The organism is Ekhidna lutea (assembly GCF_900188325.1).
Lineage (GTDB): Bacteria > Bacteroidota > Bacteroidia > Cytophagales > Cyclobacteriaceae > Ekhidna > Ekhidna lutea.
In genome coordinates this window covers 1-115343 of sequence record NZ_FZPD01000001.1, presented here as the reverse complement: position 1 = coordinate 115343, position 115343 = coordinate 1, and the positions used below count along the sequence as shown (strand labels likewise).

The window sequence follows — 115343 nt, the reverse complement described above, 5'->3', positions numbered from 1 at the left end:
ACTGCTATCAGTCGTTAAAAGCAGGCAAAATCATCCCAAACAAGTCATCAGATACGATCGCTGATGGATTGAAAACTACCATCGGACAAAAGAATTTTGACATTTTAAAGGAGCATGTAAAGGAAGTTTTTACGGTTTCGGAGCAAGAGATTGTAGACGCGATGAAGCTGATCTGGGAGCGAATGAAAATCGTGATTGAGCCTTCATGTGCTGTTCCTTTTGCAGCGATTTTGAAAAATCCAGAAGCATTTAAAGACAAACGAGTGGGGGTAATTCTTACCGGAGGAAATGTCGATTTGACAAAACTTCCTTTCTGATGTCCAGAAAGATTTTTGTTATCTGGAATCCCTTTGCGGGAGGTAAAGCATTGAGGGTCTGCAAAAAGTTATCTGAGACACTCAACAATCAGGAAGTAGATTACCAGGTCTTCGACACAAACGAGAGTAAAAGCGCAACTACTACCGTTTCAGAATTTCTTGATGCATCGTTTACAGACTTAATTATTATTGGAGGAGATGGGACCATCAATGAGTCGGTGAACGGATTGAACCATGATATTCCGGTTTCCATTTTACCTGCAGGCACAGGGGACGACTTCATCAAGAATGTGGCGATTGGGAAGACACTGGAAGTGCAAATTGATACAGCCATAAATGGTGAGATCAAGCGAATTGATTTAGGCCAGTGCAATAATCGAAAGTTTGTCAATGGCGTTGGGATAGGGTTTGATGGACAGATTGTAGAAGATATGGCTTCCAAGCGAGTGCCATTGCTCACAGGTCATGCTGCTTACTACTATCATGTGCTTCGCATTCTCGGAGGCTATCGAGAACGCAAGTTCGACTATCAAATTGATGATCGACCTTTTCAAAAGGATTTAATCTTATTGACCATTGGTAATGGAACCACCTTTGGTGGAGGATTCAAGTTGATGCCTGAGGCAAAGGTTGATGATGGTCTTTTAGAAATTTGTGAAATTGGAAAAGTATCCGGATTGAGAAGGTTTCTGAACATCAATAAACTCTCTGGTGGAACGCATGGGTCTCTGAAGGAAATCAATTTTTACAAAGCAAAATCGGTAAAAGTAGGTGCTAATAATCTGCTTTATGCTCACATCGACGGGGAGCGGATGGGCCAGCCTCCGTATGAGATTAAGGTTTTGCCGGAGAAGCTTCAATTGAGAGTTTTTAATAACTTTAAATAATGCCAAAAATTTACGAATACCTGGGTATTATTTTCTTTTTTTATTCCAATGAGCATGAACCAATTCATGTGCATGCAAGAAAGGGTGAGTTTGAAAGCAAAGCAACCATCGTATTAACTGAGGGGATAGTTAGTAAAGTTGTTATAACGAACGTAAAAGGAAAAAAGCCACTTAAGGGTAAAGATTTAGCTGATTTAAAGGACTTTCTTAGCGAATTTGCGGACGATATAGTAAGAAAGTGGGTTGATTATTTTGTGTATCACAAACGAGTGGATTTTCGTAGAATTAATAAAAGATTGAAATGAAGATCATCGAAAAATATCAGGAAGAAATACAAGATCTAGCAATTAAAAGCGCTCACTACATCGGTGACTTTGCCATTCGAATTAGCTTTAGTGATGGAGCTGAGAAACTGGTTGATTTCAAACCATTTTTGAATGCGAATAATCATCCAGAAATTAAAAAGTACGAGAAGGAAGAAAATTTTAAGCAGTTTAAAATTATGAACGGCAATCTTGACTGGAATGATTTTGAATTGTGCTTTCCATTTGAGGACCTTTATCACAATACAATTCTGCACGAAGAATCATCAGCTATTTCCTAAACCTCGCTTTCTTTTTAAATCTCAGATAGGCCCAAACCGTCACCGCAATCACTCCCAGGCTTATAAACTGAGAATGAGAGAGTACGCCATCAATGATGTAGCCTCGCTCTTCGTCTCCTCTGAAAAACTCAATTATCCCCCGCCCAAATGCGTAAATGATGATGTAAACAAAGAAGAGTTGTCCTTCGAATCGGTTGTATCTTTTCAACATCAAAAGCACGATCATAATACCGAAAATCAGCGTCGCAGAATAGAGCTGTGTTGGATGAAGTGGCGTATGTAAAGGTTCTGCCTGGGAAATAGGATCGGTAAAAGTGACTCCCCAGGGCATATCCGTTGGGACTCCATGACAACAGCCTGCAAAGAAGCACCCAAGTCGTCCTAATCCATGAATGATGCAAGCCGTAATAGCCAATCGATCCATTAGAGGCCACAAGGGCCATTTTTCTTTTTTGAAATACCAGACAATAAGAGGAACCGCAAAAAGTAACGAACCATAGAAAACAAACCCAGTTCGGAAGTTTCGCTTCATATTTTCCCACGAACCGAAATAATAAGACGGATCTTCAAGATAAAAGAAGAGCTTACCCCCGATAAAAGCAGATACGATCACCAGGATAGCCAGATTCTGAATTTTGTCGCGCTCAATGCCCAGGTCTTTCTTAGCCGAATAGGTCATATAAAAGAAGCCAAGCGTGGCTCCAATCATGATCATGAAACCATAGGTGTGAATCGTGAAATCGCCGATTGAAAACAGTTCTGGATGCATAATGAGTATTAAAGTATAAAGTTTAAACGATATGGCATAAGATTTGAGATAATCCAAGGAAAATAATGCGATGAGCTATTTAAAAATACTTTTGATCAGTTTACTCTTTGCTGGATGCAAGGATGATACTGGAATTTCTGTTGGTGATAATGAAATACTTGTGGAGTATCAGCAAACGGTCACGAAAGAAATAGATGGCGAGGAGTGGACAGTTGCGTTTGAAAGTATCAAGGAGAACTCACTTTGTCCTCCGGATGCAACCTGTGTGTGGCTTGGCAGAATCGTTGTTTCTTTATCAATAAATGATGAGGGAGTAGTTCTTGGTTACGGAGACCTATCAACTGATACGGAGGAACGAGCATTACAAAATCAGGTAATAATTGATGGAACGACTATCAGTTTCTCCGAAGCAATAGACTATATTGAGAACAATACAACCAAAATTGTTCTAGTTTTTGAGTGATGCGGATCTAACTCTTAAAAACCGTTTCCTTCCCTTCACTACTATCGAATACGCGGATAGCAACCACGTCAGCCTCTGCTGTTTTCACTCCTTCTGCAGAAAGAAAGTCACACTTTAAGACTGTTTTTCGTCCTTTCACTTCCATGACTCTCGCACGAAGCTCAACCGTGGTATTTGGAGTAGGTTTTAAATATTTCACCGTAAGCGTACCAGTAGCATAGCGATATTCCGGTTCTGTATTTAAGCTTCTTCCTTCTCTTTTGTAAGCATCTGCCATAGCCGTGCCCATGCAATGACAATCGATTAAAGTTGCCATGATACCTCCATTCATCAGGTTGCTCCAGCCGTGGTATTTTTCTTTGGACTCCCAGTTGCATACTGATTCATCACCGTCCCAGTAACTTTTGATTTGAAGGCCTTCATGGTTATGTCCACACCCAAAGCAGACATTTTCCGGCATGTGATCTTGAAAGTATTTTGACTCACCCATAATGACAAATATGAGGTTTTTAGATTTAGACAAATTACTTGTTACCAAAATGGTAACTTTTTGATTAGCTTTGTTTTATGAGAGTAGTTGCCAAGAAGATTCTCAGAGAGTTTTGGGATAAACATGAGGATGCAGAGCAAGCACTAAAGACTTGGTATAAGGAAGCTTCAAAGGCCAATTGGGAAAGCCCAAATGATATTAAGAATCAATACATCAAAGCAAGTATTCTCAAAAATAATAGAGTAGTATTTAATATTTGCGGGAATAGTTACCGCCTCATTGTTAAAATTAACTACGATAGATCATGGGTATTTATCCGATTTATTGGAACACATAGTGAATATGATAATGTGGATGCAGAAAATATATAAGTGGTGAAATGAGTCTCGAAACTACGGGACTATATATGCATACAAAAAATATTATAGGCCATGAAAGTAATTAAAACAGAAAAAGAATATTTGAGTGCGCTGGAGCAATTGGACGACTTATTCGATTCTCATGAAAATACAAGTGAGGGTGAACAGGCTGAGTTATTGATGATACTAATTGAAGATTATGAAGCTCACAATCATCCAATTGATCCGCCTGATCCTATTGAAGCAATTAAATTTAGAATGGAACAGTCAGGGATGAAGAATAAAGACCTTGCTAAGGTGATTGGATATAAGAGTCGCGTTTCGGAAGTTTTGACAAAAAAGCGAAAGCTCACTTTAAATATGATTCGCAACCTTCATGAGAAGATGAACATCCCTTACGAATCTTTAATGACCGAATATTAAACTATTATGTACCACACCCTCGACCTTCATTTCCAAAACTATGAGCATGCCATCGCGTCATTTCTAATCGAAACTGACGATGGGCCAGTTCTTATTGAGTCCGGTCCGTATTCGACATTTCCCAGTCTTGAGAAAGGATTGGCCGATCATGGATACAAAGTAAGTGATGTCAAGCATGTGCTTTTATCTCATATCCACTTCGATCATGCTGGAGCAGCCTGGGCTTTAGCTGAAAAAGGAGCAAAGATTTACCTGCATCCTTTCGGTCACGACCATATGCATGATCCAACCAAATTGGTGGCTTCTGCTACCATGATCTATGGTGATCAAATGGATACACTTTGGGGTAAAATGGATGGGATTCCGAAGAAAAACCTGAAAGTGGTCAATCATGAAGAAGTCATTGAAATTGGAGGGCAAAGTTTTCGGGCGTTGCATACACCCGGACATGCAAAGCACCATATCGCCTGGCATTGGAAGGACACCATCTTCACAGGGGATGTAGCTGGAGTGAAAATAGATGGAGGACCGGTAGTGCCGCCATGTCCACCTCCTGATATCAACCTCGAAGACTGGTTACACTCTATTGATCTGGTGCTTGGAAAAAACCCAAATCGTTTAGTGCTTACTCATTTTGGGGAAGAAATCAACCCTAACATTCACATGATGGAACTAAAAGAAATTCTCAGCGACTGGAGTCAGTGGATAAAGCAAAAATGGGAGGAAGGACTAAGCAACGATGATATTACGCCACTCTTTATGAATTACACGGCAAATCAACTCAAGGATCGAGGCGTTTCAGATACTGGAGTTAAGCAATATGAGGCGGCCAACCCTTCCTGGATGAGTGTGGCCGGACTGGTTCGCTACTGGAAGAAAAAGCAGGGAGCCTAAGCATATGCTTATCGCCAATGAAGTATTAGAAAAGCTGGATGTCTTCGATAATCAAAACGAATACGAAGCATGCACATTTAAGAATTGCGATTTCTCAGGAGGCAATTTTTCTACCACAAAATTTATAGAATGCGAATTTGTTGGCTGTAATCTTAGCAATGTGATGGTAAGCGAAACTTCTTTTAGAGAGGTCACCTTTAAAAGCTGCAAGATGCTTGGCATTCAGTTTGACACCTGCAACAAGCTTTTGTTTGAAGCTAGTTTTGAAAGCTGTCAGCTGGATCACAGTGTCTTTTTTCAAATGAAATTGAAAAACATTGATTTTCTAAATTGTCAGCTTGTCGAAGTTGATTTTGCAGAAGCAGACTTGAGTGGAGGTAAGTTGGTTGGTTGCGATTTAACCAATGCAAAATTCGATTTCACTAACCTGGAAGGAGCAGACTTAAGTAAGTCCAGCGGGTTGATCATTGATCCCGAATCCAACAAAATCAACAAGGCTAAAATACCACTCTCTCAGTTATCTGGCTTGCTGGCAAAATACAATATCAAGATCGATAAAGCGCATTGAGTGCAAACATGAATGGTAGTCGTCCAACCACTTTGAGTGGTGGGACGACTTATTTTTAGTTGCACAAACCCGGACTTGCATCACACTCCGATTGTGGGATCGGAAGGATGAAGCGATCAGCTAAAGGATCAAGTCTTGAATTTGTAATATGAACAGACAGACCATTGGCGGCTTGGCGTTTCAGGTCATGGAAAATCACGCCCTCGTAAAGAAGCTCCCTGTTTCTTTCAACAATTAAGCTGTCATAGAACTCAGAAGCAGTAAGTGTGTCAAGTAGGGCAGTTAATCCAGCTCTGGTTCGAACGGTATTGAGGTCGCTGAGCGCCTGAGGGTCTAGTGTAAAAGGATCTTGCTCAAATCGTGATTCAGCACGATCCAGGTACATCTCAGCTAAGCGAATGAGGGGGATCACGTCTGTGCTTCTAAGGTATTTGGCAGAGCTAATGCTGTTGGTATTCACCTTATCGAGGTAGTACAGGCTATCTACTTCATCAGCAGCATTAGAGGCTGAATCAATGTTTGCGCGATGATCTGCATCACTGAATTTTGGATTGTTGGCAAGAATGCCAGAATTCAATGAGGATGGCTGGATTCTGAAGGTGCTACCAAAATCATTAAATGAATTGAAGAAAGCTGAAAGCCCTGAGGTATTTACGCCGGTGTTGCTGGACGCAGTTTGTTGAACAGCCAAAATATCCTCCGTACTATTTGAAGCATTGCTGAATGCTTCGGAGGGACTGCTTGCCAGACTGAATGGACCAGCGATTACATTATCGAGAAAATCCTCAGCATCAAAGTATTCATTTTTTTGCATTGCGACCTTCGCCAGGTAGGCCTGACATGCGTAATAAGAAATTCTGTCATTGTTTGTACCAAGCGATTCCAATGCGGTTGAGGCAGCATTCAAGTCTGCTTCCACCTGACTATATATTGAATTAACAGTTGCCTTTGTTGGTGTTGTAATTTCGCCGACTGAAGTGATGGGTTCGAGTAGCAGAGGAATGGCCGGATCATTCGCACTTCCTTCATATTGAGGACCCCAAAGCCTAGCCATTTCAAAATATAGAATCCCTCGGATTGCTCTGGCTTCACCTTCTATTCGTGATCTGGCTGATGCATCAGTTACTACATCAAGATTGGCCAGGATATCGTTGACAATATTTATGGTTTCATAACCTCTTCGCCAGTTTGACTCCACTCTGATGTTAGTTTCCAGAACACTTTTCCTTACAAAATCCTCATATCCGGGAGCATTTGTTTCATCCCATGAAACCTCGAGGTTTACTTGTCTGGTCAGAAGTGTTGCGATAAGTTTAAAATCACCTCCCAACAACTCACCTCCATCTGATCCATCGTTCATCCCAAAAAAATTGTAGTAGGCACCATTTAGGGCTTGCTCAACTGATTCCTGATCAGTCAAAATGTCTCCACTCAATGAGTTTTCGGCATCAATGTCGAGTAGGTTATCACAGGAAAAGGTGATTGACGCTAATAAAAAGAAAGCGATTAAATGCTTCATAGTCGATTGTGTTGTCTTAAATGCTTTCATGATTAAAATCCGATTTTGATGCCCGACATAAAGATTCTAGGTTGTGGCGCGGTGAAGTTGTCAATGCCACGGCTGATGTTTTGCCCGATGATCCCATCAAGTGGATCAAAGTAGCTGACATCCGGATCATACCCGATATAATCGGTGATGGTGAACAGATTAGTAGCTCCTACGTATATGCTGAAGTTTCTTAGGCCCATATTAGAAAGTGCTGCCTCCGGGAAGTTGTACGTCAGAGTAATATTCTTTAATCGAACATAGCTGCCATCCTCAAGCCAACGCGTTGAAGCATTTGGTTCATCCTGGAATGGATTTAAAACAGGATATGGCGCTTCATCCCCGGGTTCATACCACCGATTGCTTTCCCGGGTTAATTGACCCAAATTAAGGATGCCGCTATTGGCTAAGTATTCTCCAGTAGCGAAGTAGAGGTCTACCCCTCCAACAAACTGGAACATGGTTGAAAACTCCCAATTTTTGTATGTGATGGAGTTGGTGAGGCCTCCAAAGAAATCAGGGTTTGGATTTCCAACTTCTTGCCTTGGTGCTTCTTCCCAATTATCTGTAGTTCCTCCATCTCCATCATCGTAAAGCGCTTCACCTGTGTCCGGATCGACACCAGCATATTTCCTCATATAAAAGACACCCGCAGGTCTATTCTCTAAAAATGCATTGACACCTACAATCGCCTGCTCTCCATTGAGATCAGTAATCACATTATCATTGAATGAAATGTTGAAGTCTGTCGTCCAGGAGAAGTCTGTGTTATTTACATTGATAGAACTGATATTGATCTCAAACCCTTTGTTTTCCATCGATCCGATGTTATCAAAAATGGTGGAAAGGCCTGATGTTTGACTCACTGGCACAGGGAATAATAAGTCGGTAGTGGTTTTGATGTAGTAATCAACAGACCCTGTGATGTTTTTTGCAGTAAGTCCAAAATCTATACCCACATTTAGTTGCGAGGTTGTTTCCCATTTCAGGTTTTCATTGGAAAGGTTGGCAAACTCAACAGCATCCTCATCATTGTATCGTGTACGGATATAGTTTCTTCTGTATAAGAAATCATCTGTCGGTGCATTTCCGACCAGACCATAACTGGCGCGAAGTTTCAACTGTGACCATGTCGGTGAATCAAAACCTGTCATATTGTGGATGTTCCATCCTGCGGAGACAGCTGGAAAATATCCAAACCGATTGTCTTCACTGAACTTTGAACTACCATCCATTCGGCCGGTCACCTGAATGTCATACAAGTTGCCAATAGAATAGCTCACTCTGGCGTACGATGAAAGAAAGACATTTGCATCGCCCTGGATAGGTTCATTAAAGAGCGAAGGGTCAGAATCCGTTAATGATTCGAGCGTAGAAATACTATTAACATTGGCTTGTCGGAAATCAAAACTGGTTGTCGATTTTTGGTACGACCCGCCTAGGATTAATGACAATTTATTATTTCCACTAACCTCAGGCGTGTAAGTTAGCCACCCATTTGTCACGTAATTCTCAACCATCTGCTCGCTGATACTTGAGCGACCGTTTGGTGCTCCATCCAGTGTTTCAGGACCCTGTCTTCTCTCCGCTCTGATATCGCTGCGGTCAATACCCCCATTCACATCAATGGATACCTTCTCGGAAAACTTATAGTTAAAGCCAAGACTACCAATCATACTATTATTGGTGGCCACATTATCAGCGAAATTGATTTCGGTCAATGGGTTGTATTCCAAACTTCTCACATTCAAACGGTAATTGTTTGCCGGATCATAGCTGTCAGATGGTGGAAGTACTATTGCCTGAAGTGGTGCTCCCAAATCCTGGTCCTCATTGAGACGATTATCCTCAGTAAAGATGTAGTTGAAGTTTAAGTTGGCAGAAAGCTTATCAGTGATCTTGCTATTGAGAGAGAGTGATCCGTTTAAGCGATCAAACTTGTTGCCGATAAGAATCCCTTCCTGGGTGGTGTAACCAACCGAAGCAAAATATCCGAGCTGCTGCGTTCCTCCCTGAACATCAATATTTGCCCGATGCGATGGGGCATTCCTGAAAACCTCTTTTTGCCAATCGGTATTCCCATCTAGTTGACTATAAAAAGAGGGCATGTTAAAAGTGAATGTTTGATTTGACGGATCGTCTACAATGGTCACATCGGTTAAACCCGCATTGTAGAAGTTGTCTAAAAATTCCTTCGTGATCGTGTAATCAGTACCATCAATTCTTATTTCAGGACTGATCGTAAAAGGCTCAACTCCGATCATAAATCCTCTTAAAATACTTTCAAAAGTCTGCAGTCGGTGTTCATCACCAGACTGGATATCCAGAAACTTAGGGGTTTGGCTGATTCCAAGTTGGTAATCAAGGTTGATTTGCATCTCACCAGCATTGCCACTTTTAGTGGTGATAATAATGACACCATTTGCGGCTCTTGTTCCATAGATCGCTGTTGCGGCAGCATCCTTCAATATTTCTATAGATGCAATATTGCTTGGGTTGATGTTGGATTGGTTACCGGAGGTCAATGGTACACCATCAATCACATAAAGAGGTTGATTGGAAGCAGAAAGCGAAGACCCACCACGAATTCGAACGGTGGTTCCTTGTCCAAGCTTACCACTGGAGTTTTGCACGAATAACCCAGCTGTCACACCCTGGTTGGCCTGCTCGAGGTTAATTAACGGTGCAGGACTCACATCCGCTGCATCAATACTCGATACACTACTGGTCAGCTCATCTTTGGATTGGGAGCCAATCCCCATATTGATTTGGTTGCCGGCACTCAGCGAGTTCATTTTGACCGTAATGGAATTTTGGCCGGTCAGGTAAATTTTTCTTACCTGGAATCCTTCCGCACTGATGATCAGTGTTTCATAACCATCTGTCAGTTCTATGCTAAAGTTTCCATTTGCATCGCTGACCGTGGAGTTGGTGGATTCATCTATTTTAATGGTAGCTCCGGCAATCCCATTATTTGACCCATCGGTAACAATGCCCCGAAGGGTGGTCTGGGCCGAAACGGAAAATACCAATAGCAGGGAAGCCAGGCAGGTTAGTGTTAGTTTCATAATTTGGTAGGTAGATAATACAATCTTAAAAATAGACAGATTACCCATTACTAGACACAAAAAAGGGCAGGAATCGATGATTCTGCCCTTTCATTCGATTTTAATACCGATTATTCGTACCTCAGCGACTTTACCGGGTTTTGAGTAGCGGTTCTCATAATTCTGCTAGAAGCGATACCAACTGCAATTATCATTAGCAAGAAAAAGGGTGCTAACACAGTAAAGACACTGATGGCCTGATAGACGGCAAAAATGGATGCCATCAATGCATCAATTGCAAAATACGATAGCCCTGCGCCAATCCAGGCAAAAAGTAGTAGCAACCAGAAAAACTGCTTGTTCATTAAAACAAGAATCTGATTGACAGAAGCCCCAAGCACTTTACGCACCCCGATTTCTTTCACGCGCTTAATGATGTTGAGCGAAACAAGCGTATAAAGCCCGATGGATGATAGAATTAACGCGAGTGCTCCCAAAAATTTGAACATGGTTGAAATGTTGTTATTAACATAGTCAGTGCCCGCAAGTTCCTCATCCATAAAGGAGGCATTGAATGGTGTATTTGGTGCCACTTCATACCATTTTTCTTCCATTTTGTCCCGAAGTTCTGTTGGATTCACCTCGCTTTTGATCACAACAAAGTTCATTTCTTCCTTATCGGCCAACCTGAATGCACATGGCTCCACAGGATCGAAAAACCCATACATGTAAAAGTCTTCCATTACTCCAACCACAGACAACCTTGTGCTATCGTCAATCTGAACCACTTTACCGATCGGCTGATCCCATCCAAATTCTCGAACCAGTGCCTCATTCATGATAATGGAGTTTTCCTTATCAAACTCGTAAAGATCCTTATCGAAGTATCGTCCATCTTTGATCGTAAGATTCATGATTTCTTTATAATCAAGACTGAAATTCATCATATCTGATTCTACCTCCTGTTCTCCGGCCCTCAGCGTACGGCCATAGGTCCACCAACCAATATGATGGGTGGTTCCTGTCATTTGCTCGATTTCCGGCATTTGATTAATCAGATTGAAGAAGCGATCATACTCAGATTTATTCTCCACCCGAACACCCAGAATATTTTCTTTTTGAAAACCGACATCCAGATTGTTTTGATATTCTGCATTGTTTGTAAATGCAAGTGCTGAAATCAGGGCAATGATCGTGAGCATGTATTGGAGGCCAAGTAATGTTTTGGAAAACCAGTTGGTGCCACCAAGTGACAAACTACCTCTGAGAATATTCACCGGCTGATAAGCGCTGATGTAAAGAGAAGGATACCCTCCTGCGATCACCGAAGTGAGCACCAAAAGACCGATTAAGAATAAGTAAATCTCACTGTCAGATACCAGATTCAACTCCAGGGTAATGAAATCCCACATGGCACTGTATGCAGGAACAAGGAAGTAGGCAAATCCTAAAGCCACCAATAAAGACAGAAAAGAGAGAATCAGGTTTTCACCCATGAATTGAAAAATGAGCTGTTTACGGTCACTCCCCATTACTTTTCGAATTCCGATTTCTTTGAGACGTTTACTAGATATGGCGATGCTGGTATTGGTGAAGTTAAAACAGGCAATCAACAGCATCAGGAATGCCATGATCATTGGAACGACCACTGCAGGAGGTGGAGGAGGTTCACTTAGCCAGTTGGCCCGAATGGACTCAGCTATGCTACCAAGATTGGTTAGTTGTACGGCATAATAGCTCCCAATTTTGAAATCATCCCGTGCTTTGTTCTGCACTTCCACATAGTTGACATTGACATCTTCCAACAGGTTTTGAGGAAATTGGCCATCCGTCATGACGAAGGTAGCTGCTACAAATTGCTTCCAGTCTGTGTTTTCTACTTCGCGAATTTTCAAGTAGTTATCAAAGTGGGTCAGAGCGCTAAATCGTACCGATGAGTTTTGGGGGATTTCTTCGAATACTCCACCAATGGTCATTGGGTATTGTTTTCCATCCTCGGTGATAATTGTAATGATTTCTCCGGTTGGGTCTACTCCTTCTCCAAAGTAGGTATCGGCTGTATAGTAACTGAGGATGATCTTACTGCGGTCTAAGAATGCGGATTCATTTCCGTACTTCAATGGGAAAGTGAACATTTCAAGGAAATCATCTTCGGCAAAAGCAATTCCCTGATTGAAAACCTTAAGTTCCTTTTTGAGAACAAGCCCTGTCTCAATGTAGCGGGAAATATGGGTCACTCCGGCTACTTTGTCTTTGATTACAGCCCCCAGTGGTAGAGGTGAAATCCCATAAGGCACATTTTGATTTTGCACATCCTTGTAGATCTGCACTTTGTAGATGCGTTCATGATTTGCATGATTCTGATCGTACTCTGCGGCAAATTTCCAGTTCAGGTATCCAACAATGCAACAGGCAAGGGATAGCCCCAGACCTAGCATATTGATGAAAACGTATGATTTATTTTTCCGAAAGTTTCGGAATGTGATTTTGAAGAAATTCCGTATCATGATAAGGTTGAGTTTAGTGACCGTACTATTATAGATTCGGAAAACCTCGAAAGGTTGCTTTTAAGTAAAAGAATATGCCCACCAGACGAGCACAAACTGTAATGGAAGACGCAGCGCTAACACCCATACCAGCTTCTTTTTTTGCCACCCTTTCATAAAGTGGTAGATGTTGGCAGGGAATACAACTATCAGCAATGCCATGATTCCCCACGCAGCAAACGACGTATATTCTGGAATCAAAAGCAGTACACCCAAAATGATTTCTGCTGCTCCACTCAACCAGTTGATCATCTGTTTATTTCCAAGAAAAGGTGGAATGATCTTCTCATAAAACCGGGGCATCACAAAGTGATTGATTCCGGCAATTATGTAAAGGATCGCCATGATCCAGAGGCTAATGGTTGCGGTTGACATAAATGGAAAGATAGTAGTAAACCGATTACTCGAAGTAATCGGTTTACTAAATCGTGATTGAATATATTTGATAACTATCAAATTCAACCTTTAACCTATGTACCGAATTCTCACCCTCCTTTTCATTTTATTTATTGCCTGCACTCCTCAAACTTCTAATCCTGAAGTTGAAAGCTGGGAATCTCAAGCCCAAAATATTACCATCATCCGGGATGATTTTGGGGTCCCACATATCTATGGAAAAACAGATGCAGATGCGGTTTTTGGCTTGCTCTATGCGCAATGTGAAGATGACTTTAGAAGAGTAGAACGAAACTTCACCTGGGCGATTGGCCGTCTGGCCGAGACTGAAGGAGAAGATCAGCTTTACAGCGATTTACGTGCTCGATTGTTCATGACTGAGGAGGAAGCAAAAGCAACTTATGATTCGGCCCCTGATTGGCTGAAAGAGCTATGTGAAGCCTGGGCAGATGGTATCAATTACTACCTTCATACACACCCTGAGGTGGAACCCAAAGTGATTAAGAAGTATGAACCTTGGATGACCATGTATTTTACAGAAGGCTCCATTGGTGGAGATATCGAGCGTGTTTCTACTCGGAAGATTAGTGCCTTTTATGAAGGCAAGGAAGTAGCTCAAGGTGATGAATTAGTAAATAAAGAGGGCTATGCCCTCCTCGAAGAGCCGCGAGGTTCTAATGGCTTTGCCATCTCCGGCAACCTGACTGAATCGGGAAATGCCATGTTGCTGATCAATCCACATACCTCATTCTACTTCAGAGGAGAAGTTCATGTAGTCAGTGAAGAAGGACTCAATGCGTATGGAGCAGTGACCTGGGGGCAGTTTTTTGTGTACCAGGGCTTCAATGAGAACACCGGATGGATGCACACCTCAACCGGAACGGATATCATCGATGAGTTTCAGGAAACGATCATTGAAAAAGAAGATGGCCTGTATTACCAGTATGGAGAAGAAGAGCGAGCTGTTGAGGTTAAAGAGGTGACTCTGAGCTATAAAGATGGGGATGAAATGAAAGAGAAAACTTTCCCTATCTACCGCACACATCACGGACCGATCACCCATGAATCGGATGGAAAGTGGACGGCCACTGCATTGATGTGGAAGCCGGTGGATGCGTTGACCCAATCGTATACCCGGACAAAAAAGAAGAATCTGGAAGAGTTTCATGAGATGATGAACATCCGCACCAATTCTTCCAATAATACGGTATTCGCAGATTCTGAAGGAAATATTGCTTACTATCATGGCAACTTTATTCCAAAAAGAGATGTGCAATTTGATTATTCACAACCTGTGGACGGGAGCAATCCGGCCACCAACTGGCAAGGATTGCACGAGTTGGACGAAACGATCATCGTGACCAATCCTTCCAATGGCTGGATACAGAATTGTAACTCTACACCATTTACCGCAGCTGCTGAGCATAGTCCGAAAAAAGAAGACTACCCGTATTACATGGCTTCATTTCCTGAGAATTTTAGAGGGGTTAATGCGATACGTTTGCTCTCCGAGGTTGAAGACCTGTCATTGGATGGATTGATTGAACTTGGCTATAACTCATACCTTCCAGCATTTGAAAAAGTAATTCCAGGCTTGGTTGAAGCTTATGATGCTTTGGGTGATGAGTCTTTGAGTGAAGAAATTGAGTTATTGAGAGGATGGGACTTAAGAACGAACGTTGAATCAAAACCGATGAGTTTAGCTCATTTTTATGGGTGGTATTTATTAGATGAAGTTGATATACCAGAATTGAGTGATCTGGAAGATTTGAATTATTGTGGCACTCAGCTGCCAAAGGAAGAGCGGCTTAGAATATTCCGATTAGCACTGGACGAAATGAAAGATCGCTATGGAACGACAATTATCCCATGGGGAGAAATAAATAGATTTCAACGATTGTCCGGAGACATAGATGCCACTTTTGATGACAGCCAGGAAAGCATTCCAGTAGGCTACACTACTGCAATTTGGGGACACCTTGCTGCTTATGGGATGAGAGGGAATCATGATGTGAACAAGATATATGGTACGCGAGGCAACAGCTTTGTAGCAGCCGTTGAGTTTGGTGATAAAGTGAAAGCTAAAACGATTTTAGCTGGTGGGCAAAGCAGTGATCCTAACTCGCCCCATTTCGATGATCAGGCGGAGATGTATGCCAATGGAGAATTCAAGGAAGCTGCCTATTACAGAGCAGATGTAGAGGCTCGAGCCGAAGAAACGTATAAACCAGGAAAGCGTTGATATCAAATAAATATCCGATCTTTAAATGGTCAAAAACTCATGAAAAGTGAAAATAATTAAAATACTCCCGCTCTTATTTGGTCTGATATTGCTGGTCAACTGCAGCAATGAAAAAGGGCCTGTTCCAATCTCCGACATGCAGACCTATGAGGTAATTCAGACGCAAATCTGGGACACCCAATGTATCAGCTGTCATTCAGCAGGCTCCACTTTTGCGAAACAATCAAACCTGGTATTAACAACAGGAGAGTCATATGACCAGCTGGTGGGTCGCTTGCCTGATAATGAAGCTGCACGAGAGGACGGTCTTGAATTGGTAGGGACAGAAGGACTCCCCAGCCTTTTTAAGAGCTACCTCTGGGAAAAGATCAACGCCAACGACCAGGAACATTTTTACTCTGACCATCCACACTATGGAGCTATTATGCCTTTGGGAGGCGATTTTCTCACAAATGGGCAGCTGGAGTTTATACGTGAGTGGATCATAAGCGGAGCACCTGAATCCGGACAGGTGGCCGATGTTGCATTGCTCGCAGATGAAACAAGATTTAAGGAGATTCCTTTTGAGCCATTGCCACTTCCAGAAAGAGGATTTCAGTTCCATGTCGGTCCATTTGAGGTGCTACCAAATAGTGATCGGGAACTTTTCACTTATCAATCAATCGATTCTGAAGAGGATATTTACATTGATCAAGTTGAGATTGTCATGCGGCCTGGTAGTCATCACTTTATATTTTACACATTCGATGATGATACCCCATCCCACTTTTTTCCTAATGAAGGAGATATACGTGACATCTATGATGACGGTGGAAATCTAAACTACAGCAACCTCATTGCACTTCAGTATCACAATTTCATAGCCGGAACGCAGTGGCCAAGGATGAATTATAAATACCCGGAAGGAGTGGCGTTGAGAATACCTGCAGGAAAAGGGTTTGATATGAATTCACATTACGCCAACCGAACGGATGAGGTGGTTACCGGAGAGGTCTATGGAAATATTCACACCGTTCCGCAAGAAGAGGTGAACTATGTGGCTGAAATACTGGATTTAAATAATCAGGACTTTTCACTACCTCCCAATAAAGTGACAACCATTACCAAGGAGTATACCTTCAATGAGCGGATGCATATTTTCCAGCTCTTCTCTCACGCACATGAGCACATGACAGAGTTTAATGTTTACAAGGTAGGAGGCGCGAATGATGGAGAGCTACTCTACGTTTCGTTTGACTGGGAGCATCCACCGATCCTAGAACTAGACCCACCCATTGTATTAAATCCGGGAGAAGGGCTGAGGCTGGAAGCCACTTATGACAATTGGGAAAACAGAACGCTCTCTTTCGGTTTACGTAGTTCAGATGAAATGATGATCCTTTTTGGAGCGTATTATACAGATTAAAATTACAAGCTATGAAAAAACTATTCACATTATGTATATGCTTAATCGGAACACTAGCACTGGCTCAATCACCGGTTGGGGCCTGGGAGTGGACGCAAACAAACGAAGATGGTCAAATAGTGAAAGGAGTTGTCATATTCACGGAAGACTATCAGGCGGCTGCCTGGTTTGATGCTGAAACAGGCGCTTTTGTGGAAACGAATGGTGGAAGCTGGGAATTGAACGGCAATACCATGACAGAAATACCGGAGTTTAACTCTAGTGATACCTCCAGGATTGGCAAATCAAGATCTTTTGAAATCGAATTTAATGGAAATGATAAAATGCGAGTTGTGGGTATGGAAACCTGGGCAACTCGTGTAGATGCAGGTGAGCCGGGAGATCTGGCCGGGGCGTGGTTGATGTCCGGAAGAAAACGCAACGGGGAAATGCAGGAGCGCGACACAAACCGACCAAGAAAGACCATGAAGATTCTATCCGGCACACGCTTTCAGTGGATAGCATACAATACCGAAACAAAGCAGTTTATGGGAACAGGAGGCGGAACATACACCACGGTAGATGGAAAGTATACCGAGAACATCGAGTTCTTTTCACGCGACAATAGCCGGGTAGGGGCCAGTCTGGAATTCACCTATAAACTCAAAGACGGTAAGTGGCACCACTCAGGTAAAAGCAGCAAGGGTGATCCATTGTATGAAGTTTGGAGTGTAAGGGAGTAGTGGTTTAGTTAGTTGGTGATTAGTTGATTAGTCTTGAGATATCTGAAACAAGATAAAAAAGACAGAATAAACTTAAACCAACTCCTAGGGTATAGTTTCCTTCTGGTATTATGAAAAATATAGAAGTGATTATTGAAACTAAGCAAAACGGATAAGCAACTAGTCTGAATATAAGATTGCCGGTGGACCACTTATTCTCTAATTCTTCTGGTTTCTTAATCTTAGTGTCATTAACAACATTATAAAGGTTTATCAAGAATGTTCTAACATTGGTCTTGTGAAAGAAGAGTGAAGGAGTACGCAAGTCTGGATCGCTTATACTGTTAATTAGCAAACCATTTTGCCTTGGAATTATTGTAATCAACTCACCTCCAAACGAGACATTACCCCAGTTCCTTTTAGCTTGAATTACGTTTTCATTATTGGTAACAATATTCCAGCCCAAATCTTTCTTCGTTTGGTTAAGTGCCATTTGAATTTGATTATAGTCTACTTTTAAATGATAAAACTGGAGCTTTAGCTTTTTTCTAAGATTCAAAAAGATCAGAAGTCCGATTCCGATGAAAAAGGAATTGAAAGATAAGTTTGAAGAAGCAAATTCCTCACTTCTCATGATGTAATCTGAAAACATCATGTACACAGAGAGACCCACAATGAAAAAGACAGAGAAATAGTATTCAAAAGCATGCCACCTTGAAAGCTGAAGTCGTTGGGTTTCTATCGTTTTATTTAGAAGTGATGATTTCATTTCCCTGTTATCAATTCATTGAAACCTCATCCCCAAGCTTAATCGTCCCGGTCTCAAGCGCCAATGTATTTACCCCAAAAATGACGTCTTTGCCTTCCCTGCGATAGGTAGCTAAAGTCTTCAATGGCTCAGCAGCTTTCTTGCCTGTATCCTGATCGATGGTGGTGAACACGCATCGTTTGCAAGGATGTGTAACATGAAATTTCAACCCGCCAATTTGAATATCCTCCCAATGATCTTCTTCGTATGGTTTACTTTCTTCTACCACGATGTTTGGCCGGAATCGATTCATGGGAAGCTTTTCTTCCAACCTAGAATTAAGGTCATCAAGGGATGATTGTCCAATGATTAAATAGGGATAGGCATCAGCGAAACTCACATTTTCACCGTTGATCGCCCGATCAGGATTTACCGGACGTGATCCATCTTCAGGCATAAAAACCAGCTTACAAGGCTCGCCAGCTATTTTTGAAAACCACTCACTAATGGATTGGGGTGCTTCAAGCGCTTCAACCGAATCATTCCATACGGTTACCTGAATATTTCTTCCATTTTCAAGCGTGATAGGAATTTTTAGATCAGGCATATCGCGATGCGAAGCAATAATGCTTTCAGCGGTCAATGAAATGCCAATCTGTGAGAGGTGAGGATGGGTTCTTTGCGTGATGTGTCCGTTTTGTTCATTGACCAACATCCATCGCCGGTCATATCTAAATCCTTTTTCCATTACTTCAACTTCCTGAAGCGCGATCCCCTTAAGGGATTTGATGGGGTAGATATACAGACCGGAGACTTTCATACTTGAATTTAGTCTTTCCGAATAAATTTTGCTCCATTCGTCCAACGACTTTGAGTCGTGTGACGAGTTAATAAGATTAATCAGCTTTCAGAGGCTATCACCCATAGCCTAATTAGCCAATTAACTAAATCACTTCTTCGCCCAATTATCCCTCAACGTAATCGTGCGATTAAAAACCAGATTGTCTTCTGTTGAGTCCTCATCTACCCGGAAGTACCCGATTCGTTCAAACTGCATCTGGTCACCAACTTTTGCATCTTTCAACGATGGCTCTACGACAGCCTTTTTATTTATTGTTAAAGAATCAGGATTTAAGTGATTTTTGAAGTCATCCTCGATCGTGTTTAGGTTTTCAGTCATGAATAACCGGTCATATTCGCGAACTTCTACATTCACAGCATGTGGTACTGAAACCCATCCCAACGTACCTTTCACTTTCTTGCCACTTGTATCCTGTCCGCTCCGTGTTTGTGGATCATACTCGGCATACAATTCTTCAATGGTGCCGTCCTCCGCTTTTTTGTAGCCGGTACATTTGATGATGTAGCCAAACTTCAAACGCACCTCACGATCTGGGCCTAGTCGGTACCATTTCTTCGGGCTTGGCGGATCTTCCATGAAGTCGGCTTGATCTACATAAATTTCTCGTGTAAACGGCATCTCTCTTGTCCCGGCCGATTCATCGCCCGGGTTGTTTACACCCGTCATCATTTCCACTTTATCCTCAGGCCAGTTGGTGATGATTACCTTAAGCGGATTCATGATCCCAAACACCCGATTGGTATTCGCATTAAGGTCTTCACGAACTGCATGCTCAAGCACGGCAATATCTGTGATTCCATCTCTTCTCGCCACTCCGATCGTGTCAGCAAACTTTCGGATGGAAGCAGGCGTGAATCCTCTTCTTCTGATCCCGGAAAGTGTCGGCATTCGCGGATCATCCCAGCCATTGACATGACCGAGCTCGACTAGCTCTCGTAGCTTTCGCTTGCTTACAATCGTGTAACTAAGGTTGAGCCTTGCGAACTCTGTTTGCTTAGACGGGAATATTTCTAATTCCTTGATCAGCCATTCATATAGTGGCCTGTGCACTTCAAATTCCAGTGTACAAAGTGAATGCGTCACATTTTCAATTGAATCGGACTGCCCATGAGCAAAGTCGTAGGTAGGGTAGATGCACCATTGATAGCCAGTTCGGTGATGAGGAAGCTGCTTGATCCGGTATAAGATCGGGTCACGCATGTGCATGTTGGGGGAGCTGAGGTCGATCTTGGCTCTAAGCACTTTTTCGCCATTTCCAAACTCACCAGATCGCATGCGTTCAAACAAGTCCACATTTTCATCTACTGAACGATCTCTATATGGGCTTGGCTTGCCTGGTTGTGTAGGGGTGCCCTTTAGTTTGTTAAATTCTTCCTGAGGCAGATCATCCACGTAGGCAGATCCTTTTTTGATCAATTTGATCGCCATTTCATAGAGCTGCTCAAAGTAATCCGAAGCATAGTACTCACGATCTTCCCAGTCATACCCCAGCCACTTGATGTTGGATTTAATGGAGTCTACGTATTCGGTTTCTTCTTTTTCCGGGTTGGTATCGTCAAAGCGGAGGTTACAAATGCCCCCATACTTCTCAGCTAAACCAAAATTCAGGCAAATGGACTTGGCATGACCGATGTGCAGGTAGCCATTTGGTTCTGGAGGAAAACGGGTCACGATCGAATCGTGTTTGCCTTCCTTCAGATCCTTCTCGATCATTTGCTCAATAAAATTCAGCGATTTTTTTGCCTCGTCCATAGTTCAAAATTAGGGTGCAAAAGTAGGTTAATGATTATTGAAAATCCATCTCATCCAATTGCAGAAAGATTGTTCTGCTATTTGCTAAAATTTTCCGGAGGGTTTTTGCCATTCATGCCGTCTGATTGATGGAAACAAATTGAAATCAGCATAAACCAACAACTACAGATGCTAAATTTTTTTAGAAAACCACGAATTGAATCTTTGCGAAGGCAATATGATAGCTTGATGCATGAGGCTTATATACTTGCCAAGTCAAACCCTGAGCAAAGCATGAAAAAGCAACAAGAGGCCATTGACCTTCAACGACAGATTTTGGATAAAATAGATAAAGGGCGTTTATAAAATCAACTCCCAATAGCCGACATCAATCCATCGATCGAACTTGTAACCCACTTCTTTAAACTCTCCAATTTTTTTAAAGCCCAATTTTTCATGGAGTACACGGCTTGCTTCATTGGGAAGAGACATCCCGTCAATAATGGCATGATAGCCGAGTGTTTTTAATTGGCTCATTAATTTGGAATAAAGTGGCTTTCCGTATCCCTTACCACCCTGATCTTTCTGAAGGTAAATAGAAGTCTCGGTGGTTTTGGAGTATGCAACCCGAGCTTTCCATTGCGTGGCGTAGGCATATCCCAGTATGATGCCGTCTTCCTCCAGCACTAACCACGGCAAGTGAAATTCATTTTGTACTCGCTCAATCCTGCTAATCATTTCATTCTCATCGATGGGACCAATTTCAAAGGTTGAATGAGAATGAAGGATGTAGTGATTATAAATTTTTGCTATAGCTGCTGCGTCTTTATTAGTAGCGTCACGGATCATTCTTTAAAAATACAGCCCTTTTCAGCAAGTGACGCATGAGTGTCACCTTATTAAACATGCAGTTAAATTCAATGAGGTCTACAATTGTAGAAAAACGATCAAATGAAAATCAAAAGAATTAGACCTTTACTAATTGCCATCGGCATCCCTATAACGTTCACCACGCTGTTATTTTTTCTTTATTCTATATCTGAGGGAATCATACCATTCCCATACTCCAAATATTGGTATGGAATAATCGGGTCTGTATGTGCATTTGCTGCTATTTTCATAATAATGAGGCTAGATAAGAAACCGCTTAGAGGCTTTAACCTTAAGTTCAATAAATCGGTGATGCCTAATTTTATTAAGGGCCTGGCGGTAGGAGTTGTGATTGCAGTTGTAATGATTGGATCTCAGATATGGTTTAGCAACCTTACAATGACTTTCAACCAGCAGAATGTATCGAGCTTTATGATCATGGTTCTCTGCATTCTTCCATTGGCCTTCATGGAAGAGTTGACCTTCAAGTCCTATGCTTTCTTCAAACTAGAAAAGGAGTACGGAATATGGAACGCCCAGATTGTTACTTCGATTTTATTTGCGCTTTACCATGTGGTAGGGGGTTGGTCAATTACGAGTGCATTTCTTGGTCCTGGGGTTTGGGCATTAGCCTTTGGACTTATGGCTATCATTTCAGGTGGAATCTCCATGCCTACCGGTTTTCACAGCGGGCTAAATTTAATCCTTGCTGCTGTTGGAGATAAAGAATGGATTCCAGCCTTATGGACAGTGGACTTTGCCAATCCACCTACTGAAGAAATGATCCAATCTAATTCGAACTTTGGCTTGGCTCTTCAATTGATCTCATTGCTAGTTCTTATCTTGAGCACATGGATATACTCAAAAAGAATACGACACAGAATTAAATGATTGATCAACCTGAATTGGGAAATAGACTGCTTTCCCTACGTAAAGAAAAAGGGATGACTCAGCATGAGCTTCGAGAGAAAAGTCATGTGAGCGTACGTACCATTCAGCGAATTGAGACAGGATCGGTAATGCCCCGTGCCTCTACATTGAAAATCTTAATTGATGCACTGGGAGATACCAATCAAGAATGGTTTACTGCCAATTCATCAAAGGGTATTATGGAAAGGGCAAAAGAATTTCTTTTAATTGATCCTGATGATAACCTACTGAGACGTTCCATATTATATGCTGGAATCGCAGGTGTTGTCTTTTTACTTATGAGCCTGCTGGATCTTGGAATGGGATTTTTATCGGATGCTTACAAAGAAAATGCCTCGATCGGCATGAGCGTCACGCTGAAAGTTTTTATGATCATCTCATTTTTCTGGTTTACACGCGGATTCCTCGCCCTAGCGAAGCTTTTTGAAAACAAGTTGCTTCAAACTTCCTCCTACTTGTACATGGTGGTTTTCGCCTTTGTCATGATCCTTGAGATAATTGCCCTCCTATTTTTTCCAGATTATGAATCTGTTTTATCCCTTGTAAATTCTTTCTCTGTTATTGCTATTGGATCCATTGCTGTAATTTTTGGTATTGGTTTGATTCGTCTTCAGGATGGATTGGGGAGGGTATCAAGAATTGCAGGCAAAATTGAAATCGTTTATGGTGTGTCGTACATGTCATTGATCCTGTCCTTTGTAGGAGTTATTTTACTATTCCCAATGATTGTTATTGAAATCGTACTGCTTTTTAAAGCAGATGAATTATTTAAAGAGTAAGTTATTTAACTATTACTATAATAATAGTTATACTTGTTGCTAAAGAATGATGCAATGAGAAAATTAATAGTACTACTCACTTTCCTTTCCTTTTCCTGTTTTGCTCAGGAGCGAGCCATATGTATTTCCATTGACGACCTTCCTGCTGTCACTTACGGCATTTCGGAGCATAGCCAGGTAATTACAGATGGGATCCTGAATGCGCTACAAAATCATAATGTAAAAGCCATTGGTTTCGTCAATGAAGGAAAGCTCTATGAAGGAGAAGCACTAGATTCTTCAAAAGTGGAATTACTAGACCAATGGCTGAAAGCGGGAATGGATCTGGGTAATCACACCTATTCACATAAAAACTATCACAGGGTTCCATTTAAAGAGTATACGGATGACATTCTTAAAGGGGAGCGAATTATTAAGTCTTTGGCTACCAAGTATGATACAGAGATTCGTTACTTCCGTCACCCGTATTTGCGCAGTGGATTGACTGCAGGCAGCACGGATTCACTGAAGACTTTCTTAAAGGAGAGTGGCTACCAGGAATCACTTGTAACTATCGACAATGATGATTACCTCTTCGCACAAAAATACGCTTGGGCGTACCGGTCAGGGGACACTAAATTGATGAAGCAAATTGGGGATACTTATCTCACATACATGGAAGAGAAGCTATTGTACTTCGAAGAAATTTCCATTGAACTCTTCGGTCGAAACATCAAACAAACGCTATTGATCCATGCGAATTTTTTGAATGCTCAGTACCTGGATGCTTTGCTTAAAACCTATAAAGAGCATGGCTACACATTTATTTCTCAAGATGAAGCGGCAAGTGATCCTGCTTATCAATCATCCGTTACCAAGTTTGGGGACTGGGGCATTTCGTGGATTCATAAGTGGGGAATGAGCCAGGGGAAAGAGGGTGATTTTTTCAAGAAAGACCCTCCTACGCCGGATTTGGTGAGGTAGTTAAATAGAAATCCATTAATTCATCGAAGAATTTAGCTGCTTCAAAGAGTAAGTTTATTACGGGTCAGAACGATGAATATATTCGCGGTGAAACTACTTTCATCGTAATCAACTATGCTAAATCTATTCAAATCATCCAAGGTAAACTCGCTTCAGAAGAAGTATGATCGCCTTATGAAAGAAGCTTATGATCTTTCTAAATCTAATCCGGACGAAAGTTTGCAAAAGCAAAAAGAGGCGCAGGAGATTCAAAGAAAAATCATCGCTACGCCTCTTTGAGACTATTCGTCTTTTAGTGCATCAATTGGGTTTGCCCGAGCAACCCTTAGGGATTTATATCCAACAGTAAGAAAGGCAATGACCATACTTAGAAGTATTGCTGCAATAAAAAACTTTGATCCTAAGGTGATTCTGTATGCGTATGTATCCAGAAACGCATTCATAAGGTAGAATGAGACTGGCGCAGAAATAAAGAAGGCTATAGTTAACAATAGCACAAATTCTTTTGAAAAAATATTCCAAATCGCCATTTCAGACGCCCCCATTACTTTCCGTATTCCGATCTCCTTTGTCTTCTGATTGGCTATAAATGATACCAGTCCGTAGAGTCCCAAAGCACCAATGAGGATGGCTATGATGACAAAGATTCTAAACACTTTAGCCACACTTAGCTCCAATGTATACATAGCGGCCAATTGCTCATCATAAAAATCAAAGTCAAACACATGCTCCGGGAATTGAGCTTCCCAACTTTCCTCAATATGATTTAATGCATGCTTAAACTCTGAAAAACTATTTTCACTCGAATGAAGCTTAATATTTGCCTGAAAGATATTCCAGGAGTAGTTAGCTAGAAACACGTTATCTATTTCAGCGTGAAGAGAGGCTGTATGAAAATCTTTAACCACGCCTACTACAATCATTTCAAGGGATCCTCTTCCATATTTGATGCGTTCACCCAATGCATCATGTGGATCTTCAAATCCCAAAACTTTTGTCATCTGCCGGTTTATTACCACGTAATTTTGAGGATCAGTGGCCTTAAAGGGCTCCCCTGCTAAGAACTCCATTTCGTAAAGGTCAAAATAATCTTCATCCACATTCTTCAAATTTCCTGAAACATCCTGCCCTTCAATATTGGGATGAAAAATAGGATTGGTGGATCTCCATGAAGCCATAGGTCCTGACGTACTCAAACTCACTTTCGATACTGACGAATGCGATAGAAGCTCGCTTTTTAAGACACTTAAACGAGTGGAATCATTTTCGGGTAGGTCTACAACCACGATGGATTCATCGTTAAATCCTAAATCCTTGGTTTGAAAGAAATCCATTTGTGCCTTGAGGATCAGAATGCTGATAATAAGGATTTGCGAAATGGCAAATTGCAACACGACTAGTCCTTTTCGTAGGGAAAGAAATCCGGACGTTTGTTTCACGTTCAGACTGTTTTTTATTGCCAGCACTGGATTCATCCGTGCAAGAATGAGGGAAGGGTAGATACCAGCAACGATGGTTACACCCAGGATTAGGCTTAATAAAAAGTAGATGATTTGAACATCAGACATTATATCGAGCTGCATCTCATATTTAAAAATGTCCGCTACTTCGCCCACAAGGAAAGACGCAAGAAAAAGAGCACAAATCGTTGCAAGAACGGTGATGAGAAAAGTCTCACATAAGAATTGAATCATTAATTGACTCCTGCTGCTACCCATCGTTTTTCGTACGCCTACTTCTTTGGATCGCTTAACCGCCTGTGCAGTGGATAGGTTTACGAAATTGATACAAGCTGTAATGATTAAAAACAGGCCAACCAATCCCAGAATCATTAACTCATTCTTTGTTGAAGTGATGCCTGCATACGTGCTCCTTACTTCTCCGCTGTAGTGGAGGTCTGAGAATGGCTGAAGTCTATAGGTCCTGTTCTCGGCAGCATGTTTAGGCAGGTATTTATCTACGATGGTTTCTAACTGCTTTTCAAAATCATTTGGATTCACCCCTTTGTCGAGTAGGACGTAACAATTGGTTGCACTATTGTATTCATCCCAATCTTGCCCATTGCGGAACCAGGGGTTTGCCGCATCCTGATCCATGTGATGAAAGATTACTTCGAAAGGGAAGTCGGAGGTGTTTGGTTCATCTTCCACAACTGCAGAAACGTAGAGCGTCTTCTCATTTTCCAGGATTACTTCCCTGCCTATAGCTTCGTGTAAATTGAATGATGAGAGTCCAAAATACTTCTTGGCTTTTGATTCTGTTAAAATGACTTTCCCCTGCTCACTGAGTGCACTTTTTTGATCTCCAACCAGAAAGCGAAGTGTGAACATCTCTAGAAATTGCGGTTCAACAAAGACCACTCCCTTGTTTTCCTGAAAGCGTTGAATGTTTCCCTCTCCATCCGGAATACCAATCAGACCGTCCCGATCATAAAAGGTCATGGTGGCATTAACTCCTGTGAAATCGCTTCTAATAGCGCCCGCCAAAGGGTTCGTTTGTGCACGGTAGAGTAGCTTTCCTCGTGTGGTAATGTCCTCATTTAAGACCCGGTAGAGATTAGCGTAATGCTGTTGATGCTTGTTGTAGCTATACTCGTGATCCAGGATTTTGTAGATGACAATTGCACAGGCAATGCCCAATGCAAGCCCGGAGATGTTCATCAAAGCGAACACCTTTTCACGCTTAATGAATCGAATAGATGTAATAAAGTAATTTTTTAACATGCCGTAATAGTTGAGTTTTTGAGTGCCGCTTAAGGGCTTAATGATGTCCTTTCTAAAAAATCGAATCACTGTCCAGGCGAATCTTCTTCTTGCCTTGTTTAGTCCATGTGTTTCAATGTCTTCTTCAAATTGTTCTTCCATATCCCCAAGAATCGCTTCTTGCAATCGTGGATTACAATACCATTGAAAAAATCTGGCAAATAACCTCGGTGGCCTTGGAGTGCTCATGAAGAAAAATTGAGTTGCGGTGCAAGTTTCCACAGATTAGTCCTCGCATCTTTCATTTCCTGCAGCAGTACCTTACCTGCATTCGTTATTTTGAAATAGCGCTTCTTGCGTCCACCTCTTGCTTTGGTAGCCCCACCCATATACGATTCGAGGAATCCCTTTTCCTCCAATCGATAAAGGGTGATGTGTACGGAACTGAGGTTGACTTCACGGTTCTGATGTTCTTTAATCGCTTTGACAATCGTATTGCCGTATGCATCTTCTTCCTGAATCAAAACCATGGTGAGAATTAGCTCCTCAAACTCACCCAGAAAATTTGTTCTTCCCATTTTTATTGAATTTGTAAAACAAATATACGGATCATTTCTATTTAAGTTGTAAAAGAAATAGTTTTCACAGTTTTTTATGTAAATGGGATGTAGCAATCAAACATGACTGATCAAAGAGTGTAAATTTGATTTTAGCATGAAGGCAGCATCACTGGCAGATATAAAAAGAGAACTAAAGCAAAGGAGTCCTGAAGAGTTGTTGACAATATGTTTACGCCTGGGCCGATTCAAAAAAGACAATAAAGAACTCCTAACCTACTTGCTTTTTGAGGCTGGAAATGAACAGAGTTATATCAAGCTCTTGAAAGAAGATATTGATGACATGATGGAGGAGATCAATATGAGTCATCTTTATTATGTAAAAAAAGGGCTTCAGAAAATTGTCAGGTCGCTAAATAAGTCCCTTCGATATTCAGGACAAAAGCAGACAGAAGTTGATGCAAGGCTTTATTTCTGTCAACGCATACAAGATTCTGGCATTGCTATAAACAAGCATACGACCATCAAAAACCTGTATCATAGAGAAATCAAGCGTATTGAAAAGGCATTGTCAAGTCTTCATGAGGATCTGCAAGCGGATTATCAATATGAGATAGAAAAACTTTGATATTTCAACAGATCCGAATAAAACATAGAAACCTTTGGAGAGTTATATAATCAAGGAAGTCTTATATGATTCAATTGCCTCTTAATAACTAGCAATTGGTTTCGAAGACTGATCTTGTACTATAAAAATGGCCAAAATGAAAAAACTCAATTCCTTCATACTAGTTCTATTAATCTGCTTTACTGTTATTTCTGTCTCATGTGATAAAAACAACGATATCGTATTGTTCAGTATCAACAATGATATCTCACTTGGACAGCAGGTGGCAGCTGAAATTGAAAGTATGCCTGAGCAATTCCCAATTTTGGAACGGTCAGCCAATCTGGAAGCATACGAATACATTGAGAATATGATGAATGTCATTTTAGCGTCTGGTAGCGTGAGTTACCGAACAGAATTTCCATGGAAAGTCAATATTATTGATGATCCGGAAGTATTAAATGCATTCGCTACTCCTGGCGGCCAGATATATGTTTATACAGGTTTGATTTTCTTTTTAGAGAGAGAAGATCACCTCGCTGGAGTGATGGGCCATGAGATTGCTCATGCAGACCAACGTCACAGTTCTAAACAACTCCAAAGGCAGTACGGTGTGAGCGTCCTTTTGAGTATAATTACCGGCGGAGACCCTGGACTTCTTACTCAAATAGCAACCTCACTCGGAACCTTAAAATTTAGCCGTGATGCAGAGGCTGAAGCTGACGATTACTCTGTACTCTATCTGGCAGATGTAAATGACTTTGCCTGCAATGGAGCAGCCGGCTTCTTCCAGAAACTATTGGATAGTAACTCATCAAGCCAGCCGGAATTTTTAAGTACCCACCCAAGCCCGGACAATCGGGTAGAAGACATTAATGCGAAAGCAACCGAAGAAGGGTGTGATACTTCTCTGGGAGATGATTCCATTTCTGACTATGATGCTTTTAAAGCCTCTTTACCCCAATAGCTTTGGTGTTTATTGTTTCATAGGACTAAAACCTCCTATTATTAGTCAATTCACCTAAATTTATATTGTATATGCAATATGGATAATGGGACAAAAGCTATCCGTTAGAGCTACTTTATTCGTGTTTACTCTTGCAGTCATTGTTGAAGTGGAGTATTTCAGCGAGCTTGCATTATACGACGAGTTGCCACCTTTCTCCCTCGGAAAGATTATCCTCAGTTTTGCTTCTTTCGCAACCCAAACATTCTTTCAATTTCTTTCCATTTACTACGTTAATATCCAGATAATAAAGTTCCTTGATAGTAAACTTTCATGGGATAAATCATTTACAAAACGATCTATTTCAGAATTTTTTCTAACGACTTGTGCTGCTGTTTTTATTACGATCCCTTTTCTGATATGGATAGACTATGGGTTTTTAACTCCTTTTTGGGGGTTCCCAACAGATGGATTAGTAATCACGTTATATTATAATATTCTATATATCGTTGTTTTGAATTCACTATTCATTGTCAGTTACGAAATCTTCCACCTTTACATTCAAAGGCAAAAGACTCAGCTCAATCTGGAAAAAACAATGAGGCAGAATATTCTAACCCAGTTTGAAGCACTTCGGTATCAGGTTCATCCACATTTTCTATTCAATAGTTTGGAATCGCTTCTTCATCTAATAAAAACGGATCAAAAACGCGCACTTGAGTTTACTGAAAACTTTACGAGCATTTATCGGAATGTACTGAAGACTGTAGAATCACCAACGATTACAATTGAAAAAGAATTGGAGTTTGTAAGAAGCTATGTGTTTCTTCAGCAGATTCGTTTTGGTGATTCATTTGAAGTTCAGTTTAATGTAAAATCCTCCGGTAACATTCCTCCGTTTGCCATTCAATCATTGGTTGAAAACGCAATAAAACATAACGGACTATCTGAAAAGAATCCACTCAAAATCGATATCAGTGAGAATTCAGGTTATATTGAAATAACTAATAATATCATCCCTCAATCTCGTGTATCAGCCAGTGGGATTGGGTTAACCAATCTCAAAGACCGCTACAAATTAATCACAGATATGAGAACTAAATTCGAACGGACAGAAACACATTTTGTAGCAATGATCCCCATATTAAGTGCATAATCATGGCAATTAAAGTACTTATAGTTGAAGATGAATTTAACGCTGCAAATAGACTTCAGTCACTCCTTAAAGAAATTGATACAACAATCTTGGTGCTTGATCATCTCACATCTTGTAAGGCAGCAATCGAGTGGTTAAATACACATCCTCAACCAGATATCATTTTTTTGGATATTCAATTATCGGATGGTCAGAGTTTTGAAATCTTGAAAAGCACTAATACTAATGCATCTCTCATATTTACAACAGCATTTAATAATTATGCGATTAGAGCTTTTGAGCTAAATAGTGTTGATTACTTACTTAAGCCGATAGAAAAAGATCGATTAATCAAGGCAATTGATAAATTCAAAAAACAGCATACGAGGCATTCGCCTGATATATCTGCAATAATTGAGTCGCTTGAACAGAAGGAATATCGCTCAAGGTTTATGGTGTCTTCAGGCGAAAAAATTGTGTTGGTTGACTGCAATAAAATTGCTTACTTTTTTGGACAGGATAAATACACCTACCTCCACTCGTTTGATAACCATCGGCACCTTATTGACGAGTCGCTCAAAGACTTAGAGCTCTTGCTTGATCCAACTGATTTTTTTCGTGTAAACAGGCAATTTATCATTCATGTGAAGGCGATATCTGAGATGTATTCTTATTCCAAGAGTCGTATCAGAGTTATCCTCAATCCACCAACGAAAGAACAGGTGATAGTTAGTGTAGATAAATCACCATTATTTAAAAAATGGTTACAGCGTTGATTCTTCCTGTTTACTCCATCATTATTCCCACTCACTCCGGATAACTTTCATTTGTCTTAGTGCTATAAGAGGTTTGTTTTCATCATCAAAAGAAAACACTATGAAAAATCTCTTGGTACTCACGTTTCTTATAATCTTACTCATACCCTCACTGGCGATTTGTCAAGGGCTGATCTTGAAATCAGCATTAACCTCATCAAAATTAGTTGGTGATGACACGGAAGATTTAACAAGAACTCAGCGATTTCAAGTTGGCCTCCATTACGGGTTCACCTTGAAAGAAAACCTTTTCCTGACACCTGGAATTAATTATTCCCAGCGTGGAGCATTTTATGAAGAAACGGAAACCCATTCCTTTTTTCAACTTCCAGTCACAACTACAGCTCGAGCTGAATTATCTCTGGACTACATCGATTTAATACTTCCGGTAAAGTTCATTATGCATGACAGAGTTTATGCGCTTGCTGGGATTTATGGATCTTTTGGCGTAGACAAAAAATCTGAATTCACCTGGAGAGAATGTGTTGATGGAAATTGTACAGGTATGAAAGAAGACCTTGAAACCAGCGAAATATCTGATTCGGACAATGGGATTATTCTAGGGCTTGGCCTTAGAATAATTAATAATCTAGCAATCGAAGGGGTGCTTCAAAATGGCTTCAAGAACCTATTTGATGAGGAGGATAAAGTCACCAATCAATCGCTAAACTTTGGTGTTGCCTACCACTTTTAAAATTTAATATTATGAAAAATCTTTTGATAACTTTTTCAGTGATTATCTCATCAATACTTCCTGCATGTGACACCACACTTTCATTTGATGAAAGGGGTATTATGATAGTGGAAGTAGTGAATAATGGGACGCCACAATCAGATGTTGATTTAACACTTTACAGAACTGTCGACGATTGGGCTTTTGATGAAAATAGATTGGGAGTTTACAAAACCAGTGAGAATGGAGCTGTAGCTATACCGCGATTAGATGCTGGTGAATACTATATCGATGCGGTTTTTGACAATTTAAACAACTGGCAAACCCCCTATGCATTGTATGTTGAAGATGGCACTATTTATCATAATGGTGTTGAAATTCACGAGACCGTCGATGGGTACATTTCAAACGCAGAAGGAATAGCTTGGAGTATTAGCCAGGTGCTGGATGAAAATGGCGATCCTCATTCAAGCAGAGAATGTGAGATAAATGACATAGTGATGTTTACAAGAGCAGGAGCTTACGAGCGAACAGATATAAATGATGATTGTGGGACATCTTTTGTAGAAGGAAGCTGGTGGGGTGTAGGTACAGATGAGTTATGGTTATTGCTTGATGAGGGAGCAACGGTAATTCCAACTACCGTTACATCACTTTCATATTCAAGCTTTAGACTCACTTATTTTATTGACTCAGAATGGCTAACTTATGTGTTCGAAAGACAATGATTTAGGCAATTATGAAGCTTAGATTTATCACCATATTGTTTTTTTTAATGGCTCAACTTTCACTAGCCCAGTCAATGGATAGTGTGAAGAAGAACATCAAAGTGAACCTGGTGCTCTCAACAGGAGAAATCAAAACAGGGGCATACCATTCACACTCGATCGATAGTTTGATTGTTCTTGAACCTTTTTCTGAAGTACGTAAAGCTCTTAGAAATAGATCTCAAAGTGCACTTTTTCGGCAATATGCTTTCAATGATTTGAAAGAGACTAAGATTTCCAAAAAAAGCGTTGGCGCTGGTATGCTAAATGGTGCGCTTATCATAGGAAGTATTGGGGCAATTATTGGCGCTGTTACTAACAGTAATGATGGCTACATACTCAGTGGTCCGGAAGTAGGAGCTCTTTTGGGTGCAACCATATCGGTACCACTTGGAGCACTCATTGGCGGAAGCACTAAATCTGGCTTTAAACCTATATACAAATACAATTCTAAGAATGGACAATGGTCACAGAAAAATTATCTGGAACTCAATAGTGAAATTAAGGAATTACAAAAACAGATAGGTCGAAGACTTTTTGGGATTGCAGGAGCTGGATATTCCTCAGAAACCATACATTTAGGTGTCAGATATTTGGTTGATGACGTCAATTCAATCAATATCCATGGGAGCTTTATTCTTGCAGCGGCAAAAGGTTTCGGATTGGATTACCGAAAAAGTTTCGGTAAACCCATTAATAGCAGAAAACCCTACTTCATTTTAGCCGGGGCTTCTTACAAATGGAATACAGATAGAATTGACAATACATTCTACTTAAGCACCTCTATTGGGAAGGACTTTTACTTTACTAAAAACACCGGATTAAGTGTTGATATAGGATATGATTATTCAATCAAAAATGCCAAATCATCAAACTTGAAATCCTACCTGGGACCAAGGTTTCATTTCTTTTTTTAAAAGCGAGATCTAAATCAGCTAAACAAGAATTAACATGAAACTCATAAAAATATTGTTTTTGTGCTTTACCATGGTGACCACCATGCAATCGAATAGTCAGACAATTCAGGTAAATAACTTTGAGCTGAGATGTGAAGATTGCTTAGGAATTGTAAAGGACTCACCGAATTTGAGAGCCGAAACAATCAAGATTATCGAGGATAAACTATCAGCTAAGTTGGGTATTAAAGAGTTTATTTATATAAATCCGGATAAGTTCATAGAGAAAAAAAACACATTTATTTTTCCAGGTATTAAACCAAAGATTACCGAGGGAAAAGCTGATTATTTTGCTAATATCATTTACCGATTTGTAAAGGGAGGTACAACAAGCACCCCAAAATACACCATCCAAAACGTAAATTTCAAGTTGCAGGTGTTTGTGGTAAATAAAAAGCGTAAAAAAGTGCTTAAGGAGTCGATCGTAATTCCTGCACAGAAAAATGCTTTTACCCCATATATCCATGATCAATGGTATTCAGTTGAAGACATTGAATATCTTCTTCAAACGGCCAATTCAAGCTTATTTTTAAAAAAGAAAGGCAAGCCGAAGCGTAGGGTATTGAAAGCGGGAAAGTCTGAGGAGCTTAAAGCATTCCTTGATAAAACTGACTCACTGCTGCTTCGAAACAAAAAAAAGAACTACATGCTTTTTAGCGAAGGAGATGAAGTGCAGCGTTTTGTAATGAAACAAGGAGTTAAAAATGAAGAGTTTACAGAGCGTTTTTTTAATCTGGACCTTTCAGATAGGATTAAACAAAAAATTAGCATTGACGAAATGAGATCTGGAAAACGATATGATGTCGTAAGCTCCGTATCTGCACAGGAAAATTTTAATCATTCATGGACTGGAGATGAAGATGATCCAATGGTAACTTTTTATGAAGGAGATACTCTCGTTTCGGCGTTGACATTAATTCACGATGATTTAATTGGTAAGTGGGGCACTGATACCTTGAAAGTAATCGAAATCGACAGTGACTATTTGGAATACCGTATGAATAATGAAAAAGTGGGATTGAGTGCCCAGCTGACTGTGATTGAAGGAGGAAAGAAAAATCGAGTGACGAAGTTTCACTTTTTGAAAAGTCTTACAATAGAGGAAATTCAGAAACTGATTTATGCCTACTTTGCCCACAATCTAGCTGTAGAAATGGAATATGAGATAAGCATGGAAGACGATTGAAATTGAAATAATGGTAATCGTTTACTCATCCTTAAGCGTCTCCACTGGATTTCGATTTGCTGACCGCAACGACTGAAAACTAATGGTTACGATCGCTATTAACATAGCTGCTATAGTTGCAGCTATGAATACCCAAACTTCCATAGGCGTGCTATATGCAAAATCCTGGAGCCATTGACTAACAAAATACCATGCAATAGGGCACGCCAATAGGATGGCTATCAGAACCAATCTGGTGAATTCTTTTGAGAAGGTAACAGCAAGCTCCGAGACACTGGCCCCCAAGACTTTTCTAATTCCCAACTCTTTGGTGCGCTGCTCAGCAGAAAATGCGGCCAGCCCAAACAATCCAAGACAGGCAATAATCATCGCCATGATGGTAAAGACATTGAGTATAGTTGCCATTTTCCTTTCTGACCGGAAGGTAGCTTCAAACTCCTGATCCATAAAACTGTACTCAAAAGGAACCGTAGGATCTATCTGCTTCATTTCTTCTTCAAGTGAGATGAGCAGTTGATTTAGGTCGTCTGTTGAGGTAATTGCCTCCTGGTTTAGTCGCATAGAGTAAAAAGATAGTCCTGCGCCATAATCCCAGACAATATCATTGTAATGATGAATTAAAATCAAAGGAGCTATTTCTTGTTTTACACTATTAAAGTTGAAATCTTCCGCCACCCCGATCACTTCATGTTCTTCTTCACCGCCTGAGGCAAGCGCGACAGATTTTCCAACGGCATTTTCTACATTCCATCCAAGGTTTTTGACCGCTTCCCTATTCAATATCACCCTATACTTATCATTCTCTCGATTGGAATCAAAGTTTCTGCCAGAGAGAAATTCCAGCCCTAAGACCTCCAGGTAATCTTCATCAATCCGCAGGTTGTTTAGCTGAACAACAGGGGTTTCCGGGCCGGCCGCCTTGTAGCGATCACTTGAATACACAAATGGCGGAACGCCGAATGATTTACCAACCACAGTGAATTTTGGGTTTGCCGCCAGCCGGTTTTTTAAGGCCTCAGTTTCGAACCCCAATTCTTCAACATTGTGTAGTTGAAGGATGTTTTCTTTGGCGAATCCGATATCCACATTTGAAGCATAGGTAAGCTGCTTTTGAACAAAAAATGTGGTGATGATCAGTGCGATGGAAATGGTGAATTGAAAAACAACCAACCCGTTTCTGATACTTCTTCCTTTGAAGCCGGTTTTGATTTTTCCTTTCAACGATTCAATCGGTTTAAAAGATGATAGATAGAGTGCCGGATAGCTGCCGGCAATAAAACCGAGTGTCAAAATGAATGCAAAGACAATCAGGTAGAATGTTGGGTTTTGAAAGAACGGAAGGATTTCGATTTGCTTTTCTGCCAGGTGGTTGAAGGTACCCAATGTGAGCTGTACAACCATCAAAGCAAGCGCAGTGCTTGTAAGAACAAAGAGCACAGATTCTAAAATGAACTGTTTAACGATGGTACTTCTTTCAGACCCAAGCACTTTCCTGACGCCCACTTCTTTGGATCTGTTGGTGGCTCTTGCAGTTGAGAGGTTCATGAAGTTAATAGCTGACAAGACAAGCACTAAAAGCCCTATTGCGCCAAATATTTTAATAAAAAGCGGATTTCCTGTTGGGCCAAAAGAATGGCCTCTCGGTGATCCGGCAATGTACACTTCGCTCAATGGCTGAAGATCCAGCTTCCATGGATTTCCATCGGTGAACTCTTCGAATGTTTGATTGAAAATACGTTCTGTGGTAGGTGGAGCCCATTTAGGCGGAATTGCCTGAATATCTCTTTCTAAGGCTGCCACATTCGTACCTTCTTTGACCAAACCATAGGTAGAAAATGCTGTCCAGATCCACTTCCATCCATGAGCCTGCATCATTTCAGATTCACTCTTGAGTGAAACCAACATATCATATTGAATGTGAGATCGAGTAGGAACATTTTCCAGAATTCCATTGATAGAAAAGGCTTTCCATGAATTATCATACTGTTTGATCTCAATGTTTTTTCCAATCGTTTCCTCAGGTCTGGCATCTTCGCCGAAATACCGTCTCATGGTCTTTTCGGTAATCATTATATTTTGTGGGTCATCGAAAGCTGATTTAGTGTCTCCTGCTTTGAGCTTGAAGGAAAAGACATCAAAGAAATTTTCCTCTGCAGCATAGATTCGATCTTCTTTGAAGGCATTTGATCGGTTACCGTTATTAGCAGCGGTTGCCGTTAGTGACCCAAGGGACAATATTCGCGTCACCTCTTCAAATGCAGGCGCATCCTCGCGCAATGCAGTGGCTAGATTGGGGCCGGTGCTGGCCATCATCCTGTCCCAGTCACCCCATATAAATGGTTGATTCACACGATAGATTCGATCTCCTTTTTCGTGAAAGGCATCAAAGGTCATCTCATCATGGATATATAGTCCAATCATGAAGCAGGTACTTATTCCAATCGTTAGCCCGAGTAGATTTAGTACAGTGAATTGTTTTTGTCTGATGGCATTTCTCCATGCCATTTTTATCATTGATTTAAACATGCCGTAGTTATTGAGTCTTTGTCCGCCACCGGCGGGTTTGATAATATCTCTCCTGAAAAGGAGAAGTGTGTCCTTTATAAATTTCCAGTCAGCTTTTTTCTTGCCCAGTTCTTTTACTCGCTCATCATAGAGCTCCATAAGATCCCCTTCGATTGGTTTTGCCAATCGTGGATGGCAGTACCATCGGAAGAACTTGAGGAAAAGCTTTGGTGGGTTATGCATGATCTTTCTTTTTTTCCACCCCCAACCCCCTGAAGGGGACTTTGAGAAGATTGGAATCAGCCCTACCCTTTAGGCCGGGCCGACGTTCGGTTGGGGTAGAGGGCTGATTCAAATTGATGTAAGCTCCACACTTCATAGTGTTGCAAATTTCACATCCAATGAGACGGACGGAATGGCCTCCCAAAGTGAATTACGAGTTTCTTTGGTATACTGCATCGCTTCTTTGCCAAGTGCAGTAATCTTGTAATACCGTTTGGGACGACCTGCACGCTCTTGCGTAGCATCCTTGTCAAGCGATTCCAGATAATCTTTGTCTTCCAGTCGCTTCAACGCTGACTGTAAAGCCCCGACACTTACGCTGCGGTTCAGTCGATTTTCTATTTCTTTTTTGATAGATACGCCATATGCATCGTCATAAAGAATAGCGACCGTGAGCATCACGATCTCCTCGAATTCACCTAGTTGGAACTTTTTCATTCGTAATTAATTATTTCCTAATTGTAGTATTTACGAAGAAAGAGAATTTTGGTTATAAATTCCTAATTGTAGTAAAATTATTTTTGGAAGAAGTCTGTGTCGAGAATTTGTCTTTTAGCTTTCGGAAAGTTTCAAACTTTCCGAAAGTTGATACCTAGGTGTGGCAGAGCCTTACTCATCCTTGAGAGAATCTACAGGATTGGCATTTGCTGCCTTTATAGTTTGCGAACCAACAGTAATCCACGCAATCAATAGTGCTACACCAGCTGCTATGGCAAAAGTCGACATGGAAAGTTGAACACTTTCAGCGTAGTTTTCTAACCACCTTAGTCCGAAGAGGTAGCTAATAGGTATAGTAATTATGATTGCCAGGAATACAGCTTTTGTGAAATTATACGTCATTGAAAGTGCGAGTTTCCATCTATCGCATCCTAGTACTTTTTTGATTCCAATTTCTTTGACTTTTCGTTGTACTTGAAAAATGGTAAGTCCGAATAAACCCAGGCATGAAATCAAAATCGCTAATCCTGAAAAGATGTGGGACAAATTGGCCATTCGCATTTCAGAATCATACATGGCCTGATAATCCTGATCGACAAACTTAGGCTCAAAAGGATAACTAGGATTGAACTCTTTATATAGCGTTTCCAATTTCTCAATTGTTTCAAATTCCTTTCCATTTTCCATTTTGACCATGATATAGTGCGCTCTTTCCGGTCGATAGAAAAACATGGCTGGTTCCATCGGATTGTGGAGGGATTCTGTTGTAAAATCCTTTACAATACCAATGATTTCTTTTTTACCTGTGTAGTGCTCAACCGTTTTGCCAATGGGGTTTTCTATACCCATCATTCGAATAGCGGTTTCGTTGAAAATGACACTTTCTTTTTCGTTGTTTAGTACTTCCTGGAAGGTTCTTCCTGCTACCAATTCCAAACCGAGAATATCTACGGAATGAGCGTCTCCATTATTTTCCCAAACATTGACCTGTTGATCTTCACCTTTGCCAACCCAGTCTAATCCGCCGGTTCGGTTTTGCATGTTTGGGCTCACTGAAAATCCGGTTTCAGAAACCTGCTGTACACCGGGGATGCTTTCGAGCTCCGAAATGAAAGCCTGACCATTTTCAAACAGCTGCCCTTCTCTTAAAAAATAGAGGAGGTTATCTCTGTCATACCCCAGGTTTTTGTTTAAGGCATAATCCATTTGCTTGCTCACTATTAATGTTCCAACGATTAGCAGTATGGAAAGAGAAAATTGAATCAAAACCAATGTCTGTCTGCCCCATGCTTTATGATTTTGGCTTCCGAGTACCTTAGATTTAAGGGCCGTAATAACCTTCAGTCTGGATAAATGAATGGCCGGGTAAAGACCTGCAATTATTCCAATTATTGGAATAAACAGTAAGAAATAGACGATCATCATAGGTTGTGGAAGAAGCGATAGCTGCTTGCCGGTCAATTGATTGAAAGGTTCCATAAGAGCAACAACAAATAGTATCGCAGCAAGGGTGGCAAGGAACGAAAGTAGGAGTGACTCAAAGAAAAACTGGAAAGCAAGGTTTCTTTTGGACGCACCGAAAGATTTTTTCACTCCTATTTCTTTTGCCTTAAGCGATGCAAATGCGGTAGATAAATTCACGAAATTTATACAGGCGATTAACAAAATGAATGCGGCCACAATGCTCGTTAGCTTTACATACTCAATCCTTCCTCCCACTTGCTCGCCATTCTCGTACTTTCCATAGAGGTACCTGTCTGAATAACCCGTCAGAAACAGTTCTACGTTTTCATTGGATTGATTGGCCTGAAAGATTTCGTTCAGTTTTTCCTCCACCAGACTTTTCTGCGAGAGGTCGTCAAGTTTTACCAAAACTCTTCCATAGAAATTTCCCCACCCTTTATAGTTAATGAGTTCATCATGATAAAAGGTCCATGGAAGGATGAACTCGAATGGTTCAGAGGTGGCCGAGGTAACGTCTTCTAGTATGCCGGCAATTTGGAATGTGTTTTCTCTGCTCCAGAAATGCCAGTCTAAGGTTTCTCCGACTACATCTTCTTTTCCGAACATTTTCATAGCCAGAGATTTGGTGATCAAAATATTTGTGGGTTCGTTCAATGCGGTTGCATCACCACTCAAAAGTGGATAATCTAAGAGTTTTAGATAGTCGAAATCGGCAAATCGACCTTTCACCCTAAACCCTTTTTTATTAATACTCAAAGTATATTCATGCACATCCGTGGATACTGCGGAAGCAACAGCCTGTGGAATCTGAGTTTCAATTTCTGGTTCTATGAGTCCAGTTACACCTCTGGAAACGGTTATGCCGCTTACGTTAGTGAATTTGGAATGGACTTGAAATAGTTTATCAGATTCTGCATGAAACCGGTCCTTTTGCAGTTCATCGTTTATCCAGAGCACGCTGAAAAGCACACATGTGAGACTGGTGATAAGACCAATTAAATTGATACCAAAGACTGCTTTGTGTCGCTTGAAACCACGTAGAGAAATAAGTAGGTTGTGCTTAAACATGCCGTAATAGTTGAGTTTTTTTGTTCCTTCAAAATTTTGGATGATCCCCGGCCTGAAAAGCCTGAGCACATCGAGTGCGAACAGCCATCTGGCTGATCGGTTTTCATTCGTCCTTTTTTCAAATCGCTCCAAAAGATCACCTTCAATATCTTCCACATAGTCCGGATGGCAGAACCAACGGAAGAAATGGAGGGGATATTTTGGGGGTTGTTTCATAACTTTCTTTTAAATCCTGACAGGTTTTTGAAACCTGTCAGGATTTACAGTTTATTCATCTCTCAATGATTCAATGGGGTTTGAGAGTGCGGCATTTACTGTTTTAAAACTCATGGTAATGAATGCCACCAGCAAAGTGATCAAAGCGGATACAGCATAGACCTCAACACCTAATGAAATGCGATACGCGAACCCATCAAGCCAGCTGTTCATCACATACCAGGAAAGTGGTACAGAGATAGCAAGGGCAATGATGAAAAGCGTAAGGAAGTCCCTGGAAAGAAGGGCAATTATTTGCGTGATGGATGCTCCCATCACTTTTCGCACACCTATTTCTTTATTTCGTTGGCTGGTGCTATAGATAGTTAATCCAAATAAACCCAAACATGCAACAAAGATTGCTAGCCCTGAAAATGTGGTGAATATCATTCCAAAGCGTTCATCAGATTCATACTGCGCATTAAAGTTTTGATCCACAAAACGTGTATCGAACGGACGATGTGGAACGATTCCCTGCCAGATGTTTTCAAGCTCAGCGATCGTTTTCGAAAAGTCATCACTTTTTAGTTTAACTGAAATGGTTGAAACATTAAAACGGGTACCAAAACGGAGTGATAGAGGCTCTACATCTTCATGCAAAGACACATAGTTGAAGTCTTCCACTACCCCAACCACTTTTCCTTCGCGTCCCCATTGGCGGAAAGACTTCCCGATGATGTCGGCAGGGTTTGGATAGCCAAATAGCCTGGCAGCAGATTCATTTAGAATTAAGGCATTCGCAGAGTCCAAAGGAAAATCGTCTGAAAAATTTCTCCCCGCTACCATATTCATTTTATAGGCAGGGATAAAATCTTCGTCAACTTCATAGATAGCAGGACCTTTATAAACAATTTCTCCTGAAACGGGATCGGCAACTCCTGTTCCTGCATTTGGAAAAAAATCACCAGGCACTGCTCGTGAAACAGAGACTATTTCTACGTCTTTATGTTTCAAAAATTCTTGCTTAATGAACTCACGTTTTTGTTGAACCAGGTCATCATACCCAAAGTCAACAGCCAGCATTTGTTCTGAGTCAAAGCCCAGATCATACTTCTGAAGATAATCGAGTTGCGATGAAACAACTGCAGCTCCTGCAAGCAAAATGATGGATAGGGAAAACTGAAGAATCACTAAAGATTTCCTGAGCCAGATGCCTTTGGACGATGTTTTAAAGGAGCCTTTAAGCACTGTGACTGGCTTAAAAGTCGATAATGCAAATGCAGGGTAACTCCCGGCCGCTATTCCTATGAATAATATTCCCCCCAAAGCGAGTAGCGCATTTTGAGGTGTAAAAAGCCAATCGATCGGCAATGTTTTTCCGGAAATGGTTTCGAGCAGTGAATGACCAAAAATGACGAATACAGCGGCAAGTATTGAAGCTATAAAGGTTACAAGAATGGCCTCCACCAAAAATTGATATATCAATGCCTCACGATGAGAGCCAATTGTTTTTCGAATCGCTACTTCTTTTGCTCGCTCTACTGATTGGGCGGTAGAAAGGTTCATGAAGTTGATACAGGCAATTAGTAAGATGAACAGAGCGACAGAAGTAAAGATATAAATGCTCCCCATGCTCCCAACAGGGCCAGGCTGTCTTCCTGCTTCCGAGTGAAGATACGCATCTGAAAGAGGTTCAAATTTTATATGATAGTTAAAATCGTTAGGGAAGTTGGCCTCCAAAAATTCGGGCACTTTTTCCTGAACCTGCTCAATACTTGTACCTGGCTTTAGCGTGAAGTAGGTGTAAAAATCCACATAACCCCATGAATCGAATATTTGCGGACGTGAATTTCGAAAGGTGCTCATAGAGATCAGTCCATTGAAAGAGAAATGGGAATTAGTGGGCACTTCTACAACACCAGTTACTTCGAAAGGATCTTGATTATCCATGATAATGGACTTACCCATGGGGTTTTCGCTTCCAAAGTATTTCTCGGCTAATCTCGGAGTTAAGACCACCGTATTTGGCCTCTCAAGGGCAGTTTTAGGATTTCCTGCTATTACTTTCCAGTCGAAGATGTCAAATGCGGTGGAGTCTGCAAAAAGAACGTCTGATTCTGAATAGGTAATCGAATTGTAGGAAAAAAGCCACGACGCATCACTGGTAAAACGAAAGACCTTGTCTATTTCAGGAAAAAATTGCTGCATCGCAGGTGCCACCGGTGCATTTCCCCATACCTGGTATTCATTCGTAGGAAGAGATGTGTAATCAGGTGCTTCACCTTGCTGTCCGTAATAGTGAATCACCCGGTAGGTAGTTTCGTAATTGCTGTTATAGGTATCGTAGGATAGCTCATTGTTCACGTAAATGAGAATCAGAATACAGCTCGCGATCCCAACGCTCAACCCTGCGATATTGAGGGATGAGAATGTTTTATGCCTGCGAATGTTTCGAAGACCTATTTTGAAATAATTTTTAAACATGTCGTAGTTATTTAGTTTTTGACTGCCTGTGATTGGCTTTATAATGCCGGGCCGAAATAGTTTTAGCACATCCAGCGTGAACAGCCATTTAGCTGCTCTATTTTCAATAGTCCTTTTTTCAAATCGTTCGAAGAGATCCCCTTCAATGTCTTCCGCATAGTCCGGATGGCAGAACCAGCGGAAGAATTTGAGCGACCATCTCGGTGGCGATATCTGGTTTGGTTTGTTCATTAATAGCTGAACTTCACGACAAATTCAGGAACAGCATTCCATAGTCCAAGGCGCTGTTCTTTTGTTTCCTGAAGAACGTTTTTCCCTGCCGATGTAAGGTGAAAGAATCGTTTTCGCTTACCTCCACGAACAGCAGTAGCTTCACCCATCTCTGAGGACAGATAGCCTTTCTTTTCTAATCTTCGAAGCACAGTTTGTAAAGCTCCAATACTCACTTTTCGATTGAGTCGCTTTTCCATCTCTTCGATGATGGCAAACCCATACGCTTCATCTGTAAGGATTGCTACTGTGAGCATCACCACCTCTTCGAATTCACCTAGTTGATGTTTTCCCATGATTAACCATTTTCTTGGATAGAAAAGATTTTGATTAAAATGACGACCTTTTTATAACCCTTTATCCCTGAAGGGAAAGTCAACAACTCCCTTTAGGGCAGGGGTAAAAAATGGTGCCTGTATTAAATCTTTTCTAAACCTAATTCTCATTTTTACCTTAAATGTAGTATTAATAATTATTCTTATACCTTATTTGTAGTTTTAATGTTGCGTTTCGGGATAAAATTTTTAATGTAGTCCAGCTTACCTTTTAGCCAAAAATGATTTTTATGAGCTACAAGATGCCTTTTTAATCGGCTACATTTGAAGAAAAATTTTAATGAAATATCTCACTATTCTATTATTGGCTATGTTGATGGCATGCCAGTCGAACAACCAAAAAGACAGCCCCGAAGAGGCTACTCAGGCAGAAGCGATCTATGAAGCACCTTCTCATCACAGCGAATCACTCACCAAAGTGATGGATACACACGGCGGCTATGAACAATGGTCCAAAATGAAATCACTTTCGTACATGAAAGGGGAAGAATCAACGATCACAAACCTTCAGAATCGGAAGATTCGAGTGGAGTCACCAAAGCAGACAATCGGGTTTGATGGAGAAAATGTATGGGTATCGCCGGATACCATTGATGCCAGTAGAGCTAGGTTTTATCATAATCTGTACTTCTATTTCTATGCTATGCCTTTTGTTGTCGGTGATCCGGGCGCTTTTTACGAAGACGTGGAACCTCGTGAACTATTAGGCAAAACCTACAACGGGATCAAAATTTCCTACGGCGAAAACATCGGAGACGCTCCGGACGACAATTACATTTTGTGGTATGATCCTGAGACGAACAAAATGGAATGGCTGATGTACACAGTTACCTATCGAAGTGGGGAACCAAGCGATACTTATAAACTGATCAAATACGATCAATGGAGAGAGGTCAATGGATTGCTACTTCCTACGACTATTCAATGGTATCAGTTTAAGGATGACACAGTTGGTGTGATGAGTAATGAGGTTGTTTTCGAAAGCATTGAGCTATCATCAAAAGAGGCGCCTGCAGACAGCTTATTTGTGATGCCGGAAGATGCACAAATAGCTCCGCTGAATGTTGGGGAAGGGTAATTTATTCAACCGGCGTATCATGGAAGCCTGCTCTCAGCCAGCGGCTTCCATCAAAGATCCAAAAATTGGATACCCTGAATTTCTTGTTAAACTGAACGCCATCTTCAACTCCTGTTGTTGAGATCAGGGCAGTCGCTATTGCGGCATCATCATACATTTCAATGGATAGCTCGTTCATCTCGTAGGATTCAACGGTGAGATTTCCGTTGTTAAGTTTTTTGGAACGGTCTTCCATATACCCAATCCATTTTTCCTTGCCAAAAGACTTCCATGAGCTATTGGTGTGTACATAGTTCTCAGTAATCATAGATGATAGCTTTTCGTCATCACCGATCTTATAAGCCTGGTTAAACTGATCAATTGCTGTCCTTAAGCTTTCCTCAGAGGGGGCTTGCTGGTTTGTGCAGGAAAGGAACGCGGAGACAATAAATATGGTAAGGAGCTTATTCATTTTATCTTTGAGTTTAATCATCCCTAATTTCTATGAATAAGTTATACATCGCCTTGCTCATTTTTGTTGCTTTACCCGGCAGCTTACTTTCCCAGGATACAAACAAATCTCCCTTAGAAGATTTGCCCGATTATATTACGCAGATTACTTATTTCGGGGAACGAGCAGATTGGTCACATGATGGTGAGCGTATTCTATTTATTGAAAAAACTTTTGGTGATGTATTTGAAGTTGAAATAACAACAGGTATCATCCAACCAATGACTCATCACTTTTTCCATGAAGGATTTGTGCGTGCGCTCTATCTCGCTAACGGCGACATCCTACTATCAGGAGCTCGTGAATTTGACTCAAAAAATCCATGGAAAAGCAGGGATGCTAGAAATGCGGAATTATGGGTGTTGAAAAAAGACCTTAAATCTCCACCGGTTCCACTGGGAGTACACTGCAAAGAGGGACCTGCCGTTTCAAGAACGAAAATGAATATTGCCTGGGCACTAGGAACCACTATCTATAAGGGTGAAATAGATTATGATGGAGAGAAACCCAAGCTGAAAAACTGGAAACCACTTTTTACAGCAGGCGACCTTCCCACGCCAGCTAAGGGATGGGATCTGGAAACCCAAAACTTTAATCCAAAAAATGAAAATGAGTTGTTCTTTTATGCGTTCGGCGGACAGTTTGGTTTTCAGGCAGAAGTACTTGGCTATGACATGGAAGAAAAAGAATTTACCAATTACTCCAACAGCAAAGACACCTACGATGAAGCAGAGGGCATATTTCCTGATGGATTAAGTATGCTAATTGAGAGCAACAGGCATAGAGCCAACTATAAAGGCATGAAGGAATTTTTGACCCTGGATATTTACAAACTAAAACTCGATGAATCGGGAGATGTAGAACGGATAACATACTTCAACGACAATCCGGAATATAAGGCATCTAACCCTGTTGTCAGTGATGATGGTCGCTATATGGCTTTTCAATATGCGCATGCAGCAGATGCAGCAGGGAAAGGAAGAGGGATTTTGATTCTGGATTTTAAAGCATGGGAAAAGAAAAAAGGGAAGCGGTAAACTTCCCTTTTCTAAAACTTTTAAATACTGTTACTCTCCAATCATCACAAACGCCCCCCAGTAATAAGGTTTTTTATATTTTTCCCTCAATTTTTTCTGAGCGGTATTGAAAGCCAGCTGTTTGTCCCCATGTGATAGCCACTCACGATAGAAGGTGGTCATAAGCTCTTGGGTTGCATCATCATCTACCGTCCACATTGACATGATAATCGCGTCTGCACCGGCAATTTGGAAGGCACGTTGAAGTCCATAAACCCCTTCACCATTTTTGATTTCTCCTAAACCTGTCTCACAAGCTGAGAGTACCACCACATCTGTTTTATCCAGATTCATATTCATTGCTTCAAATGCGGTAAGGATGCCATCATTTCCATCTGACTCAGAAACGATGGTTCCGGTCTGGATGAAGTTGTTGGCACCAGCTAGAATAAGTCCTGATCTTAGCAAAGGGTTCTGAACATATGCATCATCTGATTGTGCATCATGGTCCTGCTCCAGAAAAAATCCGTGCGTAGCAATGTGAAGAATATTCGGATTATTAACACTTTTTACTGTACCCTCAAGGGCTTCATTGAGAAAATACGTGTCCCTGTTCCTGTCATTAACAGCATACAGGCTATCGATTAGTTCTACTTCTTTTTTCGTGCCTGGAAGCATCCCCAATCCATTGAATGACTGCATGTATCTTACCAGGTTTCCTCGTACACCTCTCGGAATACCCCTCGAAAGTTCTTCTTTACTCGTCTTACCACGAGATCCTCTTGCACCCCTAACTCCTCGATCTTTTGCGCTACCATCATCACTTAAGGTGGAGCCCATTGAATACTGAGGATAGCCAAAGAATACGCTTCTTCCTCCGTCCTCGAACGGTTGACTTTCTTCCAGCAAGTCTTTGGTGTTTGTCACCAGGGCAAGATCGATTTCATTTAGGAGATAATCTTTGGTTCCTGGGTTCTGAAGCGTGTAGATGCTGATTTGGTTGTACACCCCGTCAGGGGCGAAATAGATTTTATTGATACCCTCCAGTCTTCGGGCAATTGGTTGCCAGAACAATCGGTAGCTATAGTTTTCAGAAATTTTGTACTTAATGGCATTTCGATAATTAGCAAGAAATTTTTGTTCCATCTGAGCTCCGTTTCGAAGGATCACCATTTCAGGATGATCTTCTGTATCATGTCGGACTATCATTGCCGCATAGTACACTTCATCTGTAAAAACTCCGGATGAATCTGTGGAAAAGTCCCGGTATCGGACCATTTCAACGGCCGCTTCTCCAGGCGCTAATGAGTTTCTAATATCTTCCCATGTGACAGACTTGTTAGCAAAGTTTTCTCCAAACGCTTGCGATGATTTACTTAGTTGTTCTTCAAGCACATTCGAGGCTTCTGTTAATGAATCAATTTTCTTGTTTCTAACGCCGATTTCAATATCAGTAGCGCTGAATAGCTTAGCCAGTTGTTCTTTTTGACTAATCCATTCCTCAAACATACTGATCAGGTTTTCATCACCACTAGCAAGAATACTCTCTCTTACCTTAGAGGTTGCATACATGATCAGTCCTTTTAGAGCCAGCTGATAATTATAAATTTCCCCCAAGAGATCTTTGTCTTCTCGCGAAGTTTCTTCTATGAACGAAACGTATTGCTCAAATGCAGGACGAAGATTGGTGTAGTAAAAAGTCGCTTTTTCTTCTTCAGTAAGGACTGGGAAAAAGGTATTGATTTGGTTAAAATAGTTGTCAAATGTTTCCTGATAAAACTTTAATGCTTCCTCATTATTTCCTTCTTTCCAATTGACAATGGCCAATTGGTTAGCACTACGTGCAAAGTAAGGATGCTGATCCCCCAAAGCTTTTTTTCGTATTTCATAGGCCCGATTTGCAAGTGGTTTAGCTTTGTCTACTTCCTCATAGCCAAGGTGTGCATTGGCTAAGTTAAAATAAGGAAAAGCCGTTTCGGGGTGATCCTCACCAAGTGTTGCTTCATACGTTTTTATGGCTTTTTGACCATAATCTATCGCTTCATCTATTCTCCCTCTGCGAGCGTTTAATAGGGAGAGGTTATTCTGCACACGACCATAGTCAATGCTTTCTTTTCCAGCACTGGTTTCAAAGACTTGCATTGCTTCCAGGTGAAGCTTTTCCGATTCTGTATACTGTCCGTCATACAAAAGGGTAAGTCCCAGGTTTAAAAGACTTAGGCCATAGGTAAAGGAATCTTCACCATAATAGTCTTTATCCTCTTCAAGGATATTTCGTTGAAGTGCTGTAGCCCTTTCATAGTCGCCAAGGTTGAAATAGACAATGGCCAGATTATTTTGAAGGCCTGCTATAACATCATCATTTTCTCCCTGCATCCTGTTCACCAGGTCAATGGCTTGCTGGAATATTTCTTCAGCTTCAGGGAGCTTCCCTTTATCCATATAGATCACCCCCAGACTGTTGAGAGTGGATACATATTCTATAGTGGTTTCAAGGCCATTTTCCTCAAACACACTTAGGCCTCTTAGAATATTTTTTTCTGCTTTTTTAAAGGAACCTTCGATGGCATAGGCGTCTCCAATCCATTTGTAGGAAACTCCTTCTTCTACTGACTTTTTTGCAACTTCTTTTCTTATACTCTCAGCTTCACTTAATCCTTTGTTGACCTGCTCGGTTTGCAGGTACAACTCTATTAGAGCCCTGGATGAGTCAAAATATTCGGCACTTTCTTTTCCAAACTCTTCAGCGTCAGCCTCTTGAATAGTGATAAGAAATTGCTCAGCTTCTGTGTAATATCCTAGCTCCGTTTGGAGAGTAGCCATATTGTAGAGAAGATCTTTTACATCACTAGTTGGCTCAATCTTCTTTCTTAGATTCAGCTCCAGTTGATAAAAGTCAAGGGCTTTTTGATAGTCGCTTAATTCATAGTCGTATGCCTCTGCCAGATAACTGTAAATATTAGCTGCAACCGTATCTTCTTTTGTGAGGAAGGTCTCCTTGGCAATAGCTTCGTTATCCAAAATGGTTTCATAATCATAGTCCAGATAAGCATCATCCAGCTTGTAATAAAGCTTTTCAGCCTTTTTGCTCTCGAAGGCATATTGAGCAAAAAGGGTAACACTAACTAGGGTTAAAGCTATGGTATATAATAGTCTCATGGTAGTGAATTTAGTACGAATTAAGCAAGGGATTGGCAGATTCAAAAATCACACAATCAATCTCGACCTAAAGATAGCATATATAAGTGCCCATAATTGTACTATTCGTAGCTGGATTAGGAATGTTAATCGAAATAACAATTTGATGACCGTTTCTGGATGAATATGAAAGTATTTTTAACACAAATTAGCTAGTAGAATACCCAATTTATGGTATTCTTTTTTAGTGTTTAAACAGCCTTATTTGCCATTATTCAACTACCAATTGATCAAAAAGATGAACTTCCCCAGCTTAGTCAGGTCGACTCTTGTCATTATTTTCATTTCATTTTTAAGTACCTCATTTGCCCAAAGTGGTCCGGGAGGTGTATTCTCTGACCTGTGGCTAAGGGCCGATTCAGCCGTCTTTTCAGACGCAGGAACCACACCCGCAGTTGATACAGATCCGGTTGTACAGTGGAATGATGTTTCAGGCACTGGAAACAACGCCAGCGTTGGAGGAGCAAATCCTACTTTTCAGATAGGCGGTCAAAATGGTCGACCATATCTTAGCTTTAGCGATGATGATATGGATTTCGCATTGGACGCCTTTGCATTTGGCTCTGCTGATCGATCTGTTTTCGTTGTAGCTGAATACCCATCCACACCCGGAAGTCAGCAATATTTTTTCTCATACGGCCCCAATGTGACCAGCCAAAGGTATTCTTTAGGGGTTAGCTCTTCAGATAATCTTATAGTGGAGATGCAAGGTGATGGCATCACATCAGATAATACGGTTGCTGCCGCATCACCATTCATTTTTTCAACCATTTATCCATTTGGTGGCGGAGCATTAAATACATCTCAAATATTTATAAACGGTACTAATTCTACGCATACAGGAGGCGCTGCTACACCGGCTACAGTTTTAACATCCGGTTCAGTTGGAGCACTAGCTGACAATGCAGGGTTACAGTTTAATGGAGATATATATGAGGTTATTTACTACGGCTTTGAGTTGAATGCTGTGGAAAGAACAATAGTTGAAAACTATCTATCCGCAAAATATGATATTCCAATATCAAATGACTTATATGCAGGCGACTTAGTTCCTAGCGGTGATTTTGACTTTGACGTAATAGGGATAGGAAGAGATGCGGGAGCAAGTCATATAGAGAGTGCCTCAGCAGGACTTAAGTTGGTAGATCAATCCTTTCTTTTAGATGATGGAGATTATGTGATTGCGGGGCATAGCGGTACTCCAAATGCTTTTGCAACAACGGATTTACCAGCAAATCATAATATGCGTCTAGCCCGCGACTGGTACATTGATATTTCTGATGCTACCTCAAATGCCGGAAGCATAGATTTAGAATTTGACCTTGCAGAAATGGGACTTTCTGTACCGCCGAATGTAGTTTCCGCAATGCTCATTACCAGACCAGGAACTTCAGGAGCATATACGGAGGTGATAATGGATACAGGCATTATCGGAGATGTTGTTGAGTTTTTTGGAGTAGATGTAACAACACTTGTTGACGGGCATAAGTATACCGTTGCATTTACAACAGAGAATGCCCTGAATTTTGATGGAACAGATGATAATGTAACGATTACTCACGATGCTACCTTAAACCTTGATGATGGTGCCTTTACCATAGAATACTGGGCCAGACCGGAAGTAGTGGATGGAAACTTTCGTTGGATAATGTCGAAGAGTAACACTGGCAATGCATCCATTGAATTTATAACAGGAATAAATTCTACTAATCAGTGGCGGTTCGGCCTGAGAGGTCTTAATATGGACATAGTTGGCACATCTACCGTAGTGGCTAACCAATACTATCACATTGCATGTGTATTTGACGGTTCGGAAGCAAGGCTTTATGTTAATGGAGACCTTGAAGGAACAGCATCAGTATCTGGCTCTGCAGTTACAGGATCAGAAAACATAGTTATTGGAGCAAGAAACGCTGCTACCCCGACCCAATTTTTTGACGGATCCATCGATGAGGTCAGATTTTGGAACACAGCTCGCACCCTACAGCAAATACATGACAATGCGTATTTAGATGTATCATCTGATTCTGACCTGATTTCATCTTATAACTTTAATCAGGGAGTTCCAAATGCAGATAATAGCAGCAATACATCCCTTCCAGATGTTTCTAACTCTAATAATGGAACCCTAAATAACTTTACGTTAAACTCCACTTCATCAAACTGGATTAATTCCACAGCTTTTGATAATGACATTTTCGCGCCTTATTTCATTTCCGGATATCCTCTGATTGATAATATCAGTACCACCGGCTTTGACATTACTGTACAATTGAATGAGCCAGGGACTTACTATTATGTTGTAGTTCCTGATGGAGCTACCCCGCCATCCGTAGATGACGTAAGAGCTGGGACTGGTTTTGGGGGGACCGGACAGCTGGCAGCTGGAAACATCGCAGTGACAACTCCTTCTTCAAATTTTGTATTGAGCCCAACAGGCCTTACACCAAACACATTTTATGATGTATACATCGTGGCTCAGGACGATGAGGGATCTCCAAATGTTCAAAGTGTAAATACAGTTTTTGATGTAACTACCGAAGCTGGTTTTGTCACAACATGGGTTACTTCAGATGGGCAAATCACCATTCCAACCACAGGCGGTGGGTATAATTATTCGGTTGAATGGAATAACATAACCAATCCAGGCACAAATGAAGGATTTATTGATGGCAGAACAGGAGACTATACCATCACCGGAATGGAAAATGGCTCCACTTATGAGGTGATTATTCGGGGTGCATTCCCACGTATTTATTTCAATAATACCGGGGATAAGGATAAAATTCAAACCATTGAACAGTGGGGTGATATAGCTTGGACAAGTATGCAACTTGCATTTTTGGGTTGTACAAATCTTGATATGGCAGCCACTGACATACCTGATTTATCTGGAGTAACAAACATGAGCCAAATGTTTAGAGCTGCAGGTACGTTTACAGGTGACCTAAGTGGCTGGGACGTGAGCACCATCACCGATATGAGCTTCTTATTTAGTAGCACAAGTTTTAATGGTGATATCTCTAGCTGGGATGTTTCTTCCGTTACTAACATGAGCTATCTATTTTATGTAAACCCTGCTTTTAATCAGAATATCAGTGGTTGGAATACCTCCGCAGCAACCAATATGTCACGAACGTTTAGCCATGCAAATGCTTTTAACCAGGATATAAGCTTATGGGATGTTTCTGGAGTCACGAACATGAATGGCATGTTCAATCAGGCTTTTGCATTTAATCAGGATATAAGTTCATGGAATGTTGCTTTGGTGACGAACATGGAGCAAATGTTTCGAGATGCCACAGCTTTTAACGCTAATATCAGTGGATGGAATGTTGCGACCGTTAGTTCGATTGCAAGAATGTTCCAGGGAGCCTCCTCATTCAATCAAAACCTGAGTGGCTGGGATGTAAATGCAACCGATCTCAACAATATGTTTAACAATGCAACTGCATTTGATTGGAATATTGGATCGTGGGACGTTACAGCAGTCACCAATATGACTGCCATGCTTGATAATTCCGGGATATCGGTTGTTAACTATGATTCTATTTTAAATGGCTGGGCTGCTCAATCTGCGAGTTTACAAGTTGGGGTTACACTCGGTGCAACCGGATTAGAATATTCCTCAACAGGAGAAGCAGATAGAATTACATTGACTTCTGCACCAAGTTCTTGGATTATTTCAGGGGATCAATTGGCTACTCCAGCCGCACCAACAAATTTCATAGCATATGCCACCTCTTCAACTGAAATCACTCTGGAATGGATAGATAATGCTACAAATGAAACCTCTTATTTAATTGAAAGAGCAGATGATTATGCGTTTACCACCAATGTCACAACTGTTTTAGCAGCCGAACCCGCAGATACAGATTCTGTTGGCTTTGCAATAGGCGTTAATCAACCGTATTATTATCGAGTTACTCCTGTTAATGGATTTGAAGATGCATCCAGTCAATCGGCAATAAAATTCGCGACTACAGAAGCTTTTGCTGGAAGTACATTATCATTCACAGGTAATCAACATGTCACTATTGCTGATCAAGCTGATTTTCAAGGAGATTCCATTACGCTTGAGGGCTGGATTAATACAACAAGTACAACCAACTTTGGTAGAGTAATCATTAAATCGGATGGTGCGACTCAATATTGGTCACTGGGAATTAACTGGACAGGGAATACAGGGAATGCATTCGCAACGGTTAATGCTTCTTCTACCAACGCCATTGCCATAGGAACATCAACAGTTAATGACGGCAGTTGGCATCACCTTGCAGCCACATTTGATTACTCAACCCAAACAGTAAATCTTTATGTAAACGGGACTTTAGAAGATACACAGAGTTTTACAGGTACACCATCTTCAATAACTGATGGGATTACCATAGGAAACCTTATTGATGGAAGCCAACCAATCGGCGGTGCACTGGATGAAATTAAAGTTTGGGGAACAATTAAATCAGACTTCACTGATAGATACACTCCTTTACAGGGTGACGAACCAGATCTTATAGCCTATTATCCGATGGATGAGGGAACTGGAGCAACCAATATTTTAGATGCTTCAGTAAATACCAATGATGGATTATTACAAAATGGCCCAGTTTATAATCCTTCAACAGTAGTTCAAGATGGAGTTGTTTCTAATACAAATGATTCAGGACCAGGTTCACTTCGAGCTGCAATCAACTATGCGAATGCAAACTCACCAACAACGATTACCTTCAACATTCCTGGTGGAGGGCCTCATTCCATTGGAGTACTAACTACACTACCCGACATCACTGCTGCCGGGACGATCATAGATGGAACATCGCAACCAGGATGGACTTTTGGTGATGTGAATAACATGGTTGCCATTGATGGCTCAGGTATCGGATCAAATTCAAGCGGATTGAATATTAACGAAGCTGCTGATGTCGAAATATATGGTTTAATCATTACTGGATTTAGCGGGCTGGAATCACATGCAGCCATTGAATTAACGGGAGATGGAGCAGATAATGCAATTATAGGTGCGCCTGGAATGGGTAATATCATACATGGCGGAGGCACTTCCGGAATCTACATTACACATTCAGATTCCACAATCATAAGAGGAAACTGGATAGGCACATTAAATGGAACTACTCCATCAGGAAATAACCATCATGGTATATCAGCAACAGGAACTATTAATAACTTAATTATAGGAGGTAACTCACTAACTGGTGAAGGAAACATTATTTCAGGAGCTGGAAATGGCAAATACGGAATTACTACAAACATCACAGGAACCAACCTTTCAATTAAGGGGAATTTAATTGGTACCGACTCTACAGGTAACGCCCCAATGAATAATGAAGCCGGTGGTGTCGATATTGGAGGAGCAGTCACATTTGTAGTCGGAGGTGTTGGTCCGGGTGAAAGGAATATTATTTCCGGAAATAATACGGACACCAATGCCGATGGGATTAATATTGGAAACTCTTCATCAGGAAGTATTCTAAACAATTACATTGGAGTTGGAGAAGATGGTTCTACACCACTAGGAAACGGCGGGTATGGGATACTTTTTGCCAATTCTGCCAGCAACGTCCTTGTTGATGGGAATACGATTTCTAACAATGGGACAGACGGTATTTACCTGGGCAATGGAAGTTCCACGTTAACTGTTTCCAACAACATCATTGGTTTAACAACGAATGGATTAATAGCCCAGGGTAATACCAACGATGGAGTTAGAATAGGTATTGGGACCAACATTACAATCTCAGGGAATACGATTTCTGCAAACGGAAGCGATGGGATTGTCATCGGAGGTGATCAAACCAATCTGGATATCAATACCAATATCATTGGTTTAGATATCAATGGTCAGGGAGACATGGTCCTCGACGGAGATGGTGTCACTGTCACAAGTGATAACACCTTCGGAAACCAAGACAATGGAATCGTATTAAACCTGGTAGATGGATCAAGCTCAGGCAACTCCATCAATGGTAACCTTATTTCAGGAAATGGTATCTATGCTGATCAAAACTCGGGATCGGTGGGTATTGGAATTTATATTAATGCTGACACCAGAGGCTTTACCATTCAGGATAATGTGATAGGCCTTGAAGGAGACGAAGTAACACCACAGAAAAACATTAACTCTGGTATCTATATCAGTGGGCTATCCAACTCAGTCATTGGAGGAACAGGAGCTAATGAAACAAACCTCATTGCGCACAATGGAGATTATGGCATAGAGAAGTTAGGCGCCCACATGGACGGGATTCCTGTTTTTGCCAATGAGTTTGTTTGTAATGAAAAAGGGGGTATCAGTTTTACATCTACTCCGATTATTGATGCGCCAGTAATTACACTAGTTTCGCCTTCATCTATATCAGGTACTACTACTGCGGAAGACAACTCAAACATCTCCATTTATGAAGCGGATTCCTGCGGTGTAAATCAGGGAAAACAACTCGTTCTCAATGCATCTAATTCTGTTTCAGGAGGCAACTGGTCTGCGACAGGCTCATTTGATTTGGGAAAAAATTATGTTGCTGTTGTTGTTGATGATGAAACAGCTATTAATGATACATTGAGCATATCAGAGTTTTCTGCATCTGCTAGTATCCCTCCTTCTGTAGTGGTTAACACAAATGACGCGGGTACTGGATCACTACGTGATGCAATTACTTATGCAAACGCTAATCCGGGAACTACAATCACATTTGATTTTCCCGGAGCAGGTCCATGGACTATTCAACTGGCTACTCCACTTCCTACCATAACAACCGGGATGACAATAGATGGTACCACTGCTCCACTTTATAATCGTACTTCTGGAGTCATGGTGACGCTTGATGGGAATACTAATTCAGTTGCCCAAGCGATAGTGACCAATCCGGGAGCTGGGGCAGGAGATTTAACTGTTAGAGGATTAAGATTCAATGGTTTCTTAGACGCTGCAATAACACAAACGAGTTCAGCACAGGTTTTTGATAATTATACGATTGAAGAAAACGTATTTGTGAACCTGGCGCTAGGAGCGACAGAAGAGGCCATTTGGGTAGATGATGCTACTAACCTTGTTGTAAATAATAACTTCATAGGGGTTGATTTTGATGGAGTAACTGCGGGAGACATTACTGGATCAGGCCTTTTAATTGATAATAATATTGCCAATGCAACGATTTCAAATAATACCCTTGGCAATCTCGGCTATGATGCTGTTTATAGAGCTGGCGGAATTGGTACTGATACCCTAACGAATAACCTTGTTGGATTAGTAGCTTCCGGTACTCAGCTTGCTAACAGTGGTGGACTCAGGAATGGATTTGTTCTGGAGAGTTCATCAAATACTGCATTCCTGGGCAATTATATTGTAGGTACTGGCAATGATGCTGTAACAGCTGCTGGATTAAGAATTAGTGTGGCAGCTTCAAATTTGATCATTAGGAACAATACCTTCGGCGAAGACTTTGATACGGATCCATTTGCTAACAGAAAAGGAATTTCGATTGATAACTCAGTTTCGATTTCCAGTATCCATATTGGAGGAGCAGCCACTCAGGGCAACATTATTGCTCATTCCACTGAAGAGGCAATTCTGGTAGATGGAAATCAATCAAACCAAATCTTCATTAGAAGCAATAGTATTTATAACAATACTTCAGGAATTGTTTTAAATGGAGCCAATGGAGGAATAGCTCCGGCAATTATCGGTGGAATATCTGCTGCTGATGTAAATGGTACCGGGGTAATTGGAGAAACCGTTCATCTATATGCTTCAGATGTAAATGGCCAGGGACAGTCCTTGCTAGATAGTGCTGTCGTGGCAGGTGATAATACCTGGAGCATTACAGGTCTGTCCCTTACTGCCAGTGATTCACTGGTAGTTACTGCGACTGGTAGCTCAGGAACTTCGGAATTCTCAACCATCTACTCATATGTACCTTCAAGCGTCACTAACACCAATGATGCCGGTCCGGGCTCACTTCGTGAAGTAATTAACTATGCCAATGCGAATCCCGGAACTACGATTACATTCGACATTCCAGGTGGAGGCCCATGGGTAATTAACCTTGCTACTGAACTGCCAGATGTGACTGCCCAAGGAACCATCATTGATGGAACGACTCAACCAGGCTGGGATATTCTCACAGCCAATATGCCAACGGTTGATGGTGGCGGAACATTGGTACGTGGGCTCGATTACAAGAATAATAATGTAGCACTTTATGGGATGCATATGACCAACTTTACTGTTGGAGTCATGTTCAATACAGGAGGCACATCTGCCAATGGATACATTTTTGGCGCACCGGGCAAAGGCAACATCTTCACAGGAAATAGTAGTAACGGTATTCAACTGCTGACATACACCGGTGGAGGCACCATTCAGTCAAACTATTTCGGGATTTTACCGGATAGTGTATCAGCTGGTTTTAGTAACGGTATTGGTATCAACATCGGTACTAATGGCGATAAGGTTCAAATCGGAGGATTGGGCGCCAACGAAGGGAACGTGGTTGCTAATAATACAACTCATCAAATCGGCATAAGTAATGCGGATTCAGTAACGGTTCAGGGAAATATTGTGGGACTTTCAGCCGATGAAACCATAGCACCAGGAGTTGGTAATGGTATAAGCATTAGTGCATTAAATGCTGCGCGAATTGAACAAAATGTGATCGGTGGTGTGAATATGGGCATACGGATTTCAGCTGCCAATTCAAGTACAATTATCCGAAATAATATCGGTGTAGCCTCTGACAGCACGGCAGCTTTTGGGAATGTAAATGGAATTAGGGTATTGACTACCGGAGCAACAAATAATATTATTGGCTCCAATACAGTTTCAGCCGATGGTAACATAATTGCCTATAGTTCTAGTGAAGCAATCTTGTTTGACAATGCAAGCGCAACTGGCAATCAAATTCAGCGAAATGAAATGTATGGAAACACGGCTGGCATTGTTCTCAATGGTTCACACAATGGGATTGTGTCACCATCAATAGACCCAATTACCTCTGATAGTACAGCAACAGGAACCGGCACAAATGGTGATGTAATAGATCTTTACCTGGCAGATAGTTTAGGCCATGGTGAAAAGTATTTGGGATCTGCTACAGTTTCAGGTGGAACCTGGAGTATTGGTTCATTATCCCTCATTGGAGGAGACCAGGTAGTAGCTACAGCTACCAATGCCACGGATGGTACGTCAGAATTTAGCACGCCAGCACCTTTCATTTTCAATTACCCGTCAGCAGAAGGAGCAGGTGAGGCGCTTTCCTTTGATGGTAGTAATGACTTTGTCGACTTAGGAACCAAGCTTGCTGATGGGTTATCAGCTATTACGGTTGAAGCCTGGATTAATCCAAATACGGTTACCCCCGGTGGTGTAACCGGGAGTGATATTAGGACGATCATTTCCGAAGGGACCTTAGAAGCAGGGAATACAGCGTTGTTTATAGGTTTTGCAGGGGATAATAGTGAAACTCAATTATATGCCACTGTTGACGCAGGCGGTGGTTTGCAGCTTGCAACCTATGCAGCTTCAAATATTTCGCTAAATGAGTGGACACACCTGGCTATGACCTGGACATCAGGAGATGTGGTCAAACTTTATGTAAATGGCGAAGAGGTTGCACAATCACCGGTAGCGACCGGATCTATCATCTCAGTCGCAAATGACTTTGCTATCGGAAGAAGTTATAATACTGGTGAAGACTATTTTGATGGGGAGATTGACGAGGTTCGTGTCTGGGATTTTGCAAAAACAGATGAAGAAATCAGAGGGAGTCTGGCTCAAAAAATAACAGGAGGTTCTTCCGGTCTAATTGGATATTTTCCTATGGATGATAGTGGTGATTTAGGAACACTCTTGGATTATGATGGAGTCATCAATGGAACAATTGACGGAGCTTCATACGTGCCATCCGGAGCACATTTAGGTGATTACAGTACCTACGAATATTCGTACGGGGCTGGGTCAGGCAGGAATTTGGACGCATTTAGAGTAGATAATCTAGGTGTACCAAACCTTCCACTTCACATCTATCGCGTCAGTGGAACGCCAACAAACAACGTTGTATCCGGATTTGATAATATAGCAGATACGACATACTATGGTGTTTTCGCTCCTGGTCAAACCTATGATGTTGTTGACAGTATTGGTTCATTGACTGCTGACCGTAGGATTCTATACCGTGCTGATGGAGCTGATACTACGTGGACAAGCATCAGTGGTGTATTGGGTATAAGACTTGAAGACGATCAAATTTATGCTTACGGACAGTCTGGTAGTGGCCAATTTGTTACCGCAATCGATCAAAACCCATACCCTACTCCTGTGGATGCCGGGTATGCGTTAAGCTTCAATGGTTCTGGTGATCTAATAGCAATGGGGTCTGACCCTTCTTTGCAAATTACTGGGCCATTAACCTATGAATTTTGGATCAACACAACAGCTTCTACTGGCTATGTTATTGGAAGAAGAAATAGTGATGCTGCTGCAGGCATAGCTTCCAACCTAGAAATTTTAGGGGATGGAAGAATTCAACTCGTGACAAACAATGGAGCCACTACTTCAGTGACTGTACAAAGTACAGCATCGATAAATGACGGATCATGGCATCATGTTGCTGCAGTGTATGAGCCATCAGCCTATTTAAGAATTTATGTGGATGGTTTATTAAGTGGTGAAAACACAAGCGGAATCTTTGCAAATTTGAATCCGGCATCACTTCCATTTCATCTTGCTTTTAGGCACGCAACCACACCAAATTATTTTGCCGGGCAGTTAGATGAAGTTCGTGTCTGGGATATCGCCTTAGGACAGAACAGCATTCGAGATCACATGATCCAAAAAATTGACGCGGATTTTGATAGCCTTAACCACTTGGTTGCATATTATCGTTTTGATGAAAACAGTGGATCTGTTGCTGCCAACCTTGCAGGCGATTCGGATGGGACTGTAACTGGTGCAACACCTGTTATTTCGGGCGTACCACAGGGTCAGGGAAGTATCTATTCATATCAGGGAACTCCCGGAATTTTAAATACCGGGCAGTTCGGAGAAGATATTAATGTCTACTATGATGATGCTACAGGAGGGATCCATGGCTATGTAGTTCAGGGCAATCCAAACCAGTTGCAAGCAGATGGTTTTAATAACCTTGATCAGGGTAAATACTATGGCGTGTTTGCTCCTGCAGGTCAGAAAGTAGATCTCCATATGGATTATAGTGGGGGTAATGATACCAACAGGAGAATAGTATATAGAAAAGATGCTACTGATACAGCAGCAGTTGGTGGGTGGGAGCGATTGTCCGGATTACTTAATACTAGTGATGTGGTTGACTCAGTTTTTGCATTTAACGTGCCAAGCGGAGAAGTCACAACAGCCGTTTTAAATCCGCCAAGTTCATATCCATTGTTGGGCACAACTGATCCTGGAGATGCATTGGATTTTGATGGAGTGGATGATCATGTAGTTGTTGACGATATTTTTGATGCAATTGACTCTTTGTCAATTGAAGTTTGGATCAATCCTTCTTCTGCTCAGGGAGGTGAAGGCATCATCGTTTCACAAAGTACCTCAAGTGTGGCCGAAGGCTGGGAATTGAGAAGAATCGGAACAACGATTCAGTTAACTTTCAGGTCGAGCAATAGCACACAATATACAGCATCGAATACGCTAACGCCTGATACCTGGCAACACGTTGCAGGCGTTTGGGACGGCTCGAACATAATTGTCTATGTAGATGGAGTTGCCGGTTCTAGTGCTGGTACAGCTGGAAATATCCCCGATAATGCACGAAATCTCATCATTGGAAATCATGATGGGAATGCGCGTTTTTTTCAGGGTCAAATAGATGAGGTTCGGATTTGGAATGCAGCTCTAACTCAAACGGAAATTACAACTTATGCAAATGCAAACACTGTTTTATTCCATCCAAACTATTCAGATTTATTGGCATACTACCGCTTTGACGATGGTACGGGCTCAACCATTTTGGAAGATGTATTTGGTAACAATGATGGTACACTTACCAACATGGATGAGAATACGGATTGGATTGCTTCAGGAGCACTTGCTGGGGCACCACAAGAAAATGCGTTGAATTTTGATGGGACAGATGACTTCTTAAGTATTGCAAGAACTCAACTACCAACAGGACTAACTTTTGAGGCATGGATTCAAACATCATCAACCGATACTGCCTCAAATTATACCGGTAATGCAGCGCTAAGTGTAATTGGAGATATGAATAATGATGTTGGTCTGTCATTTGGAATTACAGATGGTAAAGTGGTTTTTAATCACTTTGATGGTTCATCCTGGAACGCATTGCAAGGAAACGCTTTAGTTAATGATAGCACGTGGCACCATATTGCGGCAACACATGATCAAACTTCAGGTGATGTGCTTATTTATGTTGATGGTGTTCTCGATATAACAGGCAACATCAGCTATGATGCATCTTATCATCATTTTAACAGAATTGGATCTTCATATAATGCCGGAATTGTAGATGGTGACTTTTTTGATGGCTCTATTGACGAAGTTCGTATTTGGAATACAGTCATTGACGAGGTTGAAATCAGAGATCATTTATACGCAAGTGATCTTGGATCTCATCCAAACAATACCAATCTGGTTCTTCATTATAATTTCAATCAGGGAGATGCTGGGAATAATAATAGTGGTGAATCAACAGTTGCAGACCTATCAAGCAACACGCTTGATGGCACATTGAATGGATTTACATTAAATGGAGCTTCATCTAACTTTATTTCATCGAATGCTTTTGTACATACACCTTCGGCATCATCCATTCAAGCAACTAATATTTCCGTGTCGAATGTGACAGAAACCACCGCAGACATCACGTGGACCAATGGTGATGGTCAGCGAAGAATTGTGGCAATTTTTGAAGGCATAGAATCGCAAATGCCTATACCGGCAGACAATCAGTTTTTAGGTGCAGACCCCATGTTTATGAGTGGTGATCTTGCGGATAGTTCATGGTATACGGTGTACAATGGGTTTGGAGATTCAATATCTGTTACAGGGTTAACCTCAGGGCAGGATTACACGATCGCGGTATTGGAGGTGAATGGTCCAGCTGGTCAGGAAGCATATAATTCCGGTGCAGACACAGACAATCCATTGAATTTTAGCACGAATGTTTCCAGCACCAATTATGCACTTGAATTTGATGGATCTGCTCAATATGTGGAAATAGCTGATGCACCGCAATTTGATATCGATACAGCCTGGACGATTGAGGCATGGATTAAGACGCCTTCTACAGGCCAGCAGAATATTGTGTCGCAGGTATCTGGTAATACCGGATATGCATTCTTTAAATCTGGGGGAACGCTTTACTTTCAATACTATAGTTCAGGAGGTTTCCAAAATGGTGGAACTGCACTTGACATTGCCGCTGGAATTGATGATGATCAGTGGCATCATGTGGCGGTATCACAAAATGGATCAAATGGAAAAATTTATGTAGATGGATCTCCGGTTCTGGACGTAAACGTTTTACTACCCATTGATGAGACCACAGGAAGCGTTCGTTTCGGTCAAGACCCATTTGTAGGGGGTTATACAGGAGTTTTAGATGAAGTAAGGTTTTGGGACTATCAGCGATCTGACACTGAAATAGTTGATCATTATGTAAGTGAGTTAAATGGTGATGAAGCAGGTCTAGTTGCATACTATCCATTTACGGATGGGCCTGGTGACAGCACCTTAACCGATGCGACAGGAAATGGTAATGTTGGAATCTTAAACGCTATGGATGTAAACACAGACTGGGTAGAAGGACCGATTTTGAATCCTCCAGCGGGACCAAATCCACTTGGCGAAGACTTTAATTCAGACTTACCAACAACCACTGATCAGGCACTTTTCCTAGGGTCCGGTCTATGGGAAGGGCAAGGTGTGAAATCTGCTGAAGATTCAACCAAAGCGAATGGAGGTACAGGAGATGCTGCATTGATGTTCTTTGGAACAGGCAATTATTTAACCACCCCAAGCCTGGATGCAGTCAATCAGTTTACATTCTATTACAGAGCCGAAAATGCAGGAGGAAATGGATTTGTCTTTGACGTATTTACCTCCAGTGATGGTGGAATTACTTTCGATCAGGAAATAGCTAGTGATAGCTCTAACAATACAACAACCTATAAAGAATTCAACTACAACTTCGGTAGTCCATACACAGGGCCAATCAGAATTGTTTACGATGCGCTCGGCAGTGAGAGTGGGTACATAGATGATTTTTACGCTGATGCTGAGGTGCTGAGATCTGATGTGACTATTACCACGCTTCCGGTTGGAGATACCACCGTAAATGCTGGAGATCAAGACATTCTCATTTATAAAGTTCAGGTAGATATTGCAAATGCGAGTGCTGCTGTTGAAGGAATGTTTTTGACTATTCTTGGAGCGGATTCAACAGACTTTGATCTAGAGGGATTCAAATTCTTTGAAAGCATCAACATTGATGACTTTGGAAGTGCAACGCTTATTGATAGTAGCTCGTGGAGCCCTGGAGACCCAGTACCAAATGGTTCAATAGGTCAGTTATTTACAGACTTCTATGTTCCAGGAACAACTGTGTATTACTACGTAACTGCTGATATTAGTGCTTTGGCCAACCCAGGCACTTTCAATGTGGATATTCCGGATATCGAGCAGTTTGGCTTTGGTGATACCAATAAATTTGATGGAGGGCTGACACAGGGAGATAATATTACCATCCAAAGTGGCACTACACCTTTAGCACCTTCTGATTTTAGTATTATTGAAGAACTAGACGGATCAGTCACATTTGACTGGACTGATAATGCAACTGATGAAATAGATTACATCATTGAGCAATCAACCGATAATGCTGTTTGGTCTTCTTTTAGTGGTTCCTTGGGCGTTGATACTTCATCTTATAATTCCGGACCATTAAGTTCTGAGACGGCATTCTGGTGGAGAGTTGTAGCTGTAGGAACAGGAGGAAACGCTTTTTCAGCATCCAGATATGCAGGAAACATAACTCTGCCTGGAAATGCTTTAGATTTCGATGGTGTAGACGATCATGTATCAATTGGAGATATTCACGACTTTTCAAGTCCTTTTACGATTGAAGCATGGGTTTCAAGAGCTACTACCGGAACCCCTGATTGGGTAGTATCAAATGGATCGACTCCAGTAAATACTGGGGAATATCTCCATTTTGGATTCAGAAGTGGCGATCAGTTGTCAATAGATTTCTTCGGTGATGGCGTTTCTTCTGTAGAAACAGTGACAGATGCTGATTGGCACCACATAGCAGCTGTATATGATGGCGCCAATATAGGCCTATACTTAGACGGTGATTCATTAACTGTCGCGGATCCAAGTATTACACCATTTGCAGGTGTGGGTGATTTTAGAATTGGGCAGGCGTTTGATACCGAGTTCTTCCAGGGTCAGATTGATGAAGTTCGAGTTTGGAGCCGTGATTTAACCCAGGCAGAAATCCAGGCTAATTTGTACAATACACTGGATGGGAGCGAACCTAATTTAATGGTATACTATCGCTTTGATCATTCAGCTGAATTTGAACTAGCAGATTACTCGGAAAGCAATATCAGTGGCTTCCTTCAAAGTATGGATACAAGTGATTGGGTAGCTTCCGGAGCGCTTACTCAGGTTGTTCCTGACGCAACATTTGCAACGGTACCTGTTACAGGAGGGAACCTAAATCAAGGATCGACTGATAACTTAATCTACCAATTTAGTATTAGCGCTGCTGGGGGCATTATAACCAAGGAGGGTATGAGTGTTGCGGTAGGAGGTAATGCAACAAACGCAGATTTTAGCGCCAATGGCTGGAAGCTTTATGAAAGCATTAATACAGATACCGGAATTGGAGGAGCTTCATTAATTGGATCAACCAATATTGGAGATTTTGCAGCTGATACAGTGGCATTCGCAATGAGTGGCGATATTCAAAATGGCGATACACATTACTTCTACCTGGCTGTTGATGTTGATCCTGCTGCAACTCCGGGGAATGCTTTCAATGTGGTGCTTTGGAGTGGAGATCCAACAGAAACTGTTGGTATTGCTGATCCTAAAAACAAAATAGATGGTGGTTTTGTGGATGGTGAAACTTTCACGATTCAGAGTAGTGATACGGAATCACCAACTCCGGTAATTTCTAGCACAGAATCAAGCCCAACCAACGCAAACCCTATTCCAATAGATATCGATTTTGGTGAAGTGGTTATTGGATTTGATAGTACTGATTTAGTTGTTGTAAATGGTACAGCCCAAAACTTTGTAGATATAGATGGCCAAAGCTATACAGTGGAGGTTGTTCCGGTATCAGATGGCACAGTCACAATAGATATTGCGGACTCTGTAGCACAGGATTTGGCCGGTAATGAAAGTTTAATTGCAGCACAATTTACAATTGACTTTGACGGAACTGGCCCTTCGATCACATTTGATCAGGATGGCTTGACTGTTAATGACACAAACCTTTCAGGAACAATAAGTGATCCTACTGATGTAATCCAAATTTCTGTAGATGGTGGGTCTACATTATCATCAGGCTCAAATGAAGGTGATGGTACATGGTCATATGACTTAAGTTCGGATCCTAACTTTGTAGGTGATGCCCTTTACAACATTTACCTGGATGTGGTTGACACTTTGGGTAATCAGACTATACTTTCAACGGGTACGGTAACGATAGATCAGACTGGGCCTTCAGTAAGCGTTGATTCACTTTTGACGAATAATACAAGTCCAGAAATCACTGGGACAATTGATGATGAGCTTGCAACTGTCAATGTAACTATAGATGGGAATTTGTATTCTGCCGTAGTGACAACAGGAGCTTGGACTATTTCAGAAGGTACAATTGCGCCACCATTATCAGACGGGGTGTATGATGTGCAGGTAATCGCTACAGACTCAGCTTCTAATATTGGTAATGATAGTACTACATCTGAACTGACAATTGATACGACGGCACCAATCGTTACAATAGATTTTCTAACGACAAGTGAATCAAGTCCGGAGCTAACAGGAACAGTTGATGACATCTTAGCAAACGTCGAGTTAATAATTGTATCGAATACATACACTGCTACAAACAATGGTGACAGTACATGGACTTTGTCAGCAGGAGTAATTAATCCACCGTTGACCGACGATACATATGATGTTCAAGTGAGTGCAACAGATATCTTGGGTAATGTTGGTAATGATGCTACAACTGATGAGCTTACTGTAGATGTTTCCGGTCCTTCCATCACCTTTGATCAGGATGGAGCAACAACCAATGACACCAACCTAACTGGTACAGTAAGCGATCCAACAGATGTTATCCAAATTTCAGTGGATGGAGGTACAACATTATCAGCAGTTTCAAATGAGGGTGATGGTACCTGGTCTTATGACTTGAGTACTGATCCTAACTTTGTAGGTGATGCACTTTACAACATTTACCTGGATGTGGTTGATACTTTGGGTAATCAGACCATTCTTTCAACTGGAAGCATTGTAATTAATCAAAACGGCCCGGTCATCACTTTTGATCAGGATGGTTTGACCACTAATGACCTGAATTTGACTGGAACAATTAGTGACCCTAGTGAAGTGATTCAGATTTCTACTGATGGAGGAACAGGCTTTGCCAGTGTAACTAATAATGGAGATGGTACCTGGATGTACGATTTGGGCACTGATGTCAACTTTGCTGGAGATGGTACCTATTCCATTTATTTGGATGCAGTTGATACGGTTGGGAATCAAACGGTTTTCTCTTCCGGAAGTGTAACGATTGATCAAACCGCTCCAATTATTGAAGTTGATATCTTGGGAACATCGCTTTCCAGTCCTTCAATCACTGGCACAATCGATGATATATCTGCTACCATCGAAGTAACTGTAGACGGACAAACAAACCCTGCAGCGAATGTGGGAGATGGAACATGGATGCTAGCAGCAGGAACGCTTACAGACCTTGCTGACGGAACATATGATGTTTCTGTATCTGCTACAGATGTTGTTGGCAATGTCGGTACAGATCAAACCATAGATGAACTAGTCATAACACAAGAAATATTAGCGTTGCAAGCATCTAAAATTTCTTCTACCAGCTTTAGGGCTAATTGGAGTGAAGGATTGGATGTACAGTCTTATCAAATTGATGTTTCAAGGGAGAGCGATTTTTCTACTTTTGTTGCCGGGTACGAAAATGTTTCCGTTCCATTGACAAATAGGTCGCTGAATATAACTGGGCTTGACTTCTCCACGACCTATTATTACCGGGTGAGGTTGGTTAACACAGCAAGCCAGGTATCTGCAAATTCGAATGTCAGAACTGTAAAAACAGTTGTTGATTTACCAACGCTTGCTGATTCACTTGCACTTGTTCAAATTCATGAGGCGATTAACCCTCAAGGGCTTAACTGGGAGACAGCCAGGCTGAGGGACTGGGATGGTGTAACGCTCGATGATAACAGAACCAGGGTTGCGGTAGTGAATATTAGTGGTACGCAAGCTGCTGGCGATATGCCTAATCCATTTGTTGGAGATGCATTGACCAATGGCGGATTAAGCGAGTTGACGGGTATGGATATCTCAGTCAATGAGATTACGGGCTTGATTGATTATTCAGGCACCTCCTTAGCAACCCTTTTTGTAAATGAAAACGCACTACAGTTCGATGATCTTGAGCCTGTAGTTGCTTTAAATATCACTGAACTGGACTACTCAGACCAGGCAAGTGTACAGTACAATGAAACTACCGATGGAAGTCCTATTGAGGTTCGGTATACTAATAGTTATTCCTTATCCATAGGAGATGGTGGTGCGGGAATAGGTGGATCCGAAAATGAATATACATGGTTCAGAAATGACGCTACAATTAGCAGTGGTGATGACTTTGCCATCTCAGATGCACAAGCGCTCATCATCAGTATCGACTATGATAACATGGGTACATTCAGAACCGAAGTGACTAGCACCCTGGTACCAGGTTTGACAATCGAAGTAGATCCACAAATTGTATGGGCAGTGGCCGATATGGTGGTGACTGTTGTTGATGAGCAGGGAGACCCTCTGGAGGATTTGATTGACGGTTACATGTTAGAGGCGGTAAGACGAGCTAAAGGATTTGATACATTGGAGGTAGTTACAAATGCACCTCCTCCATCGTTTACCTTCCCTGATGTAGTTTTAGGTAATTACATCATTGCCATGAACTCGAACCCAGAGCTTTATATTCCTACCTATTATGGAGATGTATTTGAGTGGGGAGAGGCTGATACCTTGTTTTTCAGAAGTGATGATGGAATAACCATGACTATGACGGAAGTTCCTCCTGAGCTTGTAGAGGGAGATGGAGATGGCACTCTGGATATTTTAATTGAAGAGGATTTTGGCGAAGATGATGCTAGAATAGATGCAAGGCGAAGAGCGGCCAAACGTAAGTGCGGGTTGAGAAGAAAGCGATCGGGTGGACGTACAGGTCAGGATGATGATGAATTTGAATTGATTGCCTATGGTGAAACAGATGAAAATGGAGAGTTCCAGTTTGGGTTCCTTCCAGAAGGAACATATAGATTCTTTGTCGAATATCCGGGTATTCCTTTGGATGAATCCTCATTCGTAGAGTTTGAAGTTGGAGAAGCCGGAGTAAGCGATACAGACTTTAAACTACAGGCTTTTGCCTCTGAAGATGGCATTGAAGTGACTATTGAAGCAGTCTTAGGAGTGATTTTAGATTACTTTAAGAATCTGAAGATATACCCCAACCCATCAAGTGATTATTTGAATATTGCCTACAGACACTTAAAGTCGGGTGATGTTACTGCTCAGCTTGTTGATCTTACTGGAAATACATTGTGGTCTTTAGATCTTCGAAATGGATTTGATGGACAGGTACAGATTGACGTGAAGGACTTTGAAGAAGGAGTTTACATATTGAGGTTCTACGATAGAGAAAACCCTCAGGATAATGTAGTAAGCTTCAGAATAATCGTCAGCCAATAAATTTAGTAAAGGACTGCCTCAGGAGAGTTTCACCCTCCGAGACAGTCCTTTTCAAATAACCCTTTTTAATCTGAACTTAATCTTGAGTTTTTCACCATCACGCAAAATCTTGCATTTGATTTTTTTCCCATCCTTCGACTGTAGTAAGCTGTAAATTTCTGATAGGGTATGAGACCTGAGGCTTCTGCCGTTTATTGATTTGATTATATCTCCTTCTCTAATGTCAGCCTGAAATGCTGGTCCTCCTTTATCTACGTTCACTACTTTGAGTGTATCCAGGCTTGGACCTATGGCATTGAGTGCCATTCCACTCATGTCAAACTCAAAAGGATCTTTGTGCTTATCACTCTTTGTGAGATAGATTTTTTCGGAGGCATAATCAAATGTGACATTAAATCTGTTGAGGAGCTCACCACCAAACGTACCCACACGTGCCCCACGCTTTATTAGCTTATTATACGCTCCTTCGAAAGGTGCTGAAACGAGCATTTTGTTGAAGTCAAAACAATTTATCGTTACTGAGTCCATCCTGCCAACATGACCGGGTATTTCTCCCGCAATACCTCTTCCTAGTCTTGTGGTAATTGTCTTTTCAGGTAAATCCACGCCATCGAGGTAATTATAGTCAATAAGCGCTGCGTGGCTTGCTCCCGTATCAATCATAATATCCAGATTCGCTTTTTTCCCATCCTGAGTAATGGATGCGTTAATAAATGGTTTGGTTCCACGAATGGAGATTGGTACTTCAACGGAGCGTCTGTTTTTTTTGAATTTCGCAGGGTTATATAGTGTTATGACATTATCATCATAATTAATATCTACGATAAACCTGGAAAAAATGTCATAGCCAATGATCCCATGTACATCATCCCCAAGGTTTTCTGATAGCTTTAGATAGTCTTCTTTCAGGACCAGCATGCTCATATTATGCCCGATTACACCACCTGGAAGACTAAACGTAACTTCATTGGCAATATATGCTTCTACTGAATCTACCAAACCTGGCCCATCGATTGTTATTTCACGGATGTAGTTTACATCCAGAATGTCGGCATATAGCTTTTCGGTAAGGATTGCGTTTTCAACCCCTGTATCCAATATGAACTTAAGTGTAAGGAATCGATTTATTGTAATTGGAATAATGATAAGATTGTTGTGCTGCTCGAAAGGGAATTCTATTTTACGGACGTCCTCAGGCATCTTGAAGCCAAACTCCTTTTGACCGGAGGCTGTAGAATACAAGCATGTATTAAGCAGTAGAATGAATGCGACCAGACTTACTATCGGGTTTCTCATATAAAAGTCTCTTACGTAATGAATTACACTCATCTAACAACACGGATAAAATCCAACCCTTATTTGAGTAATATAAATTAGTCAAACAGGTCTTTAATGTCGCCTTGTGATAGACTTTTTATGAAACTTTCTTCTACCGTGATTAAATCGGAGGCTAATTTTTGCTTGTGCTCCTGCAGTTTTATGATTTTTTCTTCGATTGTATCCTTACTCACAAACTTGTAAGCAAATACTTTTTTGGTTTGTCCTATTCTATGAGCTCGATCAATTGCCTGAGCTTCAACTGCAGGGTTCCACCAAGGATCAAGTAAAAACACATAGTCAGCTTTCGTCAAATTTAAACCTGTTCCTCCGGCTTTCAGAGAAATTAGAAAAATGGATACTTCCGGGTCATTTTGGAATCGCTCTACCTGTTGCTTTCTGTCTTTCGTAGACCCATCAAGGTAAGAGTAGGGCATTCCCTGGTTGTTGAGGTACTCAGAAACGATTTTTAGGTGTTTCACAAACTGACTGAAGATTAATACTTTGTGTCCTTTCGAAACGGAATTCTCAATCATATAAGTAACCTCCTCCAGCTTTCCAGACCCATCTTCATATTCCGGATCTACCATCAGCGGGTGGTTGGCAACTTGTCTAAGCTGGGTTAATCCCTGAAGGAGCACCATGTGAGATTTTCCAATACCGTCATTCTCAATAACATCCATGATTTTACTTCGAAAGGCATTTTTTTCCTTTTCATAGTACTCACGTTGCTTATCTGACATGGTGCAGAATCTAACGTTAACAACCTTTTCAGGAAGGTCATCTGCCACCTGACTTTTTTCTCTTCTCAGAAGAAATGGCTTTATTAGTGAATTGAGCTTTTTCGTTTTTTGCTCATCCCGTTTCTTTTCAATAGGCTTTAGGTATTCTTTTTTGAAGTAACTCTCGTTACCCAAAAGACCAGGATTGACAAAGCTCATTTGAGACCAAAGATCCAGTGTGCTATTTTCAATAGGTGTACCGGTTAAGATTAGCTTTCTTCTGGATTTAAGCTCCTTCACCTTTTTAGAGATGAGCGAGTCTGGGTTTTTTATGGCTTGCGACTCATCCAGGATGATATAATTGAAATAAAATTCTCCCAGAATATCAGCATCAACGCGAGTGGTGCCATAACTGGTGATCACGATATCATACTTCCCAAAGCGGTCACTCTTCTTTACCCGATTAATACCGGTATAGTTAAGGATCTTCAGTCCCGGAGTAAATTTTTTGGCTTCCATTTCCCAGTTGTATAATAAGGATGTTGGCATTATCAGCAAACTGGTACTATCAGGAGTTTCATTTTTCTGATGCTGAAGCAATGTAAGTGCCTGGATGGTTTTACCTAAACCCATGTCATCTGCAAGGCAGCCACCAAAGTTGTAATCCTCCAAAAACCTAAGCCAGTTGTAACCTGCAAGCTGATAAGGGCGGAGGTTTCCTTGAAAGTGCTGAGGGACGGAATAATCCTCCATTTTATCAAATGTGAGTAGCTTTTCCAGCTTACGATCCATGGTTACTTTGGCCAGATCACCTTCCTTCAGTTCCTGCACCAGAGATACATGTATCTTGTCGAGTGTGATGCCTTTATCTGTTTGAGAAGAAAAAGCAAAGAGATCTTTATAGCGCGAGATCCAGGACTCAGGAATTACACCGATCTCTCCATTTGGAAGCATAATTTCAGTCTTACCCTTTAATATGCACTTACGAATTTCTTCAAATGGTATTTCGAATTTGCCAAATCTTATTTTAGCTTTTAGGTCGAACCAATCAACTCCTTCACTTACTTCAAGATCGATGGTAGACTCACCAACGAAAAACTTCTTTCCCTGCTGATTTTGAGTGATAATGAAGTCTTGAAGGAGATCACTGTTTTGACCGATCCAGTCGAATGCCATAGTTTTTGGCAAAGTCACACGTGAGTTTCTGAGCTCAAGGCCTTTGGTAGCGAGTTGTTCAATAATTCCCTTTTCACCTTCATGGTCACGACTAATGCGATGGAAAGTGTAATTATCTGCTTGTTTTTCCATTGACACACTCACCTTACTCAGCTTATCTGCGTTGAAATTGTGCTTTCCATAATCAAACGAAAGTTCCAGCAGCAGCTTGTCATTCTCAACTGTTGCAGCATTACCATTATCATCAAAAAGTGAAGCGTTTCGACTGGTTTGAAGCTCACTTACCGTGATTTTTGGCGTTGGTGTAGGCTTATGTGTTACTATGTCGAATCCCTTTGCGTAAACATCAAACTCTGAGATAAGTGGACCTACAAATTTCTTGTAGTAGGTCTCCTCAATATCTTTAGGGATGAGAATGAACTTCTTTTTAAGAAAAGGTTTGAGCTTGCCCCCACTTACCGGTTTTTGAAAAGTAAATAATCGTTCATTTGCAACAAGCCATGCGGGTTCGCTACACAAGAGATAGCTGCCATTATTTAGGAAATCAACTTTTTCACCTTGCAGCTTGATGGTAGGAAAATAGTGTGTATTGTCCTCGTTTTTCCTGAAGTGAAACAGGATTGTAGCTTTTTCATCTACGACCTCTATCTCTTTCCATGCAGGCTCACCATCTTTACCCATTTCAAACAGGCGCTTCCCCGCAATAAGTGAAAGAATCTGAGACCTCCGTCTTTCGATATAAGCATCTATTTCACGTTGTAAAAGCTTGTCGCCGGTTTCTTTATCATAGGTTTTTAGAAAGAATTCTTCTGGCTTTTGTCTCTTTTTCTGAAAGTGATGTGCGACATGATCCTGCTGAATTTCATCCATTAACTTGATGATCTTGAAATCGTTTTCATCAAGTTTAGAACTGAATTCTTTCGCATTCTTGGCTGAAATATTTTGATGAGAATAGCTTAACTCTCCCTTGTCATTCAGTTGTACAACAAAGGACTCAATTAGATATCCCAGGTACTCATGATCATAGAGCGAGTAGATAAGTTCAAATGGCTGGTCAGGTGATACTTTCACAGATTTTAGAAATCAGATAAACTTCGAAAATAGTAAAAATTCGATAGCGAAACACGAATAAACATGGAAGAGTTTATCTACTGCAATGTTTGAGTAGAAAAAGATTTGCTTGCTTTGATAGCCGGTTGAATAGAAGCAAGAATGGTTATCAGAATTACGGCGATTACTGTAAGTAGTATGTCAGTCACTTCTATTTTCACTGGATAACTGTTTATTACAGCTGTATCCATACCCATTCCCACTAATCCAAAATGCTGCTGCAATAAGCTTAATGATATACCTAATATTAGCCCCACCCCTGCACCTGAAAAGGCAACAATGCTGCCCTCATAAAGGAAAATATTCCGAATAAGCTTAGTGGAAGCTCCTTGGGCAAAGAGTATTGAAATATCTTTTTTCTTTTCAATCACCAGCATGGTAAGAGAGAAGAAGATATTAATGGAGGCAATGCCAATGATTGCTACCAAAATCAAAAACACGAACAACTTTTCGATTTTTAGAACCTTATAGAGATCACTGTGAAGTTCCTCACCCAACTTTACTTTGAATTGCTCACCTAAGTTGGCCTGAATTTGCTTTTTAACTGTAGCAGGATCACGATCTTCCTGTAGATAGACATCATAAGAAGTTAGTTTATTTCCATAGTTCAACAGATCCTTTGCAAACTCGACTGGAACAAACACATAATTGTCATCATAATATTTTTCTATTGCGAAAATTCCCCCTGGGATAATGTTAAGTAGATTGTACATCCGCGATGGATTCACAACGCCAGGAGCGATATCTTTTGGATAGTACATCTGAAGTGTGTAAAAGTCGTTTTTGAGGCTCAATGAAAGGTCATACTGAACCCCTCTGCCTATCAAGGCGTACCCGATGCTATCTCTGACCAGTGGAAATTCACCAGCTACCATCACATTTTTGATTCCGCTGTATTTATCAAAATCACGGCTTACTCCTTTCATTCGAACCAGGCGTTGAGACTCCTTATACTCTACTAGTACATTATCTTCAATGACTTCAGATACTCCTAAAATGCCATCGACCGAACGAATCTTAGCTAGATGGTCCGAATTCGATTCAAAAGATTTTCCATAAGTGGGTGTAATTACAATATCTGGATCAAAATTGCCATACATGGATCGAAGCAAACCTTCCAAGCCATTAAAAACAGACAATGCAATAATCAAGCACATCGTGCCAATAGAAACCACCACCATGGAAATTATGGAAATGACATTGATGAAATTTTTCTTTTTTCCGGATAGAAAATATTTCCTTGCTATGAAAAAGGGAAAATTCATTCTTTTTCAGGTGGAATGTCCAACTTGTTAATAATGACATCCATCTTAGAGGCTTTTTCTTCGGTATCGTCGTGGAAAAACGCGATCTCTGGAACTATCCTGGCCCGATCACCTATTTTTTTACCGAGCTTAAGTCGAATTTCACTCTTGATTTTCTCCAGATTTTTAAAAACGTCTTCAGCCTTGTTGATGGGGAATATGCTGAGATATACTCTGGCAAGACCTAGATCAGGAGAGACATTTACCTCCGTGATTGTACCTAGTGATGATCCAAAATAATAATTTGGATCCTTTTGAAATATTTCAGCCAGGTCTTTTTGTAGTTGTTTACCGTATTTTATCTGCCGCTTGCTTTCCATGTTACAAATATCCTAAGATAATCTTTAAGTGGTTTGAGCAAATACTCTAATTTCGAACGTAATCTTACATTCCATACGAAATAGCACCTAATTGTTACGATTTTTTAGAATAAATGACCCTTACAGACTCGTGATCATCTTTGTACTGATGGTGATTGTACGGTTAGTACAAGGATATTTTATTGAAGGCCAGTCTTACTATGAGCTAAAATGGCTTTTGCTTGGAGAGTGGCTAAACCAGGGGTTCAAAATGTATGATGAAACGTACGATTACACCGGACCAATTGCTGTCTTTATTTACAAATACCTTTTCTGGATTTTCGGACGAACTTCATTCATCCACTATGGGTTTAGTTCAATTGTTATCATTTTTCAGGCAGGCATTTTCAATCAGCTATTGCTAAAGAATAAGGCCTATGATGAAAATGGTTATCTACCTGCATTTCTTTATATGATTCTAATGGTTTCTGTACCGGACTTCATGGCACTATCGCCGCAGCTGCTTAGTCTGACTTTCATCTTATTAGCCTTAAGAAATGTGTTAAGGAGAATCGATAATCAGGTGACGGATGAATTGTTCTTGAATTCTGGCATCTATATTGGTATTGCGACCATGATCTACCTACCATCTATGGTGTTTTTCCTTGTCTTTCTGTTTGCATTAATATTGTTTTCAACTGCGGTTACAAGAAGGCTATTACTTTATTTGTTTAGTTTTTTGCTCGCTTTTTCTCTTTGTGGTCTTTATTTCTATTGGAGTGGTGGGTTTTGGAATTTTGTCGATAGCTACCTGGTACAAAATCTTTTGATGAATACAGAATCCGTATTATCAGCGACAGACATCTTTGTCATTTGTGTTGGCTTCTTCTTGATTTTTATTTTATCAGTTTTCAAAACATGGTCATCTGCCCGACTGACAAACTTCCAACAAAAAATACAGCAAGTGATCTGGCTCATGTTTTTAGGAGGTATTGCTACCTTCTTTTTGTCCAATGAGAAATCACTTCATGAACTAGTTTTTGTGATTCCTGTAATTGCATATTTCTGGACCCATTATTTTATTTTATTAAAAAGGCGAATATTCAAATTCTTAATGCCTTTGTTACTTGTTTTTGGGCTTCTGACGTTCAGTATTTATTCATATTCGAATATTTACAATGAACTCAAAGTTGTACACAACGAAACTCAAGAATCACCCACCATGATACTTGGTGCTAACCTTTCTTATTACACCGGATCGAAGGTTCTTACCCCATGTTTCAATACGCACCTTACGAATAAGGCATTAAAGGGACTTGATTACTATAACTCGGCAAGTAACTTTTATCAATTATTTCTACGGGCGAATCCGGAAATAATCATTGATGAAATAGGGATAATGCCAAAAATCACACGGCGATTTCCTAAGATAGAAGAAACCTACAAAGTAGTAGGTCAGGACATGTACAGAAAAATCAACAATTGATTTTGTCTACCCTACGCTCGTGTCTACCGCCTTCAAATTCAGTGGTTACAAATGTATCCACCAGACTTTCAGCATATTCGTAAGCAACAAATCGTGCTGGGAGGCAAATGATATTCGCATTATTGTGTTGTCTGGCCAGTGCTGCTAATTCAGTATTCCAGCAAAGAGCAGCACGGATGTTTACATGCTTGTTAGCAGTCATTGCTACCCCATTTCCACTTCCACAAATCAAAATCCCAAGTTGAAAGTCTCCGGCTGTGATTGACTGAGCTAGCGGATGAACATGATCGGGATAATCGACAGAATCTTCTGTTTTCGGTCCGAAATCCCGAAGGGTATGTCCCGCATCTTGCAGATGTTTTATGAGTCGCTCTTTATATTGAAATCCGGCATGATCGCCACCTATTGCTATGTTCATGTCTATGTTTTTTGTCTGGCTTCTCTTCTTTCTATTCGTTTGGCTATTACTATACTCATTTGGTATAGCATCATAAGCGGTAACGCAATTAAAATCTGACTAAATGGATCAGGAGGCGTTACAATAGCTCCGAGTACCAAAATTACAATGATTGCATGTTTTCTATAAGCTTTCATAAGTGATGAGCTCACAATGCCTGCTTTGGTAAGAAAATAAACAATAACTGGAAGCTGAAAGAGAACACCACATCCAAATACGATCATGGTGACAGTACTGATATATGAAGAGAGGTCAAATAAGTTTTGTAAAGATGGGTCTACCTGATATGTGGAAAAAAATCGAACTGAAATAGGTGCTATTAAAAAGTAGCCAAACATTACCCCCATTGCAAAAAGTATGCTTACTGAGAATGTAGCTCCTCTTGAGGCTCTTCTTTCCTGAGGTCTTAACCCAGGCTTTATAAATCGCCATATTTCCCAAAACAAATATGGGAACCCTACCACCAGGCCAACGATGAAAGAAACCGACACATGAGTCATAAACTGGCTGCTCAATTTTCGGCTCACCAATTCAAATGACAAAGTATCTATGCAAAGAGCAGGAGTGTTAATAAGCTCAGCCAGCTGACATAGCTTTTGATAGGTCCAGAAATCTGTTCGTGACGGTCCTAAAATGACTGTACCGACAACAAAATCTTTGGCAATAAATGCTGCAATTGCTACTATAATGATTGCAATCAGTGAACGGATGATATGCCACCTTAATTCCTCGAGGTGATCGAGGAAGGACATCTCCTTTTCATCCGACATCTGATCAAGTGGCATATTTAACCCTTAAATAATGGAAATTCAGACATCCATTTATTGACCTGACTTTTTATCTCAGCGATTTTTTTGTCATCGTCTTTATTGGTGATTACAGCGTCTATCAATTCTACAATCTTAACCATGTCAGATTCCATCATGCCACGTGTTGTTACCGCTGGTGTTCCAATTCGCATCCCTGAAGTGACAAACGGACTCTTATCATCAAAAGGTACCATGTTTTTGTTTACAGTAATGTCTGCTTTTATAAGCGCATTTTCAGCATCTTTCCCTGTGATATCCTTCGTTCTAAGGTCAATCAACATTAGGTGATTATCTGTGCCGCCCGAGATCACATTGTATCCTTTATTTACAAAAGCATCAGCCATGACAGCTGCATTTTTCTTTACCCTGAGTAGGTAATCCATGTACTCATCTGATAGCGCTTCGCCAAAGGCCACTGCCTTAGCGGCAATAATATGCTCAAGCGGTCCACCCTGTGTGCCGGGGAACACTCCCGAATCTAACAGGGAGCTTAGCTTTCTAACTACTCCTTTTGGAGTTGTGATTCCCCACGGGTTTTCAATGTCGTCACGCACAAGGATCATCCCCCCCCTGGGGCCTCTCAGAGTTTTGTGAGTAGTGGTTGTTACTACGTGACAATATTCAAGCGGATCGTTGAGTAAACCCCTCGCTATCATACCTGAAGGATGAGATACATCTGCGAGTAAAATAGCTCCAACTTCGTCTGCAACCTCTCTGAATCTAGCATAATCCCAATCGCGGCTGTATGCAGAAGCACCCGCTATGATCATTTTGGGTTTCTTTTCTTTGGCTACTTTTTCAAGGTGATCATAGTCAATTAAACCACTTTCTTTATCTACTCCATAGAAATTGGGTTTATAAAGTTTCCCTGAAAAGTTGACAGCAGAGCCATGTGTGAGGTGTCCACCATGTGAGAGGTCAAACCCAAGTATTTCATCACCTGCGTTTAGGCATGCGAGCATTACCGCGGCATTTGCCTGTGCTCCGGAGTGTGGTTGCACATTGGCCCAGGTTGCTCCGTACAATTCTTTGGCGCGCTCCCTTGCCAAATCTTCAATTTCATCAACTACTTCACAACCACCATAGTATCGCTTGCCAGGCAATCCTTCAGCGTACTTATTGGTGAGCACACTGCCGGCGGCTTCCTGCACCTGGGGAGAAACAATATTTTCTGAGGCTATCAGCTCTATTCCCTCGATCTGTCTCTTCTCTTCAGCCTTTATTAGGTCGAAAACTTTCTGATCTTTTTGCATTTGGCAAAAGTATATGAGACAGTTTATATCTTAGCTTTTATCGCAAGCTAAAATGGCCAAAACTAAAACAGTCTTTTTTTGTCAATCCTGTGGCACTGAGTCAGCCAAGTGGGTAGGGAAGTGTCCTTCTTGTGGCGAATGGAATACATATGTAGAGGAGGTTGTATCAAAATCAACTGCATCGGCTGCAGCGTTTACTTCTGAGAAGTCTAAACCTATCAATATAAAAGAGACTGGGAGTGGAGGAACTAAGGAGAGAACCAGCACTGGTATCCGCGAGCTGGACAGGGTCCTCGGGGGTGGTATTGTGGATGGATCACTTGTTCTTGTTGGTGGGGAGCCAGGCATTGGAAAATCCACTATCATGCTTCAGATGGCTATTAAGCTCAACAAAAAGATACTCTACGTGTCAGGAGAGGAGAGTGCTGAGCAGATAAAGATGCGAGCGGATAGAATAGGAACCACTTCGGATCAATGTTTTCTTTATGCTGAAACAAGTTTGTCAGAAGTGATCCGGCAGGCTGATGATATGGGGCCGGACATTATAATCATTGATTCTATACAGACCCTTCATTCAGATCGTATAGAAGCAGCGATCGGATCAATTTCACAGGTTAAAGAATGCACAGGCCAGCTGATGAAATTTGCCAAGCAAAAAGGTGTTCCGGTCTTTTTGATAGGGCATGTGAATAAAGATGGAGCAATTGCCGGTCCTAAAGTTTTAGAACACATGGTGGATACGGTGTTACAATTTGAGGGCGATCGTCACTTAACTTATCGCATTCTCCGTACCGTAAAAAATCGATTTGGTTCTACCTCTGAGCTGGGCATGTTTGAAATGAATGTGAATGGTTTGAGGGAAGTTACAAATCCATCTGAGGTGCTGATTTCACCTCGAGAGCCTGGTCTTAGTGGAATTAGTCTTGGTGTAACAGTTGAAGGGAATAGGCCACTCATTCTGGAAACACAGGCCTTGGTAAGCCCAACAAGCTACGGTAATCCACAGCGCAGCACAACCGGGTATGATTATAAACGAATGACTATGCTACTTGCAGTAATGGAAAAGCGGCTGGGCATTCGATTAAGCACTCAGGATGTTTTTTTGAATATTGCTGGTGGGTTGAAGGTGCAGGATACGGCACTCGATATGGCAATTTGCTCTGCCATTTTTAGCTCCTTTGAAGATGTTCCAATGGGTGACGATGTGTGCTTTGCAGCTGAAATAGGATTAGGAGGCGAGATTCGTCCGGTGAGTAGGATTGAGAATCGAATTAACGAAGCTCAAAAGTTAGGGTTTAAAGAGATTTACATTTCTAAGCATAACCTTAAAGCAAAAGATATTGGTCAGTTTAAAATCAAAGTCAGGTCTTTCTCAAAGTTGAGTGAGGCTTTTGGACAACTATTTTGAGATGGTCATGGAAGAAAAAAAGCCAACAATACTGTGCATGTTTTCAGGCGGGATAGATTCCACAGGCGTCCTTCATCAACTTATTACAGATGAAAAATATAAAGACCACCCGCTAATCGTTCATCACATCCACATCTTCAACAGAGAAAACCGAGCAAGAGCAGAGGCTATGGCTGTTAAGACCATACTTAGCTACTATAAAGAGAACACAGAGCGGCCCTTTTTGGTCACTGAGAGCACTTTCAATACTACTGGTTTTGCACCTTTAAAAGCCAATAGATTTCCTTTTGATATGGATGTATGTGCATTCATGGCCGGGAATATTTGTACAGCGCGTAAGGATGTAAAATCGGTTGCTATGGGAAGAACTAAAACAGACGTAGAGTCAGGAGGAGAAAATTTCATGGCCAGAATGAAACGAGCTCAAGCGATATTCAAAAGCGTTCTGGCTCTGGAAAAATCCGAGGCTCCCACATATATATTTCCGGTAGTAGAATTCACAAAACAAGAAGTTTGGGAGATGTTGCCTGCTGATGTGAGAAAAAATACCTGGTGGTGTAGAACTCCAATTTATATAGGAGATAAAGCTCAATCTTGTGGTAAATGTCATACCTGTAATGATGTAAAGAAGTTCTCAAGTGCAGAATTATGAGCAAATTTTCAATAGACGCGGTAAATCTTACCAGCTCGCCATGGAAAAGTATCCGCATGCCCGGGATGAGGAGTTTAAGACTGCCGTCAGAAAACTAATTCTAAAACCAAACAGCGCTGTTCTGGACATTCCTGCAGGTGGTGGGTATTTAGCTAGCTACTTATTAAATAAGAACGTTCACTATCTGGGATATGATTTTTCCGGAGAATTTGATGATAACCATACAGGAATAAGAAAGTGCAAAGAGGCTTCAATTGACCTTGAGAAAAACTCTGTTGATGAAGTAGTGAGTCTTGCGGCATTACATCATATTTCAGAAAGAGAAGCTTTCTATTCAGAAATGTATCGGGTACTTAAACCAGGAGGTCAATTGATCATAGGTGATGTTGCATCGGGGAGTAAGTTGGAATACTTTCTAAATGGGTTTCTTGATAGTTGGAACAGTATGGGGCATCAGGGGAAATTTCTTAAAGAATCAGATATCATTGAATTGCGACAATCAGGATTCAGAGTAGATAAGCAAGAGGAGGTTTATGCATGGCGCTTTGCAAATGCCAATGAGGCCATGGATTACTTTAGGTTACTTTTTTGTCTGGACCTTAATCCAACTGACCGGGAGTTATTGAAAGCTTTAAAAAATTTAGGAGTCAAAGAAGAAAATGGGTTTTCAGTAAGTTGGGGATTAACTTTTCTTATCTGTCAGAAGTAGTTTATTCGTTATCGTCTACATTCTTTTTGCCCGTTCTGCCGTTGATGCTCTTTTTGTTGACGGTATTATCTCGCTGTGTTCGTTTATTTCTCACGTCTCTTCGTTTCTGACGCTTGATGATGGAGTATATACCATCTCTTTTCTTGGTTTTTACCTTTTTACCAAGGAATACATTAGTGTTTATACCTTTTGCACCCTGGATAGGTGCTCTGGATAGCCCACTGGCTTCCTGTTTCACCCGGCGCTCGCCAAAATTAAAACTCATCCCAAACCTAAAATCAAAGGCTTTAGCATCCGGAGCAGAGAAGTTGATGATTTGATCAGCCGCAATATACATTTGGACCGGACCGCCTTTAGCAGTTAGTGCGGCTCCTATATTGAAAAATTGCTGAGGCAGCTTGGTAGCGCTTGCCGAGGCAGTAAAAGCTCTGCCAAACTTGTAGGTAACTCCTCCGCCGTATAACATTTTCAACTGACGCTGGATTAGACGTGATCCAGCGGTCACATAAAAGTCCATTTGTGGACTGTAATGATAAATCCAGCTTCCATGAGCGGTCACTGGTAGCCAGCTTCTGTAAGGGTTACTATTTTCTGTTGTTTCAAATTTACTAAAGAGGGAATCTTCAAGGGTTTGATCGATATCGTCAAAGTTATCCAGATCAACACCATTGTAAGTAAATGTTGTGTCGTTTAGCGAATGATTTTCGATATCTTCTTTCCAGTTGATGAATCCTATATCAACAATTGAACCCGTTATGGTATAGTATCTATTCAGATGATAAGTCCCTCCAAGATCAACAGCAAAACCTTTGTTTCCATTCATAACCAGGTGAGATTCAAGGTCTCCTTCATCACCGCTGTAGATGTCAAAACCGGAAGTTCTTAACGCAGTATTTTTCCAGTCTGCACTAACTTGAAATGCCTCTCCATCGGATTCAATCGTTGCTTTAAAATTCGAAGGAGTGCTGGCATTAGCAAAGCCAATAAGATATTTACCTCTAATACCTATGGTTAATTGATCATTCACAGGTGCTGCCAGCCCCAGCCCAAACTCTCTGTAATGGGTGGCCACCGCTCCTATATTAGAAAACTTTACTTTATCATTGAGAAACGCATTATTACCTTCAGTTATGACATACTCGAAAAGTTCTTTTGGATAAAGAAAATCAGCTTCGATACGCTCATTCACTGTAAAACTAAGCATTGGACCCACGTTGGTTCTGTATCCTATATGAAGAATGTTTGCATGAACCCTGGAGCTCACCATATTCTGCCTTTGCAGACTATTTAAAATTTTATTGATATCAACCGTGGTTTGCCCGCCTTCATTTCTGAACATCTGGTTGTAGCTTAGTTTATTATTTACATTCACATGAATGCCTGACAGTACAGGTAATCCGAGAAAGAACTTCCCCTCAGGAATGAGTGATGGGTTGATTAAATTATTTTGAAAAGTAGCATTCCCTAAATGCTGAAAAGACAGACTAGTTTGTCCATGAGCAATGAAAAAGGTGATAAGCAGCAATATGGTTACTGAAATCTTTTTCATTTACAGATCAACTTTTAGTTTTCCTCCTAAACCAACCTTCAATGTTAGTGTATAATCAGCCAAGATCTTAACGTAAATTTCTCTGGAAGTCTGACTTTGAGGAGTACTCAGTCTAAGTGTTATCAGAATATGTGATCCATTGGCAAATGCATCTATTCCTTCCGGCGAAATTGGGATGTCTGTAGTATTTCCATTAGGATCGGTTACTTCTCCATTTACGTTAATAAATGGGGCGCTGAGGACAAGGTTATCCGCAATTGAGTATAGGGTAGTACTGTCTTCATCCTGAACCTCCAGATCAACAATACCGGAGAAAGGGAGCTCATTAATGGTAACTATACGAATAAATGCAGAATCAACATCGCTTAAGTCAATTCCATTCCCCAGATCAAATGAGCCAGTTTCAGTTAAGTTGTCAAGCTGCACCTCCATTGGAATTTCTATTGCAACATTTGTATTGATCTGACTTTCTGGCTGCAAATAGTTTAGCTGTGTTGGATCTGTTGGATTAGAAGTCCCTGCAACACCAAAAGTTAAGCGGCTCGGGTTTGATCCAAGTAATGCTACAATGTTTGAGTTAGATCGATTTATCTCGATTGTTGATTGTGCCGCTTCGCCTTGTGTAGTCGGAGTTGGTGAGTTGACATCAGACCCTTCAATTAATGGTGGGTTGTTTACTATGTCACCTTTCAATGCTATCTGATTCCCTCCGCTTCCATCATCACCAACCAATCCCGAAAAGTCTGCTTCTACCGGAATGCCAAAAGAGTTTGTGAAATCAAATGTCATTTTCGGATTCCCGAAAGTGATTCCTTCACGAGCTGCCTGGCTGAAAAAATCCAGGTCTATTGATTGGTTACCAACTTGAATAAAGTCCTGACCAAATTTTCCGTAAATAAGACTGAATGTCTGGTTGCCATATACTAGGTCGAATGTGATTTGTTCATTCCCCGTCAGTTCATCTGTAGCGGCTAAATCCACTGTTGCCTCAAGTATGACAGAAAATGTGTTAGAACCGCCGGTTAGCTTCGTTTTATAATTAGATAAATCTTGTGATTGGGTGTCTGTTCCGATTCCATTAATGGAGCCACTTAAAACTACTGGAGTGTTGGTGTCTACCGTGGAGGTGTTTGAAATGGTGTATGAATAGTTTAGTGTACCTGAAAGGGTGGAGGTTGTAGTCATTGTAAGATTCCCTGTCTCATAAAAGACCGAATCCAGCAGCTCATCACCCTGCGGGCTATAGGCAAGATCAAAAGATTGGTTTATTGGTACGGTTCTCGCGGATCCGGCAGGAGATACAGGAGCAGAGGCTGCTCCATTTTCTACAATATCATTGATCTGAACAAAGTCGTTTGAAGCACCATATGATATTGTATCATAATATAATAGCGTCAGCAACGAAGTGCTGTCTTCCTGAAGGTTTAGTGAGTCGCCCGTTTGCTTTCCTAAAATGTCACGCATGACATAGGTAGTCTCTCCCAGTGGAAAGCTAAACACAGGAGTAAGCGTTGGCACCTTTATATCATCAAATACAATATCATCTACATTGCATGAGCCTAATAAAGATGCGGAGATAACTATGAACACAAATTTTTTCACCGCTGACAAGTTGATCTAAAATTAAGTCTTATTGAATAATATTTTCCAATTTTCGATTAAAGCCTTCAATACCTTGCAAACCACCTGTATGTAATAGGACTATTTTAAGATTTTTTTCAAATTTATCAGTTTTAATCATATCCCAAACGGTAAAAAAGGACTTTCCTGTATAAATAGGATCCAGTGGGATATTAAAGTTTTCTTTGAACCAGTTGATAAAATCGATCAAAACGCTGTTTACCTTACCATAACCGCCAAAATGATAGTTGTCAATTATTTCATAAGGACCTGAAATTTGATGTGTATTTAATAGTGATCCCATTTCATCATGAATAAACTTCCCTTTCAAAGTACTTACTCCAATGACCTTTTGCTTAGAGCTACAAGAAGCAAGTAACCCAGCGAATGTACCACCTGTACCTACTGGTGTAACAATTATGTCAAATGACTCCTTGATTTCTGGGATTATTTGTCCAGTACCACGTATGGCATCATCATTGGTACCGCCTTCAGGCAGGAAATAATGGGTAGGATATTCATTTTGCACCAAATGAGGGTTGTCTCTATACTGACGATAGATCGTTCGATCAACAAACTTCAAAACCATCCCTTTCTCATGAGCCTTTGACAATGTTGGGTTGCTGTCTTTGGTCAGTTCATCGCCACGAATAATACCTATTGCTTCTAATTTATTTTCATAAGCCATTGCAGCAGTAGCAGCAATATGATTGCTATAGGCGCCACCCATCGTTACCAACGATTTTATACCTGTTTTCTGCATGGCAGCCAGGTTGTATTTCAACTTCCGCCACTTATTCCCCATGATTTCAGGGTGGATCAGGTCGTCTCGTTTCACGAAAAGTTGCACCTTCTTTTCATCCAAAAGTGGGTGATTGATCTCTTGTAGTGGTGTTGGAAGGTTTACCATCGCTTAAATTTACAGCCATGACGGATGAACCTGCAGAATTAGAAGGAGACTTATACGAACATCATCACATAAAAGTGGATGCCGGGCAGGACCTGCTGCGTATCGATAAGTTTTTGATGGATCGCCTACCTAATGTCACAAGAAATAAAGTACAGGCTGGCATTAAGGACGGGTTTGTGAAAGTGAACGGTGAATCTGTAAAGCCAAACTATAAGGTGCATCCAGGGGATGAAATTTCCGTCATGCTACCTGAACCACCCAGAGATGAAGAGTTGGTTCCTGAAGATATTCCTTTAGATATTGTGTTTGAAGATGACCATCTATTGATTGTGAATAAACCTGCTGGAATGGTTGTTCATCCTGCTTATCAAAACTGGTCAGGGACATTGGTGAATGCACTGGCTTACCATTTTCAAAATTTGCCGGAAATGAAAGGTAATGACGGGAGGCCTGGGCTTGTCCACCGCATTGACAAGGATACTTCTGGGCTATTGGTGATTGCCAAAACAGAAAAAGCCATGAATGGCCTGGCGAAACAATTTTTTGATCATAGCATCGAGCGAACCTATTATGCGTTGGTGTGGGGTGTGCCGGAGGAACCGAAAGGTACCATTGATGTGCATGTCGGAAGAAGCTTGAAAGACCGAAGGATCACTGCAGCATTTCCGGAAGGTGATTTTGGCAGGAATGCAGTCACGCACTATGAGGTTTTAGAAGATCTGCGATACGTCTCACTAGTTAAATGCAATCTTGAGACAGGTCGGACCCATCAGATACGGGCGCACATGAAATACCTTGGTCATCCGCTATTCAATGATGCTACCTATGGAGGTGATGAAGTGCTTAAAGGAACGGTTTTCACTAAATACAAACAGTTTGTCCAAAATTGTTTTAAGCTGATACCCAGGCAGGCACTGCATGCTAAAACACTTGGATTCATACATCCCATCACAAAGAAAGAGGTGTTTGTGGATTCAGAATTGCCAGAGGACTTCACATCTGTTCTGGAAAAATGGAAGAATTACATTGACCATGTGGAATAAAAAAGGTCTCCATTTCTGAAGACCTTTATATTTCTAACTTATGAACAGCTTTAGAATTTTCGAGTGACTTCTTTGAGTTCTCTCATGGGGTTTGCATGCTCTTTATCCAAGCCAATGATCTCGAGCTTGATGTTTCGGTATTCTGCATTTTGCCTGAAGTCATCAAAAATTTCCATGATATCCGGGTGGATAAAATGTGAGCGCGATGCATCGATCGTAATATCCGAATCATCCGGCAGGTGAGAAACCGTCTCAATGATACTTGCTTTGTTAAGAAACGTTAGGTTCTCTGAAAGCTCAAGTCTCAATTTTGTTTCACCATTTTCCTGTAACGTCTTCACTACATATGGTTTTCTGAAATTATTGTAGAGAATATGGAAAATACCAACTACAAGTCCCATAATGATACCGATAAGCAGATCCGTGAAAATGATTCCAAGGATGGTTACCATGAAAGGGATAAACTCTGAACGGCCTGCAGCATACATCTTTTTGAAAAGTGAAGGCTTGGCCAACTTGTATCCAACCACAATCAGAATAGCTGCAAGGCTGGAAAGTGGGATCAGGTTAAGGATATTTGGAATAAAAATCGCAGAAATCAAAAGTAACACCCCGTGGAAAATAGGAGATAACTTCGTTTTACCACCGGACTGAATATTGGCGGAACTACGAACAATTACCTGAGTAATTGGAAGTCCTCCGATCATGCCTGAGATAATATTTCCAGTTCCTTGCGCAACCAACTCTCTATTTGTAGGAGTGATACGCTTTTGCGGATCCAGCTTATCTGTCGCTTCAACACAAAGTAGCGTTTCTAACGAGCCTACCACAGCGATCGTTGCACCAAGGATAAGCACATCTTTTCTGAGCATTGCGGCTGGATCAAAGAACGTAAACTGATTTATAAAATCCATAAAAGTACCAGCGACAGGCAAGCTCACCATATGAGTTTCATCAATGTAGAGTGATGATCCTGCAAACAATTGGTTAATTATAATCCCTGCAGTAACCACAATAAGTGGTCCCTGGATTACTTGAAATATTTTAATGCGTTTCATGAAAGGTCGTTCCCACAGGATAAGAACCGCCATAGATATAGCAAAGATGATTACAGCTCCTTCCTGAATGAAATCAAGCATGGTGATTAACTCAGAGAATGTGTTTTCACCGTCCGGCTGCACAAACTCCAAATCTCCTTCCGGGTCAGCATCATAGCCGAAAGCATGGGGAATTTGCTTAAGGAAAATAATGATTCCTATTGCAGACAACATGCCTTTGATCACCGATGAAGGGAAATAATAGCCGATAATTCCCGCTTTTGCGATACCAAGCAGTATCTGAATGATTCCACTCACAACAACTGCGGCAAGGAAAACAGGAAATGATTCCAGATCTTGAATACCGGCCAACACGATTACTGCGAGTCCGGCTGCCGGGCCACTAACCCCAACGGATGAGCCACTTATTAGCCCTACGATTATACCACCAACAATCCCTGAGATGATCCCGGAAAAAAGCGGTGCGCCAGAAGCAAGGGCGATCCCTAGACATAGGGGTACTGCCACCAAAAAGACGACAATACTGGCAGGAATGTCTGATTTAAAATTTTTGAAAATACTGGTTTTATGAGAGTCCATTATCTTTTTTAGTTAGTTATCGATGAGTTTCAATTAGTGTGTAGGGTGATTACTCAGGATAACTCAGGAGGAGGTGTATGAAAGTCTATGGATGGAGAATTCCAATATGGATCAGTGTATGTCTCCCACTTGTCGAGCGAAATATCCACGTAAGATTCTAGTGGCGAATGACTTCCACCAGTTGTTTTTTCTTTTTCCTTTTCACTGCTTTCTTCATGCTCCATTTCAGAATCTATCTCCACAGAAATGACGTCACCATAATGAAAGCAGGTGCTTATTTCTGCTGCCATGGCAAAACATAGCAAGACGGATAATATTCGGATGATGAAAAGATTTCGCATGGACGTTTTAACAACCAATTCTTACGGATTGTTTCAATCGTGAAAAACACTTACGCAAAGCTACTAAAGGAGGTTTTTACAATTGAAGAATAAAGAATGTTTTATGAAAGACTTGACTTAAAAGATAACAGTTCATCAAGGTATTCTCGATTATTGGCCAGTCGTGGGACTTTATGCTGACCGCCCAGCTTTCCACGTGATTTCATCCAGTTATAAAATGTTTTTTGAGGCACAATATGGACGATAGGCTCTTGTAGTGCAATATCCTTATATCGTTTGGCATCATAATCTGAATTGATTTCTCTCAGCTTCTCGTCTAGCAACTTAGAAAAACGCTCGACATCATTCGGCTGCTTAGTAAACTCGATGATCCATTCGTGACCTCCCTTATTACCTTCACCGAAATAGGTAGGACCGGCAGTGAAATTATCAATGATCGCATCCGTTTTTTTACAAGCCTCAGCTATTGCCACTTCAGCATTGTCAATGATTAACTCTTCTCCAAAGGCATTGATAAAGTGCTTAGTTCTCCCGGAGATTTTTATACGATAAGGGTTTGTGCTTGTGAAAGTCACGGTATCACCGATTCGATACCGCCAGAGACCGGCATTGGTTGTGATCAAAATCGCATAGTTTTTTCCAACCTCAACCTCATCCAGTGTTAGTGTCCGGGGGCTGTCACTATCCAGATCGCTAAATGGAACAAATTCATAAAAGATGCCATAATCAAGCATGAGTAGCATGTCTTTACTATCTGTTTGATCCTGAATACCAAAAAATCCTTCCGAAGCATTGTAGGTCTCCATGTATCGCATCTTTTTAGACGGGATCAATTTTTTGAAGATCTCTTCATAAGGAGTGAATGAAACAGCACCATGAAAGAATACTTCCAGGTTAGGCCAGATTTCCAGAATATTTTCGGCGTTATTTCGCTCGAGCATTTTCTCTATGAGCACAATCATCCATGTAGGTACACCTGAGATATTAGTCACATTTTCATTGGAGGTGATATCAACCATCTTGTCAATCTTGTCCTCCCACTCGTCCATCAAGGCGATATCCAAACTTGGTGTGCGGACCATTTGGGCCCACCAGGGTAAGTTTTTTAGTAATACTGCGGATACATCTCCGTAGTAGGAGTTTGCATTTTCATCAAACTGATTGATTTGGTGGCTACCACCGATAACCAGTCCTTTTCCGGCAAACATTTTTGCTTCCGGATAATTGTTGAAGTAAATACTCAATAAGTCTTTGCCTCCTTTGTAATGGCAGTCATCTAAAGCTTCCTGCGAAACCGGGATAAACTTACTCCTGGCATTAGTGGTGCCTGAAGATTTGGCAAACCATCTTACATCAGTCGGCCAGAGGACGTTTTGCTCGCCCTTCATCAGCCGCTCTATGTACGGATAAAGACCTTCGTAATTGACTGTCGGAACTTTGTTCTTGAAGTGATCATAATTTTCGATCGTACCAAAACCATATTTTTTCCCATAATCGGTTTTAGCAGCTTTCTTCACCAGCTCTTCCAGAAGCTCATTTTGAACTTCATGTGGGTACTTCATGAAAAGCTCAATCTGATGAATGCGCTTTTTCATTACCCAGCCTAAAATTGAATTGAGCAACTCCATACTACTAAAATATTAAATCTTGCGTTTCAGTTCGAAGTGCTTGCCCAGGTAAACCTTTCTTACCTGCTCATCATTGGCTAGTTCTTCGGCTGTTCCTGCTTTTAGCAGCCTTCCTTCAAACATCAAATAGGCCCGATCTGTTATGGAAAGTGTCTCGTTTACGTTGTGATCGGTGATAAGAATACCGATGTTTTTGTTTTTTAGCTGAGCTACGATGGTTTGGATTTCTTCAACAGCGATGGGGTCAACTCCGGCAAACGGCTCGTCTAAAAGCACAAAGTTGGGATCTACCGCTAGAGCTCTTGCGATTTCAGTCCTTCTCCTTTCGCCTCCAGATAGTACCTGACCCAAATTTTTTCGCACATGAGTCAAACTAAATTCTTCCAGAAGGCTTTCGCATTTTTCTTTTTGCTCTTGCTTGTTTTTCCCTGTCATTTCGAGCACGGACAGGATGTTATCTTCTACACTTAGCTTTCGGAATACTGAAGCTTCCTGCGCCAAATATCCAATGCCTCTTTTTGCTCGTTGGTACATTGGAAGGTCGGTTATGTTTTCCTTGTCAAGATAAATATCCCCCTCATTTGGCTTAATAAGTCCTACGATCATATAAAAAGAGGTTGTCTTACCGGCACCATTGGGTCCGAGTAGTCCTACAATCTCACCGGTATTCACTGAGACCGAGATGTCATTCACAACCTTTCTCTTCTTGTATTTCTTAACCAGATGTTCTGCGCGTAATTCCATAAAAGAGCTGCAATTTATGCATCAAATCTTACATCCTTGAGATTAAGGATGAGGGACTTGTTGCCCATGTAATTATTTTCCTCCAAATGGTAAGCAATCTGAAAAGGTTTCCCCACTTTGATAGATTCTATTTTATTAGCCATACCAAATCCAATAAACTCAAAAAGCTTCGTGCTGTTTTGAGCATGTAAGAATCCTTTGATGTGTGAATCTTTGATCACCTTCGGAGCAGTGTCCACTATTACATTTTTTGTGCCAAAAACGGGTGACATATTTTTTGGACCAAAAGGCCCCATTTGATTCATCACGTTTAAGGTTTTGAAAGTGATGAAGGAGAGCGGTATTTCTGTGTCAATTTCGACCTTAGGGATCAACTGTTCAGGGAGAATTCGCGCACTCACCACCTCTTCAAATCGATTGATGAAAGAATCAACATTTTTTAGTGGGAGTGTGAGGCCTGCCGCATGCGTATGTCCGCCAAATTGCTCGAGCAGATCGGAACATTCCGAGATCGCTTGATGCACATCAAATCCATCTACAGAACGAGCAGATCCGGTTGCTTTTCCTTTGGATTCCGTAAGGATGATGGTAGGTCTATGATAATGCTCAATGCATCTGGAGGCCACAATCCCGATTACCCCTTTGTGCCAATCCTCTTTGAATAGTACCGTGGATTTTCTTTCATCTTTAAATGCTGCAATCATCTCCAGGGCCTCTGAGGTAATGGATTGATCAAACTCCCTGCGCTCTTTATTGCGATCATTTAAATTATCTGCAAAAGCGTCAGTTTCTTTCGCATCCCCGATTAATAAATTAACGGACTCCTTTGCATGGGTGAGTCGGCCTGCTGCATTGATCCTTGGCCCGATGGAAAAGACCACATCTGAAATTGAAAATTCATTCTTCTTGCCGCTGACTTCAATCAACGACTTAAGCCCTGCCGAAGGCGAATGGTTGAGTTTTTTTAAACCATAGAAAGCCAGAATTCTATTTTCACCTACAATCGGAACAATGTCACTTGCGATACTAACAGCAACCAGGTCTAGTAACTCAAACAGCTTTTCCTTCTCAATCGTGTTTTGCTGACAAAATGCCTCTAACAACTTAAAACCCACTCCACATCCTGAAAGCTCTTTAAAAGGATATTTGCAGTCTTTTTGCTTTGGATCAAGGAGGGCATATGCTCCAGGGAGCTCATCGCCGGGTATATGGTGGTCGCAAATAATCAAGTCAATTCCCGCTTCCTGAGCTTGCTTAGCCCGATCAATTGCACGGACACCACAATCTAAAGCAATGATGAGCTTGAATCCCTTCTCAATCGCATAATCAATTCCTTTTTTAGAAATGCCGTATCCCTCGGTGTATCGATCCGGAATGTAGAACTCCAGATTATCCGAAAAATGTTTTAAAAACAAATAGACTAAACTGACAGACGTGGTTCCATCCACATCGTAATCTCCATAAATCAGGATTTTTTCTTTGTTGAAAACAGCTTCGGTCAGCCGGTTGACGGCCTTATCCATATTCAGCATCAGGAATGGATCATGCAAACGGCTGAGAGATGGCCTGAAAAACTCTTTTGCCTGATCAAAGGTGCTCACTCCCCTCTGTACTAAAATCTTAGCCAGATACTCATTGATGTTGATTTCCTTGCTTAGTTTCTCAACGATTTCCGGATTTGGCTCTTCCCTATATACCCATTGCTTTTCCACGGGATGAAGATATAAAAATGGCTGGCAAAATATTTGAAATTATCGTATATGATATTGAATGTTTATTTTGTCACCTCATTTTGGTCTATGAAAATTGCGCTCAACGAGATTTGGAACTTTTTGAAAATGGTCAACACCAAAGAAAAGGGTTGGTCTTTTGCGCTATGTGCTGGTGACGTAAAAGTGAGGGGGATATCTACCGACACCATGCTTGCACTGAAAGATGACGACTCATTCGATACGGAGTTACTTCCTTCTATTTTCACTTTCAGAGAAATACTCTGGCAACCAGATGTGTTTACCGAAGCAAGTATGAGTGTTCCATCTCTTCGAATTCTGAAGGCATTTTGTGAGGAGGCATGTACTGAACTGGAAGAACAAAAAAGTGAAGTAAATAACATATACATCCCCTTAATTAAAGGTGTAGCAGCTTGTTGTGGTAAAGCGATGAAGGCACTGGAGAAAGAAAAAGCAGATGTGAAAAAGATTTTGGGTGATTTGCGAACCTGTGCCTTTCCAGTGATCAAGTTTTTCATTTATCACCCTCAAAATCGTCAGGACTATTTTCAGGATGCCCAAAATCGACTGAATTATGCAGTCAAAATCATGCTAACGCAATTTTACGGACGCTATACTGAACTAGAAGATCCGTATTGGAAGGTTTCATTTTCTAAAACAAAAGAGAAAAAAGATTCGGAACCTATTACCGAGGAACAATAGCTTTGCATTTCCAGTTTAGCTTCAAGCAATGACTCGTAAAACGGAAAAAGAACTACCTGATCGAAGGCGCTTCCTTCTTAAGAATCTGCTACGCGGATTTTTATGGTTGGCGGTCATAGTCATTGCGTTTATTTATGCCCGGAAGAATTACGACTTTACTCTTGAAGCAGTATTGGGCCCAGTATATGACAGGCCAACTGTTGTATACATGATCTTTCTTGCTTCTGAGGTGATTTTTGGAATCATACCACCCGAGTTTTTTATGATTTGGTCACTCCGCAGTGAAGTTTTGTTGACCTACATAAACAATATCATTGCTTTATCAGCGATTTCTTATGTCGCCGGGATCATTGGATTTGGGATAGGAGCATATCTTAAAAACACACGTTTTTATCGCGTTATGAAAGTCCGTGTATTTGGAAAATTTGAGAAGCATCTCAACAACTATGGTGGCTTTCTGGTCGTGGTAGCCGCTTTGACACCACTACCTTTCTCTGGTATCGCTATGCTGGTGGGGTCAGTGCATTATTCGTTTAAAAAATATTTATGGTTTTCCCTCTTTCGGTTCTTACGCTTTTTGGTGTATGGAATAATCATTTGGGAAGCCAACATCTTCTGATATGACAAAAAAAAGAGGCGTTTTATTGGTCAACTTGGGCACTCCGGATTCTACGGCAGTTCCGGATGTGAGAAAGTATCTCCGAGAGTTTTTGATGGATAAACGAGTGATCGACATTCCGTTTTTCAAACGATGGATGCTTATCAATTTTATCATAGCGCCACTTCGCGCACCAAAATCTGCTAAAGAATATGAGCGCTTGTTTGATGACAAGGGATCGCCACTTAAATATTATGGGTTTGAGTTGCGAGATAAGCTTCGCAAAGTGGTGGCTGAAGAATATCAAATTGAGCTTGCGATGCGTTACCAGAGCCCATCGATTGAAGAAGGGCTAAGCGCACTGAAGAATTGTGCTTCGATCCATGTCATTCCCTTATTTCCGCAATACGCCTCAGCGAGCACAGGTTCCGTGCAGGATAAGGTGATGGAGATCGTAAAGGATTGGCAGATCATTCCGGATATTAAGTTCACGTCTCATTTTTTTGAGGAGGAACTGTTTTTGGAAACAATAGTTGATAATGCCAAACAGCTGATGGCAAAAACCGGGTATGATCACTTCCTTTTCAGCTATCACGGCATTCCGGAACGACAGATCACTAAGGGTGATGAAGCTAACACTTGCCAGTTTGGATCATGCTGCGATTCACTCACCGATAGGAATCGATACTGCTATCGGGCACAATGCTATGCAACCACTCGAATGTTAGCTGAAAAGCTAGATTTAAAGGAAGGCGAATATTCAGTAAGCTTCCAATCCCGATTAGGCAAGACACCATGGATCAAGCCATATACAGATGTAGTGTTGGAAGATTTGGCCAGGGAAGGAAAGGAAAAAGTGTTGGCATTTTCCCCGTCATTCATTGCTGACTGCCTGGAAACAACCGTAGAAGTAGGAGAAACGTATCAGGAGGATTTTATTAAAGCTGGCGGAGAACAATGGGATTTGGTGCCAAGTCTGAATGCCGAGGATAAGTGGGTGGAATGTTTGAAGGAAATGGTAGAGAATAGGTAGTTAGTTTTATGGGAGGCGGAGGTCATATTGCAGATATGAATAATCGAATCAAGCATTTTGGTTCATTGATTCGTAGAAAAAGACTGGCCGATAATAGACTCCTTAAAATGCCAATTGGCAAAAACTCGAAAATTGCCTCGAAAACGTATCTGTCTGAGGAAGAAAAACTCAAACTCAGCAGAAAATACCTGGAGTATTATCGAAAGGATCGGCAAAGGTCAATTCGAATCGCTATGGTTTCCATTTTACTTACAGCCATTCTGGTTGCTGCTATAGTTTACGGTTTTATGTTTCTGATTTAAGCACTACCTAACAATCAGCTTTGTGCTAAAAGAGTTAGTCTGTGATTGGATTGTAAATAAATAAATCCCATTTCTCACTTCTGGAACCCTCATTTCACCATAGTTTCCGGTCCATGTACTCAATAGTTTTCCATTCAGAGCCCTTAATTCTACTTGTTCAATTTCATCAGAAAAATCCATTGATAGTGACTCACCAGCAGTAGCCGGATTCGGAAATACTTTTGGTTCAGCAAATCGACTCACCTGGATATAATTTGTTCTTCGCAATGTATCAGTTTGGGACTGATTGCTACCAATCAGCATCACATCAAAAAAGCCTGGTGATGGATAATTGACTACTGGGGAAAACTCAAATGATTCATGAGGGTTGGCTCCTTCTAATATCCATTGGTAGTTCTCATATCCTTCACTCTCATTTACAAGACGGACAGGAACCCCTGTCTGGATCAGGCTGTCTGCATTGAATGCAAGAGCAGGTGCCGGAAGGCAGCTTAGCAATTTCTCGTTGACGGTATTTCGAAGTTCATTCAATCGGGTATACACATTTTCACCCGGGCACAATGTAGAACAACCATCTCTGTGTCCCGCCAAAGACCCTAATAGACCAGTGGAGTGGTTAAACTCATCAAAAGGATCATTTTCCTGTAAAGTCAATTCATAAGTTAGGAGGTCTTCCAATGTGATCCACGCATCATTCGTTGGCTGAGCTGTTTCATAATTTCCCAACAGGCAAACACCCAATGTATTAGAATTTGCGCCACAAAAATGGGCACCTCTCACTCGATCCTGACTCCCATCTGCAGGATCACGACCGGCATAAAGAGCGCCATCCTGACTGATTAAATAATTGTATCCAATATCTGACCAACCATTTACCTGGGTATGGTATACATAGATATCACGAACGACTTGTGTGTAAGTGGTATTGGAGTTCGATCCGGCCGAGTGGTGGACAATGTTATGGCTGACATCATGAAAGGATCGGCTGTAATTGGGTTCGGGCAATCCCACTCGCCATTCTTCTTGAGAAATAGGTGCCGGAGGTGTATCACAGCTTTGATCTATTCTTCCTTTACCTGCAATTTTCGGAGGTGTTCCACTATACACTGCTATCAATTCAAAATCCTCGGATGAGGTTTCAATGGTTAGGTTGTTTTGTGGCTGTGACAAAGAAAGAAAATAGGTGTAAGAAGGAGCATGCTCATCGAGAGGGATCAGATCCCTTGAATCGTCGTTAATCAGATAAAACGATGCTTGTGTTTGTGATCGAATTACAATTGCCGTGATTAGAGAGTCTGAAGAAAAGGTAACTAGCTCAGCTTGGCTATTTATAGCATATGTTACCGTGTTTTTTTGCTGATCAATTTTTCTCAGCTGCTGCTGACCAAAGCCAAACACCTGTAAGAGAATTAATAGTGAAACAAAGCATAGCCGAGTCATATAACAAAGCTAACGATTAGCCTGTCGAATAGTATATACGAACAAGTTCTATTCCTCAAGGAGGTCTTCGTTACTCCAATCAAACTCAAAATTTGATGCTTTATTCTGGACTCGTTGCATGTTCCATTGAAGGATAATCCAGAGGGAGCAAAAAATCACTACGATACTCAGAATGAAAAGCAAACCTCCATCATCATTGACGATAAATCCCAGCTTTGTAAAATGAAGAAAGTTTGCAGCACTAATTATGCTGAGCGAAATGATGGCTCCAAAAATGTAATAATTTGTAAGTAGAAAAATGGTAGAAACAGTTTCGATACTTGCGATCAGATAGCGTCCCCATGGCTCCCACCCAATTTGTTCGAATATCCAGACACTCTCTTCTGCACCACTGAATTTGAATGGCAGTGTTTGAGCTAAAATGATAGCTACAATTAACCTTGGGATGATATGAATCAGATCCCTTGTTTGGAAAGAATGAAAAATTGGTTTTACCCTCATGCTGAAGTCGTCTCCGGCTGATACAGCTCCGAGAGCTTTTCAACCGCATAGTCCACTTCTTCTAAGGTATTGTATTTACTAAAAGAAAATCGAATAGCGCCACGATTTTGATCTCGATTTAGCTCCGCCAAGACATGTGACCCAATACTTGACCCACTGCTGCATGCACTGCCGCCGGAAGCAGAAATCCCAGCAATGTCCAGATTAAATAGCAGCATATCATTGTCATCATTTGGTGGGAGACAAGCACTCAGGACGGTATACAGACTGTTGTCAAGGTCGTCAGATACTCCATTGAATTGCACTCCATCAATATTAGCTTTTAGCTTTTCAATCATTCGGATTTTCAACCCTTCGATGTGTTTGCGATGTGCGTCCATGTCGGCATAGGCGATCTCCATAGCCTTAGCTAAGCCGACTATACCGTAAACATTTTCAGTCCCACCTCTCATGTTTCGCTCTTGCGCCCCACCATGGATGAACGGATGAATTTTGTTTTTGTGGTTTATATATAGAAAGCCGATTCCTTTTGGTCCGTGGAATTTATGCGCAGAACCTACCGCGAAATCCAGCTTTAGATTTGGCATATCATGTTTGTAGTGAGCCATGCTCTGCACGGTATCTGAGTGGAAACATGCCCCGTATTCTTCACACATGTCCCCTACTTTATTCAGATCAAGAAGGTTGCCAATTTCATTATTAGCATGCATAAGCGTGACTAGTGTGTCAGGGTTGTTTTTTACGAGACTTTCCAGATGATTCAAATCCACCTGACCTTTGTCGTTTAAGTCTACATAACTAACCTTAATCCCTCTTTTTTCGAGTGATTGCACGGTATGCAATACAGCGTGATGCTCTACTTTACTTGTTACTATGTGCTTGATTCCTTTCTCACTCACCGTGCAGCGAATAGCTGTATTATCAGCTTCAGTGCCTCCTGAGGTAAAGAAAATCTCGGCTGGTGCGGCATTCAATAAGTCTGCAACCTTCTTTCTGGATCTCTCAATCGCCGTACGAACCTGTCTTCCATGGGAGTGAATAGAAGATGGATTGCCAAAATGCTCCAGCATATAAGGCTTCATGGCCTCAAAAACATCCTGATCGATTGCCGTAGTGGCGGCATTGTCAAAGTAAACTTTCATAACCGTGTGTCGTTTCTTACCCGGAAATAACTTCCTTGATATCCATCATCAGCTTTTTGGCCAAATGTTCGGCTGTATTCTGACTTTCAGACTCTGCAAAAATACGAATAATCGGCTCAGTATTCGACTTTCTAAGCTGTACCCATTCCTTGTCAAACTCAATCTTTACCCCATCAATGGTATTGATTGGTTGACCCTTGTATCGTTCCTTAATAGACTCAAGTACACCGTCTACATTGATATCTGGTGTGAGCTCAATTTTATTTTTGGAGATGTAGTAATTGGGATACGTCGCTCTCAACATGGACGCACTTTTTCCAAATTTGGCCAAGTGAGTTAAAAACAAGGCAACTCCGGCTAATGCATCTCGCCCATAATGTAAGTCAGGAACGATCACTCCGCCATTTCCTTCCCCACCAATCACCGCATTCGTTTCTTTCATTTTCGACACCACATGCACCTCACCAACGGCTGATGCATTGTATTCGCATCCGTGTTTCTCCGTTACATCTCTCAGTGCTCTGGTTGAGGATAAGTTGGAAACCGTGTTTCCCTTTTTCTTGGAAAGCACATAGTCCGCAACCGCTACGAGTGTATATTCTTCTCCGAAAGGCTCTCCATTCTCACACATGAGTGCAAGTCTGTCCACATCCGGGTCTACAACAACGCCAAGATCGTAGCTTCCATTTTCCAATTCACTACTGATCTGCTGCAGGTTTTCCGGCAGAGGTTCCGGATTGTGTGGAAAATTTCCTGTTGGCTCACAGAAAAGCTCTTTCACTTCCACACCCATCTGCCTCAAAAGTGGGACAATGGAAACGCCACCAGTACTATTAACGGCATCTACTACCACTTTAAATCCGGCTTTTTTTATAGATTCAACATCCACCAATGGGTGTTTCAGGATTTGCTCAATGTGATAATCGATGTAAAAATCATTGGTGGTGAGTTTGCCAAACTTTCCTGATTGGGCGAATTCAATGTCACTCGATTCGGAGTAGTCGAGCACTACCTTTCCTTCTTCAGCGGAAATAAACTCACCTCTATTGTTCAATAGCTTAAGCGCATTCCATCCGGCAGGATTATGGCTGGCCGTTAGGATGATTCCCCCTTGCGCTTTTTCAGCAAGCACAGCCATTTCTACCGTAGGAGTGGTGCTAAGGCCCAAATCCATGACATCTATGCCCTGATTGATAAGGGTGTTAGCCACAAGTTGTGTAAAGGATGCGCCAGAGGGGCGAGCATCTCTTCCGATAATTACTTTGGGTTTTTTGTGTGCGTCTTTGAGCCAGGCTCCATAGCCTGCAGCAAACTTGACGACATCCAGTGGTGACAAATTGTCTCCGGCTTTTCCACCTATCGTTCCACGCAGGCCGGATATTGATTTAATTAATGTCAAAGCTTTCTAGTTTTTTTAAGCGGTGCGCAAAGATAGAAATGTAGGTAGAAGTAAAAAGTGATGAGAAACATGATATTCAAGAAAGATTTTTTGAAACCTTAGAGAATAGCTCAAAACACCCTTTAAACTCCCTAAAGGGATACATTTAGCAACTCCCTTCAGGGTTGAGGTAACATAGTTTTTCAAAGAAAAATCTTTTCTATGTACCATTAAATGCTTAGAACTTGGCCAGTACTTTGTTTACCTCGGAATCCGGGTTCCCACAATCTTGTCCAGGCTTCACGGTCTTCCCACAAAATCCACATGACGCACCTTCTTTGTTGAGGTAAGGGTTTTGAGAAGCACATGTCCCCTTAAATTCTCCATCTTTTTTTAGCAAAATTCGGATGGACAACCCTACAAAAAACAACGCGAATATTCCGATTCCTAATAATACTACCTGCATTCGTTCCGATTTTGGTACAAAATTAGCCAATTTGCGGCTGTAGTTTGTGAACAAGCTGATCTTTGTAATAATTCCAAGGACACCCCTATAGCCCCCTCAAGGGGACATTATTTTCCCTTTGAAGGGAGGTGCGATGGTTAAGGCGTTGGCAGGGGATGTTAAAGACTGATTTTCAATAATGACCAAAAAACCACTTTCCACACCAGACCCAAACCGAAAAGCCAAACTTGAGGCGTTTGATCGTTTGCTTACCATCATGGATGAACTGAGGGAGAATTGCCCCTGGGACAAAAAGCAGACGATGGAAACGCTTCGTCACCTGACCATAGAGGAAACCTACGAGCTGTCCGATGCGATCATTGAAAATGATCTGGAAGAAGTGAAAAAAGAGCTTGGCGACCTGATGCTGCATCTGGTTTTTTATGCCCGTATTGGGAGGGAAATGAAATCCTTTGATGTAGAGGATGTGGTGAATGCTGTTTGCGATAAGCTGATCAATCGTCACCCACATATTTATGGAGATGTGAATGCGGAAGACGAGGAAACCGTGAAAGCCAACTGGGAGCAAATCAAACTGAAGGAGAAAGGGAACAGATCAGTGTTAGGTGGGGTGCCAAAATCTTTGCCTGCTTTGGTGAAGGCGATGCGAATTCAGGAGAAAGCAAGGGGAGTTGGTTTTGATTGGGACAATCAGGATCAGGTGTGGGAAAAAGTACAGGAGGAGATGAATGAGTTTCAGGATGAGACTGACAAGGAAAAGCAAGCCGGAGAGTTTGGTGATTTGTTATTTTCACTGATCAACTATGCACGGTTTGTAGACATCAATCCGGAAGAAGCACTGGAGCGCACCAACAAAAAATTCATCAAACGTTTTCAGTATCTCGAGTCTGAATCCAAAAAGGATGGGAAGAGCTTAGGAGAAATGACCCTGGAAGAGATGGATGCGTATTGGGAAAAAGCGAAGCGGATTTGATTTAGAACTATCCCGCACTTGTTGCGGGATCTTCGATTTAGGAGTTTAGTGGAAGATGCCGGAATAAATCCGGCATATCTGTGTGAGGGAGAAAGCTAAATCGATTTGATGATTTGGTGATTGATTAGAAGATTATTCAAATTTCTGGATCGTCATAAATTCATAGTGAATATTGTAAATGTATTTCAGCCCATTTTCAAAAAGAATTTCATTGATCCTACTATCTGGCAAATGATCAATCACCAAAGTATCTGACACCTCTCTGTCAAACTGAAAAATTGAAATGTTTCGAGTATTTAAATTAATAACCTTCTTTAGATCATTAATTTCTAACAAAATGTCAAAACTGATCATTCTGACTTTATGATTTGTGACAATCTCGCTATTGTCAATGGTGACTGTTCCACTGACCCATTCAACTACTTCATGAGGATTGAAATTTGGAATTAAAACCCATTGATATTCTTTGTCGATCAACTCCCATATTTCATCATTTGAGTTAGGCTGGTGTGTATTTTCTGAAATTTTCATTGTTTAGGCTAATCTTCAAATCCCCAATTCGAATAATTCGTAAATCGAATCACTCCTCAAACGCCCACTCGATCTTTTCTTTCATGTCCTTCACTACAATGCCTTCGGCTTTCAACTCAGCACGTAACTTATCCACTCGCTCAAAGTCACGGTTGAACTTGGCGTCTTTGTACTCACCCAGGATCGTATCGATCAAAGCTTTGTAGTCCACGTCTGATTCTACTTTTAGGCCAAGAACATCTTCTGTAAAACCAAGGAATGTTTCCTTCATTCGCTTGAACGTTTCCTCACCGATTTCACCATATTTCAACTGTCCGGTGTGCAGTGAATTGATCTTCTTCACCAGGTTGAATAAATGTCCGATAGTTAAAGCTGTGTTGAAGTCATCGTTCATGGCATGGTAGCAGTTGTCGCACATCTTTTTGATCTGCTCAACTTGCTTTTCATTCAGCTCGCCATCATCTTTTGTCCACTCCATTTCATGCATCAGTCGCATACCGTTGGCCAATCGTACATATCCTTTTCTGGAAGCTTCCAGAGCTTCATTCGAAAAGTCCAGCGTACTCGCATAATGTGATTGCATCATGAAGAAACGAATCGTCATGGGACTGTAACCTCGCTCCAATAGTTCATGATCTCCGGTCATCAGTTCACGTGGTAGAAATGAGTTGCCCAGCGACTTACTCATCTTCTGGCCATTCACCGTCAGCATGTTGGTGTGTAACCAATACTTGGCACCACCTTTTCCATGGGTTCCGGCATTTTGTGCAATCTCGCATTCATGGTGTGGGAACTGTAAGTCCATGCCACCGCCGTGAATGTCAAATTCTTCACCCAGGTATTTGGTGCTCATCACCGAGCATTCCAGGTGCCAGCCCGGGAAGCCATCACTCCATTGGGTTTTCCACCTCATAATATGCTCGGGAGCAGCTTTCTTCCATAATGCAAAGTCAAGTGGGCTTTTTTTGTCACTTCCACCATCCAGATCACGTGTTTCACTCAGCAGATCTTCGATTTTTCGGCCACTCAGAATGCCGTAAGAATTATCGTTTTCTTTATGATATTTCTGTACATCGAAATAAACAGACCCGTTGGATTCGTATGCATAGCCATTATCAATAAGCTTTTGAGTCATCTCAATTTGCTCCATTAAATGACCGATTGCAGAAGGCTCGATATCCGGTGGGATGGCATTGAATTGTAGCATGACATCATGGAAATCATTGGCATACATCTGCACGATTTCCATGGGCTCTAACTTATCCAGCTTGGCTTTCTTGGAGATCTTATCTTCACCGGTATCCGATAAGTGTCCAACGTCCGTAATGTTTCGAACATACCGCACTTTATATCCCAAGAAGCGCAGGTATCTATTGACCACATCAAAGCTCAAAAACGTACGAACGTTTCCAAGGTGGACATTGCTATACACGGTTGGCCCACACACGTACATACCAACATGAGGTGGGTGTAGGGGTTGAAACTCTTCTTTCTCCCGTTTAAGTGAATTATAAACTTTTAGCTTTCCGATCATGCTCCTGTTTTGTCTGGCAAAGAAAGGCATTTACCGAAAAATTAACATCTTGGTTGCTGAATCCTTTTTTACTCCTAAAAAATCCTTTTTTCATTCAATCGAGCATTTATCATTTGCTAATTAAATGATTAGGTTAGTGGTGTTTATTTGTCACCGCCATGAAAAACATACTTGCTGGTATATTTTTTTCATGCCTTTTTAGCTTATCTCATGCCCAGTATGTCAATCAATTGATTGCTGAGGCAGAAGAAAACCTGGAGAAAAATCACTGGGAACAAGCTGCGCGAGGCTTTAAGAATATCCTGGAAAACTACATTGATGATCTTACCTATTTGCAACGTGCAAACATTTACAATAATGTAGGCTTTTTGGATCTTCAACTCCTTGATCCATTTGAAGCAGAAAGAAACCTTAATCTTTCAATTTTATATCATGAAGAGGCTGGAATCCCTAACCAAAAAGATTATGCGGATGCCCTTTTAAACATGGGCATTCTTTATTTAGAGCAAGTGGAGTTTGATCTGGCTAGACGTTATATTCAAAAATCGCTTGATATTTTAGATGAGCTCCCAGGTCAAAAAATAGAATATTGGATTGCCAGATCAAAACTAGCGTTCTTATATGAAGAGGCGGGTTCATATACACTTGCTTTAAGTATTTACAATAACTGTTATGACCAGTTGGTCGCTTCCGGGAATGATCTTTCACCGGATTTTGCAGAAATATGTAGCCATAAAGGCCGAATTCTTATCCTTACGGGAGACCCTATAGAGGGTGAGAAATTCATCAACCTCAGTAACACTATTTATCAGTCTCTGGGTAGAAACTATGATGTGCAGCGAGCTGAATCAATGGAGAGTCTGGCGCTTTTTTATGAGCGAATGGGTAGGTATGGGGATGCAGAGAAAACGCTACTGGATGCTTTAGAACTTAAAAAATCTATTCCCGATGAAGCCGAAATATTAATTATCAGCACACTTAATGACCTGGGAATTCTCTACAACCGTCTTGGAAACATTTCGAAAGCAAGAGAAATGTTTATAGAGGTTGTGAAAGAAAGCGAAGAAAACATAGGAACTGATCATCCTTTTTATGCTACTGCTAAAAATAACCTCGGCACACTTGCACTCACAGAAGGAAATGTTGTAGAGGCACGAGATATGTTTGTTGATGCGCTGGAAACCTATCGAAAAAAGTTTGGAAGTAATCATCCATACTACGCAAACACGCTGAACAATTTGGCCAGAGTAGAGCGTAAACTCGGCAATAATGAAAAGGCTGAAGAGTACTACATGGAGGTACTCAGAATAGATGAGAAAATATATGGAAAAGATCATCCGGATTATGCTACGACTTTAATAAACGTAGGTGTGTTATATAGCTCACTGGGTAGAGAACATGAGGCTGAAAAGTATTATCAGGAAGCAGTACTTATTCGTCAGCGTGTACTGGGTGCTAAGCATCCCGCCTATGGTAGTGCGTTAGAATATATGGGTATGCATTGCCTGGCAATTAATAAGTTTAAAGAAGCTGAAAAACTGTTTAGGGAAGCCATTGAAATTCAAATAGGTCTTATCGGGACTTTATTTCCAATTATGACAGAGCAGGAAAGACAGGCATTTTTCCAAAACATTACCAGCAACATTGATAGGTATAATTACATTGCCTTTACTCAACTTGAAGAAAACCCGGATTTAATTAAAAGGATTTTTGACTTTCAAATAAAGACAAAAGCAATACTTTTTAACACTTCTGACAAGGTGCGTGAGAAGGTTTTAGAAAGCACGGACCCGGAGTTAAAATCTAAGTATAGAACCTGGCAATCAGATAAAAGATTACTGGCGAGCTACTACCAAATGGGTGTACAAGAGCTGGAACAATTGAATGTAAACCTCCAATATGAAGAATCTCAGGTAGAACGTCAGGAAAAAGAACTAATGATTTTACTTGAAAATTTTGCGGGATTACTTCAAAAGGTTGATGAAGATTGGCAAACCGTTCAAAATTTTGTGAAACCTGATCATGCAATTGTAGAGATTGTAAAGGTGAAAGAGTTTAAGTCGCTCACCAGTGATGAAAGCACCTTATTCGGATTTACAGACTACACGAAATATTTGGCAATTATTTTTAAAAATGGAGAAACAGAGCCAGAGTATGTGGTGCTTGGAGATGATTTTAGAACGGATGAGCAGCATTATACGCGTTATAAAAATGCAATGCTTTTTAATATAGGGGCACAAGAAACCTACAATATTTTTTGGAAACCAATTGATGAGAAGGTTGTGGGGGTGAATAACGTTTTGATGGTTCCGGATGGAATTTATTACAAAATGAACCCAAATGTGTTGGCTACAACTACGGGCAAGCATGTCATTGACAATTATTATGTCTCTTACCTCACCAGTGCAAAAGATCTTTTTAGAAAGGATGTTGAGATTTTTAATAAAAAATCCTACTTGTTTGGAAATCCGGCATTCAGCAATGGGGATACTGACAATCGTCTGAATCTCGCACCACTTCCAGGTGCAGCTGCTGAAATCCAAAAGATTGAAGGGTTGTTGCAAGCAGAATGGAACGTTAGGTCGTATCTGGATGAAGACGCTAATGAGCTAAAGATACGTTCAGCATATAATCCTACCATCTTGCATATAGCTACTCATGGGTTTTATGGAGACAGGTTTAATTTCATAGCGGCAAACAGTCCCATCAATAATTCGTTATTTAAATCAGGAATTTATCTAACAGGTGCGTCGGAAACTTTTTCACGATTCCTTGATGGGATAGCAACGATACCAGAAAATGACGGCATTCTTACTGCCTATGAAGCTATGAATTTGGATTTAAGCCGAACGAAATTAGTGGTATTATCTGCTTGCGAGTCGGGTCTTGGTGAAATAACCAACGGAGAAGGAGTATATGGCTTGCAACGGGCATTTATGGTAGCTGGAGCCCGAAATATTATTACTAGCTTGTCAAAAGTAGATGATGCCGCAACCAGTGAGTTGATGACATTGTTTTATCAAAAACTTGTAGAAACCAATGAAGTTAGGGAGTCACTTAAATATGCTCAACTTAAATTAAGGGAGAAATACAGTGACCCAAAAGTGTGGGGGGCGTTTATACTTACCGGCAATGGTTAGCAAACAGTTGAAGTTATGAAAAAATTATTTTGTCTTTTAGCAATTTTAATGGCCATGGGTGCATGGTCGCAGACGAACAATAGACGTGCTTCATTGGTCACTAAAGTGGCCGATGATTACTTTAAAAGTGACCAGTACATGAATGCCATAAGGCATTACAAAGCGGCCTTAGAAGAAAACCCGTCCAATATTAAAGCCCAGTATCAACTTGCTGAGTGCTACCGTTTGACTCAGGACTATGAAAGTGCCGAGTACTATTATGAGTCAATTGGAAAAGAACAGGATATTAGATATCCACTAGCTGGTTTTTACTATGCTACAATGCAGAAATTGAAAGGGAGGTATGATCAATCTCTTAAGAATTTCAAAGATTTCAGAAAATTCTTGGTAGCCAATGATCTGCATGAATCTGAAAAATACAGGTATTATTATAAACAGGCGAAGATTGAAATCGATGGGTGTCAGTTGGCCTTAAATCAGATAACACTCGTTCATCCAGATCATCAATTCTTACCACTTGAAGCACCGCTGAATTCAGAATACAATGATTATGCAGCATTTACCACAGGGTCTGACGAAATTTTATGCCTAACATCTGCAAGAAGCAGTGGAAAGGGAAGTCTTGTGGATAACCAGTTTGGGGAGTCATTTGCTGATCTGTTTAGATTTAAAAAGCAGAATGGTCAGTGGGTTGAACATGATGATGGAGATCGTTTTGAAAAAGTAATTAACACAAAGTATGGAGATGGTTCCGGTTCATTTAATCGTGAGCGCACGAAGTTTTATTACACTAACTGCGATGAAGATCTAGGTGAGGTTTGTCATATCTATATGTCTCGCTTGGAAGGCGGTAAATGGACAGAGCCTAAGCCATTGAATCTCAACATCAACGAATACGGCTTTAGTTCTAAACACCCCAACCTGACCCCCGGTGGGGATACACTTTTTTATGTCTCCAACAGAGAGGGAGGTATTGGACAGCTGGATATTTATATGAGCATCAATGCGGGCAATGAAAACTGGGGACCACCAATAAACCTTGGACCTCAGATAAATACACCTTTTAATGAAGTCTCACCATTCTATGATCCGGGAGAGCGGGTGCTGTTTTTTGCATCAAATGGCCATAGAGGTTTTGGAGGATTTGATATTTATATTGCCAGAGGCACCAAATTTGAGTCTGCAGAGATTTATAATGCAGGGATTCCTTTCAACTCATATCGAGATGACATTTTCTTCTTCCTTGGTACAGGCAAAGGCTATCTTTCTTCCAATCGAGAGGATGGGCCAGGGAAGTTTGATATTTATGGATTTACAATTCGATCGAAAAGTGATATCATCTCTGAGGTATCAACGGAGGGCACAATAGCCGGAAGAAACTCACTTTTCACTGATGATTACAATTTTGACAGTAGCGAAACAGAGATAATAAATCAGATTATATCAAGAATGCTCTCATCTTCGGTTTCTGACGTAGATCTGATTCTCACTGAAAGGCAACTGGAGGTTTATAATTCACTTAGTGAAGATGACAAAGAGCGGATTGATAAGATAGTAAACGCACGTGTGCGAAAAATGACGAGCAACATGATTCGCTCAATACGTACCGAAGACGATTATTACTATCAGCAGCTAAGTACAGATAAACGGAGAAAAGTTGATAACATAGTTTCTGCCTATTTGGAACAGCAAGGAATGGGTAATAGCGTTAACCTTAACGATGATGGTTTTAATTTTTACAGTGGGGTAGGTACTGACGAGAGGGAGAAAATTGACATCTTAATTTCTGATAGGTTGAAGAATGCACAGGATTTTAAGCCTGCCACTCCAACATACAATTCATTTGACACGAAAGAGCAGAAAAGCCTGGATGGGATTGCAATCAAATATTTGAAACAGAAACGAAATCTTGAAAGTATTTCTCTTGATATGTCTGAAAAAGTCTTTTTGAGAGACAATCAGGAAGAAACAGCAAATGTGAGTACGGCCATCCGTGAACGTTTGATTGGATTAAGCAATGAAGAGAAATACCGTTTAGTAAAAGAGGATAGAGATTTTTACGAGACACTTACGGAAGAAGAGCGCGAAAAATTGAAATCTATTGCGACTACATTCATGCTTTCCGATTTATCCAATTTCGATCAAAATGTAAGCAATGCGGATCTTGATGTCTTTAAGAACAAGAACACACGAGAACAAAACCAGTTAGATAAACTCCTATTAAAGCAAATTTCAAATCTTGCCAACTCGTCAATTTATCTGACGGAAACTACGTTCTCCCAATCTGAGCTTCAGGCAGCTCTCAGCAGCACTTCAGAAGAAACTGTTGATAAACTTTTGGAAATGAGACCAGAACTCAACGACCTACAAAAATCTGCAGTCGAACGATTCGTAAAAACTGCATACGATTCATACTTAAGTGAGGCAAAACCTATCTTCTTTGACACTACCCCAACAGTCGTAAGTACTCCGGGGACAACAGTTGCCGGAGCAGATCCATCAGCTAGACTGACAAGCAGTGATATCAATCAATATGAAATGCTGAGTGAAAGCAAAAGAAGGGTAATTGACAATGTAATTGCACTTGATTACCTGGTCTCAGAATATTCTGATAGAACTGTCAGGTTAAGAGATGAGCAAAGACTTTCAAAAATATCTCGAGAAGAAAGAGTGCATATTGCGGCGTTATCTAAGAAGGTTTCCGGACAAGAAATAAAATCTAATGAGCAAGCCTATGTGCGAAATGCTTTTACCTATTACAATAATTTATCTCAGGATGGAAAGGCATTCTTCAATAGGGTTGTTTTAGACAAGGGATTACCAAAAAGAAATAGCAGGTACGTTCTACCTCAATCAGATGCACAAGCCCGAGGTTCATTGTCATCAAGCGAACAAGACCTTCTCGAGAGAATTAAGAAATTTCGATTTAACAATGATCGAATACTTACAGAAAATCTGGCAGTTGAAGCGAAGGACATTGATGAGGAGCCGGTAGATATTATCGCACTTGCTTCTAGTGTACCTGTAGATCCAACAGCATCTGAAAAGATACTTGGTGCTGAAGATATATTGGCTTCCGAAGAACTGGACGAGATTAAAATCGAATTACCAATCGATAAGATTGATGGATATGACGAAATCACAATATCCGGTAAGTTGTTAGGTGCTACCTCAGGAACCCCGCTTTCTTCTTATGCGATCACCCTAATTGAATTTGATAATACTAAAACTACAATTGAGGGATATACGAATGATGCGGGAGAATTTGAATTTCAGGTTGCTCCTGATAAATATGACTTGACATTTAAAAAGGCAACAAGTGCAGAGTCTGTAGTGCTGGAAAATTTTAATGTCGAAGGTAGAAGGGAGAAAGTATCCGGTATCTACACAAATGCAACGCGTGCTTTCTTCGATGTAAATTCGTCGGAACTTAGACCTGAAGTCAAGATTCTTTTGGATGATGTCTATCAGGCCTTTGGTAAATCAGGATCAAAAATTGAAATTGAATCCCATACAGATGACACTGGAGCTGCAGAATATAACCTGGGCCTAAGTAAAGATCGGGGCTATTCGGCTAGAGATTATTTAATGTCTAAAGGAATTAATAAATCAAATATTTCAGTTATCTGGCATGGTTCAGAAAAGCCTATTGCTGATAATAACAATCCATATGGCCGTCAACTAAACAGAAGAATTGATATTAGGTTGATTGGTAAGAGAAAAGAATTTTTCGGAAACTTTTACTTAGTCAGACCAGGAGCTACAGTAGCTAAAATTTCCAACAATATGGGGGTAACTGCTGACCATGTCAGAGAGATTAATGGACTGGAAAACGGAGAACTTGTTGCCTACAGGCCAATAAGATTGAAAAAGGAGGGAGACTTGGATGCAGATTTTAATTTAGTTGTTCCGGCAGATATAAAAAGCGGTAGTGATTTTATTTATACAGTGCAGCCGGGAGATAACCTCGAAATTGTATCCAAAAAATTCAACGTGCCTGAAGAACTAATAATGGAGCAAAACAACTTAGGTTCCACTACACTTGAGGTGGGAACACGATTGATAATTTATCCAAAGAATTAAAATAACGGATTCGAAATTTTTCTGAAATCCAGATTTTTCGAAAGCGAATATTGAATGGATATTTCCATGGAGTTTTGAGCTAGATCAATCCCTCTTTCTGGGACGAATAATGTACTATTCATGTCATAGCTCACACGGACAGTGAGTGAACTAACTTTGACGCCACCCATGAAAATAAATGAATCTCTAAACCGATACCATGTTCCGAAAAGTAACTGGGTACCTCTGGCTCTATATCTTTCAGCATTTGGAACATAAGCAACATTTAGGCCAGCATTAAATTGCTGATTTTGTCGAAGATATAAGTATAGCAGGCTGGGTGTTACAAAAAGTTTGTTGATTTTAAATTCGATTCCGCCATTGTACTTGTAAAGCATTGGTTCCGGACTATTTGTGTCAATAGTAAATGATGTGTTTGGTCGGTTTAAATTAGTTGCAGACACGCCTACGAATGCACTATACTTATGAAGTAAATAATTCCGCTCAGGGTTGTAGTAGTACATGATACCGGCATTGACCACTATGTTTTGCTGCATTTCATCAAACTCAGTTACAGGAACAGGTAGTGAGTCATCAAACCCATAAAATGCGTTGTATTGAGAGCCCCATGCCAGGTTGCTGAAATTAAGTTTTCTAATCTCATATCCTGCCTGCACACCAATCGAAATTAGATATGAACTCAAAAGGCCAAATTTCAAATTGTGTGCGTAATTGGCAAATACTGAATTACGCTCATAAATACCTCTAAATCCACTCTTTTCATTAAAAGCCATAATACCTGCTCCTCCAATGGATTGCTCCACTTTACCCTGAGGTTTTAAAGGGAAAATGAATGAGACTTGTGTCAGCTCATTTACAATATCGACGCTTTGAAGCTGTCTTTTATGGTTTAGGTGAATGGAAGGATCGTTGTAGATTCCACTAAATCCAGGGTTCAGATAAAGCGAAGCTGCGTAGTATTGTGAGAATTGTGCATCCTGTCCAAATGCCAACGCACTTAATAAGCAAAGCAATATGGTTGTGATCTTTTTCATTTTACTAGGTAAAAGGCTCCTTTTTCTTGAATAGGCAATCCTGTTTCAAACTGAAACTTGACTGTGTAATAGTAAACCCCGGCAGGCTCCTCAGCCCCGGTCTGCTGATTTTCTCCATCCCATCCATTTTGATTTGCTTCTTCAAATGAATTAGTAGAGTAAACAACCACCCCGTATCTATTGTAGATCTGGAGATCGAAACCATCTTCGGAAATATGTTCTCCAAAGATTTTAAATGTCTGATTATTTGGGTCACTGGCTTGTGGTGAGAACGCTTCTGGTATATAGTAGAGTCCTTCATCCGGAATCCTCGGCGCAAGAGCCATCGCCAGGTATATTTTCTCACCTGTCAGCGGCTGAATAGTTTCCTCGCTTACTATTGTTCCGTAAGTCAAGGAGTCTGAGTTTAATAATGATTCAACCCCTAATGATTTATATATCCCGCCGGGATCATTTGCATAGGCCAGAACGGGTGAATTCACCCTGTGGCGAATGTTGTTGGTTAATCTAAAATCTTTAAGGTCTTCTGCATTAAACTCAATCTCCACCTGTGATGGATCTGTAGTACCATTCAGCAATTCAATTTCCCAGAGACCTCTATGTGAAACACCTAACAAGCTATCTCCGGGAACCGGATCTACCGCGTTGCTGCTTTGGAACTCAGCAGCTATTTCTGCGTCTACACCAAACACATTTAGAAGCGTTACAGGAGCATGAACACCATTTGCACCAAGGGGAAAGATTTTAATTCCACTGCCTTTAGAAATTAATTTACCATCGAAATAGGAGTCAGGTGATCCAACATCAACCTTGACATTGGGCTCTAGAACAAACCGAGTATTCTCTCCTAGCTTAATGTTTCCAAATTTTAGTTCCAATCGCTCTAAAACTGTATACTGAGAGCCTGGAAAACTCACCTCACCGCCCTGGTTGATTACAAGCTCCCTTACAGTCAACTGTGGAGGAGAGACCAATTGATTTGATCCACCAAGAAAACGCAAAGAGCCGGTAAGACCATTGAAATTATTATTTATAGTCCAATCACCATAGAGGGATAAGGTTCCTGCGTTTTGAAGGATGCCATTGTTCTCTAAATCTCCACCTACTTCGAGGGTAGCACCCTCAGATATATGAACGAGCGCATTATCCGGGATGTAAAGCTGCTGGGCTGATATAACCTGCGGCAAAAAAAGCAATATTTTGAGTAGTTTCTTCATTAGTTCGCTGATCTATATAACTCAACCCAAGCACTTAAAGTAGTATTCCACATCAAGGATATTGTTGACCCAACTTCATTTCCAGAAGGTGTCCATGCGCCTGATAATCTGACATTACCAGAATCAGGAAGGTTAACTGCTGCTTGAGATGGTGTTGAGTTAGAGCTACTGGTAAGTATCAAAATCAACATTTGCCCATCACTTACTCCTCCAGTAAGGCTAATTGGAGTGTCACTTCCAGCATCAGTATCAGCAACATTAAGTACAGATCTATTGCCTACTGTGATTGGGTTGGATACAGAGCTTGAAGCGGTAAAATTGTCAGTACTCATAGAAAAACCACCAGTAACGTTTGCTGTAGTCGTTGTTGTTGATGTGGAGTTAAAGCTCACCCCGCCTGTTCCAGATTCTATATTAACTGCGGTTGCCCCGCTAGCATTCCCGACAGTAATGGCTCGCGCCGCAGCACCAGTTCCAATATTAATTGGCTGGGCAACTGCATCATTACCAATATTGATAGCTCCGGCAGCTGAATTAATATCTACGGTTCCTGCTGTGTTTGCATCAATTGTGACTCCACCCGAAGTAGATGAGGTAATTGATACGCCATCCTCTCCAGTTATTGCCACATCTGCATTACCCGCTCCTGCATTTGTTGCCGATAAGGTAAGTGTTTCCAATGAACCAGAAGTGGCTCCAACAGTAAGATTAGAGGCACCTTGTGCGTCGATTTGAACACCATTTACTCCAGCGTTGATATCTACCCGAGCAGCATTTAGTTCTGTCTCAGTTGTATTTGTCAGCGTCGTGTTACCTACTGTGATGGTTCTAGCTCCTGTACTTGTACCAATATTGATAGCCCCTGCATCGTTTCCGTTTGTTCCAATTCCAATGGCTCCTCCTCCGTCGATATTAATGGTTCCTGTACTTGCTCCAGCATCAATATCAATTCCCCCACCAAGATTATCGGCATTTATATCAATGGCTGTTGCTGATGCTTGAGAAGAAGTCAATACAATTTGCTCAGTCCCACTAACTGATAATATTCCATCTGTTGAGTTTGTAGTTATTGTATTTCCTTCTGCATAAGCATTTTGTAAAGAAGGTGTCGTAACTGCCTCTACAGCATCTTCAAGATCTTGAAGGGCACCTGTGATAGTGGTGTTGTCTGAAATTGTGGTGCCTGTAAAACCCGTGCCAAGATTGGTAGCACCAGCTCCAGCGCCACTCAATGTTTCAAGGTTGCCAATGGCTGTGACATTGGTTCCTATGTTAGTTGCATTCGTCGCTATGCGATCGTCTAGGTAGGTGGAGTCTGTCTGAATCTTACTCCAGGTGGAAGTAGAGTCCGCCTGTAGCTTGTTGTAGAGTGCGGTAGAGTCGGCATCTACTTCTGCATCGAGCGTAGCAATGTCAGCGATGTTGGTCGCGATGCGATCATCGAGGTAGGTAGAGTCCGCCTGCACCTTGTTCCAGATGGCAGTAGAATCTGCATCGTTTTCGGTGTTGATGGCCGCAATGTCAATGATGTTAACCTGGATGCGATCGTCTAGGTAGGTGGAGTCTGTCTGAATCTTACTCCAGGTGGAAGTAGAGTCCGCCTGTAGCTTGTTGTAGAGC

84 protein-coding genes (1 of these 84 running past the window's edge) are annotated in these 115343 nt (G+C 41.1%); 40 read left to right on the top strand and 44 right to left on the bottom strand.

Going from position 1 to position 115343, the window contains the following annotated elements; translation table 11 throughout:
* The 4 genes in view from CHB71_RS00410 to CHB71_RS00395 are tightly spaced (each overlapping or abutting the next) and all read left to right on the top strand, a layout consistent with a single transcriptional unit that may run on beyond the window.
* Window positions 1-317 carry the final stretch of a threonine ammonia-lyase gene (locus tag CHB71_RS00410; protein WP_089354904.1) on the top strand. The gene continues 634 nt to the left of window position 1, outside the view, so only the last 317 of its 951 coding nucleotides appear in the window; its start codon lies beyond the left edge, outside the window; its stop codon occupies window positions 315-317.
* A complete protein-coding gene (locus CHB71_RS00405; RefSeq protein WP_089354903.1) occupies window positions 317-1204 on the top strand; it encodes a diacylglycerol/lipid kinase family protein in 888 nt (295 codons plus the stop codon). Before CHB71_RS00410 ends, CHB71_RS00405 begins: the two co-directional genes overlap by 1 nt.
* Entirely contained in the window at window positions 1204-1509 is a 306-nt protein-coding gene (locus CHB71_RS00400) for a DUF4160 domain-containing protein (RefSeq protein WP_089354902.1), read from the top strand. Before CHB71_RS00405 ends, CHB71_RS00400 begins: the two co-directional genes overlap by 1 nt.
* Window positions 1506-1808: a DUF2442 domain-containing protein gene (locus CHB71_RS00395; protein ID WP_089354901.1), complete on the top strand. Its 303-nt coding sequence runs from the start codon at window positions 1506-1508 to the stop codon at window positions 1806-1808. Before CHB71_RS00400 ends, CHB71_RS00395 begins: the two co-directional genes overlap by 4 nt.
* On the opposite strand, the gene lgt is transcribed toward CHB71_RS00395, so the two are convergent.
* On the bottom strand, window positions 1798-2577 hold the full coding sequence (lgt, locus tag CHB71_RS00390) for a prolipoprotein diacylglyceryl transferase (protein WP_089354900.1): 780 nt from the start codon (window positions 2575-2577) through the stop codon (window positions 1798-1800). The two genes, CHB71_RS00395 and lgt, sit on opposite strands and share 11 nt — an antisense overlap.
* A 70-nt stretch (window positions 2578-2647) precedes the next feature.
* Between lgt and CHB71_RS00385 the strand changes: the two genes are divergently transcribed.
* Window positions 2648-3040, top strand: coding sequence for a hypothetical protein (locus CHB71_RS00385; protein WP_089354899.1), 393 nt, complete (start codon window positions 2648-2650; stop codon window positions 3038-3040).
* A 7-nt stretch (window positions 3041-3047) separates the two neighbouring features.
* Here CHB71_RS00385 and CHB71_RS00380 read toward each other — a convergent pair whose 3' ends face one another.
* Complete coding sequence (locus tag CHB71_RS00380; protein ID WP_089354898.1) at window positions 3048-3530, bottom strand: PaaI family thioesterase; 483 nt, start codon at window positions 3528-3530, stop codon at window positions 3048-3050.
* A gap of 77 nt (window positions 3531-3607) precedes the next feature.
* On the opposite strand from CHB71_RS00380, the gene CHB71_RS00375 reads away from it, so the two are divergent.
* Genes CHB71_RS00375 through CHB71_RS00360 form a run of 4 tightly spaced genes read left to right on the top strand, consistent with a single transcriptional unit; the run spans window position 3608 to window position 5774 of the window.
* On the top strand, window positions 3608-3901 hold the full coding sequence (locus CHB71_RS00375) for a type II toxin-antitoxin system HigB family toxin (protein ID WP_089354897.1): 294 nt from the start codon (window positions 3608-3610) through the stop codon (window positions 3899-3901).
* 60 nt (window positions 3902-3961) lie between these two features.
* Window positions 3962-4312, top strand: coding sequence for a helix-turn-helix domain-containing protein (locus CHB71_RS00370; RefSeq protein ID WP_089354896.1), 351 nt, complete (start codon window positions 3962-3964; stop codon window positions 4310-4312).
* 6 nt (window positions 4313-4318) lie between these two features.
* A complete protein-coding gene (locus CHB71_RS00365; RefSeq protein WP_089354895.1) occupies window positions 4319-5206 on the top strand; it encodes an MBL fold metallo-hydrolase in 888 nt (295 codons plus the stop codon).
* Entirely contained in the window at window positions 5160-5774 is a 615-nt protein-coding gene (locus CHB71_RS00360) for a pentapeptide repeat-containing protein (protein ID WP_144017280.1), read from the top strand. The genes CHB71_RS00365 and CHB71_RS00360 overlap by 47 nt, the downstream gene beginning before the upstream one ends.
* Before the next feature lie 55 nt (window positions 5775-5829).
* Here CHB71_RS00360 and CHB71_RS00355 read toward each other — a convergent pair whose 3' ends face one another.
* From CHB71_RS00355 to CHB71_RS00340, 4 genes are all read right to left on the bottom strand, one after another.
* A complete protein-coding gene (locus tag CHB71_RS00355) occupies window positions 5830-7323 on the bottom strand; it encodes a RagB/SusD family nutrient uptake outer membrane protein (protein ID WP_089354893.1) in 1494 nt (497 codons plus the stop codon).
* A gap of 2 nt (window positions 7324-7325) precedes the next feature.
* Window positions 7326-10388: a SusC/RagA family TonB-linked outer membrane protein gene (locus CHB71_RS00350; protein ID WP_179213265.1), complete on the bottom strand. Its 3063-nt coding sequence runs from the start codon at window positions 10386-10388 to the stop codon at window positions 7326-7328.
* Between the two features lie 110 nt (window positions 10389-10498).
* Window positions 10499-12874, bottom strand: a complete 2376-nt coding sequence (locus tag CHB71_RS00345; protein WP_089354891.1) for an ABC transporter permease — start codon at window positions 12872-12874, stop codon at window positions 10499-10501.
* A gap of 60 nt (window positions 12875-12934) precedes the next feature.
* Window positions 12935-13288, bottom strand: a complete 354-nt coding sequence (locus CHB71_RS00340) for a DoxX family protein (RefSeq protein ID WP_089354890.1) — start codon at window positions 13286-13288, stop codon at window positions 12935-12937.
* A 97-nt stretch (window positions 13289-13385) separates the two neighbouring features.
* Between CHB71_RS00340 and CHB71_RS00335 the strand changes: the two genes are divergently transcribed.
* Genes CHB71_RS00335 through CHB71_RS00325 form a run of 3 tightly spaced genes read left to right on the top strand, consistent with a single transcriptional unit; the run spans window position 13386 to window position 17678 of the window.
* Window positions 13386-15551, top strand: a complete 2166-nt coding sequence (locus CHB71_RS00335; protein ID WP_089354889.1) for an acylase — start codon at window positions 13386-13388, stop codon at window positions 15549-15551.
* A 46-nt stretch (window positions 15552-15597) separates the two neighbouring features.
* Window positions 15598-16956 (top strand): hypothetical protein, encoded by a 1359-nt coding sequence (locus CHB71_RS00330; RefSeq protein WP_144017279.1) that lies wholly within the window; start codon window positions 15598-15600, stop codon window positions 16954-16956.
* An 11-nt stretch (window positions 16957-16967) separates the two neighbouring features.
* Window positions 16968-17678 (top strand): membrane or secreted protein, encoded by a 711-nt coding sequence (locus CHB71_RS00325; protein ID WP_089354887.1) that lies wholly within the window; start codon window positions 16968-16970, stop codon window positions 17676-17678.
* A gap of 19 nt (window positions 17679-17697) precedes the next feature.
* Here the strand turns inward: CHB71_RS00325 and CHB71_RS00320 are convergent, their stop codons facing one another.
* The 3 genes from CHB71_RS00320 to CHB71_RS00310 form a co-directional block, all read right to left on the bottom strand.
* Window positions 17698-18426, bottom strand: coding sequence for a hypothetical protein (locus tag CHB71_RS00320; RefSeq protein ID WP_089354886.1), 729 nt, complete (start codon window positions 18424-18426; stop codon window positions 17698-17700).
* Window positions 18427-18436: 10 nt separating this feature from the next.
* Window positions 18437-19225 (bottom strand): MOSC domain-containing protein, encoded by a 789-nt coding sequence (locus CHB71_RS00315; RefSeq protein ID WP_089354885.1) that lies wholly within the window; start codon window positions 19223-19225, stop codon window positions 18437-18439.
* A gap of 129 nt (window positions 19226-19354) precedes the next feature.
* Window positions 19355-21019: a glutamine--tRNA ligase/YqeY domain fusion protein gene (locus tag CHB71_RS00310; protein WP_089354884.1), complete on the bottom strand. Its 1665-nt coding sequence runs from the start codon at window positions 21017-21019 to the stop codon at window positions 19355-19357.
* A gap of 168 nt (window positions 21020-21187) precedes the next feature.
* Here CHB71_RS00310 and CHB71_RS18680 point away from each other — a divergent pair, with 168 nt between their 5' ends.
* Window positions 21188-21364 carry a Lacal_2735 family protein gene (locus CHB71_RS18680; RefSeq protein ID WP_144017278.1) on the top strand — a complete coding sequence of 59 codons (177 nt, stop codon included), beginning with the start codon at window positions 21188-21190 and terminating at the stop codon, window positions 21362-21364.
* On the opposite strand, the gene CHB71_RS00305 is transcribed toward CHB71_RS18680, so the two are convergent.
* Window positions 21359-21847: a GNAT family N-acetyltransferase gene (locus tag CHB71_RS00305; protein WP_089354883.1), complete on the bottom strand. Its 489-nt coding sequence runs from the start codon at window positions 21845-21847 to the stop codon at window positions 21359-21361. The two genes, CHB71_RS18680 and CHB71_RS00305, sit on opposite strands and share 6 nt — an antisense overlap.
* Before the next feature lie 102 nt (window positions 21848-21949).
* Between CHB71_RS00305 and CHB71_RS00300 the strand changes: the two genes are divergently transcribed.
* From CHB71_RS00300 to CHB71_RS18675, 4 genes are all read left to right on the top strand, one after another.
* Complete coding sequence (locus CHB71_RS00300; RefSeq protein WP_089354882.1) at window positions 21950-22759, top strand: CPBP family intramembrane glutamic endopeptidase; 810 nt, start codon at window positions 21950-21952, stop codon at window positions 22757-22759.
* Window positions 22756-23577 carry a helix-turn-helix domain-containing protein gene (locus CHB71_RS00295; protein ID WP_089354881.1) on the top strand — a complete coding sequence of 274 codons (822 nt, stop codon included), beginning with the start codon at window positions 22756-22758 and terminating at the stop codon, window positions 23575-23577. The genes CHB71_RS00300 and CHB71_RS00295 overlap by 4 nt, the downstream gene beginning before the upstream one ends.
* 54 nt (window positions 23578-23631) lie before the next feature.
* Window positions 23632-24540, top strand: coding sequence for a polysaccharide deacetylase family protein (locus tag CHB71_RS00290; RefSeq protein ID WP_089355586.1), 909 nt, complete (start codon window positions 23632-23634; stop codon window positions 24538-24540).
* Window positions 24541-24654: 114 nt separating this feature from the next.
* A complete protein-coding gene (locus CHB71_RS18675; protein ID WP_144017277.1) occupies window positions 24655-24819 on the top strand; it encodes a Lacal_2735 family protein in 165 nt (54 codons plus the stop codon).
* A 2-nt stretch (window positions 24820-24821) separates the two neighbouring features.
* On the opposite strand, the gene CHB71_RS00285 is transcribed toward CHB71_RS18675, so the two are convergent.
* Together CHB71_RS00285 and CHB71_RS00280 are read right to left on the bottom strand one after the other, a co-directional pair.
* Window positions 24822-27491 (bottom strand): FtsX-like permease family protein, encoded by a 2670-nt coding sequence (locus CHB71_RS00285; RefSeq protein ID WP_089354880.1) that lies wholly within the window; start codon window positions 27489-27491, stop codon window positions 24822-24824.
* Window positions 27488-27820 (bottom strand): PadR family transcriptional regulator, encoded by a 333-nt coding sequence (locus CHB71_RS00280; RefSeq protein WP_089354879.1) that lies wholly within the window; start codon window positions 27818-27820, stop codon window positions 27488-27490. Before CHB71_RS00280 ends, CHB71_RS00285 begins: the two co-directional genes overlap by 4 nt.
* Window positions 27821-27956: 136 nt before the next feature.
* Between CHB71_RS00280 and CHB71_RS00275 the strand changes: the two genes are divergently transcribed.
* The 8 genes from CHB71_RS00275 to CHB71_RS00240 all read left to right on the top strand — a co-directional run bounded on the left by CHB71_RS00275 (window position 27957) and on the right by CHB71_RS00240 (window position 34884).
* A complete protein-coding gene (locus tag CHB71_RS00275; RefSeq protein WP_089354878.1) occupies window positions 27957-28427 on the top strand; it encodes a hypothetical protein in 471 nt (156 codons plus the stop codon).
* A 127-nt stretch (window positions 28428-28554) separates the two neighbouring features.
* Complete coding sequence (locus CHB71_RS00270) at window positions 28555-29373, top strand: M48 family metalloprotease (protein WP_089354877.1); 819 nt, start codon at window positions 28555-28557, stop codon at window positions 29371-29373.
* Window positions 29374-29458: 85 nt separating this feature from the next.
* Entirely contained in the window at window positions 29459-30508 is a 1050-nt protein-coding gene (locus CHB71_RS00265) for a sensor histidine kinase (RefSeq protein WP_089354876.1), read from the top strand.
* A gap of 2 nt (window positions 30509-30510) precedes the next feature.
* Window positions 30511-31263 carry a LytR/AlgR family response regulator transcription factor gene (locus CHB71_RS00260; RefSeq protein ID WP_089354875.1) on the top strand — a complete coding sequence of 251 codons (753 nt, stop codon included), beginning with the start codon at window positions 30511-30513 and terminating at the stop codon, window positions 31261-31263.
* 175 nt (window positions 31264-31438) lie between these two features.
* Window positions 31439-31996 (top strand): outer membrane beta-barrel protein, encoded by a 558-nt coding sequence (locus CHB71_RS00255; RefSeq protein WP_221406653.1) that lies wholly within the window; start codon window positions 31439-31441, stop codon window positions 31994-31996.
* Between the two features lie 11 nt (window positions 31997-32007).
* Window positions 32008-32703: a prealbumin-like fold domain-containing protein gene (locus CHB71_RS00250; protein WP_089354873.1), complete on the top strand. Its 696-nt coding sequence runs from the start codon at window positions 32008-32010 to the stop codon at window positions 32701-32703.
* A gap of 47 nt (window positions 32704-32750) precedes the next feature.
* On the top strand, window positions 32751-33659 hold the full coding sequence (locus tag CHB71_RS00245; RefSeq protein ID WP_144017276.1) for a hypothetical protein: 909 nt from the start codon (window positions 32751-32753) through the stop codon (window positions 33657-33659).
* 34 nt (window positions 33660-33693) lie between these two features.
* On the top strand, window positions 33694-34884 hold the full coding sequence (locus CHB71_RS00240) for a hypothetical protein (protein WP_089354871.1): 1191 nt from the start codon (window positions 33694-33696) through the stop codon (window positions 34882-34884).
* A 21-nt stretch (window positions 34885-34905) separates the two neighbouring features.
* Here CHB71_RS00240 and CHB71_RS00235 read toward each other — a convergent pair whose 3' ends face one another.
* The 5 genes from CHB71_RS00235 to CHB71_RS00215 all read right to left on the bottom strand — a co-directional run bounded on the left by CHB71_RS00235 (window position 34906) and on the right by CHB71_RS00215 (window position 43886).
* Window positions 34906-37632 (bottom strand): ABC transporter permease, encoded by a 2727-nt coding sequence (locus tag CHB71_RS00235; RefSeq protein WP_089354870.1) that lies wholly within the window; start codon window positions 37630-37632, stop codon window positions 34906-34908.
* Window positions 37633-37764: 132 nt separating this feature from the next.
* Window positions 37765-38109, bottom strand: coding sequence for a PadR family transcriptional regulator (locus tag CHB71_RS00230; RefSeq protein WP_089354869.1), 345 nt, complete (start codon window positions 38107-38109; stop codon window positions 37765-37767).
* A 171-nt stretch (window positions 38110-38280) separates the two neighbouring features.
* On the bottom strand, window positions 38281-40857 hold the full coding sequence (locus CHB71_RS00225; RefSeq protein ID WP_089354868.1) for an FtsX-like permease family protein: 2577 nt from the start codon (window positions 40855-40857) through the stop codon (window positions 38281-38283).
* A gap of 51 nt (window positions 40858-40908) precedes the next feature.
* Window positions 40909-43551, bottom strand: coding sequence for an ABC transporter permease (locus CHB71_RS00220; RefSeq protein WP_089354867.1), 2643 nt, complete (start codon window positions 43549-43551; stop codon window positions 40909-40911).
* Window positions 43551-43886 carry a PadR family transcriptional regulator gene (locus CHB71_RS00215; protein WP_089354866.1) on the bottom strand — a complete coding sequence of 112 codons (336 nt, stop codon included), beginning with the start codon at window positions 43884-43886 and terminating at the stop codon, window positions 43551-43553. The genes CHB71_RS00220 and CHB71_RS00215 overlap by 1 nt, the downstream gene beginning before the upstream one ends.
* 319 nt (window positions 43887-44205) lie before the next feature.
* On the opposite strand from CHB71_RS00215, the gene CHB71_RS00210 reads away from it, so the two are divergent.
* Entirely contained in the window at window positions 44206-45003 is a 798-nt protein-coding gene (locus CHB71_RS00210; RefSeq protein ID WP_144017275.1) for a DUF6503 family protein, read from the top strand.
* Window position 45004: 1 nt separating this feature from the next.
* Here the strand turns inward: CHB71_RS00210 and CHB71_RS00205 are convergent, their stop codons facing one another.
* Window positions 45005-45454 (bottom strand): nuclear transport factor 2 family protein, encoded by a 450-nt coding sequence (locus CHB71_RS00205; RefSeq protein ID WP_179213264.1) that lies wholly within the window; start codon window positions 45452-45454, stop codon window positions 45005-45007.
* Window positions 45455-45486: 32 nt separating this feature from the next.
* On the opposite strand from CHB71_RS00205, the gene CHB71_RS00200 reads away from it, so the two are divergent.
* Complete coding sequence (locus CHB71_RS00200) at window positions 45487-46530, top strand: TolB-like translocation protein (protein WP_089354863.1); 1044 nt, start codon at window positions 45487-45489, stop codon at window positions 46528-46530.
* 30 nt (window positions 46531-46560) lie between these two features.
* Here the strand turns inward: CHB71_RS00200 and CHB71_RS00195 are convergent, their stop codons facing one another.
* Entirely contained in the window at window positions 46561-49668 is a 3108-nt protein-coding gene (locus CHB71_RS00195; RefSeq protein WP_089354862.1) for a CHAT domain-containing protein, read from the bottom strand.
* A gap of 277 nt (window positions 49669-49945) precedes the next feature.
* Between CHB71_RS00195 and CHB71_RS00190 the strand changes: the two genes are divergently transcribed.
* Window positions 49946-69745, top strand: a complete 19800-nt coding sequence (locus tag CHB71_RS00190) for a LamG-like jellyroll fold domain-containing protein (protein ID WP_089354861.1) — start codon at window positions 49946-49948, stop codon at window positions 69743-69745.
* A gap of 51 nt (window positions 69746-69796) precedes the next feature.
* Here CHB71_RS00190 and CHB71_RS00185 read toward each other — a convergent pair whose 3' ends face one another.
* From CHB71_RS00185 to rbfA, 4 genes are all read right to left on the bottom strand, one after another.
* Window positions 69797-71074, bottom strand: coding sequence for a PDZ domain-containing protein (locus CHB71_RS00185; RefSeq protein ID WP_089354860.1), 1278 nt, complete (start codon window positions 71072-71074; stop codon window positions 69797-69799).
* A 44-nt stretch (window positions 71075-71118) separates the two neighbouring features.
* Window positions 71119-74031 (bottom strand): DEAD/DEAH box helicase, encoded by a 2913-nt coding sequence (locus CHB71_RS00180; protein WP_089354859.1) that lies wholly within the window; start codon window positions 74029-74031, stop codon window positions 71119-71121.
* Between the two features lie 77 nt (window positions 74032-74108).
* Window positions 74109-75335, bottom strand: a complete 1227-nt coding sequence (locus tag CHB71_RS00175; protein ID WP_089354858.1) for an ABC transporter permease — start codon at window positions 75333-75335, stop codon at window positions 74109-74111.
* Complete coding sequence (rbfA, locus tag CHB71_RS00170; protein WP_089354857.1) at window positions 75332-75694, bottom strand: 30S ribosome-binding factor RbfA; 363 nt, start codon at window positions 75692-75694, stop codon at window positions 75332-75334. Before rbfA ends, CHB71_RS00175 begins: the two co-directional genes overlap by 4 nt.
* 130 nt (window positions 75695-75824) lie before the next feature.
* Between rbfA and CHB71_RS00165 the strand changes: the two genes are divergently transcribed.
* Window positions 75825-77159 (top strand): hypothetical protein, encoded by a 1335-nt coding sequence (locus CHB71_RS00165; RefSeq protein WP_221406652.1) that lies wholly within the window; start codon window positions 75825-75827, stop codon window positions 77157-77159.
* On the opposite strand, the gene rpiB is transcribed toward CHB71_RS00165, so the two are convergent.
* From rpiB to glyA, 3 genes are read right to left on the bottom strand one after another with little or no spacing between them, the layout of a single operon-like run.
* Entirely contained in the window at window positions 77149-77577 is a 429-nt protein-coding gene (gene rpiB / locus CHB71_RS00160) for a ribose 5-phosphate isomerase B (RefSeq protein ID WP_089354855.1), read from the bottom strand. The two genes, CHB71_RS00165 and rpiB, sit on opposite strands and share 11 nt — an antisense overlap.
* A 2-nt stretch (window positions 77578-77579) precedes the next feature.
* Complete coding sequence (gene tatC, locus CHB71_RS00155; protein ID WP_089354854.1) at window positions 77580-78401, bottom strand: twin-arginine translocase subunit TatC; 822 nt, start codon at window positions 78399-78401, stop codon at window positions 77580-77582.
* A gap of 2 nt (window positions 78402-78403) precedes the next feature.
* Window positions 78404-79678 carry a serine hydroxymethyltransferase gene (gene glyA / locus CHB71_RS00150; RefSeq protein ID WP_089354853.1) on the bottom strand — a complete coding sequence of 425 codons (1275 nt, stop codon included), beginning with the start codon at window positions 79676-79678 and terminating at the stop codon, window positions 78404-78406.
* A gap of 52 nt (window positions 79679-79730) precedes the next feature.
* Here glyA and radA point away from each other — a divergent pair, with 52 nt between their 5' ends.
* The 3 genes from radA to CHB71_RS00135 are packed head-to-tail and all read left to right on the top strand — an operon-like array spanning window position 79731 to window position 82447.
* Window positions 79731-81086, top strand: coding sequence for a DNA repair protein RadA (radA, locus tag CHB71_RS00145; protein WP_089354852.1), 1356 nt, complete (start codon window positions 79731-79733; stop codon window positions 81084-81086).
* 7 nt (window positions 81087-81093) lie between these two features.
* On the top strand, window positions 81094-81738 hold the full coding sequence (locus CHB71_RS00140) for an adenine nucleotide alpha hydrolase family protein (protein ID WP_179213263.1): 645 nt from the start codon (window positions 81094-81096) through the stop codon (window positions 81736-81738).
* Window positions 81725-82447 carry a class I SAM-dependent methyltransferase gene (locus tag CHB71_RS00135; protein ID WP_262485917.1) on the top strand — a complete coding sequence of 241 codons (723 nt, stop codon included), beginning with the start codon at window positions 81725-81727 and terminating at the stop codon, window positions 82445-82447. Before CHB71_RS00140 ends, CHB71_RS00135 begins: the two co-directional genes overlap by 14 nt.
* 1 nt (window position 82448) lies before the next feature.
* Here the strand turns inward: CHB71_RS00135 and CHB71_RS00130 are convergent, their stop codons facing one another.
* The 3 genes from CHB71_RS00130 to CHB71_RS00120 are packed head-to-tail and all read right to left on the bottom strand — an operon-like array spanning window position 82449 to window position 86526.
* On the bottom strand, window positions 82449-83996 hold the full coding sequence (locus CHB71_RS00130; protein WP_089354849.1) for a DUF5723 family protein: 1548 nt from the start codon (window positions 83994-83996) through the stop codon (window positions 82449-82451).
* Window positions 83997-85598, bottom strand: coding sequence for a hypothetical protein (locus CHB71_RS00125; protein ID WP_144017272.1), 1602 nt, complete (start codon window positions 85596-85598; stop codon window positions 83997-83999).
* Window positions 85599-85626: 28 nt separating this feature from the next.
* Window positions 85627-86526, bottom strand: a complete 900-nt coding sequence (locus CHB71_RS00120; RefSeq protein ID WP_089354847.1) for a 1-aminocyclopropane-1-carboxylate deaminase/D-cysteine desulfhydrase — start codon at window positions 86524-86526, stop codon at window positions 85627-85629.
* 17 nt (window positions 86527-86543) lie between these two features.
* On the opposite strand from CHB71_RS00120, the gene CHB71_RS00115 reads away from it, so the two are divergent.
* Window positions 86544-87569 (top strand): RluA family pseudouridine synthase, encoded by a 1026-nt coding sequence (locus CHB71_RS00115; protein ID WP_089355585.1) that lies wholly within the window; start codon window positions 86544-86546, stop codon window positions 87567-87569.
* Window positions 87570-87619: 50 nt separating this feature from the next.
* On the opposite strand, the gene CHB71_RS00110 is transcribed toward CHB71_RS00115, so the two are convergent.
* From CHB71_RS00110 to recJ, 5 genes are all read right to left on the bottom strand, one after another.
* Window positions 87620-89206, bottom strand: coding sequence for a SulP family inorganic anion transporter (locus CHB71_RS00110; RefSeq protein WP_089354846.1), 1587 nt, complete (start codon window positions 89204-89206; stop codon window positions 87620-87622).
* A gap of 53 nt (window positions 89207-89259) precedes the next feature.
* Window positions 89260-89547 (bottom strand): hypothetical protein, encoded by a 288-nt coding sequence (locus CHB71_RS00105; RefSeq protein ID WP_144017271.1) that lies wholly within the window; start codon window positions 89545-89547, stop codon window positions 89260-89262.
* A gap of 101 nt (window positions 89548-89648) precedes the next feature.
* Window positions 89649-91142, bottom strand: a complete 1494-nt coding sequence (locus CHB71_RS00100; protein WP_245811187.1) for a GH3 auxin-responsive promoter family protein — start codon at window positions 91140-91142, stop codon at window positions 89649-89651.
* Between the two features lie 45 nt (window positions 91143-91187).
* Window positions 91188-91919 carry an LPS export ABC transporter ATP-binding protein gene (gene lptB / locus CHB71_RS00095; protein ID WP_089354843.1) on the bottom strand — a complete coding sequence of 244 codons (732 nt, stop codon included), beginning with the start codon at window positions 91917-91919 and terminating at the stop codon, window positions 91188-91190.
* A 14-nt stretch (window positions 91920-91933) separates the two neighbouring features.
* Entirely contained in the window at window positions 91934-93631 is a 1698-nt protein-coding gene (gene recJ / locus CHB71_RS00090) for a single-stranded-DNA-specific exonuclease RecJ (RefSeq protein WP_089354842.1), read from the bottom strand.
* Between the two features lie 87 nt (window positions 93632-93718).
* Here recJ and CHB71_RS00085 point away from each other — a divergent pair, with 87 nt between their 5' ends.
* From CHB71_RS00085 to CHB71_RS00070, 4 genes are read left to right on the top strand one after another with little or no spacing between them, the layout of a single operon-like run.
* The gene (locus CHB71_RS00085; protein WP_144017270.1) at window positions 93719-94351 is read left to right on the top strand and encodes a hypothetical protein; all 633 of its coding nucleotides are present in this window, start codon (window positions 93719-93721) and stop codon (window positions 94349-94351) included.
* Window positions 94352-94379: 28 nt separating this feature from the next.
* Window positions 94380-94970: a VTT domain-containing protein gene (locus CHB71_RS00080; protein ID WP_089354840.1), complete on the top strand. Its 591-nt coding sequence runs from the start codon at window positions 94380-94382 to the stop codon at window positions 94968-94970.
* 1 nt (window position 94971) lies between these two features.
* Window positions 94972-95982 (top strand): ferrochelatase, encoded by a 1011-nt coding sequence (hemH, locus tag CHB71_RS00075; RefSeq protein WP_089354839.1) that lies wholly within the window; start codon window positions 94972-94974, stop codon window positions 95980-95982.
* A 35-nt stretch (window positions 95983-96017) separates the two neighbouring features.
* The gene (locus CHB71_RS00070) at window positions 96018-96284 is read left to right on the top strand and encodes a hypothetical protein (RefSeq protein ID WP_143336821.1); all 267 of its coding nucleotides are present in this window, start codon (window positions 96018-96020) and stop codon (window positions 96282-96284) included.
* A gap of 3 nt (window positions 96285-96287) precedes the next feature.
* Here the strand turns inward: CHB71_RS00070 and CHB71_RS00065 are convergent, their stop codons facing one another.
* The 5 genes from CHB71_RS00065 to CHB71_RS00045 all read right to left on the bottom strand — a co-directional run bounded on the left by CHB71_RS00065 (window position 96288) and on the right by CHB71_RS00045 (window position 101211).
* The gene (locus CHB71_RS00065; protein WP_089354837.1) at window positions 96288-97724 is read right to left on the bottom strand and encodes an N-acetylmuramoyl-L-alanine amidase; all 1437 of its coding nucleotides are present in this window, start codon (window positions 97722-97724) and stop codon (window positions 96288-96290) included.
* A 48-nt stretch (window positions 97725-97772) separates the two neighbouring features.
* Window positions 97773-98225, bottom strand: coding sequence for a DoxX family protein (locus CHB71_RS00060; protein WP_179213262.1), 453 nt, complete (start codon window positions 98223-98225; stop codon window positions 97773-97775).
* Entirely contained in the window at window positions 98222-99367 is a 1146-nt protein-coding gene (locus CHB71_RS00055; RefSeq protein ID WP_089354836.1) for a cysteine desulfurase family protein, read from the bottom strand. Before CHB71_RS00055 ends, CHB71_RS00060 begins: the two co-directional genes overlap by 4 nt.
* A 16-nt stretch (window positions 99368-99383) precedes the next feature.
* Entirely contained in the window at window positions 99384-100766 is a 1383-nt protein-coding gene (glmM, locus tag CHB71_RS00050) for a phosphoglucosamine mutase (protein ID WP_089354835.1), read from the bottom strand.
* Between the two features lie 217 nt (window positions 100767-100983).
* On the bottom strand, window positions 100984-101211 hold the full coding sequence (locus CHB71_RS00045; protein ID WP_089354834.1) for a hypothetical protein: 228 nt from the start codon (window positions 101209-101211) through the stop codon (window positions 100984-100986).
* A gap of 178 nt (window positions 101212-101389) precedes the next feature.
* Between CHB71_RS00045 and mazG the strand changes: the two genes are divergently transcribed.
* Window positions 101390-102184 carry a nucleoside triphosphate pyrophosphohydrolase gene (gene mazG / locus CHB71_RS00040; RefSeq protein ID WP_089354833.1) on the top strand — a complete coding sequence of 265 codons (795 nt, stop codon included), beginning with the start codon at window positions 101390-101392 and terminating at the stop codon, window positions 102182-102184.
* 132 nt (window positions 102185-102316) lie between these two features.
* On the opposite strand, the gene CHB71_RS00035 is transcribed toward mazG, so the two are convergent.
* Entirely contained in the window at window positions 102317-102715 is a 399-nt protein-coding gene (locus CHB71_RS00035) for a hypothetical protein (RefSeq protein ID WP_089354832.1), read from the bottom strand.
* Window positions 102716-102764: 49 nt separating this feature from the next.
* Window positions 102765-104249, bottom strand: a complete 1485-nt coding sequence (gene cysS / locus CHB71_RS00030; protein WP_089355584.1) for a cysteine--tRNA ligase — start codon at window positions 104247-104249, stop codon at window positions 102765-102767.
* A gap of 158 nt (window positions 104250-104407) precedes the next feature.
* Here cysS and CHB71_RS00025 point away from each other — a divergent pair, with 158 nt between their 5' ends.
* Together CHB71_RS00025 and CHB71_RS00020 are read left to right on the top strand one after the other, a co-directional pair.
* The gene (locus tag CHB71_RS00025; RefSeq protein ID WP_089354831.1) at window positions 104408-107389 is read left to right on the top strand and encodes a CHAT domain-containing protein; all 2982 of its coding nucleotides are present in this window, start codon (window positions 104408-104410) and stop codon (window positions 107387-107389) included.
* 15 nt (window positions 107390-107404) lie between these two features.
* Window positions 107405-111472 (top strand): OmpA family protein, encoded by a 4068-nt coding sequence (locus CHB71_RS00020; RefSeq protein ID WP_089354830.1) that lies wholly within the window; start codon window positions 107405-107407, stop codon window positions 111470-111472.
* Here CHB71_RS00020 and CHB71_RS00015 read toward each other — a convergent pair.
* The 3 genes from CHB71_RS00015 to CHB71_RS18755 all read right to left on the bottom strand — a co-directional run.
* On the bottom strand, window positions 111469-112506 hold the full coding sequence (locus tag CHB71_RS00015; RefSeq protein WP_089354829.1) for a PorP/SprF family type IX secretion system membrane protein: 1038 nt from the start codon (window positions 112504-112506) through the stop codon (window positions 111469-111471). The two genes, CHB71_RS00020 and CHB71_RS00015, sit on opposite strands and share 4 nt — an antisense overlap.
* Window positions 112503-113723, bottom strand: a complete 1221-nt coding sequence (locus tag CHB71_RS00010) for a T9SS type B sorting domain-containing protein (protein ID WP_089354828.1) — start codon at window positions 113721-113723, stop codon at window positions 112503-112505. The genes CHB71_RS00015 and CHB71_RS00010 overlap by 4 nt, the downstream gene beginning before the upstream one ends.
* On the bottom strand, window positions 113723-115343 hold a 1621-nt coding region (locus CHB71_RS18755; protein ID WP_179213261.1), incomplete at its 5' end, for a beta strand repeat-containing protein. The genes CHB71_RS18755 and CHB71_RS00010, both read right to left, overlap by 1 nt.

Excerpts from the sequence above, each read along its gene's own strand:
- radA (WP_089354852.1), top strand. The coding sequence starts at position 79,731 with ATGGCCAAAACTAAAACAGTCTTTTTTTGTCAATCCTGTGGCACTGAG.
- CHB71_RS00185 (WP_089354860.1), bottom strand. The coding sequence starts at position 71,074 with ATGAGTGTAATTCATTACGTAAGAGACTTTTATATGAGAAACCCGATA.
- mazG (WP_089354833.1), top strand. The coding sequence starts at position 101,390 with ATGACCAAAAAACCACTTTCCACACCAGACCCAAACCGAAAAGCCAAA.
- CHB71_RS00205 (WP_179213264.1), bottom strand. The coding sequence starts at position 45,454 with ATGAATAAGCTCCTTACCATATTTATTGTCTCCGCGTTCCTTTCCTGC.
- rpiB (WP_089354855.1), bottom strand. The coding sequence starts at position 77,577 with ATGAACATAGCAATAGGTGGCGATCATGCCGGATTTCAATATAAAGAG.
- CHB71_RS00025 (WP_089354831.1), top strand. The coding sequence starts at position 104,408 with ATGAAAAACATACTTGCTGGTATATTTTTTTCATGCCTTTTTAGCTTA.
- CHB71_RS00245 (WP_144017276.1), top strand. The coding sequence starts at position 32,751 with ATGGCTCAACTTTCACTAGCCCAGTCAATGGATAGTGTGAAGAAGAAC.
- CHB71_RS00080 (WP_089354840.1), top strand. The coding sequence starts at position 94,380 with ATGACTCGTAAAACGGAAAAAGAACTACCTGATCGAAGGCGCTTCCTT.
- CHB71_RS00375 (WP_089354897.1), top strand. The coding sequence starts at position 3,608 with ATGAGAGTAGTTGCCAAGAAGATTCTCAGAGAGTTTTGGGATAAACAT.
- CHB71_RS00015 (WP_089354829.1), bottom strand. The coding sequence starts at position 112,506 with ATGAAAAAGATCACAACCATATTGCTTTGCTTATTAAGTGCGTTGGCA.
- CHB71_RS00320 (WP_089354886.1), bottom strand. The coding sequence starts at position 18,426 with ATGAAATCATCACTTCTAAATAAAACGATAGAAACCCAACGACTTCAG.
- glyA (WP_089354853.1), bottom strand. The coding sequence starts at position 79,678 with ATGCAAAAAGATCAGAAAGTTTTCGACCTAATAAAGGCTGAAGAGAAG.
- CHB71_RS00250 (WP_089354873.1), top strand. The coding sequence starts at position 32,008 with ATGAAAAATCTTTTGATAACTTTTTCAGTGATTATCTCATCAATACTT.
- CHB71_RS00085 (WP_144017270.1), top strand. The coding sequence starts at position 93,719 with ATGAAAATTGCGCTCAACGAGATTTGGAACTTTTTGAAAATGGTCAAC.
- CHB71_RS00110 (WP_089354846.1), bottom strand. The coding sequence starts at position 89,206 with ATGGACTCTCATAAAACCAGTATTTTCAAAAATTTTAAATCAGACATT.
- CHB71_RS00140 (WP_179213263.1), top strand. The coding sequence starts at position 81,094 with ATGGAAGAAAAAAAGCCAACAATACTGTGCATGTTTTCAGGCGGGATA.
- rbfA (WP_089354857.1), bottom strand. The coding sequence starts at position 75,694 with ATGGAAAGCAAGCGGCAGATAAAATACGGTAAACAACTACAAAAAGAC.
- CHB71_RS00045 (WP_089354834.1), bottom strand. The coding sequence starts at position 101,211 with ATGCAGGTAGTATTATTAGGAATCGGAATATTCGCGTTGTTTTTTGTA.
- CHB71_RS00340 (WP_089354890.1), bottom strand. The coding sequence starts at position 13,288 with ATGTCAACCGCAACCATTAGCCTCTGGATCATGGCGATCCTTTACATA.
- tatC (WP_089354854.1), bottom strand. The coding sequence starts at position 78,401 with ATGCCACTTGATCAGATGTCGGATGAAAAGGAGATGTCCTTCCTCGAT.
- CHB71_RS00270 (WP_089354877.1), top strand. The coding sequence starts at position 28,555 with ATGGCCAAAATGAAAAAACTCAATTCCTTCATACTAGTTCTATTAATC.
- CHB71_RS00115 (WP_089355585.1), top strand. The coding sequence starts at position 86,544 with ATGACGGATGAACCTGCAGAATTAGAAGGAGACTTATACGAACATCAT.
- CHB71_RS00070 (WP_143336821.1), top strand. The coding sequence starts at position 96,018 with ATGAATAATCGAATCAAGCATTTTGGTTCATTGATTCGTAGAAAAAGA.
- CHB71_RS00220 (WP_089354867.1), bottom strand. The coding sequence starts at position 43,551 with ATGAACAAACCAAACCAGATATCGCCACCGAGATGGTCGCTCAAATTC.
- CHB71_RS00190 (WP_089354861.1), top strand. The coding sequence starts at position 49,946 with ATGAACTTCCCCAGCTTAGTCAGGTCGACTCTTGTCATTATTTTCATT.
- CHB71_RS00060 (WP_179213262.1), bottom strand. The coding sequence starts at position 98,225 with ATGAGGGTAAAACCAATTTTTCATTCTTTCCAAACAAGGGATCTGATT.
- CHB71_RS00325 (WP_089354887.1), top strand. The coding sequence starts at position 16,968 with ATGAAAAAACTATTCACATTATGTATATGCTTAATCGGAACACTAGCA.
- CHB71_RS00405 (WP_089354903.1), top strand. The coding sequence starts at position 317 with ATGTCCAGAAAGATTTTTGTTATCTGGAATCCCTTTGCGGGAGGTAAA.
- CHB71_RS00315 (WP_089354885.1), bottom strand. The coding sequence starts at position 19,225 with ATGAAAGTCTCCGGTCTGTATATCTACCCCATCAAATCCCTTAAGGGG.
- hemH (WP_089354839.1), top strand. The coding sequence starts at position 94,972 with ATGACAAAAAAAAGAGGCGTTTTATTGGTCAACTTGGGCACTCCGGAT.
- CHB71_RS00310 (WP_089354884.1), bottom strand. The coding sequence starts at position 21,019 with ATGGACGAGGCAAAAAAATCGCTGAATTTTATTGAGCAAATGATCGAG.
- CHB71_RS00240 (WP_089354871.1), top strand. The coding sequence starts at position 33,694 with ATGAAACTCATAAAAATATTGTTTTTGTGCTTTACCATGGTGACCACC.
- CHB71_RS00380 (WP_089354898.1), bottom strand. The coding sequence starts at position 3,530 with ATGGGTGAGTCAAAATACTTTCAAGATCACATGCCGGAAAATGTCTGC.
- lptB (WP_089354843.1), bottom strand. The coding sequence starts at position 91,919 with ATGGAATTACGCGCAGAACATCTGGTTAAGAAATACAAGAAGAGAAAG.
- CHB71_RS00200 (WP_089354863.1), top strand. The coding sequence starts at position 45,487 with ATGAATAAGTTATACATCGCCTTGCTCATTTTTGTTGCTTTACCCGGC.
- CHB71_RS00105 (WP_144017271.1), bottom strand. The coding sequence starts at position 89,547 with ATGCGAAATCTTTTCATCATCCGAATATTATCCGTCTTGCTATGTTTT.
- CHB71_RS00365 (WP_089354895.1), top strand. The coding sequence starts at position 4,319 with ATGTACCACACCCTCGACCTTCATTTCCAAAACTATGAGCATGCCATC.
- CHB71_RS00235 (WP_089354870.1), bottom strand. The coding sequence starts at position 37,632 with ATGCATAACCCACCAAAGCTTTTCCTCAAGTTCTTCCGATGGTACTGC.
- CHB71_RS00300 (WP_089354882.1), top strand. The coding sequence starts at position 21,950 with ATGAAAATCAAAAGAATTAGACCTTTACTAATTGCCATCGGCATCCCT.
- CHB71_RS00260 (WP_089354875.1), top strand. The coding sequence starts at position 30,511 with ATGGCAATTAAAGTACTTATAGTTGAAGATGAATTTAACGCTGCAAAT.
- CHB71_RS00400 (WP_089354902.1), top strand. The coding sequence starts at position 1,204 with ATGCCAAAAATTTACGAATACCTGGGTATTATTTTCTTTTTTTATTCC.
- CHB71_RS00035 (WP_089354832.1), bottom strand. The coding sequence starts at position 102,715 with ATGAAAATTTCAGAAAATACACACCAGCCTAACTCAAATGATGAAATA.
- CHB71_RS00305 (WP_089354883.1), bottom strand. The coding sequence starts at position 21,847 with ATGATCCGTGACGCTACTAATAAAGACGCAGCAGCTATAGCAAAAATT.
- lgt (WP_089354900.1), bottom strand. The coding sequence starts at position 2,577 with ATGCATCCAGAACTGTTTTCAATCGGCGATTTCACGATTCACACCTAT.
- CHB71_RS00370 (WP_089354896.1), top strand. The coding sequence starts at position 3,962 with ATGAAAGTAATTAAAACAGAAAAAGAATATTTGAGTGCGCTGGAGCAA.
- CHB71_RS00350 (WP_179213265.1), bottom strand. The coding sequence starts at position 10,388 with ATGAAACTAACACTAACCTGCCTGGCTTCCCTGCTATTGGTATTTTCC.
- CHB71_RS00295 (WP_089354881.1), top strand. The coding sequence starts at position 22,756 with ATGATTGATCAACCTGAATTGGGAAATAGACTGCTTTCCCTACGTAAA.
- CHB71_RS00265 (WP_089354876.1), top strand. The coding sequence starts at position 29,459 with ATGGGACAAAAGCTATCCGTTAGAGCTACTTTATTCGTGTTTACTCTT.
- CHB71_RS00290 (WP_089355586.1), top strand. The coding sequence starts at position 23,632 with ATGAGAAAATTAATAGTACTACTCACTTTCCTTTCCTTTTCCTGTTTT.
- CHB71_RS18680 (WP_144017278.1), top strand. The coding sequence starts at position 21,188 with ATGCTAAATTTTTTTAGAAAACCACGAATTGAATCTTTGCGAAGGCAA.
- CHB71_RS00175 (WP_089354858.1), bottom strand. The coding sequence starts at position 75,335 with ATGAATTTTCCCTTTTTCATAGCAAGGAAATATTTTCTATCCGGAAAA.
- CHB71_RS00385 (WP_089354899.1), top strand. The coding sequence starts at position 2,648 with ATGAGCTATTTAAAAATACTTTTGATCAGTTTACTCTTTGCTGGATGC.
- CHB71_RS00230 (WP_089354869.1), bottom strand. The coding sequence starts at position 38,109 with ATGAAAAAGTTCCAACTAGGTGAATTCGAGGAGATCGTGATGCTCACG.
- CHB71_RS00210 (WP_144017275.1), top strand. The coding sequence starts at position 44,206 with ATGAAATATCTCACTATTCTATTATTGGCTATGTTGATGGCATGCCAG.
- CHB71_RS00285 (WP_089354880.1), bottom strand. The coding sequence starts at position 27,491 with ATGAGCACTCCAAGGCCACCGAGGTTATTTGCCAGATTTTTTCAATGG.
- CHB71_RS00195 (WP_089354862.1), bottom strand. The coding sequence starts at position 49,668 with ATGAGACTATTATATACCATAGCTTTAACCCTAGTTAGTGTTACCCTT.
- CHB71_RS00020 (WP_089354830.1), top strand. The coding sequence starts at position 107,405 with ATGAAAAAATTATTTTGTCTTTTAGCAATTTTAATGGCCATGGGTGCA.
- CHB71_RS00335 (WP_089354889.1), top strand. The coding sequence starts at position 13,386 with ATGTACCGAATTCTCACCCTCCTTTTCATTTTATTTATTGCCTGCACT.
- CHB71_RS00275 (WP_089354878.1), top strand. The coding sequence starts at position 27,957 with ATGAAGGCAGCATCACTGGCAGATATAAAAAGAGAACTAAAGCAAAGG.
- CHB71_RS00055 (WP_089354836.1), bottom strand. The coding sequence starts at position 99,367 with ATGAAAGTTTACTTTGACAATGCCGCCACTACGGCAATCGATCAGGAT.
- CHB71_RS00215 (WP_089354866.1), bottom strand. The coding sequence starts at position 43,886 with ATGGGAAAACATCAACTAGGTGAATTCGAAGAGGTGGTGATGCTCACA.
- CHB71_RS00100 (WP_245811187.1), bottom strand. The coding sequence starts at position 91,142 with ATGAAAAAGCGCATTCATCAGATTGAGCTTTTCATGAAGTACCCACAT.
- CHB71_RS00065 (WP_089354837.1), bottom strand. The coding sequence starts at position 97,724 with ATGACTCGGCTATGCTTTGTTTCACTATTAATTCTCTTACAGGTGTTT.
- CHB71_RS00120 (WP_089354847.1), bottom strand. The coding sequence starts at position 86,526 with ATGGTAAACCTTCCAACACCACTACAAGAGATCAATCACCCACTTTTG.
- cysS (WP_089355584.1), bottom strand. The coding sequence starts at position 104,249 with ATGATCGGAAAGCTAAAAGTTTATAATTCACTTAAACGGGAGAAAGAA.
- CHB71_RS00010 (WP_089354828.1), bottom strand. The coding sequence starts at position 113,723 with ATGAAGAAACTACTCAAAATATTGCTTTTTTTGCCGCAGGTTATATCA.
- CHB71_RS00130 (WP_089354849.1), bottom strand. The coding sequence starts at position 83,996 with ATGAAAAAGATTTCAGTAACCATATTGCTGCTTATCACCTTTTTCATT.
- CHB71_RS00355 (WP_089354893.1), bottom strand. The coding sequence starts at position 7,323 with ATGAAAGCATTTAAGACAACACAATCGACTATGAAGCATTTAATCGCT.
- CHB71_RS18675 (WP_144017277.1), top strand. The coding sequence starts at position 24,655 with ATGCTAAATCTATTCAAATCATCCAAGGTAAACTCGCTTCAGAAGAAG.
- CHB71_RS00225 (WP_089354868.1), bottom strand. The coding sequence starts at position 40,857 with ATGAAACAACCCCCAAAATATCCCCTCCATTTCTTCCGTTGGTTCTGC.
- CHB71_RS00345 (WP_089354891.1), bottom strand. The coding sequence starts at position 12,874 with ATGATACGGAATTTCTTCAAAATCACATTCCGAAACTTTCGGAAAAAT.
- CHB71_RS00280 (WP_089354879.1), bottom strand. The coding sequence starts at position 27,820 with ATGGGAAGAACAAATTTTCTGGGTGAGTTTGAGGAGCTAATTCTCACC.
- CHB71_RS00395 (WP_089354901.1), top strand. The coding sequence starts at position 1,506 with ATGAAGATCATCGAAAAATATCAGGAAGAAATACAAGATCTAGCAATT.